Consider the following 93,526-nt stretch of genomic DNA (forward strand, 5'->3'; position numbering starts at 1 on the left):
GGCCATTCCCATGAAAATGTTCGGAGCGGAAATCTATGTGGCCAACCTCATCGGCATTGCCATGGTCAGGGAACTTGGCCCGCTGATGACCGCCATTGTCCTGGCCGGAAGATCCGCATCCGCCTTTGCAGCTGAAATCGGAACCATGAAAATCAACGAGGAAATTGACGCCTTAACCGTCATGGGCATGGAGCCTGTCAAGTTTCTCATCCTTCCCCGGGTGATTGCGGCCACCCTGATCACCCCGTTACTCACTGTGTTCTCAAACCTGGTCGGTATCCTGGGCGGCGCCCTTGTCATCATCTCCTTTGGCTATCCCTGGATTGCCTATTACAACCAGGTGGTCAATTTCGTCACCTGGCAGGACCTCACAGGCGGCCTGGTCAAATGCTTTGTATTCGGCCTGCTCATTGCAGCCACCGGGTGTATCCGGGGATACCAGACCCTGAGAGGCCCTTCGGCCGTGGGAGATTCAACCACCCGGGCCGTGGTTTCCTCGATTATTCTGGTTGCCGTGTTTGATGGTATTTTTTCAATTGTTTACTATTATTTAGGCGTATGAATCCAACTCTTATCCAGGTCAGGCATCTTTATGCCGGATACAACCAAACCGCCATCATGGAAGATATCAGTTTTGATATCCGTCAAGGGGAAATTTTTGTCATCCTCGGCGGATCCGGGTGCGGTAAAAGCACGGTACTCAAGCATATGATCGGCCTCATCCCCCCCATATCCGGCCAGGTCCTGATCAATGGGCAAGATATGGTTACGGCAGCAGGGGATAAAAAAAACCAGCTGCTCAGATCCATAGGGGTGGCCTTTCAAAACGGGGCCCTTTTCGGATCCATGACCGTGCTCGAAAATATCATGCTCCCCTTAAAGGAATTCACATCCCTGCCCATGGACGCCATCGAGGCCATCGCCCGGGTTAAACTCAGCCTGGTCCACCTGGAGCAGGGGGCCAACCTTCTGCCCGACGAACTCAGCGGGGGAATGAAAAAAAGGGCGGCCATTGCCAGGGCCATGGCCCTGGACCCTGCCATCTTGTTTTTAGATGAGCCATCGGCCGGACTCGATCCTCTAACCTCGGCAGGGCTGGACAAACTGATCCTGGAACTTGCCGCCTCTTTGAACATCACCTTTGTCATTGTCACCCATGAACTGGAGAGCATTCTGAGCATTGCCGACCGTACCATCATGCTGGGCAAAGAAACAAAAGGGATCATTGCCCAGGGAGATCCCCTGAAGTTAAAACAGGATCCAGCCAACCCTTATGTGTATAATTTTTTCAATCGAAAGTTATAAAACAGGACGCCAGCCATGACCCAAAAGCCTCATTTTTTCAAACTCGGTCTTTTTATGATTCTGGCCTTTGCCCTGACCGCAGCCATGCTCATAGCATTTGGCGCAGGCCAGTTTTTTAAGATAGAAACCTTAGCTGAAACCTGTTTTGACGAATCAGTCCAGGGCCTGGATATTGGATCGGAAGTCAAATACAAGGGGGTGAGAATCGGCACGGTCAAATCCATTACCACCCCGGCCAAAGTATATGATGTCCCGTCCAACTATGTGCTGGTCACCTTTAGCCTTTCCGAAGACTGCTATGTGGGACAGACTGGAAAGGATGCGGCAGAAAGGATGAAAAAGGCCATTGACCAGGGCCTGTCCATTAAACTATCATTTAAAGGGCTGACAGGGGCTGCCTATCTGGAAACCGATTACCAGGGACAGGCCTCGCTGCTGGATATTACCTGGGAATCTGAAAACCTGTACCTGCCCTCTAAAAAAAGCAACATGAAACGGATCGGGGATGCCATGAACCAGCTCATGGACACTCTGACAGATCTGAACATCAAGGGAATCGGCACGGATCTGGCCGGGCTGATAAAAGGACTGAACGAAAAAGTCAATGCATTGAACATGGCCCAGATATCAGACCAGGCAGAAGGGTTGCTCACAGAATTACGCCAGACCAATCAAAAAGTCACCCAGATCATGGAATCAAACCGGATAAAGCAGATCGTGGCCGATGCAGGAGACTCTTTTACCCATTTAAAAACCATGCTCCATGATGCAAAACAACCCGTGGGCAACTCTTTGAAAAACATTGAAAAAGCAGCATCCAGTGTCACCCGGATGACAACGGCCCTTGAAGACGGATACGGGCCAAAGCTGGAAAGCCTCAGCCTACGGATGGATACAATGCTCCAAAGCATGGAAAAAACATCAAAAATGCTGGAAACCATGGTATGGATCAACTCGGATATTTTAAACAAGGCGGTTGAAAACTTTAAATATACATCGGAAAACCTTAACCAGCTTAGCCTGGAGCTCAAGCAGTATCCAGGGAGGCTTCTCATGGAGCATCCCCCAAATGCCAATTTTGCCAGGGAGCAGTTAAAATGAACAGACCGATAAACCAAATCATCTTGGCTCTTTTTGCAGCCCTGTTGGCATTTCTCTTTTCAGGCTGCAGCATTAAAAACGATTTCCCCCAAAAAGAGAGGTTTCGCCTGACAGCAGCTTCAAAACAGGCAGAAGCCCAGGCCCCTGAAACAGGTGAGAGTCTATGGGTCAAATCCCTGGACATTTCTCCTGAGTTTGAAACCTCCTCTTTTTCCTACAGGATCGGTAAAAACCGGTTTTCATCTGATTTTTACCATGTCTATATGATTCCTCCGGCGCGGATGGTCACCGAACAAATCAAAGAAGACCTCTATGCCTCCCGGTTCTTTTCGCCACCCTCCCAGAACGCCATGGATGCGATTCAATATCATCTCCGGGGAAAAATCATTGACCTGTATGCAGATTTTCAGGATGATCAGGACCCCAAAGCCATGGTCACCATCCGCCTTTTTCTTGAACACAATGAAAAAGAGGGGTTTAAACCCGTGATCACTCAAACCTACAGGGCTGTCATTCCCATGACAGAATCAGCTCCCGAGGCATTTGTTAAGGGACTTAGCCAGGGGCTGACTCAAATTCTGAACCAATTTTTCCAGGACATGACAGATGCCGGTATCCAGGCTGAAAAGGACAGCATAAAATGAAATTTCGCCCCTGTATAGACCTTCGCCATGGCAAGGTGGTCCAGATCGTGGGTTCAACACTCCAGGACACGGATCAGGACAATATTGTCACCAATTTTGAAAGCACAGGATCCCCGGACCAATTTGCCCGGATGTATCAAAACGACCAGCTCGCAGGCGGTCATGTGATCGCTTTAGGCCCGGGCAACACCCATGCCGCTATTTCAGCCCTCAAGGCCTATCCCCAAGGCCTCCAGGTCGGCGGCGGCATCACCCCGGATAATGCAAAAAAATTTCTGGATGCCGGGGCCTCCCATGTCATTGTCACCTCCCATGTCTTTTCCCGGGGGCAAATTGACATGGACAAACTTCAGACTCTGGTGAATACCGTTGGAAAAAACAGGCTGGTACTGGATTTAAGCTGCCGGTATAAGAACAAAAATTTCTGGATTGTAACAGACCGGTGGCAAAATTTCACCACCCTGGCCATCACCCCTAAAACCCTTGACCATCTCTCTTCATTTTGTGATGAATTCCTGGTCCACGGGGTGGATGTGGAAGGGAAAATGCAGGGCATCCAGTCGGATCTGGTCTCTCTTCTGGGCCGTCACAGCCCCATACCTGTTACCTATGCCGGCGGGGCCAGCAATTTTTCAGACCTGGACCAGGTCAAAATTATCGGACAAAACCGGGTGGACCTGACCATCGGCTCTGCCCTGGACATATTCGGCGGCAGCATCCCTTACAAAGCCGTGGTGGACTGGCATAGAAAAAATGCCTGATCCCGAAACGCCCAATCCATGGAAACCCAATCCATGGAAACCCAATCCATGGAAACAGGGTCCATAAAACCGCCCCTGGGGAACAATAGCGGCCACACCCTCTTTGGAATAATCCCTTGAATTATCAATGTATTTTGATATGATAAAGAACAAGTTTGCTTTTCTTTCAAACATTAAGGAGGTGCCATGTCATTTACCATAAATACCAATACATCGGCACTGGGGGCTGTCCGCCAGACCCATAAAGCCCATCAGTCCCTGTCAGATTCCCTTGAGCGAATTGCCACGGGCAAACGAATCAATTCAGCCTCGGATGATGCTTCGGGCATGACCATTGCTGACCGGTTAAAAAGCCAGCACCAGGCCGCAGGCCAGGAAATTCAAAATGCCAGCGCCAGCATTTCAATTGCACAGACCGCCGAAGGGGCTTTGGGAGAAATGTCTGATATTCTCCAGAATATCAGAACCAAAACAATTGAAGCGGCAAGCGGGCTCCAGTCAGGCCAAAGCCTTGAGGCCATCCAGTCCGACATTCAGGGATCTTTAAACGCCTTAAAGGATATTGCGCAGACCACCTCTTACAACGGCCAGACCCTTTTGGACGGGACCTTCAGCCAGGGCAACCTGAACATGGACTCAATGGACCCCTCAAACCTGGGCTCCGGCGGGGCAGAAACTTTGGCAGATATTGACATCACCACTGCCCAAGGTGCCCAGGAGGCATTGACGGTGGTGGATCAGGCCCTTGACCAGGTGAGCCAGGCACGCTCAGGAATCGGATCTGTCCAAAACCAATACCTCTCTGAAATAGACAATCTGTCCACCAGCCGGATCAATCTCATGGCTGCTGAATCCCAGATACGTGATACCGACCTGGCCGAAGAATCCATACTTTTAAATCAGGCAAAAGCCATGCGACAGGCCGAGATCTATGCCCTGAACCACTCCAACGACTCAAAAAAGAAACTGATTGATCTTTTGGGATAATCCCCCATAACCTAAAGTTCTTGTAACCTCTATAACACAGAGACAATATTGACAAAGGGAGGCCTTGGTCTCCCTTTGTTTTTTCCCGGTATAAAACATGCCTCCTTGCTTGACTTAATCCCCAATTTTTCATACTCAAAGCTAAGGTCGTTATTCAAAACAACGGAATCATCTTAGTTTCTATTATTCAAGGAGAAAATTCATGTTCTGGGTTCACATGCTTTTACTGTTGATCATCATTTTCATCGGCATCCGTTACGGTGGGATTGCCTTTGGCCTCTTGGGCGGACTGGGTGTATCCGTCCTGGTATTTGGTTTCGGCATCGTGCCGGGCGCACCCCCGGTTTCAGTCATGCTGATCATCCTGGCTGTTGTGGCCGCCTCGGCCACTCTGGAAGCCACGGGCGGGCTGAATCTTTTGGTGGCATATGCGGAGAAGCTATTGCGTAACCACCCTCAGTACGTAGTCTTTTTAGGTCCTTTATGCACATACAGCCTCACCGTCCTGGTGGGCACGGGCCATTCTGTATACCCCCTGCTTCCTGTTATTTATGACGTGGCCTATAAACAGGGGATAAGACCGGAACGCCCCCTTGCCGTATCCACGGTTGCCTCCCAGATGGGTATTACGGCAAGTCCCATTGCCGCTGCAGCCGCCGTGGTCATGGCCACTGCCGTGGAGAACAGCCTGGACATAGGGCTTGTGGATGTATTAAAAATAACCATCCCGGCCACCTTGATCGGGGTATTGGTCTCTGCTGCCTGGAGCCTGAAACGGGGCAAAGATCTGGACAAAGACGAGACTTTTCAGGAAAAAATGAAAGACCCTGATTTTGCAAGAGAGGTCAGGGGCGATATAGAAGAAGGAAGCCCAATAGAAATCGGGCCCATGGCCCATAAGGGACTTTTCATCTTTCTGGCCGGAATTTTATGCGTTATTATCGTGGCCCTGTTTTCCAAGACACTTTTACCCCAGGGTGTGGGCATGTCCGTAGCCATCCAGTTCATGATGCTTTCCGTGGGAGCGATCATTCTTTTTGCCACCAATTTCAATCCCAAAGCCATTGCATCTTCCAATGTGTTTAATGCGGGCATGGTGGCGGTTCTCATCATATTCGGAATTGCCTGGCTCTCGGACACCATTATCGGTGCTCACAAGGACTATCTGATCAACCTGGTCTCAGGAATGGTGGAAGCCTGGCCCTGGACCTTTGCCTTTGCCATGTTCATTGTCTCCATCTTTCTCAAAAGCCAGGCAGCCGTGCTCACCATTATGCTGCCCCTGGGGTTTGTGCTCAACATCCCCCCGGAAGTCCTTTTGGGAGTGCTGCCTGCATGCTATGCTTATTTTTTCTTTCCCTTTTACCCCAGCGACCTGGCGGCCATCAGCTTTGACCGCACCGGCACCACTGCAATCGGCAAATATGTCCTGAACCACAGTTTTATGATCCCCGGAGTCATCGGGGTGGGGACCGCCACCATAACAGGATATTTTCTGTCCATGGCCCTCTCCTCTTTTTAATCCTAAAAAAACACCGCCGGCAATATGCCGGCGGTGTTATCCTTGATGATTTTTTTTAAAAAATCAGGGCTGGTTCCTGCGTATATCCAGTTTGCGCATTCTTGAGGCAAAGGTAGACCGGTTAATGCCAGAGGCCCTGGCCGCCCAGGTAATATTCCAATTATACTTTTTCATCAGGGCTTTGACATAGACTTTTTCCAGGCCGGGCCAGGTCATTTGGGAAAGATCCATGAAAAATTCATTGTCTGCCGCAGGGGGCAGTTCCAGCGGTCCGACACCGGGTTGTGCATCGCCCGGCAGGGGGTCTCGAATATGATCAGGCAAATTCATGGGCTGGATATACTCTCCGGGAGTGGTCACCATGAGATAGCGGATCAAATTTTCCAACTCCCTGATATTCCCAGGCCAGGAATACGCCACCAGATGCTGCATGGCTTCGGGCACCATTTTTTTCTCAGAAATATTGGCCTTGCATGATTCCTTGTATAGAAAATGCTTGACCAGCAAAGGGATATCCTCCCGCCGCTCTTTTAAAGGGGGCAGGTGAACCGGGAGCACCGACAGCCGGTAGTAGAGATCCTGACGGAACTTATTTTCCAAGATCATCTGTTTGATATCCTTGTTGGTGGCCGCAACAATCCGGACATCGACATGCCGGACGCTGGTGGATCCCAAGGGCTTGATTTCATTTTTCTGCAACACCCGAAGCAGGCCTGCCTGGGTGGTCATGGGCATATCACCGATTTCATCCAAAAAAACCGTACCCTTATCTGCAGCCTCAAAAAGTCCGGCCTTATCCCGGGTGGCCCCTGTAAAGGCCCCTTTTCTATAGCCGAATAACTCACTTTCCAAAAGGGTTTCAGGAATGGCAGAACAATTTTGAACCAGAAAAGGCTGATCTGCCCGGCTGCTTTTTTTGTGAACCTGTTCGGCCACAAGCTCTTTTCCCGTGCCGCTCTCCCCTGTGATCAACACATGGAAATCCGTATCTGCATAGCTTTTGACCAGCTCCATACTCTTATGGAACATGGGACTCTGACCGATGATGGTATTTTGTTTTTTGACCCGGGACAAGGCAGATTTCAGGTGACGGGCTTTTTTCCTTTCCATGGAATATAAAATGGCGTTGCTCATGGCAATGGAACAGATATCCACAAGATTCTGAAGGGGATCCAGATATTCCTTGTCCAAATTCAAGCGGGTTCTGCCAGGGGTGGTATCAATAATCTGAACCGCACCAAAGACCTCTTTTTCCATAAGGAATAACGGAAAACAAAGAATCTGACTGGACTTTACCGAGAATTTTTCTTCCACCTCTTTGTTATGGCGCAGATCGCTTCCGGTTTGGGCAATGGTCATCTTTGAATTTTCAATCACCCAGCCCACAATGGAGGGCTGGTCTGCCTCCAGCACCACCCCTTTGATGGTTTCACTCTCGGCTCCTGCGGCCTCTACACAGACATAGGTCTGCTCTTTTTTTATCCAGATGGATCCCCGCTGGACATTTTGAATTTTTAACAGGGCATCAAGGAATTTTTTCTGAAGGGCATCAGGGAATTTTTTCTGAAGGGCATCAGGGTCTAGTTCCTTGAACAATTCATAATCCAGTTGACTGGGACGGCGCTCTTTATCATTCATGAAATAAAACCTTATTAGTTAAATATAACCGCAACATATTAAATAAAAGCAAAACACTGACGACAAATTGTCTATATTTAAGCATTACACTAATATATATAATGATTTCAATAATATCAATATATAATTACGCTTTGGCACAAAAAATGAATTCCATAGGGTTGTGACGAAGTTTAACATACTGCCAAGGAGAAATTATGATGAAACAACGGGTAACAATCAGCAGTCTTGATACGGCCCAGCTTACCTGCCCGGAATGCAGACGAACCAAAACCCTTCAATTGTCCGAATATAAACTGATCAAACGGCACACCCGGGTAAAATATACCTGTCAGTGCGGCCATGTCTTTATGGTCATTCTTGAAAAAAAATCCAGCCGCAAGAATGCCACTTGCCTGGCCGGTACCTTTTCAGCAAGAGGCCATATCCAATGTGCCGGAAAAATGGTAATCAAGCGGCTCAATTCCAACGGCCTGACCCTCAAAACCAATATCGGTCAAAAGCTTCTGCCGGGTTTAGGCCTGAGCCTGGAATTTGTTCTGGATGATGCCAAACAGTCTGTGGCGCAAAAAGATGTCCGGATCCTTGCCAAGAACGGACAATACCTCACCGCAGAATTCACCTCAAAGGAACATTTTGACAATCTAGGTCCTTATTTGTTTTTCAACAAACTCTATGTATGATGCCAGGGTGCCCCCCATTACATGAGGAAATAAGGATCCACGTCAATGCCAATGGATACTGTCTTGACCCTGGAAATCTCAGGATCGCCTGCCATGGCAGAGACCATGGCATGAATCTGTCTTGCAGACACACTTTTGATGAGGATCTGCCACCTGAATCTTGCCGAAATTTTCTGAATGGCCGCCTCAATGGGGCCGAGTATCTGAACCGGGGAACTTCCGGTATTCAAACGATCAAGCACCTTGGCCACCAAAAAGGCGTGGGCTGCGGTCTTTTTTTCGTTTTTACCTGAAATCTTTAATTGAATCATCCGTGTAAAAGGCGGATACATCAAGGCCTTTCTAAAAGGCACCTCTTCATTGAAAAAGGCTTCAAAGTCCTGCTTTTGGGAGGCTTCAATGATAAAGTGATCCGGGTTATAGGTTTGCATGATCACCTGCCCCGGCGCCTTGCCCCGGCCGGCACGGCCGGCCACCTGGGCCAAAACCTGAAAGGTCCGTTCTCCGGATCTGAAATCCGGCAGACTCAGGCTGAGATCGGCACAAACCACCCCCACCAGGGTGATGGACGGGAAATCATGGCCCTTGGCCAGCATCTGGGTGCCCACAATAATGTCCACTGTCCGATTCCGGATCTGCCTCAGCAGACGAAGGGCACTGCCTTTTTTAACGGTTGAATCCTGGTCCATCCGGGCCAGCCTGGCATCGGGAAACATGGTCTTGAGCATGGATTCAACCTTTTCCGTACCAAACCCGAAATTTTTCAGCTTGCCTGTCCGGCATTCAGGACAGCGGATATTGGCCGCCAAGGTATGGCCGCAAAGATGGCATTTATAATGATCCGCCCCCTTGTGAAAGGTCATGGTCACATCACAATGGGGGCACTGCAACGTTTTGCCGCAGGAGCCGCAGGCAGGAAAGGTTGCAAACCCTCGCCGGTTGAGAAAAATCAGGGCCTGATTTCCCTTTTCCAGGCAGGCCCTGATCGCCCTGCCAAGTTCCGGAGTAATGATCCGGTCCGTTCCCCAGCAGTCCTTGTATTTTTTCATATCCACCAGGGTAATTTCAGGCAGAGGATTGTTGTTGACCCGTTTTTTGAGTTCAAGCAGAACAAACCTGCCTGCAATCACATTCTGGTAAGACTGGACCGAAGGGGTGGCAGATCCTAAAACCACGGGACAATGATGCATTTTGGCCCGGACAACGGCAAGATCCCGGGCATTATACCTTAATCCTGATTCCTGTTTATAGGAGGTATCATGCTCTTCGTCCACAATGATGATCCCGATTCTTTTTAGGGGGGCAAAAACCGCAGACCGGGCCCCGATCACGATATTCACCTTTTCAAGGGCAATCCTGCGCCATTGATCCAGGCGCTCCCCATGGGTGAGCATGGAATGAATCACGGCGATTTTTTCTCCGAACCTTGCCCGGAACCGCCGCTCGGTCTGGGAGATCAAAGCGATTTCAGGCACCAGAACGATTGCCCCAAGGCCCTGGGCCACGGCATCGGCCACCAGCCGCATATAGACTTCGGTTTTACCCGATCCTGTCACCCCGGACAAAAGATAGGGTAAAAAGCCCTGATCGCCTGATCGTTGGACCTGGTCGACCACACGGGCCTGTTCCGGGTTAAGGTCCGGCGGAGTATCCGGTTCCACAGGATCTCCTAAAGGATCCCTGAGTACCCGCCTTTCAACAATGGAAAGGTAGCCTGCCTCGGCCAGGGGCAGAATCAGCCGAGGGGCTGTGGGAATCTTCACCTTAAGCCCTGTAAGGGAAATTTCACCTGCCTGCCGGACAATGGAGAGGATGGCAAGCCGTTTTTGAGACATGCGGATATCTTTTCCCGGCAGATCCCTTGCCAGAGAAATAAATTTTTCCAGCTTAATGCCTGCAGCTTCCTTTTTTAACACCACAGAAACCGCCACCAGATCCTTTTTTTCCATTTTCCGAACCAGGGAGGCAAGGCCCGGATCAGACTTGACAAGGGTTTTCAAGGCCGATCCCTGTTTGGGGTTTAACCTGTTGATCAGGTCCGCCTCTTTGGCAGAAAGCCGTCCTTTGGCCAGGGCATCCTGGCCTGCCGGGGTCGCAAAAACGCAAGCGACATCCTTTCTGTCAAGGCCTGAGGGCAGCGCTGTTTTTATGGTTTCCCCCAACGGATGAATATAATAATCAGAGACCCACTTAAAAAAAGGAATATCCGTTTCAAAAAACAGGGAATGGTCATCCATGAGGGCTATAATTTTTTTGGCCTTATACGGGCCGCAGTCTTTTTGTTCTCCGATGATATAGCCGGTCACTCGTCTGCGGCCAAAGGGCACCAGGACCCGCATTCCAACGGCTGCATCCGCCTTTAAAGATTGGGGAATTTTGTATACAAAACTCTGGTGAAGAGGCAGGGTAACACTGACATCAATGTAATCACAGACAACCATGGGCTTTATTGTGCACAAAAAAGGAATAATTTCAACATCAGACTAATTTTCTTGACTAAAAACCCCCTGTCTAATAATCCTGGCAGGATATACTTTGCTAAAATTTGTAACAATATTAAGGAGGCGTTATGGCTGTATATGTAGAGGACCATCCTCTCATCAAACATAAACTGGGACTTATGAGACAAAAGGATATCAGCACCAAGGATTTCAGAGAGCTTGCCTCTGAAGTGGCCAGGCTGCTGACCTATGAAGCGACCAAAAACCTTACCGTTGAAAAAAAAGTCATTGAGGGCTGGGCCGGAAAAGTGGAAATTGAAAAAATAAAAGGGAAAAAAATCACCATTGTTCCCATCCTGCGGGCAGGTTTGGGCATGATGGACGGGGTGATTGATCTGATTCCCTCGGCCAAGGTTTCTGTGGTGGGATTCTACAGAAATGAAGAAACCCTCAAACCGGTCCAGTATTATTTCAAGACAGCCAACGCATTAGAGGAAAGGACCGCCCTGATTCTTGACCCCATGCTGGCCACCGGCGGCACCCTCATTGCCACCATTGACCTGCTCAAAGAGGCGGGCTGCAAAAAGATCAAGGGATTGTTTCTCGTGGCAGCTCCCGAAGGAATCGCCAAGGTCGAGGCAAAACACCCGGACGTGGATATTTATACGGCCAGTGTGGATGAATGTCTCAACGAAGTCGGTTACATCCTTCCCGGACTGGGGGATGCCGGCGATAAAATTTTCGGAACAAAATAATATCAACCCTAACATATAAAAAGGAAAATCATTACAATGCCCCAGACCTCTCCATCCTCAACGGAATACAACTTCCAGATTAAAGATTGTTTCCTGGGTGCCCAGATGCTTTTTGTGGCTTTTGGTGCCCTGGTTCTGGTTCCTTTGCTCACCGGACTCAACCCCAATGTGGCCTTGTTCACCGCAGGACTGGGGACCATTGTCTTCCAGGTGGTCACCCGGGGAAAGGTACCTGTATTTTTAGCCTCTTCCTTTGCCTTTATCGCTCCGATCATCTACGGAGTTAAAACCTGGGGCATCCCCGGAACCATGTGCGGCCTGGCCGCAGCAGGTGTGGTCTATATTCTTTTAAGCCTGCTGGTCCGCTGGCAGGGAAGCGGGATCATCAAACGGGTATTGCCGCCGGTGGTCACAGGACCTGTCATCATGGTCATAGGGCTCATCCTGGCCTCGGTTGCCGTGCACATGACCATGGGAAAAACCGGGGACGGCGCCATTGTTCTGTTTCCCCAGGCCCAGGCCATGACCGTGGGACTCTGCGCCCTGGGCACTACCATTCTGGTCTCCATTCTGGGCAAAGGACTGCTCCGCCTCATTCCCATTCTCTGCGGCATTGCCGTGGGATATGGATTGGCCCTGTTTTTCGGATTTGTTGATTTTTCTCCCATTGGCAAGGCAGCCTGGCTGGCCATGCCGGACTTTGTTCTGCCCGAGTGGAACCTGGAAGCCATCTTTTATGTGGTACCCATTGCCATTGCCCCGGCCATTGAGCATTTCGGGGATGTGGTCGCCATATCCGACGTCACCGGCAAGGACTATCTTGAAGATCCCGGTATCCAGAACACCATGCTCGGAGACGGCCTTGCCACCTCCCTGGCCTCTTTTATGGGCGGCCCCCCCAACACCACCTATTCAGAGGTCACAGGCGCGGTTGCCCTGACCAAAATGTTCAACCCGGCCATCATGACCTGGGCGGCCATTGCAGCCATGCTCCTGGCATTTGTGGGCAAACTCGGTGCCCTGCTCCAGACCATTCCCACACCGGTCATGGGCGGGATCATGCTCCTGCTCTTCGGTGCCATCATGGTAGTAGGCCTCAACACCCTGGTTCGTTCCGGGGACGATCTAATGGAAGCCCGGAATTTATCCATTGTGGCCCTGATCCTCATCTTCGGCATCGGCGGCATGAGCTTTTCCGCAGGCCAGTTCCAGCTCCAGGGCATCGGTCTTGCCGGTATTCTGGGTGTGACACTCAACCTGGTTCTGCCAAAATCCCGGGAGTAAACAGGTTCTGATCAGATAGATTCATCCCCGGGCACCACACAGGTGTCCGGGGATTTTTTTTATCAAATAGGATCAGCCAGGCCTCAACCCATCATCAAAGGCAGCCTTAAAATGGATTTTGCAAAAGAGATAGAAGAGATAAAAAACCAGATGGCCAAAATCGAGGTTCTCATCAAAGAGACCCGGGACCGGCTGCCGGCCCATTCAACCAAACCCATGATCATGATGGAACTTTTAGATCATGAAGATGCGTATGAAAGGCTTGCCGCCCGCCTTGCTCTCATTAGAAAAAAGGCAAAACAACGCCAAAGCCAAGACCCCAAACCCTGCTGACCAGATCCTCTTTTTTCATTTGCCAGGGCTGGCCCCTGGAATTTTCCCCTTGTCAAACCAATACCGGGCCAGATACAAAAAGGGAGTATCTGCTGCACCCACCACCCATTTTAAAAGATAGGTGGTCCAGAAGATTTCCACCAGCACGCCTGCCGGATAGACCCCCCAGAAGGCCAAAAGGGTAAACACCGTAGAATCCACAAGCTGGCTAACCATGGTGGAGGCATTGTTTCTCAGCCAGAGAAATTTCAAAGCCGGAAACCGGTTCCGCCAAAAATCATAGGCCCAGACATCATGGGTCTGGGAAAAAAGATATGCCAGGAGACTGGCCCCAGCGATCCTGGGCATGAACCCGAAAATTGTTTCCAGGCTTTTTTGGGCAAAATCATCTGCTGCCGGGGTAAAATAAAGGGCCAGGTTCATGAGAACCGTCATGGCCACCAGGGAAAAAAGCCCGAGGTAAACGGCCTTCTGGGCCTCTTTTTTGCCATAAATCTCAGACAAAATATCGGTGACCAGAAAAGAGGATGCATATACAATATTGCCCAGGGTGGCGGTGATGCCGAAAAGTTCCACCAGCTTGATCACCTGGATATTGGCCACCACGGCAGCCAGGGGCACCCAGGCATAAAGGCCCATGCGGCCGAAAAAACGATATGCAATCAGAATAAAGCCAAAATTGACGGCCAGCATGGCCAGCCAGAAAAGTTCGTTCAAGGAAAACCTCCAGTTTTGTTAAGGCGGGTGCTGTGACCGCCGGTTAAAATAATACTCAAGACAGCAGTAAGTATCAGTTTTTCCGTGTAAAATCAATGTCAAATATCATCTGGCAGGATTCAGGTAGATACAAATCAGACATGGGATTGGAGCCCGCCTTTAAAAAGAGAGCACTGCCCCGGCCAATACCAGGTACCGAAAAAATTTTCCCAGGGTTACCAGACAAATAAAGACCCCAAGATTTACCCGAAGTCCGCCGGCAGCCAGGGTCAGGGGATCTCCGATCACCGGGACCCAGGCCAGGAGCAAACTTGCGGTTCCCCAGGATTGAAACCGTGCCCTGGCCTGCTCAACCTGGCCGGGCGAAATTTGGGAGATCTTCCTTGCCGCCCATTCACTGCCCGCAAGCCCCATCCAATAGTTGACCAAAGATCCTAAGACATTTCCAACCGTGGCCGCCCCGATCACCTGAACCGGATCAAAATCCTGGGCCAGCAATAATACCAGAATGGCCTCGGACCCCAAAGGGAGAATCGTGGCTGCCAGAAAGGCGGATAAAAACATCCCGCCAAGGCCGAGACCTGCAAAAGCCGTCATGAAAAATCCTGACTATTGAAACAGCTTGAAAAGGGCCTGGGTGCCGTTTTCCCCATATCCCTTTTCTGCCATTTCCCGGTACAGGGAATAGGCCAGATCAAGGCCGGGGGTATCAAGGTTCATGGTTTTGGCTGAATCCCGTGCAATGCCCATATCCTTGATAAAATGTTTGATAAAAAATCCGGGCTGGTCATCTTCATCTATGATCCTGGGGCCCAGGTTGTTCAAAGACCATGATCCTGCTGCGCCCTGGCCAATGCTCTTGAGCACGGTTTCAGGGTCAAGGCCGGATTTTTTGGCATAGGCCAAAGATTCGCACACCGCCACCATGCCTGCTGCAATGGCGATCTGGTTGGCCATTTTCGTGTGCTGGCCGGATCCGGCCTTGCCCTGGTATACAATATTTTTTCCCATGACATCAAAAACAGGCCGGGCAGCATCAAAGGCAGGCTCATCCCCGCCGACCATGATGGAGAGCGTGGCATTTTTCGCCCCAAGATCCCCGCCGGAGACCGGGGCGTCCAATACCTGGATGCCTTTTTCCATCCCGGCCTTGTACAATTGTTCAGCAAGCCCCGGATCCGAGGTGGTCATATCAACGGCAATGGTGGCGGCCCGGGCATTTTCCAATATGCCCTGAGTCCCCAGATAAATCTGCTCTACATCAGAAGGATATCCCACAATGGAGATGACCATATCCGATGCTGCCGCAAGATCCCCCGGAGTCTCTGACCAGAGAGCGCCTTTTTCGACAAGGTCCCGGGCCTTGGACTGGGTCCGGGTATATAGATTCAAGGCATACCCCGCGTCAAGAAGATGGCCTGCCATGGAATGACCCATGACCCCGAGGCCGATAAACCCGATAGTTTGAATATTCATTTTCATTCCTTAATTTAAATTGAATTTTCTCAACTTCATTATTGACAGGTTTTACCAGGTTAATCAATATGGGATATCCATACCATAAACGACCAGGGAGAATGACCATGACCCGACTGCTGCTGAAAAACGGAACCATTGTAGACGGTAAAGGCACAAAAAAGTACACAGGGGACCTGCTCATCAAAGGCGATAAGATTGAAGCTCTGGCACCGGGACAGATCACCGCAGAGGCTCCGGTCATGGACTGCACCGGAAAAGTGATTGCCCCGGGATTCATTGATGCCCACTCCCACAATGACTGGTTTGTAACCAATGCTCAAACGCCCGAATTAACCTGCCCGTTCGCAGAACAGGGTATTACCACCTTTATCGGCGGCAATTGCGGATTTGCAGCATTTGGCCTTGAGAAAAACTCTCCTTTTAAATCCTTTATTGAAGATCACAACCTCTTTAAAGAAGGGACCCCCGAACTGGAATGGGCCTCTTTGGCCGAGTATATTAAAATTTTGGAAGACCCGGGCAGCACACACAACCAGGCCGTTTTGGCAGGGCACGGAACGGCCAGGGCATCCATTCAGGGCTGGGATCCTGCCGGACTGTCAAAGGCGAAGCTTGACCGCCTGGTCTATCTTTTGGAAGAGTCCATGGACGAGGGGGCCAAGGGAGTCTCCTTTGGATTCCAGTATGCCCCGGGCATATTTGCATCCCAAGAGGAAATTCAAACCATTGCCCGGAGGGTCCGGTCAAAGGACAAGATTATTACCATCCACTTAAAAGCCTATTCAGCCATATCCCCCACCTACCCGATAATCCCATTCGGCAAAGCCCATAATCTCATTGCCCTGGAAGAGGCCCTGAACCTGGCAAGGCAGACAGGGGTAAGGCTCCAGCTCTCCCACATGATCTTTGTGGGCCAAAAAACCTGGAAGACCTTTGACAAGGCCATGGCCCTCATTGACCAGGCCGTTAAAGACGGGGTGGATCTCATGATGGACACCTATTCTTACCATTGCGGGGCATCCATTATCACCGTACTCATGCCCGACTGGTTCATGGCCCGGACCCCCCAAAGCTATACAGATAAAACCATGATTTTCAAAGCACGGATGCTGGCCGCCATTTCCTTTAAACTGCTCGGGTTCGGGTTTGAGGATATCCAAATCGCCTCGGCCGTCCACCCGCCCTTTGAACAATTTAACGGCATGTTTTTATCAGACATTGCAAAACAGCGAAAAAAGGCCTCCTTTGAAAATTATATGGATTTTGTCCGCGAGAGCCAGGGCATTGCAAGGGTGCTCATGCATGGATATACCAATCCTGAAATCGTCAAGGAACTGATGACCCACCCCCTGTCCTTGTACATGACAGATGCCTGGGCTGAACCCGAAGGTCTGCAGAATCCAGGGGCCTATGGCTGCTTTCCCAAATTTTTGCAGACGGCCAGGGAAGATCATTTGCTCTCCTTGGAAAAAACGGTCCAAAAGATGACCGGAGATACCGCCAAACGGTTTAATATCAAGGACCGGGGCATCCTTGAAAAAGGATGTGCAGCAGATATCACGGTATTTGACTGGAAAGGGATAAAGGATAATACCACCCTAAAAAATACCGATGCCAAGCCCTCGGGTATTGACTCGGTATTCATAAACGGAGTAGAGGTGGTTAAAAAAGGAAAGGCAGATAAAACCCTGCGGCCCGGCCGTTTTCTGGGCTGATGCCAACCTTTTGGAAAGGGGGCGGCCCCCTGTTTTTCACTGACGCGCAAACAAATGATGGCGGCAACGCCATTTACCAGAGGAAAAGATCATGGATACCCTGTTAATCGTTACCGCATTTCTGTTCGGGTTTGCCGCCAGGCAAATCGGGCTTCCGCCTCTGGTGGGATTTCTGGCCGCAGGATTTGCCTTGAATATGATGGGGGTAGCCCCCACCCCAACCCTTTATGAACTCTCTGACATCGGTATTATCCTCCTGCTTTTCAGCATCGGTCTGAAGGTCAAGATAAAGGAATTGCTGATCCCCCAGGTCTGGGGGGTGGCAGCGCTTCATATGGCCGGAACCATCATTCTCATGGGGCTGGTCCTTTTTGGCTTCAGCCTGGCAGGCGTTCTTTACTTTGCCCGCCTGGATATGACCCAGGCCCTGATGATTGCCTTTGCCTTGAGCTTTTCCAGCACCGTGTTTGCCGTCAAAATTCTCGAAGAAAAAGGGGATATGGGCTCAAATCAGGGGCGTTTGGCCATTGGGATCCTCATCATGCAGGATTTGTTTGCCGTTATTTTCATTACCCTCTCTTCAGGGAAATGGCCTTCGCCCATGGCCATCGGTCTTTTGGGACTGTATTTTTTAAGAAAACCCCTGTCCATGCTGCTGAACCGCAGCGGGCATGGAGAACTTCTGGTGCTCCTGGCCTGTATTCTGCCCATTGCCGGGGCATCCGTGTTTGAATATGTGGGACTCAAGCCGGACCTGGGCGCCCTGATCCTGGGAATGCTTCTGGCAGGTCATCCCAAAACCGATGAGCTGGCCAAGGCCATGTTCGGATTTAAGGATCTCTTTTTGGTGGGATTTTTTCTGACCATCGGCATGGCTGAGCTGCCTGTGATTGAAATGGCATGGACCGCCATGATTCTTGTGGCCTTTATCCCCCTCAAGGCGGTGTTGTTCTTTATTTTACTCACCCGGTTCTCCCTGCGATCCCGCACGGCCCTGCTCACCACCATGAACCTGGCCAATTACAGCGAATTCGGCCTCATTGTCGGTGCCCTGGGGGTCAACCAGGGGTGGCTGGGCAGTGAATGGCTGGTGATTCTGGCCGTGGCCCTGTCCGTCTCCATGGTGGCGGCCTCTCCGACAGTAAGTTTTTCAAGTCAGGTTTACAGCCGGTGGAATCATTTTTTTCAAAAATTTGAAAAAAAGAAACGGCTGCCCGCGGATATACAGATAGATACCCAGGATGCCTGTGTTGCGGTTTTCGGCATGGGCCGGGTGGGTACAGGCGCCTATGATAACCTGCGCAAAAAATACGGCCAACAGATTATCGGGGTGGATTCAAATCTGTCCCAGGTGGCCTATCACCTGGACAAAGGACGGAATGTCATCCACGGGGATGCTGAAGACTGTGATTTCTGGCAGCGGGGATTTGAAGGGGGCTTCAACATCTCTCTGGTTCTGCTAACCATGCCCCATGCGGCCAATCTGGCCGGGGCCAGGCAGATCTCCGAATTTTCCCACGCCACCACCCTGGCAGCCACCGCAACCTTTGATGATGAAATTGATCCTTTAAAAATAGCCGGGGTGGACCAGGTATTTAACATTTATTCCGAGGCCGGGGCCGGTTTTTCAAACCATATCAGCCAAATTGCAGATGACCTGAAAAAACAACCCAGGTCTAAAGCAGACCATGGAAGGGCTGCCGACGCTTTGATTTGACTGCAACCGCCCGGAATTTTTATTCTTGTTGATAAAAAAACTTGCTTTTTATCCGAAAAAACGGCAGGATACGCACTGCTTTTGAACCACGGGACCCATTCCTGTGGTTTTTTTATTTTATTTACAAGGAACAATACCACCAATGATCACTGCAAACAACGTCACCCTGGCCTATGGCAAACGGGTGCTTTTCAAAGACGTTAATATCATGTTTAAACCCGGCAACTGCTATGGCCTTATCGGTGCCAACGGCGCGGGAAAATCCACCTTTTTAAAAATTCTTGCCGGAAATATCGAGTCAGACTCAGGCAATGTGTCTGTGGGTCCCAAAGAAAGAATTGCCGTACTTCGCCAGGACCATTTTGCCTTTGACGAAAACAGGGTGCTGGACACAGTGATCATGGGGCATAAAGCGCTATACACCATCATGGCTGAACGGGAAACCCTCTATGCCAAGCCTGATTTTTCAGATGAGGACGGTATCCGGTCCGGAGAGCTTGAACTTGAGTTTGAGGAGATGAACGGGTATGAAGCAGAATCCGATGCCGCCGTTCTCCTGAAGAATCTGGGAATTGCCGAAGAGCTTCACACCAAAAACATGAAGGAACTGGAAGGAGGGGAAAAAGTGCGGGTTCTCCTTGCCCAGGCTCTGTTCGGCAACCCGGATGTGCTCCTGCTGGATGAGCCCACCAACAACCTGGACATCACCTCCATTGCCTGGCTCCAGGAATTTTTATTCCGGTTTAAGAACACAGTAATCGTGGTCTCCCATGACCGGCATTTCATGAACCAGGTCTGCACCCATATTGCCGACATCGATTTTGGCCAGATCGCCGTGTATGTGGGCAACTATGATTTCTGGTACCAGGCAAGCCAGCTGAACCTCAAGCAGAAACAGGCTGACAACAAGCGGGTTACGGACCGGGCAAATGAGCTCAAATCCTTTATCCAGCGGTTCTCTTCCAATGCCTCCAAGTCCAAGCAGGCCACTTCCAGGAAAAAATTGCTGAAAAAACTCACCATTGAAGACATGCCGGTCTCTTCCAGAAAATATCCCTTTATCAGCTTTACCCCGGAACGGTCCTGCGGCAACATCATTCTGGAAGTGGAAAACCTGACCAAGACCATTGACGGAGAAAAGGTGCTGAACAATGTCAGTTTCACCGTGAACAACGGGGACAAGATCGCCTTCATGGGAGCCAACAGCCTGGCCAAGACCACCCTTTTTCAGATTATTGCAGGAGAGATGGAACCGGACTCGGGCAGCTACCGATGGGGAACCACCATCACCCAGTCCTATTTTCCCAATGAACACAGCCAGTTTTTCACAAAAGACCTCACCCTCATTAACTGGCTGCTGCAATATGCCCCGCCCAAGGAAGGGGAAAGCTTTGCCAGAACCTTTTTAGGACGGATGCTTTTTTCAGGAGACGAGGCCACCAAAAAGACCGGCATATTGTCCGGGGGGGAAAAAGTCCGGTGCATGCTGTCTCGCATGATGCTGGCCCAGTCCAATGTCCTGATCCTGGACGAACCCACCAACCACCTGGACCTGGAATCCATCACCGCCCTGAACAACAGCCTGGTCAAATTCAAGGAGGTGGTGCTGTTCACCTCCCATGACCACGAATTTATCAATACCGTGGTGAACCGCATCATCGAACTGACGCCCCATGGCGTCATTGACCGCCTCATGACCTTTGACGAGTATCTGGACAGCAAGGAAGTGGCAAAAACCAGAGAGACCATGGGTAAAAAAGCCGCCTGACTCACCAGCCGCATGAATACATGAAAAACCAAGCCCCCCTCAATTAAGGGGGGCAAGTACCTATCACCCATGGCGAATTAAATTCCTTAATTCCCTAGAAAAACGCCATCCCGACTTTCTCTATTGATTTCCATTAATGAATCAAATATAGAACTAAACATCTTTAATCCTTCGATATTTAAAAGTAAGGGACAGGGCGGAGCTATGCCCTACAGATCCAGGGGGCTTTTCATTTCCTTAATAGTTCTGGATACAATGGTGTGGGTATAAATCATGGTGGTTCTTACATCGCTGTGGCCCAGCAATTCCTGAATCGTCCGGATATCGTAATTGGCCTGGAGAAGATGGCTGGCAAAACTATGGCGAAAGGTATGGGCGGTTGCCCGTTTCAAAAGATTTGCCTTTCCCACAGCCCTTTTAATGGCCTTTTGCACATGAGTATCGTGGTAGTGATACCGCCGGTATTCATTAACCTCTGGCAAATAAGTCAATTTCCGGGCAGGAAAAAACCATTGCCAGATCAGTTCCTTACCTGAATTGGGATATTTTTTTTCAAGTGCTCCGGGTAGGAATACGCCGGCATAACCGGTTTCCAGATCTTCCCGGTGTATGGCAATCACCTTTTTCACCTGGGCATTCAGCTCCGGCCTGATAGATTCCGGCAGGGGAACAGCCCGGTCCTTTTTGCCTTTACCGTCATGGATCGTCAATATCATCTGGTCAAAATTAAAATTATTAATCCTCAGCTTCATACATTCACCCAACCGAAGGCCGCATCCATATAGTAATCTCACCACAAGATTTTCAGGATAAGACAGATGCCGGATCACGGCATTAATTTCTTTTCTGGACAACACCACAGGAATATAAGGTTTTCTTTTAGCCCTGACCACTCCGTCCATTTTCCCGAATTCCTTTTTCAATACATGCCGGAAAAAGAAAAGCAGTGCATTAAACGCCTGGTTCTGGGAAGAGGCCGCCACCTTCTTTTAAACGGCAAGAGAGGTCAAAAACGCTTTTACATCTTCAGGAACCAGGGTTTCAGGCAGCTTCTCTTTTGCATGATACCTCAGTTTTTCCGCCCACAGAGAATACGCCTTCAACGTCTTGGGAGAATAATGCCTCAGTTTGATCTCATTACCCAGCAACGCCATAGCCTTGTCCCATGGCGAAGACTGCTTTCCAGCCCTATAGGGCAAATATCGTTCTTTTACATGATCCCCGGGCGTAACCAGCGGTGGCCTGGATGTCAATCCGGAATAATACAATTTCACGGCTCCCGCAGCCTGGTCTTGCTGCGCCAAGGTTTGATTTTTTTCTTTCAGCTTGTTCAAAAACAAATAAAGACTGGCATTATCAGCATAGGCCTGTCTGTATTTTTTACAAAAATCCAGGTAATACCTGAGCCATTTTATATACCCCGTGTGGACAGTGGCAGGTATATTGTTTTGCCGAAGCAATACTTGATATTTCTCAAGAAGTTTTGTCGGTACCCCCCTGTGTCAGCATAGATGTCGCCTCAACTGAAATTTTTTTGGGGCATTAAGGCGACGAACATGGGATATTCTATCCAGGTAAAAGAAGCTGTGTTACAAAAGGTTCTACAAGGAAACAAACCTCACCATGAAATAGCAATGGAATATGGGATTGGCCGCTCAACAATCGGCAAATGGCTGAGGCAATATAAAGATAATGGTGGTATCAATTTGACATCAAAAGAAAAACGACCAAGAGACTGGACTTCTGAAGAACGTATAACCGCTTTAATAACAACCGGTTCTATGTCTGCGGAAGAATGCGCCTCCTGGTGCCGTAAAAAAGGCATTTTCCCTCATCACCTGGAACAGTGGAAAAAAGATGCCATCTCAGGGATGACAGCAAACGCAGGTAAAAAACAGTCTGAAACTGAAAAGCAATTACGAAAAAAGGTTTCGGTCTTAAAAAAGGATCTAAACCGTAAAGAAAAGGCCTTGGCAGAAACCGCAGCCTTGTTGGTTCTCAAAAAAAAAGCCCAGGCAATCTGGGGGGAGCCCGAGGAAGATCGATATCCTCTAAAGACAAACAATCGGTTTTGCAATTGATCTCGGAAGATTGTAAGTCAGGCGCCAGGAAAAACATGGCCGCCAGATTATTGGGGCTTACGATCCGAACACTTCAACGCTGGGCCAAAAGCGGGATGACTGATAAACGTAAAGGATCTCGTGCTACGCCTGCAAACAAAATGTCCGATGCAGAACGGCAGCAGATCATTAAAATCCTTGAATTTCCTGAATTTGCAGGATTGAACCCAAATCAAATAGTACCAAGACTTGCTGATCAAGGCATTTTTCTTGGGTCTGAGTCGACAATGTATCGAATTTTAAGAATGCTGAAAATGAACGCCCATCGGGAAACCAGCAGGCCGAGTCAGAAAACCAGCCCTATTCCATTATCAACAAATGGCCCTAATCAACTATGGTCTTGGGATATTAGCTACTTACCGTCCAAAGTAAGAGGTCAATTTTATTACCTTTATATGGTGATGGATTTATACAGCCGGAAAGCAGTTGCTTGCCAGGTTTATGACTCTGAATCCGGCAAACTTGCAGCCGATCTGATAACGGATGCCTGTATCCGAGAAAAGATCTCAAAAGACCAGATCACCTTACACTCTGATAACGGTTCTCCGATGAAATCAGCAACCATGCTGGCAAAATTACAAGATTTGGGAGTGATGCCATCCTTTAGCAGACCCTCTGTCAGCAATGATAACCCGTTCTCAGAGTCGTTATTCAGAACCTTGAAATACAGGCCCGAATATCCTGAAAAGCCCTTTGAAAAGATTGTGGAAGCACGAGACTGGGCTCACCGTTTTGTACACTGGTATAATACCGAGCATCTCCACAGCAGTATTCGTTTTGTTACCCCGGAAGACAGACACACAGGTAAAGATTTTACGATCCTGAAAAATAGGCATCGAATATATCAAGAAGCCCAATTAAGGCATCCTGAAAGGTGGAGCGGAGAAACGAGGAACTGGAACCCGGTCACCGAGATTGTTTTGAAAAAGTTCAAGCGATTAAAAGCAGAAGATAAAGTTGAGAATAAAGCGGCATGACCGTTTGAATTTGGTACGGCATAGCAAAAGTCCCTCATGGGCGAGAATGGGCCTTAATTTACCCGTCGGAGGTCGTGAGGGGATTTTGCGGCAAAGGCGACAACTTGCTTGACACACACCGGTACTTGCAACATGATATAAAAGTCTGATCGGAATGTGTCAATGACAATGAGACACTTTATGCCTAAAATTAGGCTCCAATCTTATCCTTCTCTTCCTGTTCCGGTTTGTTGATCCAGGCTGCTTCTGGTAAAGCTGGTGGCCGAGGGATTTTCCCCTTAAAGCGTATTGGATTTTTAATAAACGCCTCTTTCAAAGTTCTACAGCGAGACCCATAAATCTCTTTAGCAATGCCATAATGAAACTGTTCCGGGGTTACCAGGCCAATACCAGAATGGTAATGCTCTTTGTTGTAATATCTAAAAAAATCCTGGCAAAAGGTTCTTGCATCCTCAATCGAACCAAAATGATTTGGAAATTTTGGACAATATGTCAATGTTTTAAATTGAGCTTCAGAGTAAGGGTTATCATTGCTGACGTGCGGTCTGCTGTGGGTTTTGGTTACCCCTAAATCGACAAGAAGCTGGGCAACCCCTTTGGATTTCATACTGGCTCCCCGATCTGCATGAAGTCCAAGCTGACCGGGTAATATATTTTGGTTTTCACAGGACTTCTCAATAAGCCTTTTGGCCAATGCTGTTTGTTCCCTATGGGCGACCATCCAGCCGACAACATACCTGCTGAAAATATCCATGATTACATACAGATAGAAATAAGTCCATTTTGTGACGCTTTTCAACTTGGTAATATCCCAGGACCAGACCTGATTCGGTCCGGTTGCCAGCAATTCAGGTTTTTTATATTTCGGGCGATTTACCTGCCGTCTTCGTTCCGGCACAGAACCATGTTCTTTGTGAAGAAGCCGATACATCGTTCTGATGGAGCAATAGTATTTTCCTTGGCATAGACCTGGTATGGGGCCTGGTCTCGATACGTGTCCGAGTGAAAAATATCCAAAACCGTTTGTTGTTCATCAGGATTCAAAGAAAGAGGAGAGCTGCCCCGCTTTGATTTCACCTGTTTTTTCGGAGAATAAAACCTATAAAAAGATGAGCGAGGGACACCGAAAGCCTCACATGAAGGCTTTTTCCCAAGATCGTGACTTAACGTTAGGGCGGCATTCATCAGTCGTCTCCTTTGAGGTCGTCCAGATTTTGTTGGATTCCCAGGATCTGAGAAATTTTTTTTTGGGCTTCAATGATGAGTTCCGCCTGTTTTAACTTATGCTCTAATTTAGATTTTTCTTTTTGAAGTCTGGCGACCTCTGTTGCCAATGGGTTCTTCTCTTTGGATTTCCTCCCTCGCTTTCGAGGTGCCATGGCGTTGAGAAGTCCTTTATTCCGGGCTTTGCGCCAATCGGCTAAATTTGAAGAATAGAGGCCCTCTCTTCGAAGTATCCTACCTATTCCTCCGGATTCATTGCAGTTTTCAACCTCTTGGAGAATACGCAGTTTATAAGAAGCAGTGAAATTACGCCGGGGCTTTTTCTCAGGAACTTCAGGATCAGGGATTGAATCCTGTCCCCCCAAGGAGGCACCAATTCCAGTCGCCCTATGGGCTCCTTCCATTGGTGCCTCCTTGGGGGCTGCCTGTTTTTCGGACTCTGGTAGTGGGTTCATTTTTATCGGTTTCATATAAGTATTGCCTTACCCGCCCTACACTAATTTATCAAGGGGTAAGTGTCTCACTTATATTGTCACAGAGGGAATTGGCTTATTCAAAGTGATGCTAAATGGCAAAAATTAGGCTCTTAAAGGGCGTTCAAAATTCTGTGTCAGTTGAATGAAAGCTGATATACTCAGCTAAATAAGGAGAACTGACATGACCGAAGAAAACACCGAATTTGATTTTCAAAAAGCCCTTAAAGGCATCCAGGAAGGTAAACCCTTCACAGGTAAGGGCGGCGTCCTTACATCATTAATCAAAAATCTTGCTGAAGCTGCTCTTGAAGGAGAGTTGGAGTCCCATCTCGGGCAGGAAGTTTCTGCCAACCGCCGTAATGGAAAAAGCAAAAAGACCATTAAATCCCTGGATGGTAAATTTGAGCTGGAAACCCCGCGTGACAGGGCCGGAACCTTCTCTCCACAGATCGTCAAAAAACATCAGACAACGCTCAGCGATGAAATTGAAAGAAAGATAATAGCCCTTTACGGCCTGGGCATGAGTTATAATGATATGGCTTCCCATTTACAGGAAATCTATGGACTTGAGATTTCAAATGCCACTCTGAGCACCATTACCGATAAAATCATCCATACCGTCAAAGAATGGCAGGCCAGGCCGTTGGAAAATGTGTACCCAATCATATGGCTTGATGCCATACATTATAAAGTACGAGAAAACGGAAAGGTCGGCAGCAAAGCCGTTTACACAATTCTTGGGGTGAATATCGAGGGCCGCAAAGAGGTTCTTGGGCTGTACATATCCGAGAATGAGGGTGCGAACTTCTGGCTGCAGGTGTTAACAGACCTTTCAAACCGAGGGGTAAAAGATATCCTGATTGCCTGTGTTGATGGTCTAAAAGGTTTTCCCGAGGCCATTGAGACCATATTCCCGGACACAGAAGTTCAACTCTGCGTAGTCCACCAGATCCGAAATTCATTGAAATACGTTGGTTCCAAAAATAAAAAGGAATTTATGGCAGATCTAAAACGTGTTTATAAAGCGGTCAATAAGGATCTGGCCGAAGAAGAACTGGATATCTTGGAAAATAAATGGAATGACAAATACCCGATTGTGATAAAATCCTGGCGGAACAACTGGGAACGCCTCAGTCATTTCTTTAAATATCCAGAAGAGATTCGACGGATAATATACACCACAAATACCATTGAGGCTGTGCATCGACAGTTTCGAAAACTGACCAAAACAAAGGGATCATTCCCGAACCAGGACAGCCTGTTAAAGCTGCTTTACATGGGGATCCAGAACGCCAGTAAAAAATGGACAATGCCGATTCAAAATTGGTCACTGACAATTTCCCAGTTGGCAATTTTCTTTGAAGGCCGGCTGGATAAAGAGCTGGGAATTTGATAGGGATTTATTTACAGATGGAAAAGATGGTTCCAGGAACTCCACTCCAGCAAAAGTCAACTCCTCCGACGTGGCTGATTGAAGGCCCATTCTCGGACCTGACTTTTACTTCCGCTGGCGCTGAGGCAGATCCGGGAACCGAAACCGTGACACAGAATTCTGAACATTCCCTAAAAACCTGATTTTTAACCCCACATTCTGAATGGACAAACATATTGATCTGACAATGAAACCTGGCTTGACTCTATGCATCATCCTTATGGGGGCCCTTATCTTTCCCCAATTTAGCCTGGCAGCTCCCCCTCATCTCCTGGTCGGTTCTGTGTCCGAGGACACCAAAAATGGCGTTAATGCAAAAATTCTTACGACCATTGCCGCATCCATAGATGCCGACATTATCTTTAAATACGCCCCATTCAAACGCCGTTTGATCATGATGAAAAACGGGGATATTGATATGAGCTGCGGTCTGCTCAAAAACAATGAACGGGCAGAATATATCCACTATATTCTGCCCCCTTACAAAAACAGATCTGACACAATTTTCTTTGTCAAAAAGGGACAGGCCGGTAGAATTAAAACCTATGAAGATCTGGCCGGCCTTAAAATAGGGGTGATCAGAGGGGCACGCTTTTTTGAACAATTTGATACAGATCAAACATCAAACAAGGATTATTGTGAACAGACCACAACCAATTTTCGAAAACTGATCTTCAACCGGGTGGATACGGTGATCAGCAATGAAGCGGCAGGGATTGATATCATTCACCGGCTCGGCATCTCAAACCAGGTGGAGATGTCAAATTTCAGGTTCAGCAAAGAAAAACATGTCTATATCGGCATTTCAAAAAAATCCCATCTCATGGACAAGATACATCTTTTAGAACCCAGGATAAAAGAGATGATCAACACCCAAAAAATATCACAAATTATCACCCGCCATTACAGAGAACTGGGCGTTCCCGTGCCCGCCTTTTAGCTGGTATCCTCTCCCTCTATAGGCCAGTCTCCAAAGGCCTTTAAATACTTTTTCGCATCTCCAGGGCCTGTTCATTTTCAGGATCAATACGCAGAACTTCGGTGATGACCTCGTCTGCCTGAATGATCTTTTTTTGAATAAAATAAAGCCGGGCAATTTTGAGTTTTGAATTCACCGGCTGGACCATATTCCGGTCTGCAGCCAGAAAATATTCCAGGGCAGTATCCTCTTCTTCCAGGGCTTCGAAGACCAGGCCGGCCTTGTAGAGCAAGCCATGATTCGAGGGGAATTCCTTGAGCAGGCGAAGAAGCAGAGACCTTGCAAATCGGTGCTCTTTTTTTTCCATGCACAGATCCAACACCTCTTCTTTTATGGGCAGATTTTTTTCAAGTTTACCAATGAGCTTGGACAAAAGTGTCACTGCCAAATCATTTTGATTTAAGGATAAGAGCTGACGGCCTTTTTTAATGGCATCCGCATTAAACCGATTTGTCAGGGCCAGAACCTCACAGTCGTACCGGACAGACTGGCTCCAATTTTCTTTCTTCCAATAATAATTGGCAAGCAGATGGCGGCTCACCGCATCCTGAAGATTGGCAGACACCGCTTGGACAAGGCATTTTTCCATGGCAGCGATTTTGCCTGTTTTCCCGTAGAGAATCGCCAGGTTCCGTTTGAGCCTTGACGCATTGGGCCTCATGGCCACGGCTCTTTCCTGGCAGACAACCGCCTGTTCAAGTTGTCCTGCCTCTTCAAGGGAACGGACTTTACGCACAAGAACAGTGGCATCATCCGGGTGATTCACCCGCTGGACAACCTGGAAAATTTTTTCTTCCAGCATTGCAGGGGTCAACGGCTTTAACAAATACCCGTCCACTTCAATTTCAGCAACTTGGTAGACAATATCGCGCTCACACTCTGCCGTGACCATAAGTACGGGCAGGTCCCGAAAATTCTTATCACTGCGGATGGCATCCAGCATCTGGGCACCGGTCATCACCGGCATTTTCCAGTCCACAATGGCTAAATCCACGGCATTTTCGTGAAGGCATTTCATCCCTTCAGCCCCGTTCTCAGCAAAAAAGATGGTTCTCCCGATATTCAAATGCCTCAGGATTTTTTTAATTATGGACCGCATGCTTTTCATGTCGTCCACAATGAGGATGGACATATTTTCAGGATCAATCATATGATATCGCAGCAATTCCCCACAACCATCCCATGGATGGTTTTCAATTTTTTATTACGATACTGTTAAATTCATGGGGACTAATACCATAATCTGAACAAAATAATCAATCTTTAACACAGGCTGGTTCCGAATTTGAAAAACGGATCAGGCAACCGGGTAGATCATCTCCTGCCTTACACCTGTAATCACACGGATATAGCCTGCCAGCATCTGGTCGGTTGAAAGATCGCCTGTGTCCACAAAAAAAGGCTGACCCCTGAGCAAAGCGATTTTTTGAAGGGTGGCCCCCACACAGATATTTTCTTTGCCTGCCTGCCTGATAATCCTGGGACTGATCTGATGATTTCCCCGGCCGAACAAATACCCCTGGCCGCCGATGGGGGTGATGAAAATTTTTATTTTTGCATCTTTGATGATATTAAAAATCTCTTTTTCCGATGCATCCTTGACGAGCAAAGACCTGTTTTGAACAAGATCCACCCCAAGCAGGGTATGGTCAAGGTGAAGATTGGTCATTACCGGACGGGTGGTGGTGCCAGGACCAATGATATAAATCGTATCTTTTTCCATGGCATCGATAAAATCCAGGCCGATGAGATTCTGGGCACCTGCCTCCCCCATTGGGGTGCCGGATTTCCTGGCCTGAACACGGCCTGCCAAAGGCACTTTAAGATACCCGTATAGTTTTGTTTTGACCCTTCCTTGGCGATAGCTTGCTTCAGCAATGTCCAGGACTTCTCCAAGGCGAAAATCTTTAAGACCTCCCTGGATAAAATCCCGGACCAGAAATCCTGCAGCCTCAGGGGTTCTTGAAAACACCGGGGAATGAATTTTCACCCCGGCAGGAATACCGAGCACGGGCAAAGCTTCCCCCACAGCCGAACAGATATCCCTGGCCGTGCCGTCCCCCCCGGCAAAGAGCAGCAGGTCAATTTTTTTATCCAAAAGCAGGGCCGCTGCCGCCCTTGTATCCTCTCCCGTGGTGGTCTCTTGGAGGGGCATATCCAGAACCCTTGTGTCCAGTCCCGCACCGTTGGCTGCATCTTCTCCCATTTTCCCGGGCGGGGTCAAGATGCAGACCCCTTTGATACCGGCAAGGCCAGCCAGGGCACGGGCGGTTTTTTCAGGGGCCAGGGCCGACCCGCCCAAAGCTTTGGCTTTTTCAGCCAGGCCGTCGGTTCCCTTTAGCCCCACCCTTCCGCCCATGCCGGCAATGGGATTAATGATCAGCCCGATGCGGATCATTCACCAGCCCCTGCCCGGGTTGATTTTTTCAGATAAGACCGCCAGGTAATGGCCCATTGGTCAGGATCATCCGAAGGTGAAGAATCCACCTGGTGACAGACACTGCTGTGGGGAGCGGTTTTTATGATTTCCGGGTTGTCATAGGCCTCTTGGAATATATGTTTAAGGGTCTCGATATATTCGTCCAGATCCGCCTTGGAAGGCGTTTCTGTCGGTTCCAGCGTCATGGGTTCTTCAATGTGATAGGGATGGTGACTCGTCCAATAATGCATGCCGAAATCCATCATCCTGCGCTGGATATCCCCTGAGGTAATACGGGTATCCCGGGTCAGCTTTTCAATGGTGTATCTCACCTGTTCCACCCGCTGTTTGCCCGGAATATAAGGGGCATCCACACACGGAATCTCCATGAGTTTTTTAAACATATAATTATTGTTGAGCACAGCCACCTTGGCGGTTTCATACAACCCTTGAGCGCCCAGGCTCATGATCCAGGCATAGGCTTTGAGCACCACCGGTGCCACACCGTACCAGGACCTGACCTTGCCTATGGACCGGCTGTCCAAAAGAGGGGAGAAGTCAAAGTCATAGCCCACCTGCCCTGATTTTTTTCAACCTCATTGATAAAAGGCCCGGGCAAATAGGGTTCAAGGGCTTTTACGGCCCCTGTGGCACCGCAGGCAGGACCGCCGCACCCATGGGGGGTTGAAAATGTCTTGTGAAGGTTGAAAAAACAAAGATCAAACCCCGCCTCTCTGGCCCGGGTCACCCCTAAAAGACCGTTGGCATTGGCCTGGTCATATCCGCAGATCCCGCCATGGTCATGGACCAGGCGTGTAAATTCTTTCACCCGCGGATTATACACCCCGGTATCTTCGGGGTTGGCCACAAAAAAGCCTGCGGTCTTGGGTCCCACAGCCGCTTTAAAGGCTTCAAAGTCAGGATACCCATCCTTGTCCGGGCCGATATGGATAATCTTGTACCCTTTGACGGCAGGGGCGGCGGCATCAGAGGGGTGGGAGTACAGGGTGGTAATGATCTCATCGCGCTGATCTGCCTCGTTTTTTTCTACAAAATAATTATACACCACCGAAGCCATGGTCAATATACCCTGGCTGCCGCCTCCCGGCTGAAAGGTAAACCGGTCCAGCCCGGAGATCTGTCTTAAAAAGCAGTCGGTTTTATAAAAGATCTCCATCATGCCCTGGACTGTTTCTTCGGGCTGAAGGGGGTGGAGTTCAGTGATCTGGGGCTGCCGGGCCAGGACTTCGTTAATCTTGGGGCTGTATTTTACCGTACAGGTGCCCTGACCAATTTCAATGTTCAGGTCTGCCCCCAGAGTCTGCTGGGAAAGACGCATATAATGGCGGAGCACCCGGGGCTGTGCAATTTCCGGCAATGCCGGCAGGTCCTTGCGCTGCAAAGATGCCGGAATATCGGTTTTTCCCACCCGGGCCTGGATTTCAGGTTCTGCCCCGGGGACCTGAATGCCCCGCTCTCCCGGGTTGGTCAATTCAAAAATAATGGGCTCATCCCATTTGGCCTGGTGAAAATTTTCCCTGACTTTTTTACTTCTATCTATAAATTCCATTTTAATCTCCTTTACTCACCTCTTTAAAATTTGGGCAAGAGCATCTGCCAGGGTATCAATTTCTGACTGGGTATGAATTTCAGTGACACAATAAAGCGCTGACTGGCCAAGATCGGGAAAATCGCAAGAGAGATCTCTGCCCCCGAAAATCCCCTTAGCCAACAGGACCTGATTGATCTGCTCGACGGTTTTTCCGGTATGGTTAAAATCCACCACAAACTCTTTGAATCCAGGGGCATCAAACCCAGGGGATTTTACCCCCTCAATTTGATTCAGGCACAAAGAGGCATATCTGGCCTTTTGAACAATGGTCTGGCCCACCTCTTTCATGCCCCAAGGTCCCATGGAGGCAAGATAGACCCCGGCCGTAATGCCCCAAAGGGCAGACTGGGTGCCCACATATTCCTTACCGTGTTCCCTGTGATGGCCAAAGGAGGTCCTGTCATAGGCCACATCGTCAAACCCGTATTCTCCTGGGGTTAAGGTGGGAACAATCCCGAACAGCCTTGAGGGAAATTCCATGACATAGCGTTCCTCGTCCCGGGTGGCCATAAACCCGGCCTGCCCGCCCCCGTAATTCATGTGAATCCCCAGAGGCTGGAGATCCCCGCAGATGATATCCGCCCCGTATTGGGCGGGAGGGGTAAGAATGCCAAGGGAAATGGGGTCCACATAGACCACGGACTCCGCCCCGACCCCGTGGGCCAGATCAGAAATTTTCTGGCCGCTGGCCTCAAGAAATCCTAAAAAGGAGGGGTTTTCAAAATAAACAGCCGCGGTTTGATCGGATAATTTTTTTGCCAGATCATCCAGGTCCAGCTGACCTGTGGCCGGATCATGTCCCACCCGGACGATGGTAATCCCTGGGCTGCAATAATTTTTAATGGCTGCAAATTTATCAGGATCCATGATATCAGGCACCAGCACCTGATTTCTTCCGGTCATTCGGCAGGCCATTCTAAGTGAGGTGGCCGCCGCCTGAAACCCGTCCATGGTCGGCACATTTACCACCTCCATATCCACCAGCTCGGCCACCAGGCTCTGATATTCAAACAAGGCCTGAAACCTGCCGAAATCATTGTACATTTCCCCGCCGTAGGCCGTGAGAAACTCTCCTCTGGAATTGATCTCATCGCAAAGGACCGGCACATAGTGCTGGGCGCAGCCTGCCCCCAGAAAGCTGATCATCTCGTCACAATGCTTATTTTTGGCCAGAATCTTTGAGACATGGCGTTTAAGCTCAAATTCAGATCCCAAGCCCTTTGGCAAATCCAGATTCTGGGTCAGTTTCAATTCTTCAGGAATCTGCTCGTGCAGATCTTCCAGAGATGAAAGCCCCAGCTCCCTCAGCATCTGATCCTGGGTCTCCAGTGCGGAATTGGGGATATAGGGATGGTGTTTCAGTCCGTTGACGGCCATGGCTGTCTCCTTGCAAAAAAATAATCATTAAAAATGGATTCACTCCAAAGCATCTTCACTCAAAAATTCACCGGGTAAAGACCTCGGCTGAACCACGTTATGGTCTATCATAGCAGATTCCATACCAGGATCCTGATCCAGGCCGCCAGGCCGAGATAACCACCTGATTTAAAAAACAAAATTCTTTTACATCAGATGTCATCCCCAGGCCCGACCACCACTTTTTTCATCTGCCATCCCCGATATTTTGCCAGTTTTGACACACAATTATATTTTTTGTCAAACCCATTGTCAAAAACCGTCAAACCAGGTAGGATGTCTCCGCTTGAATACCCGGATGCCAAGGAGATGCCATGATCAATATCCATGCCCATAAAAAAGATTTAAAAAGAGCCGTTGAAATGATCAAGGCCATGCTTGACGTGGATGCTGCCATTTTTGACATAGACAGCACCCTTTTGGCGGCAACCGATGAATATTCCAGACAAAAAGGACACAGGGTCCATGCCCCGTCCATTCAGGAGGTCCTGGCAAACGGCAATGTCGTGGTGAATAAACCAGGCCATATGTCCTCGTGCAACGGGTGCCGCTTTATCGGGAACTGTCCGGCAAAAATTGAAATCCTCAAACGATTTTCCACGGGTTCAACCCCCATTGGGGTCATGACCCTGACCTCTTTTACCCGCCAGGGACATGAAAAAATCGTCTCTGACACCACCGTCTATGTCCAGGCATTAAACCTGTTTTCAGACTGGATCGCCGATTTGATCGAAGGCCGGGACAAGGCCCAGGCCTTTGCTGAATCCCAGGAAACACTCAACACCCTCATGGATCTTTCACAGGATGCCGTGCTGACCATTGACACCCGGGGTCTTGTCACCCGGGGAAATGCCCGGGCCTTGAAGCTCTTTGCCTTTTGTGATCTTTATACAAGATCAGCCTTTAACATCCTGCCCCAACCCTTGGTGGAGAAAACTCTTGAAGCCAGCCCGATCAAGGGAGCAAAAATCAGGGTCAACACCCTTGAGTTCTTTTTATCTGCCCGGCCGGTTAATACCCAGGGCAGTTTTTCAGGTGCCGTGATCACCCTGGCAAGCACCCGGAAAATAAACGCCGCCCCCCCCCCCCTGCCCCAGTCTCCCCGGAATAACACACCGGGCCTGGACAATATTCTGGGAAGCAGTTCTGCCATCATTCAAATCAAAAAAATGGGCGTACAACTTTCAAAGTCCAACTCAACCCTGCTGATCACAGGAGAGACCGGAACCGGAAAAGGATTGCTGGCCAAGGCCATTCATTATTCGGGAAACCGGAAAGACCACCCGTTCATACCGGTGAACTGCGCCAGCATCCCTGACACCTTATTTGAGAGCGAATTGTTCGGATATGAAGAAGGTGCGTTTACCAGGGCTAAAAAAGGAGGAAAACCAGGCAAATTTGAACTGGCCCACCAGGGCACATTGTTTTTGGATGAAATCGGGGAAATGCCCCTCCACCTCCAGGCCAAGCTTTTGAACGTTCTTCAGGACAATTGCCTTCAGCGAATCGGCGGGGTGGATTTTCTCCCCGTGGATCTAAGGGTGATTGCCGCCAGCAACCAGGACCTTGAAGCCATGGTCCATGACAAAACGTTCAGGTCAGACCTATTTTATCGCCTCAATGTCATTCCCCTGGTGCTGCCCCCCCTTTGTCTGCGTAAAAAAGACATCCCCGTGCTGGCCCGCGCCTTTGTCAAAACAGCCAATATCCGTGCCAACAAATCAATCAAATCAATCTCCCCCAAGGTCTTAAATTTATTTTCAGACCATGACTGGCCAGGAAATATCAGGGAACTGCAAAACCTCATCGAGTACTCTGTCAATATGGCAAAAACACAGACAATCTGTCCCCATGACCTGCCTGAAAGATTTTTAAACCATACCCGGAAGGTGGGCCCAAAGGCCCTGGAACGAAAAGAAACCCACCCGAATTTCAGGCAGAGGGCATCCATGGCCCAGGCCCAGGCCATCATGGAAAACCTGGACCATTTTGGCCATGATGTTAAAGGAAAAACCCAAACCGCAAAAAACCTGGGCATCAGCCTCAGAACCCTTTACAGAAAGCTTGCAACCATGGAGACAGATTCCTGACCCAGGGCTCAGTCTTTCAGCTTCCCCTTTAACAAGTCCCCAAGCCCGGCAAAGGGATTGGTGCCGCCGCCCCCTTCCTGATTGTCCGAGGCGGTCTCGTCTGAATAGGCGTCTGCCACCTGGTCCCTTGAATGTTCATTGTCATGGCAGTAAATGCATAAAAGCTCCCAATTGCTGCCGTCGGGCGGATTATTGTCGTGGTTATGATCCTTATGGTGGACGGTGAGTTCCTTGAGCCGTTTTCCTTCAAACTCCCTGCCGCAATGGGCACAGATCCAGGGATACAATTTAAGGGCACGTTCCCGATAGGTATTCTGCCGGGACTGCTGCTCGCTGAGCGCTTTTTCGGTATGGGTGGCCATATGATCTTCTCCTGATATGGGTATTTTAAATTTGCTAAAGGACCGAAAATAATTTCTTCTAGTAATGGGGCGGTTTCTCATTGGCCGGACCGGGCTGGGACTGTTCCTGGGACCTGGCCAGTTCCCGGCAGACGGCCGTGAGACGGTCAATCTCCCTTTGCTGGGCATAAATCACATCGTTGAGTTCCCTGACAGCCTTTTCCTGGAAGGCCAGTTTTGTTTCGATCTTTTCAAGCCGTTTTGCATCCATGGTATTCATTTGTTTTCACCCGAATCTGTAGTTAATGTAAATCCAAGATATTTAATGGTTTTCCCCTGATTAACGGCCTTGGCCTCAAAGGTGGAGACAATATGACCGGCGCCCTGGTCCAAGATCTTTGACTGATGAAAATCAATTGAAACCGCCTTGATATCCCCCCCCCAGTATTCAACCATTTCCCGGGTATAGGTAAAAAGCAGGTCAGAATCTGTTTTCAAATGCACCATGCCCCCGGGGACAAGCAGCCGGGCATAGGCGGCCATAAAATCAGAAGAGGTGAGCCTGTGCTTGATCTCCCGCTGCTTTGGATGGGGATCCGGAAAGGTCAGCCAGATCTCGGCAATGGAATGGTCCTTAAAAAAAAGATGGAGATTCCTGATGTTTGCCCTGAGAAACAAAAGATTGTCAAACCCGCGGGCAAGTCCTGCTTCCCCCCCGTCACAGAGGCGGTAACTTTTCTGGTCCACCCCCACGCAGAGTTTTTGGGGAAAGGCTGCGGCAAATCCAAGGCTGTGCTCTCCCTTGCCGCAGCCCAGCTCAAGTATTGTGTCCATCTCTGAATAGGGTGGCTGCTGCCAGGGCCAGGGACCCCGGGTCTCACCTGAAGCGGGGAGGATGACATTGGCCAGGTGCCGGACCCGTTCGTATTTACGGTTTTTGGTCTTTGGCATGTCTGCCTTTCAAATTAAATTCCAAACAAATATTCATTGTTCAAATCCTTTCGGGACAAAGCCTTAGGCTCAGGTTCGAATTAAAATCTTGCCTAATATGGCTTAGGATTTTTAATCGTATTCAAGGCGGGTGGCTGGGAGCCTTACCCCGCCATCTCAACTTTCAGGCAGATATCGTCCATTTCAATGATATCCCCGGGATATATTTTTTTGCGTTTCCGAGTTTCAATTTCCCCATTCACCCGGACCAGGCCGTCGGCAATAAAATATTTTGCTTCTCCCCCGCTGGCGGCCAGATTTTCAAACTTAAGCACCTTGTACAATTCAATCGGGGATTGGGTCAAGTAAACAGATCTTGTCTCTTCCATGTGTTTTATCTCCTGGGTTCCGGACCTTGATTACAGCGGATGGCATCGGCCCTCAACCGTCCCTGAAGGTAGAGGGACAGGGCGGCAACAGCCTTGTCACAAACAGAAAATACCGGCACTCCCCCTGCCATGAGCGCATCCCTGAGAGGATCGTAAAGCCGCCCGCCGTCCACCACGGCAACAATGGGGGTGACGGACTGATCCTCGAGCGCGATCATCCGGTTGAGAATGGATCCCTCCTGGTCCATGAGAAATTTTTTATCTGAAGAGGCTTCAAGGGTCTGCATGGCCGGGGACATGAGATCCAGACTCAGAATCACGGCGTCCACGCCCGGATCCAGGCTTAAAATCCTGGCAATTTCCCCATGGGCCTCATCATCGGCAGAGGGATTGATATCCAAAGGGTTGGACAGGATCACCAAGGAGTCCAGCCCCTTGGCCCTGAGCAGTTTTTCAATGGCGCTGCGGGTATTTGGACTATACTGGGCAAATTCCATGGAAAAATCATCGCTTTGGATGGAGTCGGCCATGCCCACGGCCTCAAATCCTGCCCCGCTCACGGCAGCCAGACGGTTGCCCCGGATAATTTTATGACTCAGGGTTTCAGATAAAAGCATGAGTTCGGAAAATTCTGAAAAACTTCGGGCCACAATGGCACCGGCCTGGGCCACACAGCTTTCACAGACCATATAATCCCCTGCCAGAGAAGCGGTATGACTGGAGGTGGCCGCCTTGCCCTCGGGGGTCCGGCCGGCCTTGTAAAAGACCACTTCCTTGCCGGAAAGCACAGCACGGCGAACGGCCCGGCAGAATGCCAGGCCGTCAAGATCGTTAAACCCTTCGGCATAGACCGCGATCACATCCACCTGGTCTGAATCCATAAAATAGGCCACCATATCCCCCAGGGTAAGATCGGTCTGGTTGCCCATGGAAATCATATAGGCGGGGGACAATTGGGGGCATTGATGGGACCTGTGAAGCATGAAAGCCCCGCTCTGGCTGATCAGGGCAGCACGGCATACGGTATGGTTCCGGGTCTTGGGCAGCTTTCCCTCGGGGATAAACCAGGTATCGTAAGCCCCGGGCCTTGAAATCACCCCCATACAATTGGCGCCGAGAAATACCGGCCCCCTGCCTTTTTCTCCGGTTGGACCCTTCCCGGACCGGGCCTGATTGATCATGGCCCGAACCTGTTCTGCCAAATCCTGGCTGTCATGGGTTTCCCCCATGCCGCCGGCAATGAGCATCACGCTGTGGGCAGCATCCTTTTGAATGATCTCTTCCACCAGCCCAGGCACCTGAGACGCCCCAAGGGCCACAATAAATAGATCAAGCGTTTTGTCCTGATCCTGTTTCAAAGCAGACAGATCCGGCAGACAGTCAATCCCCTGAATACGGGCCTGTCCCCGTTTAAAAATCACAATGTCATTGGGATCAAACCCTTCTGCCAGAATATTGTCCAGAATAATCCGCCCGAAATTCTTCCGGGACCCGGACACCCCGATGATCCCGATTTTCTTGGGATGAAGCAGGTGATGAATTTTAGAAACAGGCCGCTTTAAGGCAACCTTTCGCTGTTTGAAAAATCGGCACATCCCGTCCAGGGGCACCATGAGATAATCGGTAAAGGCAAAGGGATTTATCTCAAGTTCTTCAATCACAAACGGGGCATCCGGATTATTCTGGGCATAAAAATTACCCAGTTGGACAAAGGATTCAAAACATTCCACCAATTGCTCGTCCGTGACAATCCGCCGCTGGCCCCGGGTGAGCCCGGCCAGTTTCCGATAGGAAATGGTCTGCCTGTATAATTGGAAAAACGCCTGCCCGTCTCCCATGGCGGTTGAGGCCGCCACAATGGCCTGGCCCTTCCTGAACCGTTTGGCATAAAGCTCGGTATCAGTTCCCCCAAGCCCTGCAGAAAGGATAGACCCAAACTCCCTTGTGTGGCGAAGGCCTGCAATAAGTTCATTGCCGAATGCCGTAGAGTCCGGCGGCATGAACTGGACCTGAAGCACCCCTTTGATATCCCTGAACACGGCAGCCACAAGGGCCTCTCCGGACAGCCCCCAATAATGTTCAGGCAGTCCCAAAGGATCCTGCCCCATGCGGCCGGCATAATTTTCAGGCACCTCATATATCATCCGTCGCAAGGCGGACCGAATCAGGTTGGGGTCCTTGTCCACCACCCTCACCCCGCCCACCTCTGTTTTATGGATAATATAGGGGGATACGATTTTAAGTACGGTCCTGTCCCCGGGAAAGGCCATGAGTTCCTCGTCAGAACATCTGGCTCCCCTGGCAATAAAATTGCTCTTTGGCGGGGTTTCCGCCCCGGATCGGGACAACAGTTCGTACACCTCATATTCAAACAAATAATCCCGGCCCTGATCCCAGGCCCGGGACAATATACGGGTAATCCCCTTAAAATCTATGGGCACATCCACACCCACCTCCGTTTTTTCAAAAATTTAAGTTTCAGACGGATCTGTATTCTGACGGGTCTCTATCCCGGAAAGCCTGAGCCGATAGGCGGTATACCGGGCCAACAGCCCCATGGCCTGGCTGCACGAATCAAACACAGGAATACCTTGGTCCCGCAGCCGCTGGTTAATCGGCTCATGGACCCGGCCGGCATCGTTGAACAGGACAACCGGAATTTTAGACTCGGCCACAAGCCTTGGCAGGTGTTCGCCCAAAGCGTCGGGCCCTGTGCTGTATACCAGAGGCGTATTCATTGCCGGGGTATCAAGGGTGGCCGGTGCCAGAGAGCCTAAAGACGAAACCACGGCATTGATATTCTCATCCTGGGTCATGGCCTCAATGGCCCCGATATACACCTCATCCGGAGCTGCCGGGGTCAAATCCAGGGGATTTTTAATATCCATGATATCCAAAAGGTGGGCCCGGTCAAAAAGATCTGCAATCCGTTTCCGGGTCTTTTGGGTCAGTTCCGGCAAATCCAAAAAAGAATCCTTGGATTCCAGAGAATCGGCAATGCCGACGGTTTCAAAGCCTGCAGGACTTAAAGCAGCAATCCCAAACCCTGAAATCTCTTTGTCATGGAGAAAGGCGGCCAGATTCATCAGGCCGTCAAATTCTTCCAGAGAATCGGTCACCAGAGCCCCTGCCTGGCCAAGGCAGGAGGTGCAGACCATATAATCCCCTGCCACCGATGCGGTATGGCCGGAGGTGGCTTTTTTCCCCTGGGGCGTCCGGCCGGCCTTGTAGACAATCACCTCTTTTCCCTGGTCCACGGCCCTGCGGATCCCCTGACAAGCATGGAGCCCGTCCAAATCCTGAAACCCTTCGGCATAAACACAGATAATACTGATATTTTCAGCATTGGAAAGCCAGGTGATAAAATCTCCTATGGTCAAATCCATCTGGTTGCCAACGGTGATATTATAGGCGGGATCCCCGCCAGCAAGGCCTGACATTCGTACCAGGGCAAAGGCGCCGCTCTGGCTGACCAGGGCCACGGGACCGGGAGGAGAATCCATTCGTTTGGGCGTGCAGGACTCGGGTGTAAAAAAGGTATCCAGACACCCGGGCCGGCTGATCATGCCCAGGCAGTTGCCCCCGAGAAAGACCGGACCTCCGCCCTTACGGGCATGGGCTGAATGTATTTTCTCTATCACGGCCCTGGCCCGGTCCTGACTCCCCTGGGTCTCCCCAAGTCCGCCCGGAATCAGAATAACGCTCCTGGCACGGTCATGGTCGATAATCTCGTCAATCAGGGCCGGCACCTGAGATGCGCCCACAGCCACCACCAAAAGATCAACCCCCTTCACTTGGGTGATATCCCGGACACAGGTCACATGGTCAATCTGGTCAGCCTTGGAAGAGACAATGGATATATTTTGTTTTGGAAACCCGGCCCGGATCACGTTGGCAAGAATATGCCGGCCAAAGTTCATCTGTGTTGAAGAGACCCCGACAATGGCCAGGGTCTCAGGGGCCAAAAGATTCCCGATCCGGTCTATCCCCCGGGGAACCGCCGAGGTAAAGGGTTGTGAAAACCGGCACAGCCCGTCCAGGGAGACCATTTCATAGTCCACCAACGCAAAGGGATTCACCTCCAGTTCTTCAATCACATAGGGCGCTTCAGGATTCAGCGGGGAAAAATAATTGCCCACGCTGATAAAGGCGCCAAAACATTCCATGAGCTGCTCGTCAGAGACCAGCCGCTCGACCCCCCGGGTCTGGCCGGATATTTTTTCATAGGCAATGGTTTTTTCAAAGAGATCAAAAAATTGTTCTCCTGTAACATGGGCGGTGGATGAAGAGACCACAGCCTGTCTCAGACGAAACCGCTCGGCATAAAGCTCGGTATCGGTTCCACCCAGCCCTGCGGTGATGACCATGCCAAACTCCCGGGTCCAGCGCAGGCTGACCAGAAGCTCATTTCCCAGGGCATCCGAGACCGGGGGCAGGTACTGGGTGATGAGCACCCCCTGTATCCTTTTGTTCACGGCCTCCACAAGCGCTTTTCCTCTAAGCCCCTGATAATGGGAAAGGTCCTGGCCCGTTTTTTTTTCAACCGCCTTGGCAAATTACTGGGAAACCATGTCCACCATACGCCGGCTCTCACTTCTGACCTTTCCGGCCAGCCGGTCCACCACCTTGACGCCGCCCACATCAGACTTGTGCACCACATCGGGGCTGACCACCTTGATGACCACTTTGTCTCCAATAAAGGGGACCAGCACATCCGAGGTCAACCGGTGGTTCCGGGCAAACAGCAGTTCATAGGTTTCATGCTCAAATAGCAAGAACCGTCCCTGGCCTGCGGCCTGGGAAAAGACTTGGGTCATTTTGTCAAAATCAATAAAAAGCTGCATCTCAATTATTCCTGTGATCCCTGGCCCTGCCGGTCAGCATTGCCCTTGGATGAATACAAGGTTACGATCTATGCCATCATATCAAGTTCAGGTAAAATATCAATTCCGCAGCCCTATTTTTCATTTCAACCCAGCGCTTTTACCCCTGGTATCCCTTTAAGACAGGCATAATTTGGCATCAGGGCAGACCACGACAGGATCGGCCTGAAAAAAACCATTTTTCCTTTAATTGCCCATGACATCCAAAGAATCGTGATTAGGATTAGAACACCCAAAAAAAAACAGACCTTGAATTTAAAATAATTCCAAGGGTGCACAAGAATTTAAAACTATAGCAGCGAAATTCAAATCCAATCGCCTGGAAATAAAGGAAAGGCTTTCCATGAACATCCCGGTTACACCTGATAAAAAAGCATTTATCGACCTTGCCACCTGCAAAATGCCCTTTGGCAAATATGCAGGCTACCGTCTTGTGGATCTTCCGGAACGGTATCTTGTATGGTTCTCTCAAAAGGGGTTTCCCAAGGGAAAACTTGGAGAACAATTGCAGGAGGTGTATGAAATAAAACGAAACGGGCTTGAGTATCTTTTTAAATAGGACTTAAAATCCAAGCCCCACCCGTTAATCCTCTGCCAATTTTTTTTGTGAACAATCATTTTCTTGCTTGAAATCATTTTTCCTTTGAAGACGCTTTGGTACCTCAATCAATCTTGGCCCGAGCCCCGGGGCAATCTCTTGTGGCCATTTTGGGTTTGTGTTAGGCTCACGGTCGAATTAAAATCTTCCAAAATATGGCTTAGGATTTTTAATTGTACTCAAGGCGGGGGGCTATGTCCATATTATACATGCCCTGCCACCCGACAACGAAGATGATTAAAAAGACAAGGCATATGCAAGGTTTTATTCTGACCGAAAGCCTTAAAGGAAGAACAATGAAAACGAAGGTCCACAAAGGAGACAACAAATGCTGAGACTAAACAATTTCATCCTCATCCTGGTCATCTGGTTTTTGTCCCTGTCGACGGCAGCAGCCGGCGAGTATCTTCTGTCCGGACAAACCATGGGCACCTTTTACCGGATTAAATTTCTCAGTTCAAAACCTGTGGCAAAGGCGCTGTGGCAGGAAAAAACAGATCTCCGGCTCAAACAGGTCAATGCCAGGCTGTCCATGTATCAAAAGAAGAGTGAAATTTCCAGATTCAACCAATCTGAGCCAAACCAAAAATTCCGGCTGTCAAAGGACTTTTATCAGGTATTGCTTGAATGCAAAAATCTTCACACCCTCACCCAGGGGGCCTGGGACGGGACAGTCAAACCCCTGGTGGATCTCTGGGGATTCGGCACCCAGGACAACTCCAGGCGCATCCCTTTGGCCCAAGAGATAACCGCAGCCCTGGCCAAAACCGGATTTGACAAACTCATCCTGGCAGACCACAGCCTGACCAAAACCCAACCCGGGGTCACCCTGGACTTAGGCTCCATTGCCAAAGGCTATGGGGTGGATGAAATCGCCCGGCTGTTCAGGGATTCAGGCGTTAAAGACTATCTGGTGGAAATCGGCGGAGAGCTTGCAGGGTCGGGAAGAAACAAAAAAGGAAATCCCTGGGCCGTGGGCATATCAAGGCCTGAAAAAATCCAAGCCAGCCAGGGCCTGTACAAGGTCATTTCCCTGGACAACATGGCCATTGCCACTTCGGGAAATTACAGGAACTTTTTTGAACACAAGGGCAAAACCTATTCCCACATCATCTCTCCTAAAACCGGGTTTCCGGTGGATACCCTTGTGGTCAGCGCCTCGGTGATCGCCAAAAACTGTACCCTGGCAGACGGTCTTGCCACCGCATTGATGGTCATGCCCCCTGAAAAGGGTATTGCCCTGACCGACAGAATGGAAGACACAGAATGCCTGATTATCAAAAAACAAGGAGAACGTCTGGTGCCGTTCAAGTCCAAGGGATTTAAAAACTTTGAACAAGACTTTTAATCCGGGACAGGATGGGGTGTCGTACAATTGCAATTGTTCGGGTTTTAAGGTAACGTTGAAAGACAAGGGGTAAGCGGAATGCCCCCAAGAGGGTATAATCCTTTAGGTATTTTTCCCAAAAGGGACCCAGGATACTGAATCGATTGAGCCAAAAGAGGTACACGGAGTTAGATGACCTTTTTTAAAAACTTATCCATAAAGTACAAACTCTTTTTTGCCTATGCTGCGGTGTCGCTTGTTGTTTTTTCCATCAGTTTTGCCCTGCTTTTCTTCCAGGTACGCAACAGCATAGAATCCCGCATCCAAGAAGCGCTGAGCAAATCCAACCAGGCCATCACCGACCTTGTGGAAACGGCGGCCACCATTTCCATTAAAAATCATCTCCAGGACATTGCCGAAAACAACTTAAAAATAATCACCCACCTTTTCCAGTCCTCTCTCAAGGGCCAAATTCCCGTAAGCCAGGCCAAAAACAAGGCTGAAAAAATCCTGCTCAGCCAGACCATCGGCAAGACCGGTTATATCTATTGCGTTGACAGTCTGGGAACTCTCCAGGTTCACCCCCAAAAAAGAATTCAGGGGAAAAACATTGCCGTCAACACATTTATTCAAGACCAGACCAAAAAAAAATCAGGATACCTGGAATACCATTGGAAAAATCCGGGAGAAACAACAGAACGGGCCAAAGCCCTTTATATGGTTTATTTTGAACCCTGGGACTGGATCGTATCTGTCTCATCCTATCGGGCGGAATTTGCCCAGCTGGTCTCAATAGAGGATTTCAAGGATAAAGTCTTAGACCGGACCTTTGGAAAGACCGGATATTCTTTTATCTTTGACATCCAGGGCAATATGGTGATCCACCCTGAACTTTCAGGCAATTTCTTTGATCTCCGGCAAACCCGGGGCAAGCGAATCCTCCAGGAGATGATTGATAAAAAACACGGGTACCTGACCTATTTTTGGAAAAACCCCTCCGAAGCCCTTGCCAGGGAGAAATTCGTTGCCTTTGACCATATCCCTGATTTTGACTGGATCATTGCCTCATCCTCATACACGGCCGAGGTCTTTTCACCCCTCTCTGAAATGCGGGCAACCTTTTTAATCATATTTGCCCTGACCCTTTCTTTTATCGGCTGTGTGTCCATGATTCTCAGCGACTCTATTACCCAACCGCTGACCGCCTTTATCAAACGGTTTGAAAAGGGGGCTGAAGGGGACCTGACATCTAAGATGAAGACGGTCAGGCAGGATGAAATCGGTCAATTGTCCAGCAGTTTCAATCTGTTCATGGACCGGATAAAGGCCTATCAAAACGGAATTTCCCTGGAAATAAAAACCAGAAAAAAAACAGAAAAGCAATTGCAGACCCTGAGAAACGACCTTGCCGATATTATTGATTCCATGCCCTCCATGCTCATCGGGGTGGATAAAAAAATGCAGGTGACCCTATGGAACAAAAAAACGGCCAACTAAACAGGAATCAGCATGGAAAAGGCCAGGGGAAATTTCATCCAGGATATGATGCCTGAAATCACCAAGCAGATACCGACCATAAAAACCAGCCTGGAATCCAAAAAAATCAAACACGTATTAAAACACCCCTTTGTTTCAGGAACAAAAGAAACCGTTTATGTGGATATGACCATTTATCCCCTGGCCGGGCCACAGGATAGGGGGGCTGTCATACGCATTGATGATATCACCCAAAAACTGCAGATGGAAGAAATGCTCATCCAAACTGAAAAAATGCTCTCCGTGGGCGGACTTGCAGCGGGTATGGCCCACGAGATCAACAACCCTCTGGCCGGGGTGATCCAGAATTCAAATCTCTTGCTCAACCGCCTCACCTGTTCAGATATTCCGGCCAATATCAGTGCAGCAAAAGAGGCCGGAACAACCATGACAGGCATCAGCCATTATATGGAAACACGCAGCATCCCGAAAATTATCAGTTCAGTGATTGAATCAAGCAGGCGAATGGCCGAGATTGTAGATAATATGCTCTCTTTTGCAAGACAGGGAAGTGATTCTTTTTCAACCCATGACCCTGCCATGCTGGTGGATAAAATTCTGGAGATTGCGGCCACGGATTATGATTTAAAAAAATCATATGATTTTAAATCCATTGTCATTGAAAAAGAGTATGAACCCGATCTGCCCCTGGTTGCATGCGAAAGTTCAAAAATTCAGCAGGTATTGCTCAACATACTCAACAACGGTGCCCAGGCCATGTTTCACTCTTCTGGCCGTTTGAAATCAAAATTCATTCTAAGGCTGTCCAGGGAGAAAAATCAGCCGATGCTGCGCATGGAAATTGAAGACAACGGCCCGGGCATGGACGAGGCCGTGCGCAAACGAATATTTGAACCCTTTTTTACAACCAAACCTGTGGGCGTGGGAACCGGATTAAGGCTTTCTGTGTCCTATTTCATTATCACGGAAAACCACAAAGGCACGATGGACGTTGTTTCCCAGCCCGGCAAGGGCACCCGGTTCATCATTTGCCTGCCCTTGAGCCGATAGCCGAACAAAAATCCTGATATCCCGGAGAGGGTATTTTGCACCTCATCCCGCGGATCTGCCCCAAAAATCCAAAAACTTTGAATATAGAGAATACCTATACCTTTGAAATTCTTTATTCTGATAATCAATTGGATTCTGCTGATCATGCATGGCATGAGATGATTCGGAACGAAATAGTTATAAATACTGAAATATCAGGAGGTATAGAGTTCATGGGTAAAAATTTTTTTTCCACCCGTAGGGGGATTATTGCTGTGGGTGCCATCATCGGTATCCTTGCCGCACTTTTACAAAAATTGGGAAATCCCGGGAACATGGGCATCTGCGTGGCCTGTTTTGAACGGGACATTGCCGGTGCACTAGGGTTTCACAGGGCCTCCGTCGTTCAGTACATGCGCCCGGAAATCATTGGATTTGTTATAGGGTCTTTTGCAGCGGCCTATGGGTTTAAAGAGTTTAAACCCCGTTGCGGATCAGCCCCCATGGTCCGTTTTGTTCTGGGCATCTTTGCCATGATCGGCGCCCTTGTTTTTCTGGGATGCCCATGGCGGGCCGTGCTGCGCCTGGCCGGAGGAGACTGGAACGCCATTGTGGGTCTTCTAGGGCTTGCATCGGGCATATATATCGGGGTGCTGTTTTTGAAAAACGGGTATAATCTGGGACGGTCCCAGTCCACCCACGCAGGTGCCGGATGGATTTTCCCCCTGATCATGGTAGGCTTTCTGGTTCTCATGCTCATTTATCCCCAGGTAGACGGAGAAAATAAAAGCGGTGTTCTCTTTTACAGCCTCAAGGGACCGGGGTTCATGCACGCCCCGATTCTCATCTCTCTTCTGGTCAGCTTGGGGATTGGATTTATTGCCCAGCGCAGCCGGTTCTGCACCATGGGGGCCTTAAGAGATCTGATCCTCTTTGGCCAGACCCATCTTTTGAGCGGGTTTCTGGCCCTGGTGGTGTTTGCCCTGACAACCAATGTGATCTTGGGTCAGTTTCACCCGGGATTTGCCAATCAGCCGGTGGCTCACACCGTACACATGTGGAATTTTCTGGGCATGGCCCTGGCCGGCCTGGCCTTTGCCCTGGCCGGAGGCTGCCCCGGACGCCAGCTGTTTTTGGCAGGGGAAGGAGATTCAGATGCGGCTGTTTTTGTCATGGGCATGATCGTGGGCGCCGGATTTGCCCATAATTTTGGTCTGGCAAGCTCCCCCAAAGGGGTGGGCCCCCACGGCATTGCCGCCGTCGTGGTCGGATTTGCCGTTTGCCTATTTATCGGGTTTACCATGAGAAAAAAACTGTCAGTCTAATAGAGTAAACTAAGGTGATAAGGAATATATAATGAGTAAAATAATTGATGCAAGGGGACTTTCCTGCCCCCAGCCGGTGTTGATGACTCTGGATGAAATAAAATCCGGGACGGATAATGAAATCCAGGTTATAGTAGACAATGAAGCGTCCAAAGAAAATGTAACCCGAGCAGCTAAAAGTAAGGGCTGTACAATCAAAGAAATCACAAACGATGGTGATGAATCCAAAATTAATATCCTGAAAGGCTAAAACTGAATGTTCGGTCTTAATTTGAGTTTTTTTAAAAAAAAAGAAAACTCCCCTGCCCAGGTCCCGAAAAAGGACCTGGGTATCCTTGTTTTTGAGAACACAAGCGAGGTGATCCAGGCAGAAAACTTTTTAAAATCCAAGGGATGGCAGGTCCGGGTGATGGGACCTCCCCCGGGAATTCAAAGCGGGTGTGACCTTGTTATTGAGTTTCCCCTCATTGAAAAACTTTTGCTGTTAAGGCAGTTAAGCCAGGCAGGCATCCCCCCCCTGGAAATGGTACCGGTGACCCATCCCCTGCTCCGGCCTGTGGATTTGTTTCACACCAAGGATTTCGGAGAGTATCTCATGGTCAGGGCCGCCAATATGAAACTGACCATCCACAAGAAAACAAGACGCATTGTCAATGTCTCCGGCGGCGGATGCCCTGATGTGCCTTTTCTGGCCCAAAAAATGGTGGGGCAGCATCTGGACGAGGCCCCGAGGCCCGGAAAAATCGGACACACCCTTTGCGGATATGCCCTGGAAATTGCCCACAAGGAGATGATTCGCCAATGCTCGGAATAGTCGGAACCGTTCCTGATGAGTCCTTTCCTTTGACCTGCGGCCGGATTCGCCTGGACGAAGAATTTATTGTGATCAAGGGCATAAAGGTGGCGATCAACCGGGGCACCCCGGCCTTGATCGGTGCTGCCGTCAAAACCGGGCAGGTCCTGGGCCTCACCGAAATCAAAGGATTTCTGGTCGGGGATATCGGACTGGGCAAAGGCAGCCGTGCCCTTTACCATGACCTGACCCTCACCCTTCCCCAAATGAGATTAGACACCCTGGTATTTCATTATCTCCAGCCCGACGTGGACTGGCACAACCGGGTGATCTTTGCCGTGGAGGAGATGGAAAAAAGGCCCAAGCTCATTGCAGATGCAGGCTTTATGTATGCAGCCAAAATGAGCGGCCAGGCCCCATCCTATGACCTGTTCACCCCGGATGTGGGAGAGCTGGCCTTTCTGGCCGATGAAACAGCCCCCCATCCCTTTTACACCCGGGGGTTTATCCTCCACCAGGACAACCAGGTCCCGGATCTGATTTCCCGGGCCCTGGAACACGGGAACGCCGCCCAGCATCTCATGGTCAAGGGCTCAACCGATTATGTGGTCTGCAAAGGAAAAATCATAGACTGCATCGACCAGCCCAGTGCCGATGCCATGGAGGCCATGGGCGGCACCGGCGACACCCTGACAGGTATTCTCTCTGCCCTGGTCCAGGCAGGCTTTACCATTCCTGAGGCCGCAAAGATTGCCGCCCTGACCAATCGCCTTGCAGGGGTTTCTGCCCAGCCCACCCCCGCCTCCCAGGTCATGGATATTATCCGCCAGATTCCCCGGGCATTGACCCATGCCCTTGAAACCTTGAAAATATCCTTATAAAAGAATCAAAGACAGCCTGTGGACCCAAAGATGTACAGCCAAAGAGTCATAATGTTGATTCAACCGACAAAATATGGGGAGCTTAGCCCGCATATTTCACAAAACGTTTTTGCCTTAACGGCAAGCACAGACCGAAAAGCCCTAGTCCTTTACTGCGAGCGGACTGTAACCCAGCAGATGAGGTAAAACCCTTTGCCCGGAGGGTGAAATTTTGTATAATGGAAAACGACTTAAAAAACGGCACAACCAAATTGTAATAATACAACTTTTTGGCAAGACACTTAAAATGTCATGAAATATTCGGGTATGACCTGAACACCCCCAGGGCCAGCATGGCCTGGGCCAGATAATAGGTCAGCATCACCCAAAGACTTGAATGGGGTATGGGGGTGACAAACCGGGTCCAGGCAATCAAAGAGTCGGAAATAATAAACACAATGGCCCCGGCAATGACCATCCAATGATTATCCCGGCCAAGACAGGCAGAAATCCCCATACACAGGATCACCCCGAGATAAACATAAATGGGAACCATCATCCCTTTGAGCCCTGGAAAAAGAAAGGCCCCAAACCAGAGGGTAAATACAACCATGCCCCCCATGACAAGCCCCCTGACAGGGGTCAGTTTTGGGCGGGCAAGAAAAAGGGCAATATAAAAACAATGGGCCAGGATAAAGGCCGCCATGCCCGCCTCAAAAAGACCGTCAAAAGGGAGCTCAAGCAGGATATCCCCAATGCCTGAAAAAAAAACCCCAAGCCCAAAAGCATCTTTGTTTTCCCCTTTAAATTTAAAAAGGCCCAAAGGGCCAGACAACCAATGGGAATGGTTTTTACAAGCCAGCTCAAGCTGTAGGGTCTTGAATCCAGGCTCAGCAAAAATGCCAGAGAAAAGATGAAAAATCCGAAAATCAGCATCCGGTTCAACTGCTTTTGATCTCCTGCCATGGGCCCTCCGGTCTGTTATAAGAATTGTTAAATTCTGCGCTTGCCCTGCCTGACCTGTACAGACTATTATGTTAAGCTGTTTTTGCAAGATCTTTTTTACCCTAAAATCTGCAGACAGATTATGGGTAATCTTCCAAAGTTGATATTCCCCCAATGATGGTTAATTTAACCCCATGAGAATCAAAGACAAAACTATGATCTCCCGGGCCCTGCCCATGCCCCACCAAAAAAACAATAAATTTTATACCGATGTCAGCCCCATGATCATGAATTGGCACCAGACCCTGTCCGCCGCCATTGACTTTCTCTTTGAAAACAACAACCGGGTTCCCCAAGAAACCCTGCCGGTCATACAGACCGATCTGTCCCGATTTGCCTCAGGGGAGAAACAAGGATTTAACACCACCTGGCTTGGCCATTCTTCTCTGATGATCAATATGGATGGGTTTAAAATACTTCTGGACCCTGTGTTTGAACCCAAGCTCTCCATGGTCGGACCCAAACGGTTTAACGGACCCCTGCCCCTGGTTATTGAAGCCCTTCCCCCCATTGATCTTGTGATCATTTCCCATGACCACTATGATCATCTCAACAAATTTTCCATCCAAGCCATCCAGGAGAAGACAGGCCTGTTCATGGTGCCCCTGGGCGTGGAAAAGCATCTGTCAGCCTGGGGGATGCCCCCCCCAAAAGATCGTCTCCCTCAACTGGTGGGAGTCCCATGAGCCTCGAACAAGATTCAAGGTCACGGCAACGCCTGCCCGGCATTTTTCTGGGCGGGGTCTGTTTGACCGGAACCGGACCCTCTGGGCCTCCTGGGTGATTGAATCCCCTAACTACAAGATCTTTTTTTCAGGGGACTCAGGATATTTTCAAGGATTTGCCTTAATCGGCGAACAATTCGGCCCCTTTGACATGACCTTTCTGGAATGCGGAGCCTATAATCCGGCCTGGCACGGGGTCCACATGTACCCGGAAGAAACGGTAAAGGCCCACGAAGATCTGAAAGGAAAGATTCTCCACCCCATCCACTGGGGCACGTTCAACCTTTCCCTTCATTCCTGGTACGAGCCCATGATCCGGCTCAAATCATCAGCAGAATCCGCCAACATTCCCATTGCCACCCCTGTGGCCGGCCAGACCATTGACTTAAAACACCTGGGCAGCCCATGGTGGGGAACACGATTACCATAAGGGTGTTTCAAAACTTTAAATCCCCTTAAACTCTGCCGGGCGCCGCTCCATAAATGAATCCAGCCCCTCTTTGACATCCTGGGAGGCCATGATGGGCAAAAGATCAGGCAGCAGGCGCTCCACAGCGGCCTGTTCCCCTTTTATCCTGACAATCCGGGCAGACCTCAGGGTGGCGGCCACGCCTAAAGGGGCCTGTTTTGAAATGGTATGGGCAATGTTCAAGGCCCTGTCAAAGCCTTTGTTCTCGGGAACCAGCTCCTGGACCAGCCCCATTCGAAAGGCCTCTTGGGCGCTGATTTCATCTGCAGTCAAAAGATAGCGCATGGCATTGCCCCAGCCCACCTCCTGAAAGAGCCTGACCGTGGCCCTGCCCAACGGATAAATCCCCCGCTTGATCTCTATCTGGCCGAATCGGGCATCTTCCTGGGCCACCCTGATATCCGCAGCCAGAAGCAATTCAATACCAAGGGTCAGGCAGAGGCCCTGGACCGCCATGACCACAGGTTTGGCCACCTGGCTTTCAGGATCCAGACCCAGAGGGTCCATGCCCTGATCGGGCAGTTCAGGGAAACTGCCCCGGGCAAAACAGGCCGACCACTGGGCCAGATCCAGGCCGGCTGTAAAATGATCCCCATGGGCGTACAAAAGTCCGCACCGGATTTCCGGGTCCCTGTGCAGTTTTCCATAGGCAGCACTCAGTTCCCTGTACATATCCAGGTCAAAGGCATTGATCTTTTCAGGCCGGTTCAGTCCCATGAGCAGGACATGGCCCTGGGTATTAACATCCACTTTGCTCATATCTTTATCCTTTTAAATGGTAAGGTTTCCCGGTTCTAAGATGGGGTAAAAAATTTGCCCTGGAAGGAATCTCTGGCCTCAAAGGTGTGCTGGATCATGTTAAAGGTTTCTCTGTACCGTCCGGCCCAGAGCGGTGCCACAAGTTCACTGCCATGGGGATCCCCTGTGATCCGCTGGATAATAATCTCTTTGGGCAGACGCTCCAGATAATCACAGACCAGATCCACATAGGCCTGCTGCTCCAAGGGAATATACCCGCCCTTTTGATAAATCTCATCCAAAGGGGTATTTTTAATCACGTAGAGCAGGTGAATCTTGACCCCGTTCACCCCAAGATCGGACAATACCTTTGCGCTGTCCATCATCATGGACCTGTCTTCTCCGGGCAGGCCCAGAATAATATGGGCGCAGGAATTAATCCCGCGGTTGACGGTCATGGCCATGGCCCGCTCAAAAGCTGTAAAATCATGGCCCCGGTTGATAAAATCCAGGGTGGTGTCATGAACGGATTGAAGCCCGTACTCCAGCCAGACCAGATAATTTTGGGTATAGGACTCAATGAGTTCTATTTTTTCTAAATCCACGCAGTCAGGCCGGGTCCCGATGGCCATGCCCACCACCCCCTCACAGGAAAGAGCCTGGTCATACATAAACCGCATATGATCCACCGAGGTATAGGTGTTGGTATAGGACTGGAAATAGGCCAGAAATTTTTTGGCCTTGTACTTTTTCATCATGGGGATCTTGCCGGTCTCAACCTGGTCCCGAATGGAAATCCCCCTGGCAAAGGCCCCTGTACCCGAGCCCTTGGCATTGCAGTAAATACATCCTCTGGTGGAAAGTTTTCCGTCCCGATTGGGGCAGGTCAGGCCCGCATCCACTGAGATTTTCTGGACCCGCTCCCCGAACAAATGCCTCAGATAGGTATTATAATCCGAATACCGCTTTTCTTTTTCCATCCTGATCCGGATCTCCTTGTTTATGAATTCACCTGTAACAAACTGAAAATTAAATCTTGCATTGTAACCCTTTTTTTTTTATTTAGGTCCACCCTCTTCCTGCCGGGAACAAGTCGCCGGGTACAGCCTTTATCCGGCCCTGCGCCCTTTGATTACCTTACCCAATTTCACACAAATTTGCCAACATGATTTATTGGATATCTCCCAGGGCCCAGGTTGAATCTTGACCCCAAGCCCATAAGTATAGTATTTTAGATGGTTATGAATTTTTATAAAAATAGATATGACATCATTGTCATCGGGGCCGGCCATGCCGGATGCGAAGCTGCCCTGGCTGCGGCCAGGATGGGGTGCGACACCCTAATTTTAACCATTGACATGGACAAGATCGCAGCCATGCCCTGCAGCCCCTCCATCGGGGGAATGGCCAAGGGACAGCTGGTCAAGGAAATTGACGCCTTGGGCGGGCAGATGGCAAAGGTTACGGATGCCTCAGCCATCCAGTACCGGACGCTCAATACCCGGAAAGGCCCGGCCGTTCATTCCACCCGGACCCAGAACGATAAAAACCTATATTCCAGAAAGATGAAACAGGTGCTGGAAGAGGCCCCAAACCTTGACCTGAAACAGGCCATGGCCGAGAGCCTGATTCTGGAAAAAGACCAGGTCAAGGGCATCATTGACCAGACCGGATTTGAGTATTTTGCCCCCTGCGTCATCATTACCACGGGCACCTTTTTAAGGGGCACCGTCCATATCGGATCTTCAAAGATAGAGGCCGGACGGGCCGGGGAATTTTCATCCATAGGACTGGCAAAGGATCTTGAAAAAATAGGACTGACCCTGGGGCGGATGAAAACCGGCACCCCCCCGAGGCTCCATGCCGACTCCATCGATTTTTCCATGTTCAATATCCATGGTTCAGATGAAATCCCAAAACCCTTTTCCTTTGGCACCCAAAAAATTAGTAACCCCATGCTGCCAAGTTTCATGGGAGAGACCAATCCCAATACCCATGAGATCATCCGAAAAAACCTGGAATATTCCGCCCTTTACGGGGGGCATATTAAGGGACAGTCTGCCAGGTACTGCCCCTCTTTTGAAGATAAGATCGTAAAATTTCCGGACCGGGACTCCCACCATGTAATCCTGGAATACGAGGGCATCGACTCCAAGGAAATCTATGCCTCAGGCCTTGGAAACAGCCTTCCCCTTGAGATCCAGTACCAGGTGGTCCGATCGGTAAAGGGCCTGGAACAGGCGCAGATCATGAGACCGGCCTATGCCATTGAATACGACTATATCAATCCTTTAGAACTGAACTCAGGTCTTGAGACCAAAAAAGTGCAGGGCCTGTTTTTAGCCGGCCAGATCAACGGGACCTCAGGATATGAAGAAGCCGGTGCCCAGGGGCTATGGGCCGGAGTCAACGCAGGATGCCGGATCCAGAAAAAACAACCCTTTATCCTGGACAGGTCCCAGGCCTATATGGGGGTGATGGTGGATGATCTTGTGACCCGGGGCACAACGGAACCCTATCGGATGTTCACCTCCAGAGCGGAATACAGACTATTGCTCAGGGAAGACAATGCCGATTTAAGACTTGCCCGACAAGGCTTTGAATACGGGCTGATTTCAAAAGAGGCATTTGAATTTGCCCGAGAGATCAAGTCCCAGACCCGGGCGGAGACCTTGCGGGTCAAACAGGCCGTGGTCAAACCCAGCCAGGCAACCAACGATTTTTTAACCGCAAATCTTACCAATCCCATCTCAAACGGGGTCAAAGCCGACCAGCTGATCAAGCGGGCAGAACTCAGTTATGATCTTGTCACCCAGCTTTGCCCCGGGCCAGACACGCTTCACCCAAGGGCTGCCCAACAGGTGGAAATTGAAATCAAATACGAGGGGTACATTAAACGGCAGTTCAATGAGATCAAAAAATTCAAGGATTTGGAAAAAATCAGGATCCCAAAAAAATTTGCCTATGGAACAGCCCATGGCCTGTCCAATGAGATCAGAGAAAAACTCAGACAGATCCGGCCGACCTCCCTTGGCCAGGCCTCCCGCATGGACGGAATGACCCCGGCGGCCATATCCGTTCTCATGGTTGCCATTACGGCCTTCAGACAGAATAAAACCCCCTGACATTCCCCTTGACTTAGGGAGGTTGAGGCTTATCATTTATTTCACAAAACAATGAAATTTAACTTTAACTTTCGAGGATATATCCAATAATGGCTGAAGATTATTATAAGATTCTTGGGCTGGGCAAAACCGCTTCTGCCTCAGAAATCAAAAAAGCCTACAGAAAACTGGCCTTAAAATACCATCCGGATAAAACCAAGGGGGATAAAGCCCTTGAGGATAAATTCAAAAAGATATCAGAGGCCTATGCCGTGCTCTCTGACCCGGAAAAAAAGAAACAATACGATACCTATGGGTCTGCCGATTTCCAGCAGCGGTTTTCCCAGGAAGATATTTTCAGAAATTTTGATTTCGGAGATATTTTAAAAGAATTCGGATTTGGCGGCAGCCGTGGCGGCGGCTTTTCCAGGGCCTTTAACCAGTCAGGCGGGGGGACCCGGGGAGGGTTTTCAGGCATGGACGGCAATCCTTTTTCCCAAAACATGGGCGGTGGTGGCTGAGGCAGCAGACAGGCCCCGGTCCGGGGCAAAAACCTGGAATATGAACTTCCCCTCACCTTAGAGGAGTTGATCAACGGCTGCAAGAAAACCATCACCATCACCCAGAACGGCCAGGCCAAAGCGGTTGAGGTCAAAATCCCCAAAGGCCTGACCCCGGGAAAAAAAATACGGCTGGCCTCCAAAGGAGAACCCAGTCCCAATGGCGGGCCCGCAGGCCATCTGTATATCACGTCCAGACCTGCCCTTGCCCAGGGAATTACCATTGAGGAGAACAATATCCTCATGAACCAGGATGTCCGCCTCTCCCAGGCCCTTCTCGGGGATAAGATTGAGGTCACCACTCCAAGGGGCAGAACCATCAATCTCAACCTGCCCCAAGGGACCGGACACAAGGCAAAAATGCGCCTTCCGGGCATGGGCATCCCTTATATGAAAGGAAATGGTTGCGGAGATCTCTTTGTTGTGGTTAATATAAATATGCCTAAAAAATTAAACCAAAAACAGACCGACCTGATCACCCAACTCAAAAAAACAGGATTATAATCTAAACATGCCTGAATTCATCCCCCTGATTTCCCAAGAACAGATTCAAATAAAGGTTAAAGAAATCGGGAAGCAGATTGCCAGCGACTATAAAGGCCGGGACCTCGTGCTTGTAGGAGTGCTCAAGGGCTCTTTTGTCTTTCTCTCGGACCTGACCCGGGCCATTAATATTGATCATGAAATTGATCTTATCGGGGCCTCTTCCTATGAAGGCACGACCTCCAGCGGGCAGACCGTATTTACCAAACAGCCGGACCTTGAGCTTGAAGGCAGGGATATCCTTTTAGTGGAAGACATTGTCGATACCGGCCAGACCCTGTTTAAGATCGTGGAGTTTGTCCAGCTTTTAAACCCGCAATCCGTTAAAATTTGCACCCTGATCGATAAACATGAACGCCGGGAGGTGGAACTCAATGCGGATTATTCATGTTTTACCCTTGAAAAAGGTTTTATCGTGGGCTATGGACTTGATTATAATGAAAAATACAGAAACCTGCCTGCAATCTTTGATTTGAAATTATAAGACAAGGGGGATGATTGATGATTATTACCTGTGAAGAGTGTTCAACCCGATTTACCCTTGATGATGCCTTGATTAGCCCCCAGGGGTCCAAGGTCCGCTGCAGCCAGTGCAAACATGTTTTCACAGCATTTCTCCCGGCCCAAGACGCAGAAGATCCGGTATTTGAAGCACCAGAAGACCTTGATTTTGAAACCGCTGATTTTTCCGAATCCCCAGACGACCCGAGTGATGAGGTCGAGTTTAATGATCCTGATACATCCCAGCCATTTGAATTTTCCCAGGCCGATGACTTTGAGACAGAACCATCGGAATTTGATGATATCGAGTTTGATGATATTGAATTTGACGAGCCAAAAGATCCGGAACCAGGCATTGAACACCAAGACGATGAAACAAAGATAGAAGATCAGGCCATTGACTTTGAAGAGACTGAGTTGGCTTTGGACGAGCCGGAATCTGAATTTGACGAGCCGGAATTTGACATCCCCGGGTTGGCACTGGAAAAAGATGAAACACCAGAAGCTGACTTGACGCCCGAAGAGGCACAGCAAGCAGAGCAATCCCAAGACCCGGACACGGACGATGAAACCGCGGATATTGAAATCAGTTTTGACCAGGATGGAGATGACCTGACGGTTCACGGACTGACCCTGGAAACAGAGGACGATCTGGAAGACCTGGAATTTGACGCCCCTGAGCTGGAGCTTTCTTTGGATGATGATCCTGATGCCGAGCTTGTGTTTGAGGATGACCAGATCCATGAGGATCTCGAGGCTGGCCTGGAAATGGAGGAGGCCCAAGCCATCCCGGAGACCCAAGAGGATGGCCCCCAGGTTTTGGAAACAGAGCCCACCGAAGAGACAGATCCCAAAGCCGATGATGAAGATGCGCAAGAGACAATCGTTGAACCACCTGCTGACGATGATAAATTTGCAGATTATGACATGGTGCTGGACCAGGACACAGACCTGCCGGAACCGGAAGCATTGGCAGCAGAGGCCCCTTTGGAGCCGGAAGATGACAATAGCCTTGAAACAACGGCCGAGACTGAACCATCAGAAGAACCCGACAAAACTGAAGTATCCCAGCCCATGGGGGCAAAGGCCCTGATTGATCCGCCCTCTGCAAAAGAGACCCGGAAAAAACGGGGCAAAGCCCAAAAAAGGAGCATAAGTTCACCTGTTAAAATTTTATTCCTCCTTTTTTTACTGGTAATTGTTGCCTATGTGCTCAGCTTCAGACTGGGGGCAGACATCCCCTTTTTATCAGAGATTAAAATCCCCTATCTTACCCAGATTCTTAAACCTGAGCCCGCACCCAAACCCATTGTAAAACCCGTGCCCAAAAAATCCACCATCAATGGCAGGTTTGTCTCCAATACCAGCGCTGGGGAGTTGTTTGTTGTCACCGGCCGTATTGAAAACCCCTCTGACAGGGTATACAGCCATATCCGGGTAAAAGGGACCCTGCTCTCCAAGGACAAGGCCAATGCCGGCACCCAGACGGTTTTCTGCGGAAATGTCATTGCCGAAGAAATCTTAAAATCCGGCAATATATCAGACATCCAAAAAGAACTGACACTCAAAACGGGACACCAGAATACCAATGTCAATATCAAGCCCGGCGGCTCGGTCATGTTCATGCTGGTTTTTTCCAACCTCCCGGAAAACCTGACCAATTTTACGGTGGAGGTGCTGGATTTTCAGCCCCAGGCTGAAAAATAATAATTTATCAATTGACACGGGAATAAAAGTTATGCTATTGTTTCCGGGTTTTTTGGCGACGTAGCTCAGTTGGTTAGAGCATGCGGCTCATATCCGCAGGGTCCGGAGTTCAAATCTCTGCGTCGCTACCAAAATAATACAAGGCCCGGTGCCCATGGTTAATCCAAGTGTACCGGGTTTTTTGTTTGGCCAAATATTGTGTCTTTACACAAAAAGTTTACACAAAGTGTAGAGGACAGACATGGCATATCTTGTACAAAACAGCTCGGGGTATTGCTTCAGGTTGTGCGTACCCTCTGACCTCCATCCTCTGGTTGGACTCAAGGAGCTTAGACAGTCACAGGACTGCATCACAGCTATCCATTTTTCTTGCCGGGAAAACCCAACAGCTATTCAGAAAAATGAGAAGCAACCTAATGGCGTATCACCACACCGGATGGAACAGAATTTGCCGGTGTCCCCGTGAAGAGTACGCCAGGAGTATTGATAGCGGTTCTCATAAATAGGTTACGTTTGAACTATGCAAATGGCATAATTTTATTGGTATTTTTGAACCCAACCCAAAATTTAATCTGAGAACCTCCATATTAATTTTTTCTTGGAAAAAAGCCATTTTACCCCTATTGCCATCAAAAAAAGCAGTCAAAATATAAAGAATCTGAAACCACCATTTCACAGTGATAATACCAGCCGAGGACCAATATTTTTTTCCATGATGCCTGTTGCCCCACCAGGTTTGGCCCAGCGGCTGTCTACCAAACCGCCTCAGGCGCCCCGGCATTACGGTAGCAGGGCCTCCGCCCAAATAAATGCTTGACAATAAAAGGGAAACGTTTCATTTTTATTGCAAACGATTGCACCGCGCTTAAAATTAAGCTATCCAGATGAAGGGAAAAGAATGAAACGCCTGACCTTGAAGGACCTGGCAGAAATGACAGGATTTTCTGCGGCCACTGTTTCCAGGGCCTTGAACGATCATCCCAGAATTAGCAGAGCGGCTAAAAACAAAATCATTGAAACCGCCAAAAAAGTTGGATATCAGCCTAGCCTTATTGCCAGGGGATTCAGAGAGAAAAAGAGCTACCTGATTGGCCTTATAATTTATGATTTAAAAAATTCATTTCATGCCGCTGTTACAAAAAACATTCTCAACGAGGCCCAGCATGAAGGCTATCAGGTAATTATTCGAAGCACCCTGGACCTGCCTTCAGGCATTCACGAAGCCATAGAGGATTTGAAACGGGTGGGTGTCGACGGCATAATCGTCACTGCGACCCGGCTTGAGGAGAAATCACTTGAAAATCTGATCAAGGAAAAGTTTCCTGTTGTTCAGGTGATGCGGCGGCTGGCAAAGAATACCGGAGTTCAGATTGTCCCTGACGGCGCCTATGGCATAAATATGCTTGTAAACCACCTGCTGCGGATAGGACACCGAAAAATAGCGATGATCGGAGGACCTGACGACCTGTTCACGGCAAAAACCAGATATCATGGGTATTACCAGGCGTTGCAGGAAAATAATGTTCCCTTAGATGAAAATTTGGTATTAAAAGGCAATACCTTTAGTTACGATACCGGATACAAGCATTGTAAAATCTTTCTGCGACGCAGTTCACAGCCGGATGCAATCGTTTGTGCAGATGATCATATTGCATTTGGCGCCATGCAGGCCATTGATGAAGCCGGCATTTCCATCCCTGACGATATTGCCATTGTCGGATTCGACGATTGTGAGATGTCCGCCCATCACAGAATCCAGTTAACATCGGTCAGATATGATATGAAGCAGCTCTCCCGCCTCGCCGTTAAAAATATTTTAGCACAGATAGACGGACATATCCCTGACCACAAACTAATTAAGATTGTCCCCCAACTCGTTGTCAGAATGACCTGCGGCTACCTGAAAGAATAATCAGCCTAAACAAACAGATGAGCCCCATATGTTTGTGCAATTTTTTTGCACAAACATGATATTTTCCATAGACTAAGATGTTCATCCGCCCCGCCTTCACATACAGCCACCTTGGTAGCAGAACAACATATTTTCACCAATAATTCCTTGATTTAAGATAGTTACAATCTTTTAAGAAATTTCAAACTAGCTCTTGACAATTAAATTTCCTTGAATCATACTTGTGCAAACGTTTACACGATTATGTTTTTTTGAGCCAAAGGAAAACATCAAGAAGGCCCATGAGGGTTGGGAGGCAAGGCTGTTTTTTTTACTGTTATCACATTCCCGACCATATTTACTGGAAGAATTCAAACAATGGTTTACAACAATAAAAGATCAAACGATAAGGAGATTTAACCCATGTCATTGGAGTTATTGAAAGCAGACAAGTTAAAAACCGCAGCTGCCATAGAAGGCATTCAAAACACTGTTCGAGATATTATCAATAAAGTAAGGAACGAAGGAGATGCCGCCTTAAAATTTTACCAGGAAAAATTCGACAACCATACACCGGAGACCTTCCGTATTACACCGGAAGCCGCGGCAATGGCCAAAGGCCGCCTTCCTGCAGAAGTGGTTGAAGAACTGGATTTTGCCATTGAACAGGTAACTGCCTTTGCCCAGGCTCAAAAGAATTGTTTCAGCCCCCTAGAAACTCTGATCAAGCCCGCAACTATCCATGGGTCACCGGGTTATCCCCGTGGATAGTTGCGGTTGCTACATCCCTGCCGGTCGTTACCCCTGCCTGACTGCCGCGGTCATGTCTATTGTCCCGGCCAAAGTCGCCGGTGTTAAACGGATCGTCGCAGTCAGCCCTCCGGGTACAATCGGCGAGATCAATCCTGGTATCCTTTATACAATAAATGCCTTGGGCTGTGACGAAATCTACTGCATGGGCGGAGCCCAGGCGGTTGCCGCACTGGCATACGGGACAGAGAGTATCAAGCCTGTGGACTTAATAGTGGGACCGGGAAACCAATTTGTTGCTGAGGCAAAACGCCAGGTATTCGGTAAAGTGAGTATAGACTTTCTTGCCGGCCCCAGTGAAATTTTAATTATTGCCGATGAGACTGCCAGGGCTGATTGGGTGGCTGCCGATCTTCTTGCCCAGGCAGAGCATGACCCGAATGCCAGGGCTTGCCTGGTAACAAATAGCAGGGAATTGGCTGAAAATACCATCAAAGAGGTGGAGGGCCAACTCAAGGAGAGAAAGACCGAAAAAGTGGCCCGTGCCTCATGGAACGACTACGGCGTGGTGGCCCTGGTGGATACCTTGGATGAGGCTATTGAATATACGAACCAGTACGCCCCTGAGCATCTGGAAATCCACACAGCATCTCCTCGTGAGGTGCTTGAGCATTGTCGCCACTATGGGTCAGCTTTTCTGGGCGAGGATACCGCAGAAGTATATGCGGATAAAATTGCAGGTCCCAACCATACCCTGCCCACCTCAGGGGCTGCCCGGTACACCGGCGGACTCTGGGTAGGCATGTACATGAAAGTACAGAGCCATATGGAAACAGATCAGGCGGTTAGCATGAAACTGGCCCGATACGCTGAAGTTCAAGAAGAATACGAAGGGATGGATGCGCATCGGTATGCCGCAACTATCCGTTTAAAAGAATACCGAAGCTAAGGATAAATCATTTTTATCCATTGTCTAAAACAAGAAAACTGGGAGCAGCCACATTTGGCCCTGACTGAAAAAGGCTGCTTTCTGACATCTTTTTTAATACCACAATTTTAACAGGAGGCAACATGCGTACATTTGAAAGAATCAGCAGTAAAACACTTTTCACAGTTTCGATCCTTTTGGTGCTATCCGCAATTTTTATAGTACCGGTATCAGCAGATGCAAAAAGCTATAAATTGAAAATAGGTTGCCTTGAATCACCGGATGGGCCTAATACACTCGGATGGAAGACCTTTGAACAATATGTTGAATCCAGCAGCGAAGGAAAAATTGAGGTGGATATTTATCCATCCGGCCAGCTCGGGGATTCAGAAAAATTATTCGAGGACCTTAAATTAGGCATCCACAAAATGGCCCAGGGTGACGAATCAATCACCGGCGCTTATGACCCCATGATGATTTGGTTCACTCCTTATTTATTTTCAGACGAACTTGTCATGAAAAAATTTTTTGAAAGCGAAACATTTGAAGAACTGAGTGATATGATGGCCAAAAACATGGGTGTAAGGGTTCTAGGCGCAGCCCCTTATGGGTTTTATAATTTTATAAATAAAAAACAGGCCGTCAAGCGTATTGAAGATCTCAACGGCCTAAAATTAAGAACGCTTCCCAACAGTCAGCTGACCATTAAGACTTGGGAAGCGCTAGGCGCATCTGCCACACCGGTTTCCTGGGCTGAAATTTACACTGCCATCAAGACCGGAGTTATCCATGGTCTTGGGCATACACTGACAATTATGGTAGACCAGAAATATTATGAAGTGGCTAAAAATGTAACACTGGATATGAGCATGGGGTGCGCCAATCTTTACCTGGTGAACGAGCGGTTTTACCAGTCACTGCCCCAAGACCTACAAAAAATAGTCAAGGAAGGTTCCCAGATGGCCGCAGCAGCGGAATTCGGTATCGCAACCGGGTCGTTTCCATTGATATCCTAAAACAGAACGGCGTGAATGTTGTTTCCTTGAATGCTGATGAAAAGGCCCGGTTGAAAAAAGCCGCCCATGCCGCAGTAATACCTTGGATAAAAGAAAAAGTTGGAGAAAAAATGACTGCCAAAGCATTTAAAACCATTTCGGATATTGAGGCGGGTATGTAAATTTATCAGATTCGTGAAACTCTTTAATAAATCAAGCAAAAAAATGATTCAGGGGCGGTGTTCGCCTATACCGGGCACTGCCTCAACTTACAGGGCGGCCCTGAAATAAAAAGCTGGAGCCGAAAAGCGCCATGGCTCTGGAGGAAAGACCTATTATGAACAAAATAATGACACTGTTCGACCGTTTTATTGAGGGCGTTCAAAATTCTGTGTCAGTTGAATCAAAGCTGATATACTCAGCTAAATAAGGAGAACTGACATGACCGAAGAAAACACCGAATTTGATTTTCAAAAAGCCCTTAAAGGCATCCAGGAAGGTAAACCCTTCACAGGTAAGGGCGGCGTCCTTACATCATTAATCAAAAATCTTGCTGAAGCTGCTCTTGAAGGAGAGTTGGAGTCCCATCTCGGGCAGGAAGTTTCTGCCAACCGCCGTAATGGAAAAAGCAAAAAGACCATTAAATCCCTGGATGGTAAATTTGAGCTGGAAACCCCGCGTGACAGTGCCGGAACCTTCTCTCCACAGATCGTCAAAAAACATCAGACAACGCTCAGCGATGAAATTGAAAGAAAGATAATAGCCCTTTACGGCCTGGGCATGAGTTATAATGATATGGCTTCCCATTTACAGGAAATCTATGGACTTGAGATTTCAAATGCCACTCTGAGCACCATTACCGATAAAATCATCCATACCGTCAAAGAATGGCAGGCCAGGCCGTTGGAAAATGTGTACCCAATCGTATGGCTTGATGCCATACATTATAAAGTACGAGAAAACGGAAAGGTCGGCAGCAAAGCCGTTTACACAATTCTTGGGGTGAATATCGAGGGCCGCAAAGAGGTTCTTGGGCTGTACATATCCGAGAATGAGGGTGCGAACTTCTGGCTGCAGGTGTTAACAGACCTTTCAAACCGAGGGGTAAAAGATATCCTGATTGCCTGTGTTGATGGTCTAAAAGGTTTTCCCGAGGCCATTGAGACCATATTCCCGGACACAGAAGTTCAACTCTGCGTAGTCCACCAGATCCGAAATTCATTGAAATACGTTGGTTCCAAAAATAAAAAGGAATTTATGGCAGATCTAAAACGTGTTTATAAAGCGGTCAATAAGGATCTGGCCGAAGAAGAACTGGATATCTTGGAAAATAAATGGAATGACAAATACCCGATTGTGATAAAATCCTGGCGGAACAACTGGGAACGCCTCAGTCATTTCTTTAAATATCCAGAAGAGATTCGACGGATAATATACACCACAAATACCATTGAGGCTGTGCATCGACAGTTTCGAAAACTGACCAAAACAAAGGGATCATTCCCGAACCAGGACAGCCTGTTAAAGCTGCTTTACACGGGGATCCAGAACGCCAGTAAAAAATGGACAATGCCGATTCAAAATTGGTCACTGACAATTTCCCAGTTGGCAATTTTCTTTGAAGGCCGGCTGGATAAAGAGCTGGGAATTTGATAGGGATTTATTTACAGATGGAAAAGATGGTTCCAGGAACTCCACTCCAGCAAAAGTCAACTCCTCCGACGTGGCTGATTGAAGGCCCATTCTCGGACCTGACTTTTACTTCCGCTGGCGCTGAGGCAGATCCGGGAACCGAAACCGTGACACAGAATTCTGAACATTCCCGTTTTATCCGCTGGGTTATCATTATGGCAACGGCTGGAATGATGAGTATTATTTGCCTGCAGATTTTTTGTAGATTTATCCTGAACAACGCTCTTTCCTGGCCAGAAGAGGCTGCAAGGTTTCTTATGGTATGGTCACTTTTTCTGGCTGCTGGATATGCCCTGCGGTATCGGGAGCATGTCGGGCTTAATTTTTTTGTTGACCGGCTCCCTGCTGGCTTGGCAGCCGGTTTGAGCATCCTGCTTCACCTTTTTATTATTGGATTCCTGGGCGTCATGATTGTCGGCGGCTGGCAGGAGGCAATGAGCCTTATGCCGCTTAAAACAGGAGCCTTACGCATATCTCGGGCCATACCATATTTTATTATCCCGACCAGCGGAGTGCTGTTTGTACTCGTATCAATCCGCATTATCATCGAAGATTTCGAAAAGTGGAGATCCAAATGACGCTTACAATCTTGATCGTTACGTTTATACTGTTCATTGTTCTGGAGATGCCCATAGCGTTTGCCATTGGCATTTCATCCATGTTTGCCCTCATGAGTCAGGATGTCCCCCTAATTTTGATCTCTCATTATATGTTTTCCGGTGTCGACTCCTTTGTACTCTGCGCCATTCCCATGTTTGTACTGGCCGGAGAAATAATGCTCTATGGTGGAATGACAAAATCCTTGACCGATCTGTCTGATGTTCTGGTTGGTAAAATAAGAGGCGGGCTCGGTCATACCAATATTATGGCCAGCATTTTTTTTGCCGGCATCACAGGATCGGCCACAGCTGACACGACTGCCATTGGCTCCATCCTTATTCCTGCTATGTCCGGGAAAGGTTACAGCCGAGCATACAGTACCGCAATCACCATTGCTTCATCAGTAATAGGTCCCATCATTCCGCCCAGTCTGACATTCGTAATATATGCTCTGGCCGTGGGCAATGTGTCCATCGGGGGATTATTCTTAGCCGGTATCATACCGGGCATTCTCACCGGTGTCGGATTAATGGTTATAAACTATATCATCAGCCGCAATCGCAATTATGAAAAACGGACAGAGTCCTATTCCTGGGAAGAGATTTTAAAAATTGTAAGGCAAAGCGCTATTGTTTTAGTGATGCCTCTTTTGATCGTAATCGGTGTCATTAGCGGGGTTTATACTGCAACTGAATCAGCTGCAGCAGCTTCAGCATATGCGCTTGTTGTGTGTTTGCTGCTTTTTCGGACTTTAAAAATCACTGACCTGAAAAAAATCTTTTTTAACAGTGCCAAGGTCAGCTCCATCATGTTCCTGCTTTTAGCCACCAGTAATCTGTTCAACTATGTTCTGGCCACAGAAAATGTTCCCACACTAATGGCTGAAACCCTGCACAGCATGACTGATAATCCGATTATATTTTTGTTACTTCTCAATATCATGCTTTTACTGATCGGTTGTGTGGTTGATCTTTTTCCTGCCATTTTCATCTTTGCACCTATTTTTGCACCGGTGGCAGCTTCCTATGGTATTTCACCTCTCCACTTCGGGCTGATCTTCTGCGTGAATCTTCTGGTTGGGCTTAACACACCTCCGGTGGGTTCTGGCCTATTTGTTGGTGCTGCCATTGATAATGTAAAACTTGAAGATTTGATCAGAGAGGTTAATCCGCTCATCATTATGGAATTCGTTATCCTGCTGTGCATCACTTACATACCTGCCATAACGATGATTATTCCAAAGTTGGCTGGTTTCTAAATTGGAAAATTAGGATAAATAATAGCAATATTTGCATCCCTTCATTGGGTTAACAGAATAATACAAAAGGAATTCCAGCTGCCCGAAAACAAGGCTCAATGCCATACAGATCTCTTTACCAGAACGCCATATATACCCAGCTTCAGATACCTGTGCGCCCCCCAAGCGGGATAAAGCGGAGGGATTCGAATCCCTCCGGGCGTGCCATTTTAATAGTTTTCGCTGATTTTTTCAAAAAATTTACAACAGTATAGCAGGATTACCGCAGGTAACTTTTATTAAAATTTCCCCTTGCCCGGCTGGAATAGGAGAGTACCAGAATAGTTCACCCGGCCTGGTAATACTCTGACAACAGCCTGTCTCGGTCTGGTTTGTCAAGCAAGCCGATAACGGATCGGACAAAATCCTCAACGCCCTGGGGGCAGACCGTGTTACAGTCATATTCGGTTTCCCGAAATTGGATATCTGTCTTGTTTTCATGGGATTTGTAGGATCGTATGGTTTTTCCTGCTGGATTTTTCAATTGGATGGTCAAAAAAACAATGGCCTTGTTGCAGGCAGCTTTCCCTGATTTTATTTTATACGGCTGGGTATAACATTTGTGGTCTATTTTTAACCTCATTCTTCCATACCCATGCTGGACACTCTGTTCTAGTAAAATCATTTTCAAACGACCGATCTGGGAAAGGAAGTCACAATCGTGCCACCCTTCAAAGCAGCATCTGAATTCGGCCAATTTTTCAAAGGCCTTTTCCCTTGCCATGGATGTCTTGGCGGTTTTTGCGATCTTCAACAGAATATCTTTATGGTCTATGGATCCAATGACATGCCCCATTAAATTATCTTCAAGTCTCAAGTTGGCCAGCCGGATCAATGATTGGGGATCATTAATCTTATCCACGGCAGGATATTTTTCATTTATCCCGTAACTGCCTTGATCTACCAGCAAAAAGAGCAATTCCTTGTCATTGATTTTATCCAGCGATTTTAACAGCCTGTCAGCAATTGATGTTCTGGTTTGGCTGTTTTCCAGGGACAAAAATTTTCCCACAAGCAGGTCATGGGATTGGATGCCATTGACCGCCGCATCAATGACATAGCGGTCAAGACCCGGGGTCAAGGCAATTTTAAGCAGTTGGTCATCTTCTTTAACCATAGAGACCCGTTTTTCCAGTTTGTTTCTTGCACTGTATCTAATCTGATCGCTATAGTTGTCTTTTTGGGCCAGAGAGGTATAAATAAGGATCAGGGAAGGGATGTCATTTATCTGCCTGAGAGCCTCTAAACCGACCTCTTCTTTCCAGGTATGAATTGCGATCCGAGTAAGCATCTTAAGATCTTTAATTGCCAGTACCTGGCCGGTCGTCTTTACAAGAAGCAGAATCCGGTGTTCAATCGCATCCACCAGATTATTTGATTGTGTCGCCTTTTTCACCTCCAGTAAAAAAGCGATATCTTTGGTTTGATCAAAGATCATTCTCAAGATTTGATTAAAACTCAAGTCTGGGGCAAGATCCACAAGATTAAAGGGGAAAACCGGGTGATCCTGGTGAAAGCGATTTTCAGCTGCCAGCAGCCTGTCCCCAGCCTTAAATATCTGTTTTACCGCGATATCGTCTGCGTTTTCTGCCTGCTTGATGCCAGCCGCAGCCGAGAGAAGCCTGGTTCCATAATCGGTTTTTTCATCATTTATTTTACTCAATAAAAAGGAAATGTCAGATAAAAGGGCAAAGGCCTGGGCACGCCGATAGTCATTCACCTGGTCATCCAGGCAGAATTGAATCAAACGATCCTGGCGGGTCACTTTTTTCGGGCGCATTCCCATTTTCCCGGTTATACCGCTGGCACTGGATTGTGCATGTTTGCCATCTGCTTCAGGCAGTTCCAACGCCCTGCTTTATAAAATGATCGTAGCATAATCATTTTTTCTGCATTCTCCCGATACCAAAAGATGCATGGACCTTTAAGACGTAAATTCACGACTCTCCGAATCGAACTTTCAATAGCACCGCTGCCAATAGGTAAGTTCAACGCTTTTACAGTTGAGAAATTAAGCCTCAGTTCATTGCGCACAAAATAATCCCGTTCCGTCTTGATAGCCTTACTGTTTCTGCCTCTACAAAGCTTCTGGACGGCCTGTACCACCTCAATCGCCTTTCCCTTCAGCAGAAGACCTCGCTGCTTCGATACCCAGCGTTTGCGTTCCTTGGATGACCAGGTCTTCCTTAAGCCTGCTACTGTACCCAGATGCTCAACTGCATGGTAGAAATCGAGAAGTTCATACACACGCTCAGGAGCCAAACCCAATGCTTTTAGCAGTCCGGGGATTCGATTCCAAATCCAATGTGCCCCATCTGCAACAAACAGTATTTTGTCTGAGTTCTGAATATGAAGGGAGTTCAAATAACCCTTTAACAAGTGGAATACACCATCCGGTCCATTGAAACAGCCATCAATAAATGGTGAAAAGCTTTTTTCTTGTTTTCTATGGGCGTCCACTACATAAATGATCAAAAGCTTGGGTTCTCGCCATGCCCCACGAAATCGGGTTCTATCCTTTTGGGTTTTTGGTCCCCTTTTCTTCTCTCTGAGCCGAGTGCGGCCACCATCAGTGCTGATAACGACTCGCCGCCCTTCAAGTAAATCTCCATCATTTAATGGGATTCGGCCCGCTTGTTGTTCGGCTCGAGCCCGCTCTGCGTACCGATAGGTCAGTTTACGGATGACCTTTATACCCAACGTCATCCCACGGTCACAAAGCACTTGACGGACTTCTTCAAAAGAACTTAATAAGGCTGACCAAGAACTCACCATAGAAGCCAAAGCAGGCGAGCAGCGATCATGGATTCCAAGAAGGATTAAGCCAGCGTATGCACCTTTATATCTTTTTCCTTTTCGGCGGTCACAGGACCTTCGATAGTATCGAACATGAATATCAACCGAACTATCTGTACAAAGCTGAATCCAAACGGTCTCAAGCCCTTCGCTTTTCATCCGTCCCGGCCAATTGGACATCAATTCTTTTTCTTGGTCGACCTGTTCAGAGGAATCTACTGAGGCCTGGATCTTTTTTTTAAAAAAAAGGCGCTTATCCGATTTGTATACTCAAGGATTTCCTGCTCCATCTGTTCTAATTCGTTAGCGTTACGAACCAAGCGATTTGGATCTTCTTCCAGTTCTTTGAGGCATGCAAGGACTTCATCAACAGTATTACAATCTTCAGCTTTCTTCATTAGCACAATCCATTTATGTTCATTTCAGCGTAACAGAGGATATCATTCTTTTTGCTCTAAAAGACAGGCCTTTTTAAAACCGGAAAAATGGGAATGCGCCCCTTTTTTCAGGGCAGCAAGACTGATCTCCCATTCTTGATTTTCCCTGGCAATCTGAATCAGTCTGTCCTCATCATCGATTTCGGCAATACCCTCCAGGCTGAGGCTGCAGGCTGTTATGAAAATAAGGAGGAGAGCGGCCAGGCCAAACCGGAAAAATTTGTTGAAAATGATTGAATTTATCCAAAGCAGCATAACAGAGCACCTTTATCTTTAAAAACGAGAAAAGCTGAAAATCTGTTTTTTTGCCAATATGCATATTCCCCGGATTCCATTATGATGATAATCCAGAATTGTTGCATAAAAATGTCTTATACCAGAATAAAAATCAACTCTCAAATAGAGATTTGCTGCTTTGAAAAATGCCGCTCCTGATAATTCAGGACCACAATGGGACACATATTTTTTGGGAAAAAATAGATAAGACGGTTTTTACCCCAATTTGGGGTTTAGAATAAAGACCTTGGCTTTAAAACGATTCCCTGGAAAAACAAAACCCTCAGTGAAAGGCCACCCGGTTCCGGCCCTCTTGTTTTGCGCTGTACAAGGCCTTATCCGCAGCAGTGAACATTTTATGGACGGTGTTGATTTTTTGGGACCAGACGGCAACGCCCAGGCTGATGGTAAAATGCAAAGTCTGATCGTCCACGGTGACCACGCAGGATTCAACGGCCTGCCTCAGGCGTTCCGCTGTAACGCCGGCCCCGTTTGCGTCTGTTTCCGGCAGCAGGGCGATAAATTCCTCGCCCCCGAACCGGGCCAAAAAATCCACATCCCGCAGTATCTTGGCCCCTGTTTGGGCAAAGATTTTAAGCACCCGGTCTCCGACGTCGTGGCCATGGGTATCGTTTATCTTTTTGAACCGGTCCAGGTCAATCATGATCAGGGAAAGTCCCCGGTCAGGGTAACGGGTCTGGCGTTTAATTTCCGCTTGGGCCGGGAATGTTCAGAATTCTGTGTCACGGTTTCGGTTCCCGGATCTGCCTCAGCGCCAGCGGAAGTAAAAGTCAGGTCCGAGAATGGGCCTTCAATCAGCCACGTCGGAGGAGTTGACTTTTGCTGGAGTGGAGTTCCTGGAACCATCTTTTCCATCTGTAAATAAATCCCTATCAAATTCCCAGCTCTTTATCCAGCCGGCCTTCAAAGAAAATTGCCAACTGGGAAATTGTCAGTGACCAATTTTGAATCGGCATTGTCCATTTTTTACTGGCGTTCTGGATCCCCATGTAAAGCAGCTTTAACAGGCTGTCCTGGTTCGGGAATGATCCCTTTGTTTTGGTCAGTTTTCGAAACTGTCGATGCACAGCCTCAATGGTATTTGTGGTGTATATTATCCGTCGAATCTCTTCTGGATATTTAAAGAAATGACTGAGGCGTTCCCAGTTGTTCCGCCAGGATTTTATCACAATCGGGTATTTGTCATTCCATTTATTTTCCAAGATATCCAGTTCTTCTTCGGCCAGATCCTTATTGACCGCTTTATAAACACGTTTTAGATCTGCCCAGTGATGTCCGGTTAGGTTTTTGCTTGCTCAATAATTTTTTGATCTTTGACAATATTGTCCCTGTTTGAACTATGAGAGCCCTGCTCCTCGCAGCCAAACAGGTCATTTAGAATGGCGGTTCGCAGCTGCCGAACTCTTTTGATCGTGACCTTTTCATTAAACTGTTTTTGGCAATGGATTGCCAGTAACAGGTAAGTGATAAGGCCGCCAAGAATCTGAACCATAAGGCCGTATTCACTGCGGGCAATGAGATGATATACCTTCAGATGTTCTTTCCACCATTTGAAAAAATCCTCAATGGTCCACCGGAGTTTATAAATTGTTGCTATTTGTTCCGCTGTTAAATCATGCCTGTCAGTTGCCACATAGTATTTGACGCCAGCAATTTTATAGCCAACAACCCGAACAGGCCTTTTCGTCTGGTTTTGATTCGGAGTACCAAGTTTAACCAGTGCATCATAAAAAATGTAGCTGTCGGAAGGGGTCTCGTGGTTATCAATAATTGTTCTTGTTGTCCTGGTTTTTATACGGCAGACAAAATGTTTGCCTTGCTCCTGAAGCAGGTCAAATTCTTTATGGGATTGATATCCACGATCCATAACACCTGTTTGCCCCTTGGAAAGTATTTTGGGAACAAAAGTGCGTTCAGCGCCGTTGCCTTCAGTCAAAAAGATTTTGTTTGGGATTCCGTGATTAATGTCAAATCCGCAATGTACTTTGGCTTTTTTACTTCCTTTTCTGTAGTTCGCCCAGTGCATTGAAAGGACTGCATTTATGAGACTACCGTCAATGGAAACCAACTCTCCTAACTCGGCGTGTTCACCCGGATGACACTCAAGAGCCTGTTTATAAAGATCCTCAAAGATAAATTGCAGTTGTTCGAGTCCCCTGTGATTGATGGCTTCACAGAAACTACTACGGCTGATACCACCGTCTGGCGCAATATTTTCTTTAGCAAAAACATTCTCCTTGAGATCCTGAATTAAATGTCGGGCAGACTTGTGCTCCTGAAGATGGAAATAAACCAAAGCATTTATCTGGTCTTCGAATGTCATTTTTAAAGGGCGGTCTCCTCGAGATTGTAATTCCGGTGCTTTTGAAAGTGACTTTATCAGAGGGCACCTGAAATTGTCAAAGTTCAGGGACCGTAGTTGTTTTTTAGGGACTGAGATGTGCGTCATTTGAGCTCCTTGAGTTAAATTTTCAAGGCGCACAAAAATTTTTACGCACATTTGTCAACACAAAACAGACTGTTTTTTCAATGATTTTAGATGCTTTTTATATGCAACAACCTAACCGGACACTACTGAGATCTGCCATAAATTCCTTTTTATTTTTGGAACCAACGTATTTCAATGAATTTCGGATCTGGTGGACTACGCAGAGTTGAACTTCTGTGTCCGGGAATATGGTCTCAATGGCCTCGGGAAAACCTTTTAGACCATCAACACAGGCAATCAGGATATCTTTTACCCCTCGGTTTGAAAGGTCTGTTAACACCTGCAGCCAGAAGTTCGCACCCTCATTCTCGGATATGTACAGCCCAAGAACCTCTTTGCGGCCCTCGATATTCACCCCAAGAATTGTGTAAACGGCTTTGCTGCCGACCTTTCCGTTTTCTCGTACTTTATAATGTATGGCATCAAGCCATACGATTGGGTACACATTTTCCAACGGCCTGGCCTGCCATTCTTTGACGGTATGGATGATTTTATCGGTAATGGTGCTCAGAGTGGCATTTGAAATCTCAAGTCCATAGATTTCCTGTAAATGGGAAGCCATATCATTATAACTCATGCCCAGGCCGTAAAGGGCTATTATCTTTCTTTCAATTTCATCGCTGAGCGTTGTCTGATGTTTTTTGACGATCTGTGGAGAGAAGGTTCCGGCCCTGTCACGCGGGGTTTCCAGCTCAAATTTACCATCCAGGGATTTAATGGTCTTTTTGCTTTTTCCATTACGGCGGTTGGCAGAAACTTCCTGCCCGAGATGGGACTCCAACTCTCCTTCAAGAGCAGCTTCAGCAAGATTTTTGATTAATGATGTAAGGACGCCGCCCTTACCTGTGAAGGGTTTACCTTCCTGGATGCCTTTAAGGGCTTTTTGAAAATCAAATTCGGTGTTTTCTTCGGTCATGTCAGTTCTCCTTATTTAGCTGAGTATATCAGCTTTCATTCAACTGACACAGAATTTTGAACGCCCTCCTTGGGCCAGGGTCATGAAATGCCGGCGATTATACAGGCCGGTCAAAGAATCGGTTTTGGCCAGAAGCTCGAGTTTTTCCTGTGTCCTGCGCTTTTGGGAAATGTCATCCACCATCCAGACCACCCCCTTTGATAAATCCGGGGGCCTGCAGGAATCAATGGCCTTGCCTGACAAGGTGCACCAGACCGGTTGGCCGTTAAGGGCCTTTAACTGATATTCGATCTGGATCTGCTCGCCATGGATCAGGCGATTAAAATACTTTTCCCCGAATTCTTCAAACCGCTCCCGGTTCACGTGCAGCTGGGCCATACTCAGCCCTGCCATCTGTTCAGGGGCGGCATAGCCGAGAATATCTGCCAACCGCTGATTTCCCCTATATAAAACCCGGCCACCCTTGAGAACCATGATCCCCACCTGGCAGCTGTCTATGATGGTGTTTAACTCATCAAGGGCCTGGGTCAGGCGACGCTCCATGTTCTTTCTGTCCGTGATATCCCGAAATTCAGTCACTCGGACCTTTTTTCCCTGATAGGGAATGGTCTTGCCCCTGATTTCAAGGGGGAAAACAGCGCCGTCCTTTTTACACCCCATGACATCATAGGCATGGGCATAATCCGATTGGATATTCTCCATGACCGTGGTCTGCCATTCCGGCGCGATGAGATTCAACCCGTCCATGCCCTTAAGCTCCTCGTTCGAGTATCCGCTAATATCGGAGAGGGCAGTATTTGAGTCCAGAATAACACCCTGGTCATGGAGGGCGACCCCTCCGAAAGATGCCTCGCGCAGCCCTTTGAACCGGTCCTCACTATTTTTGAAAGCCGTATCCATCCTTTGACGCATTTCATCAATCCGGCGTATTTTTGTCAAAAGCAGATACATAACCGGCAGAACGGCCAGGACCGTGGCAAAAACAAGTCCCATGGAATACACCATGAACCGGGACCGGCCCTGCCCCACGGCAGCCTCATCTGAGGATACCGAAAAAACGACCGGGTCCAGGGCAAAAAAGTTCACCAGGCAGACCAAACCCGCGGCAACGGCCAGTATAAGCGATATTTTTATTTTAATGGGCATTTTCGCCAAAAACATACCACAGGTTCAAATAAATTTGTATCATAATTGCCGCCCTGTACAATAAAAGCGAGAGGGATATTCATGTATAGTAAGGCCATATCATATCGTAAATCAAACAATTCGTTTAATTTTTTTAATTGTCCCGCCTGGGAAAAATCAAAAAAACCAACTCGGCTGATCTATCCAAAAGACAAGGACCGATGCATGGAATCAAAAAAAGTCCTGCAACTGCCTTTAAAAATGTGTCTGGTTGACATTGATCAACAGCAGTCTTGCGCCAATCAGGCTTGATTGTTGTTAAAGCTTGTGGAGTCTAGGGTGAGAAGGCTGTCAATGGTGATATTGTCCAGCCGGTCAAACATGGCCCGGGAGGCTTCTACCCAGACCCATCTTGACAGGCATTCCCCGGCTTTATTGCAGACCCCGCAGGTTTTTTTGGCCTGCTCGGCGCAATCGGTAATGGCCGTGGATTCTTCAAGGATCCGGACAATGTCCCCAATGGTGATTTCATGGGTGGGTTTGGCCAGCATATGGCCGCCAAAGGGACCTCGCTGGCTTTTAATAATACCAGCGTCCCGAAGCTTCCGGCTGAGCTGTTCCAGATATTTCAATGATATATTCTGACGTTTAGACACATCACTTAAAGGGACCGGTTTTTGGGTACCGTACATGGCGATATCCAAAATAAGGCGGGTTCCGTATCTGCTTTTGGTGGTCAGTCGCATGGATATTTTTTGCTCCGTTTAATCATTGAAAAAATTTTCTGACACATTTCAGGATCCCTGGTTGTATGCCAGGCTGAAGGGATTGTCAACGATGATCCAATCATCTCATCCCTTGTCTTTTCCGGGATAGGCCATCATCTTGGCATTTTCAGGTTTTTGAAACGGAAAACAGATAATAAACCGGCTGCCCTTGCCCGGGTGGGAATCCACCTCAACGGTTCCGCCGTGGTATTTGATCACCCTATGGGCAATAAACAGCCCCAGTCCTGTTCCCTGGGACCCCTTGGAGGTAAAAAACAAAGTAAACATCTTGTTTTTGGTCTCTGCATCCATGCCAATGCCGTTGTCCTGGATGGTAAAGCAGATATCGGTCCTGGATTTTTTCTCCACGATAAAAGAGACCTCATGGGTTTTACGGTTCCGGTCAAAGAGGCAGGCATCCACAGCATTTTCCAAAAAATTCACCAGGGCCGCCTCCATCCATTGGGGATCCACCTCAATGGTCCCGAGATCATGGGCAATGGAGACCATAAAATGAATCTTGTGTTTCCGGGTCAAAGGCGTGAGGGTAGCCACCACATTGGCGGTCATCTTTGCAATATCTTTTGTCTCATACTGCAGCTCCCTGGACTTTGCATAGTATAATATTTCCAGAACCATTTTCTTAATTTTATCGGCCATGTGCTTGATCTGGCCAAAGGCCAGGGTCATCCGTTTTTCATCTTGTTGATCCAGACCTGCTTCCAGCTGGTAAATCCCCCCGTCCAAGGCCGTGAGCATCCCCTTTACCCCGTGGGACATGGAACCGAGCATCAGGCCCAAAGAGACCAGGTGATCCTGAAGCTGGCGAATCTGGGTAATATTGGTGGACATTTCCATGACCTGGGCAATTTTTCCCTCTCCGTTTCTGATGGCTGCGGTCTGGGTCAGCACGTTGTACTGCTTGCCCTCTTTGGAGGTGACGATTTCCTCGGTGGTATGGGATTTGCCGTCCTTAAAGGTGGCCACCACCGGGCATTGCCTGCACGGGGAAGACCTATGTTTGTATACCTCGTAACAAAACCCGCCCACAAGACTGCCGAAATCCCGCTTAAACCGCCGGTTGGCTGCGGTAATTCTCAAATTCCGGTCCTGAACCGAAATATAACAGGGAACCTCTTCAAACAATTGATTGAAAAGGTTCCGGGCATGGTGAAGATCCTCAAGCCGGCCCGTGTAAAGATCCATCCGGGTGAGCAACGCGGTCTGGGCATCCGCCCTTGCCAGGGCCAGGTCAAGGGCACGGGAATTGATGGGCAGATCCAAATAGTCCAGGGCATGGAGGCCGTACAGATCCATGGCCTCATCCAGGTCTTCCCCCTGGGCGGTGACGATGATCTGAACCAGGGGATTTGCCGCTTTATAGGCCAGAAGATACTGGCCGGTTTCAGGCGTGACAAAGGCATGGGCAATGACGATGTCCAGGTCATGATTATCCAGAAACAGCATGGTCTGTTCATTTGAGGTGGAAATGACAGCATCATAATGTTTACGTCGGATATACATTGTCACGGCCTGGGCATGATCCTGATCCCTGTCAATGAGTAAAACCTGTTTTGCCATACGTCCCCTTTAGGTCATGAATTCAAGGTTTCCTTGACGATTTTAAGCAGTTCATCCCGGTCAAAGGGCTTTGACACCGACGCCACGGCCTTGACCACGGCATATTGATGGCCGGAAAGACCGGAGATGACAATCACGGGGATATTTTTTAAATCCGCTTCCTGGGTCAGTTGACGATAAAACCTTGGGCCCCACTCCCCGGGCATTTCAATATCCAGGGTAATCAGATCCGGATGCCGGGCTTTGGCCTGTTCTATCCCCTCTTTGACATCCCCTGCCTCAAAGACTTCATATCCCTGGTCCTGGAACAATGACGCAAGATAATCCCTGACATTTAAATCATCATCAATCACCAGAATTTTCTTTTTCATAACATCCTCTCAGCATTGATTGTTATTTATTGACACTGAGCACAGGGCACCCTGCTCTGACAATGACCTGCTCCACATTCCCCCCCAACCGGCCCTGCTCATCGGGTATCCGTCTTGAATGGTGGGCCATGACAATGAGGTCTGCATGTTTATCCCTGGCATATTTGACGATTTCAATAAAGGGTATTCCTTCCCATACGTCCATGGAGTAACTTTTCAGCTCTTTTAGCCGGGGCTGGTACCGGGCCCGGATCTTTCGCAGGCTCTCCCGGATCTGTTGTTCGATTTCATCCTGGTCCAGCAGCCGGCCCGATTGAAGTCCCGTGATATCCAGGGCATGGAAGACATGCAGCTCGCAATCCATGGCCTTGGCCAGTCTGGCGGCAAAATCAAAGGCCTTGTCAGAGGTCTTTGAAAAGTCGGTGCCGAACAAAATATTGGACATGCCTCCCCAGAAAGAGGCGGCCGGGCGGTTCACGGCCATCACCGGGCAGGGGGCGGACTTGGCCACTCGCTGGAGGGTGGAACTGGCAGAGACCTTTTTGTAAACACTCTCTTCCTCATCCCCGGTGCTGCCGCCCAAAAGGATGAGGTCGGGCTGGGTCATTTTGGCCTGCCGCAAAATTTCCCGGGCCGGAAATCCCACGGCCACATCAATGGTGTAATCCAGTCCGTTTTCAAGATATTTGGCGTAATAGGCTTTAATCTCCTCGGTGACCCCGAACAGATACTCTTCATCCACCCCCACCTTTTCCTTTGTTTTCACATCCACCACCACCTGGCTGAAGCCCCTGGACGGCACCCCGAGAACATGAAAGATATTCAGCTGGGCGTTATATTCCCCGGACATGTTAAAGGCAACCCGTGCGGCATGGTCGCTGGCCGGGGTGGCCGAGGTTGCAAACAAGATTTTTTTAAACATAGGCCCCTCTCATAAAGTATTTTTTAAATTTCGGGCTATTCTTCGGGTTTTAAATGGTCGGGAATCACCAGCATTTTAATGAGCAGCGGCTTTAAAAACGACCAGCGGATACCGATCTCATACTCTTCTTCAAGGTCCCTTATGGCATCCCAGCAGTTGTGGCAGGGGGCAATGACCAGTTTGGCCCCGGTTTCAAGGATCTGGTCCCGTTTTTTGATCAGGGCAATATTCCGCTCTTTTCGAAATTTTCCGATTCCGTTGAATCCCCCGCCCCCGCCGCAGCAATAGTTGTGCTCCTTGTTGGGGGCCATTTCAATGAAAAAGCCGGGTTCCACAATATGGGACATGATATCCCTTGTGGCTCTTTTCAGGCCGTGGTTCCGGATATAGTTGCAGGAATCCTGGAGGGTGACCAACTCCTTGATCCGTTTGGACGGATCAACCCTCAGCCTGCCGGTATTCAAAGCCTCTGCCAGCCACTCCACATAATGGATGGAGGGTGCCGGGGGCTGACCGTCTTTTCGACCCGCCCAATAGGGGCCTTCGATCACCGTTGCCCTGTGGGCATGACCGCATTCCGTGCCCACCATCCGTTTGGGTGTCAGCCGCTCCATGGCCTCATACACACTTTCCACCTGCATCTTGCAGGCGGCCCAATCGCCTGCAAACATGGCAAGACTGGTCTGTTCCCATCCCTTGGAGGGCACGGTCCAGCTCTCACCTGCCAGATGAAAAAGAATGGCGGCCTCGGCCAGGTCTTCGGGGTAATGCTTGACCTCCCGGGCGTTGACCGTGTACATGATATCCGCCCCCTGTTTGTCCACCGGGACCGTGAGGCCGGGATAGTCATCCTCGTACTCTTCCACCATCCACTCAAAGGTGTCCACAAAGTCCTCGTCCGTCACATCCATCTGTGCCCGGTAGGCCCTGTGCATGCCCGCCCCGATCTTAAGCTCCCAGGGCACAAACCCCTGGTTGTAGAGCAGGCCTCTTAGGTAGCCGAACATGATCCCCGTATCAATGCCGTGGGGACAATACATGCCGCAGCGGTTGCAGCAGGAGCACTCGGCCCAGGCCACTCTCATGGCATGGCGCATAAGGGCGTTGTCCACCTTTCCTTTGCGCTTGATAATTTCCCCTAAAGTGGACTGAATCTTATAGGCGGGCACCTGTTTGGGATTTTTACCGTTGACCTCGTAAAGAAAGCAGGAATCGGCGCACATCCCGCAATGGGCACAGATTTCCAGCCATGTTCTGATCCTGGACTTGCAGGTATTCTGGATGGTTTTCCACAAAAGGTCAGTGTCCACATCCAAGACTTCCATTTCCTGGTAATAGGTGTTGCCGCTGGTGTCGGACAATAATTTGTTCACCCCTTCCGGGGTATCCACGGTTTGTTTATTACAATAAATTCCTTCCGGCATGATCGATATTCTCCTCCATGGTCACTGGATTTGGTTACCAGGCCATTTTTGTTCCTTTCATTCCGCCGCGCTTAATGCCAAAATCCATTCCCAGCTGGGCCCTTGAAGCAAAAAACAAAAACACATGGGAAAGCTTGGTAAAGGGAATGGCCACCAGCAGAACCTCTCCGCACAAGATATGCATATTCAGCCAAAATCCGTAATCGCCCACCTGATACCTGGCCAAAAGGCCAGTGGCAAAAGGGGCCATGGAAAGACCCAGAATCATGATATCCTTCCAGGTGGTTAAAATTCTGACTTCCGGCAGCACCAGCCGTCTGATCAAAAGAAGCGATCCTGCAGCCAGGGCGGTCCAGGAGAGGACGTCTCCGGCAGCGGCACTGAGGGTAAACAATGAAATCCCCAGTTTTTCTTCCACAAAAAAGACATGGCCCATGAGAAAGAGGGGAACAAAAACAGCGCCCAGATGAAATCCGAAAAAGGCCAGGGTGATAAAGGGCTGAGTCTGCCAGCCCCTTGTGCCAAAGGGAATCAGCCATTTATAAATGGATCGGACCGCCCCTTTAAGGCCTGCCTTGGGATGGGCCCGGTAGGCCACCCGGTCCAGCTGCCAGCTCAATCCCTTAAAATAAAGAACAAACCGGACCAGCATGCCGGTCAGGCAGATGCCAAGGGCAATCCAGAAAAAGGTGCCGGTTAATAAATCATGCATGAAAATTTCCTTTCATCTTAAGATGTCTAATCATCTTCCCTGTCTGTTAAAAAATGCCAGTATAAAGGCATGAAGATCAAGATACCGCCCATGATCAAATAGGTTATGCCCTTGGTGAAGGTATAAAAATCTTGCAGGGTAAAAATGTCCAAAATATCCTCCTGAGGCTTGTCTGGTTTATATCCCCCCCTATCCAACCGGCGAGGGGGTCTCATGTTTTGCTGCGGGCGGCCGGAAGTGGCGGCCCGGTTTCTGCCCTTTAGGGTATGGCCCTTAGTGGGCCTTATAGTCCGGGTGCTCATGGAGAATGGGCATCCGGGTGCAGATGAACCGGTAGATAACAACACCCAGGGTCACAATGAAAATTGAGGTGGCAATTTCCATGAGACTGGGAAAATAGCGCTGATCTGCCGGCAAATGGTAATTAAAGGCAATAATTGAAATGTTAAACCGGTTCAGGACAATGCCCAGCACCGTCCACAGGGCTGCGGCCCTGGCAAATGTCAAATTTTTCTCCCGGTGGGCTGCCCCAAAGAGCAGTGCCGGAAATACCACAAACCCAACCAGTTCCACCAGGTACCAAATGCCCCAACCCGTGGCCAGATAATGCCAATGATTGTCCATGGCCAGGCCAATGATTTTGATGCTCACATATCCCATCATGACAAAGGAGGCGGCCTTTGAGAATCCAAGGGTCACACCCCGGCTTTCATCCAGATGGGTTGAATCCATTTTATGGTGGAGAAATCGGTGGGCCAGACTGCCTTCAAAGATCACCATGGACATGCCGGCAAACATGGAGGAGATAAAAAAGTAGACCGGCAGATAAGACGAATACCACAGGGGGTGGAGTTTTGAGGGAGCAATCATAAAAAGAGCGCCCAAAGAACTCTGGTGAAGGATGGACAAAATCACCCCAAAGATGGTCAGTACAAGGGTCAGCCGGACAATGAGGTTTCTTGCCCGTTTAAACCCCAGCCATTCCAGAGCCGCAGGGCTGTACTCAATAAAAAGAACGCTCAGATATAAAAAGACGCACAAGCCCACTTCAAAGAGCAGAGAAGAGGTGCCCTGGGAATAAAAAACCGGGTAGGGCAGACGCCAGGGACGGCCCACATCATAGTGAAGGGCCAGGACCACCAGGGCATATCCTAAAAACGCCGTGAGAATGGCAGGCCGTACGGCGGAGTGGAATCGCTTGAGCCCGAAAATATAACAGGTGGCCGAAGTCACATAGCCGCCGGCAGCCAGGGCCACCCCGCAGAGCAGGTCAAACCCGATCCAGATGCCCCAGGGATTGTTATTGTCCAGGTTGGTCACGGTTTCAAGGCCCATGGTAAACCTTAAAATGGTCAGGACAAGTCCTATTGCTAAAATAATTCCGGTGATCACATTAAAGGGGGAAAGCCAAGGGGTTTGGGGCACCTGCTTTTCCAAGAGTTTATCTTTGATTTGATCCACGATCTGTTTCATTATTCCTCCTGTTGGCCTGTGCCCGGTGAAGGGGGTGTCTGAGTTCCTGAAATATTTTTTTCAACACGGTCGGCCGGGGGGTCTTCTGGGGCAGCCTCTTTTTTTGCAGCCTCTTCCAGGGCTTTTTTCACCTCGAAATTGATGGCAGCCGTCTTTTCCTGGGTCATTTTCTCCCTTTGGGTTTCAAGGGCGGCGGTAAGCTCTTCCCGGGCTTTTTGCCGGGCATCTTTTAGGACCGCTTGTTTTTCCTCCCGGGCAATCTTTTCCTTGCGTTTTGAAATGGCATAGACCCCGGTGAGCAGAACCGGCCAGAGCCCGACCACCACAGGAACCGCAGACAACGGGCCTGAGGTCAGTTCCGGGGCCGATTTAGTGCCCAAATCCTCTCTCATGCCCAAAGATTCAAAGGGGACCCCTGCCAGGTAGAGCCAGGAGGTACCTCCCATTTCATGTTCACCGTAGATATGGTCCAGATACAGGTGGGGCCGGTCCATGATCCGCTGCCTTGCAATTTTGATCAAACGGTCTCGTTTGCCAAAAATCAAAGCCTCTCTGGGACAGGCGTCCACACATCCGGGAAGTTTTCCCTGGGCCAGCCTGGGGGCGCAGAGGGTGCATTTGGTCACCTTGGGGGTCAAAGGATTGTCATACTCATAGGCCGGCACTTCAAAGGGACAGGCCACCATGCAGTACCGGCAGCCCACGCAGAGGGACTCATCATAGACCACGGCCCCCTGGGGTGTCTTGGTAAAGGCCTTGACAAAACAGGCCGAGGCACAGGCAGGTTCCAGGCAGTGGTTGCACTGTTTTTTGGCAAACACCGGGGCAGTGGCCCCTGTGTTTTCAGGTTCAAACCGGTTGACCACGGTATAGATATCCGCATGGGTCCGCCTTTTTTGATCGAGCAGGGAAAGATCATCAAAGGGTTGCTCGGGCTTTGGAAGATCATTGACCCGGTTGCATGCCTGTTCACATTTACGGCATCCAATGCACAAGGTGGTATCGTGGAGCACCCCGGAACTGTCCGGATGCCCCTCAAATGTTTTGCCTGCGGCATGGGAGCCTGTCAAAGGGGCTGCTGCACCCACGGCAGCGCCAAGCGTGCCCAAAAACTGTCTGCGAGAAATAGCCATAATAAACCCTTTTTTTGAATCCAATGGATATTTTATTTTTTTAATTCATGACATTTGACACAATCGGTGGCCGGAACCTGGGTCACCTTCATCTCCTGGTGGCAGGTGATGCACTGGCCGTGAAAAGCCCCTTTTAAACCGGGCTTGCCTGATATTTTATCAGATCCCGGGCCGTTCTTATCATGGCAGGATCCGCATTTGGGCGGTTCAAGGGAGGCAGGACTGTTGTGGTGGCAGCCCATGCATAGGCCTGAGGGGTCCCGGTGAAAGGCCCTGGCCAGAGCACTTTTTTCTGTTTTTTCCATCAGGGCACGGACCACCTTGCCATGGGGGAACTGGCTGGGTTCATACTCCTGGGATAAATCTTCTATCACCACGGTTTCAGGAATTTTTTCAGCCAAATCCCGGGGTGTTTTTTGAGAACGAAGCGCCACGGCTTCAGCAGCGGCCAAGGCAAGGTCCTGACCCTTTTGATAATCCTCAGGAGCCAGGGTGTGGCAAACCTTGCACGAGGCAGGATCCTTTTGAACGGTATCCGGCATCCGGGCATGGCAGCCGGCGCATTCCACGGCCGTTGTCTCCTGCTGATGGCAGCCGATGCAGGATTGCTCGGCCCGGGGAGAATGCATGGCATCTGCAAGGCTTATAAATCCGCCGTTTTCCTCCCCCCCGCCCGGGGTGTGGCAGTCACTGCATTTTTTCAAGCTTTCATGGTGACAGGATTTACAGGTCAGGGTCTGATCTTCATGGAACTTGTGGTCAAATGCCACGGCCGGCATAAGGGGGGCGGGATCCTTGATCTCTTTTTCCCAGGGCGTGAGCAGCACCTGGTCGGGCTGGCCTCTTTTAAGCCGGGGAATGTCCATATTTTTTTTGGACCGGGCCAATGCCATTGCCTCCTGTTCCCGGCTGTCATGGCATCCGCCACAGGAAATCGGCCCGGCAGCTCCGTTTTGGGTTTTTATCTCCTGGTGGCAGGCCACGCAGGACTGGTGAGAGGCCTGGCGGATATTTTTGACCCGGCCTTTGTTCTCCAAAATTTTTTCTTCGGCACCATGGCAATAGGCACAGGATTCTTCTTCATCTTTTGTATAGACCAGCTCTTTTTGGTCAGAATTGTACCGGTGATGGCAGGCAGAGCAATTCTCCTTGTCTTCTGCGCCCTTCCCCTTGATCTTGGCTGAATCCACATGGACATAATGAAGGGATTTATCAAATCTTAAATTTGTTCTGGATGAAACCATGGAAGGATTGCGTTGATGACAAGCGCCGCATTGCTCAGCCATGGGGCCGGACGGAATGTTCGCAGCTTTTTTTTCAACATGGCAGGCAATGCACTTGTCATGGTAGCTCTCCATGGATGGCTGCTGATCAGCGGGGATGAATGAAAAATCAAACGCCTCTTTTTTCTGATCGTGGCAGGACAGGCATTGCTGGTCAAGGGCCAGACTGTGCAAATCGTGGAGAAAGGTAACCTCGGCCATTTCATTCTTGCCAAAATCCGGTCCAAGATCAATCGTGATCATATCCGGTTTTTTTTCTTCCCTGTCTTTGATACTGGCCTGTCCGGAAAAGGAAAACAAAAGGAAAAAAGCCGTTATCACTAAAATGATCAGATGAAATGGTCTGAGTTTAAGCATGGTTAAATCCCCTGATTATGTTTAAATATCGGGTGGTTTGTGTATCCAACCAAATCGGTAGGATTAATTCCTACCATTTTCATATGATTAAGTCAACAAAAAAATAGCCCCTATGATTTCTGGTTTTTCGTAATGATTTTTTTAACAGTTTCACCGGTGAATTGTCATTTTCCCATGAAAATATGACAAGGCCGGCATATCTCCCAGCTCCAATGGGATAGTACTGTCCGGTGTTGTTTTTTTGCTGAACAGGATAATCTCGGCAGCATCTGTGCTGTTTTGTCCTAACAGCCCCCTTCTAACAACCCAAATCAACCGCCTAATTTTATATTTGCCTGAATATGGGGATGTTCCGTGCTTTCCTGGCCACCAAACAAGGTACCATATTGCGGCGCCAAGCAAACGGCAAAAAAGGTGTAATACTCCGCAGTGATGAGAAAACCAAGACAACGAAGAAGATGGTGCTGTATGATGGATCAGGGACAATTGCCAATCCCTTGATTCTATGATAAACACAATGTTGAACTATTGAGTTCCCAAAGGGTTTGCGCGCCCGTAGCTCAGCTGGATAGAGCACTGGACTTCGAATCCATAGGCCGGGGGTTCGAATCCCTCCGGGCGTGCCATTAATATCACGGTTTTTCAACTCTTTCTGAAGACCTTTTTTATTTTAGGGATACAATAGAGGTAATTACTATTTTCAATGACAAATCAAAATACATTGCCTTCAAGGTTTATGATAAAATCATAATTTGTAACTCTGGCAATCAACCCAGCTTTATTTTTTTCAGTCCTGCCTTTTTCTAAATCGACAACGGTCTGCTCTAATACCATGATATGCGCAATGGCATTACAGATCTGCCTTGCGCATATCATGGTGTGGATGTATTGGCTTGTTTATGGGCAATAACAAATTAAATGAATTGTTGTAATTTAATGAATTTTATTCATTACTTTTCCTGTGGAAAAATGCTCTAAATCTAAAAGGATTTTAACTTAGGCAATCTAATGAGGGGGCGGTAAGCATGAGTGGAATGATCAAAAAGACAACTTTTGTTTCTGTGGTGGTAATGGCGCTTGTAGGGAATGCATGGGGTGGCTGGTTTTCGTTTGAGCCGAATATCCATATCTTGGACGGGACATCTGTGGATAGGGAATTAGAGGACATTCAAAAGGAAACTGTGTACAAAAAAAATGGAAATACGGCTCAGGTAGATCAGTTGATGCGAGATGCCAAGGTTCTTATCATTGATAGTCAAAAGTATGAAACCCGGGTTGAATATGTCAAACATAAGGAAGAGGACCAAAGCGTCTTCGTTCTGGTAAAAGATGAAAGTGGGACCCAAATGTGGGCAAATATGCTTGGTCTTGCTTGCCAGGGAACTAATGGGAATGTTCAGAATTCTGTGTCACGGTTTCGGTTCTCGGATCTGCCTCAGCGCCAGCGGAAGTAAAAGTCAGGTCCGAGAATGGGCCTTCAATCAGCCACGTCGGAGGAGTTGACTTTTGCTGGAGTGGAGTTCCTGGAACCATCTTTTCCATCTGTAAATAAATCCCTATCAAATTCCCAGCTCTTTATCCAGCCGGCCTTCAAAGAAAATTGCCAACTGGGAAATTGTCAGTGACCAATTTTGAATCGGCATTGTCCATTTTTTACTGGCGTTCTGGATCCCCATGTAAAGCAGCTTTAACAGGCTGTCCTGGTTCGGGAATGATCCCTTTGTTTTGGTCAGTTTTCGAAACTGTCGATGCACAGCCTCAATGGTATTTGTGGTGTATATTATCCGTCGAATCTCTTCTGGATATTTAAAGAAATGACTGAGGCGTTCCCAGTTGTTCCGCCAGGATTTTATCACAATCGGGTATTTGTCATTCCATTTATTTTCCAAGATATCCAGTTCTTCTTCGGCCAGATCCTTATTGACCGCTTTATAAACACGTTTTAGATCTGCCATAAATTTCTTTTTATTTTTGGAACCAACGTATTTCAATGAATTTCGGATCTGGTGGACTACGCAGAGTTGAACTTCTGTGTCCGGGAATATGGTCTCAATGGCCTCGGGAAAACCTTTTAGACCATCAACACAGGCAATCAGGATATCTTTTACCCCTCGGTTTGAAAGGTCTGTTAACACCTGCAGCCAGAAGTTCGCACCCTCATTCTCGGATATGTACAGCCCAAGAACCTCTTTGCGGCCCTCGATATTCACCCCAAGAATTGTGTAAACGGCCTTGCTGCCGACCTTTCCGTTTTCTCGTACTTTATAATGTATGGCATCAAGCCATACGATTGGGTACACATTTTCCAACGGCCTGGCCTGCCATTCTTTGACGGTATGGATGATTTTATCGGTAATGGTGCTCAGAGTGGCATTTGAAATCTCAAGTCCATAGATTTCCTGTAAATGGGAAGCCATATCATTATAACTCATGCCCAGGCCGTAAAGGGCTATTATCTTTCTTTCAATTTCATCGCTGAGCGTTGTCTGATGTTTTTTGACGATCTGTGGAGAGAAGGTTCCGGCCCTGTCACGCGGGGTTTTTAGCTCAAATTTATCATCCAGGGATTTAATGGTCTTTTTGCTTTTTCCATTACGGCGGTTGGCAGAAACTTCCTGCCCGAGATGGGACTCCAACTCTCCTTCAAGAGCAGCTTCAGCAAGATTTTTGATTAATGATGTAAGGACGCCGCCCTTACCTGTGAAGGGTTTACCTTCCTGGATGCCTTTAAGGGCTTTTTGAAAATCAAATTCGGTGTTTTCTTCGGTCATGTCAGTTCTCCTTATTTAGCTGAGTATATCAGCTTTCATTCAACTGACACAGAATTTTGAACGCCCTCGAAAAAACAGAAAAAATCGCTTTGTCCATTGAAGCCATCCGGTCGGCTTCCGGAAAAATTGAATCGGTGATCAAGCGGGTGATGAATTTTGCCAAGCCCGGAGAACCTAAGTTTGACGTGGGCCATATCAATGATCCGGTCAAAGAAGCCGTGAAGCTGACCCGGTTCACCCTGAACAAAAAAGGGATACAGATAGAGGATGACCTGGCCAAAAATTTGCCCCAATGCATTGCCGAACCCCATCTCATTGAGGAGGTGATTCTGAATTTAATCAACAACGCTGCAGACGCCATCCTTGAGCATGGAAACAAGGGGCGTATCCTGATTTCCTCCCATCCGGAGAATGATAAAATCATTATCCGGGTGGAAGATGACGGGCCGGGGGTGTCATGGAATGTCCGGTTAAAGGTGTTTGATCCTTTTTTTACAACCAAAAGTCATAGTACCGGCATCGGTCTCAGTCTTTGTCACCGAATCATAACGGACCATCAGGGGAAACTGGATATCGGGGTTTCAAAATTGGGCGGGGCCTGTTTCATGGTGGAACTGCCTTTTTCCCGGGAAACTATGGTATAGTCCCAAAACCAAGGGGGCTGTGCCAACCCATAACATCAGGCCGTGAAAGGCTCATAAAAAATCGGAGGGACCCTAATGAATTATACCCTTTTTATCAGTAGTGTCCGGTTAGGTTGTTGCATATAAAAAGCATCTAAAATCATTGAAAAAACAGTCTGTTTTGTGTTGACAAATGTGCGTAAAAATTTTTGTGCGCCTTGAAAATTTAACTCAAGGAGCTCAAATGACGCACATCTCAGTCCCTAAAAAACAACTACGGTCCCTGAACTTTGACAATTTCAGGTGCTCTCTGATAAAGTCACTTTCAAAAGCACCGGAATTACAATCTCGAGGAGACCGCCCTTTAAAAATGACATTCGAAGACCAGATAAATGCTTTGGTTTATTTCCATCTTCAGGAGCACAAGTCTGCCCGACATTTAATTCAGGATCTCAAGGAGAATGTTTTTGCTAAAGAAAATATTGCGCCAGACGGTGGTATCAGCCGTAGTAGTTTCTGTGAAGCCATCAATCACAGGGGACTCGAACAACTGCAATTTATCTTTGAGGATCTTTATAAACAGGCTCTTGAGTGTCATCCGGGTGAACACGCCGAGTTAGGAGAGTTGGTTTCCATTGACGGTAGTCTCATAAATGCAGTCCTTTCAATGCACTGGGCGAACTACAGAAAAGGAAGTAAAAAAGCCAAAGTACATTGCGGATTTGACATTAATCACGGAATCCCAAACAAAATCTTTTTGACTGAAGGCAACGGCGCTGAACGCACTTTTGTTCCCAAAATACTTTCCAAGGGGCAAACAGGTGTTATGGATCGTGGATATCAATCCCATAAAGAATTTGACCTGCTTCAGGAGCAAGGCAAACATTTTGTCTGCCGTATAAAAACCAGGACAACAAGAACAATTATTGATAACCACGAGACCCCTTCCGACAGCTACATTTTTTATGATGCACTGGTTAAACTTGGTACTCCGAATCAAAACCAGACGAAAAGGCCTGTTCGGGTTGTTGGCTATAAAATTGCTGGCGTCAAATACTATGTGGCAACTGACAGGCATGATTTAACAGCGGAACAAATAGCAACAATTTATAAACTCCGGTGGACCATTGAGGATTTTTTCAAATGGTGGAAAGAACATCTGAAGGTATATCATCTCATTGCCCGCAGTGAATACGGCCTTATGGTTCAGATTCTTGGCGGCCTTATCACTTACCTGTTACTGACAATCCATTGCCAAAAACAGTTTAATGAAAAGGTCACGATCAAAAGAGTTCGGCAGCTGCGAACCGCCATTCTAAATGACCTGTTTGGCTGCGAGGAGCAGGGCTCTCATAGTTCAAACAGGGACAATATTGTCAAAGATCAAAAAATTATTGAGCAAGCAAAAACCTAACCGGACATCACTGAAATTTAATACAAGTTATTTCATTTAAACAAAATATTTCATCCCCCGTCTTTAAGTAGAGGGCCTGCTTTAAAAAAAATTGATAATTTTATTAAATTTTATTTTTTTATTTTAACATTTTTCATAGGTTCGTTCCTGTCTCTTTTTTTACCCGCCTTGCCTGAAAAGGCATAACTGTCTGAAATTAAAAGATAAAAAATTGACAATCACCCTCCGGAGACTTTCAAGGTATCTGAAAAGGAAAAATTGACATGGGAAACAGATTACAGCCCCTTACAAAAGAACAGATCAATATTATCCACAATGCGGCCATGCGTATCCTCAAAGAGACCGGCGTGGCATTCAAACTGGCCGAAGCCATTGACACCTTTAAAGCCCACGGGTTCAAGGTTGACGGTGACACGGTTTATTTTGAAGAATCCCAGGTGCTCAAGGCATTGGAGACCGTGCCGTCGGAATTTACCATCATGGCACGGAATCCTGAAAAAAATGTCCGCCTGGGTGGAGATCACTTTGCCTTTGGACCTGCCTGGACCGCCCCCTTTGTCATTGATCCAGACGGTACCCGGCGCAACGCCTGTTTTGCAGACCAGGAAAATATGTGCCGTCTGGTCCAGACCTCGGCGCATGTGGATTTTGCCGCAGGCGCCATGGCGGTTCCGGCGGAATTTGCCCCCAAAGAAGCTGCCACCCGCATGCTTCATGCCGCCATAACCATGACTGACAAGCCTTTAATTTCCAACCCCTGCGCCAGGGAAAACGGTCGGGAAATCGCTGACATGACCCAAATTGTCTGGGGAAAAAAGGCCTCGGAACTTGACCACCCTGTTTCCATTGTATCGGTGAATCCCCTCTCCCCCCTCTCCTATGCAGACGATACCCTGGAAGGGCTCATTGAATTTGCCCGTAACGGCCAGGCCCTGCTCATCTCCTCCATGGTATTGGCAGGCATCACCGGGCCCATTGAGATTGCCGGCAGTACGGCCCAGGAAATGGCTGAAAGCCTGGCCGGCATAACCCTGGCCCAGCTCATTAAACCGGGCGTTCCCTGTGTCTGCGGCGGCACCTCCTGTGCCTCGGACATGCGAACCGGAGGGGTCAGCTTGGGCGGCCCAGAATCCCTGCAGCTCACCGCCATAGCCACCCAGATGGCCGAGCACTACGGCCTGCCCTGCCGTTACGGGGGCAACCTCACCGACGCCTATTCCATCAATGCCCAGGCCGGAATCGAATCGGCCCTGCTCATGGCGGCCCCTGTCATCTCCGGCGCCCATTTTATTCACCAGGCCTGCGGTATCCTCGGGGCCTATGCTGCGGTCAGCCTGGAAAAATTTGTTATTGACGAAGAGGTTTGCGGCATGATCAAGCGGGCCGTAGCCCCCCTTGAGATCACCGATGCCAGCATCAACACCGATTTGATCAAACGAGTGGGCGCCTCAGGCTCCTACATGATGCAGCCTGAAACCGCCGCAAAATGCAGGACCGCCTTTTTTCCGGCCAACCTGACACGCAAAAGCACCTATGACGACTGGATCGCCAAAAACAACGGCGACATGGTTGCCCGGGCAACTGAATATGTAAACAAGAGGATTGAGTCCTACAAGACACCTGAAATTGATCCGGGTGTTGAACAAGGACTTAATGCCTATGTTGAAAAAAAGTATAACAATTAACCAAAAAGGGAAACTTAACAAATGGCAACACAAACAAGTAGTCAAACAGGTATGATGGAAAAATTTCTAGGAAAAACAGACCACCAGCTGTTCTGGACCACCCTGATCGTCTTTGGTATCGTTGTGGGCTTAGGCATTGCAACACCGGATAAACTTGCAACAACGCTCAAGTCCATGCAGTCGTTCATTACCACCAATTTCACCTGGTACTATATGCTGTTCACTGCTGCCTGTTTAGTCTTTTCCTTTTGGATGGCTGTGGGCCCCTATGCACAGATGAAACTGGGCAAGGATGATGACGAGCCTGAATTTTCAACCGTGTCCTGGCTGGCCATGCTTTTTTCAGCCGGCATCGGCCTGGGATTTATCTTCTGGGGCATTGCAGAACCCCTTTACCATTATATGCAGACCCCTTACGGGGCTGAGCCGGGGACAGCAGATGCCGTGCCTGTGGCCCTGCAGATAGCCTATCTCCACTGGGGGTTTCATCCCTGGTCCCTCTATGCTGTCGGCGGTCTGGGCATTGCCTATTTCTCCTTTAGACACGATCAGCCCATGACCATTGCCACCTCCCTTTACGGTCTGCTGGAAGATAAAACCGAAACCAGCATCTGGAGTAAAATCACCAACCTGGTCACTGCCTTTGCCACCATCGCAGGCATCAGTACGGCACTGGGCCTGGGCATCCTGTCCATCAAATTCGGCGTCACCCACATAACCGGGCTGGAAATGACCCCGGGCATTACCGTTTTTGTGCTGGTCCTTTTCATGATCGCCTATATCGCCTCTTCGGTTTCCGGACTGAAACAGGGATTGAAATACATGAGTTTGATTAACCTGTGGCTGGCGTTGGCTGTTATCGTGTTCATCTTTCTTGCCGGTCCCACCCTGCAGCTGTTGAACCTGTTTCCCGATTCCGTGGGGCACTACCTGTCCAACTTTGTCACCATGACCTTTTGGACCGATTCCATGAACCAGGCCTTTGAAGGCAAATGGCTGGGGTGGTGGACTGTTTTCTATTGGGCATTCTGGATTGCCTGGGTCCCCTTTGTGGGCGGTTTTATTGCTCGTATCTCCAAGGGTAGAACAGTCAGAGAATTCATCCTCTGGGTAGTATTGATCCCTTCTGTGGTCATGTTTGTCTGCTTTGATATTTTCGGCGGTGCTGCCATCCTTGCGGAAAGAGCGGGGACTGTAGAACTGTGGAAAGCCATTCAGGCCGACATGGGATCCGGTATCTTTACCCTGCTGTCCGCCTATCCATTTGGCTTTATCGCCTCCATCGTAATTTTTATCAGTCTGATCATCTTTTTGATCACCTCTGCTGACTCGGCCTCTTTTCTGGTGGCCATGCTCATGTCCAAAGGAGACCTGGAACCCAAGGCCGGCATGAAAATCGTCTGGGGATTTGTCCTGGGTACCCTGGCCATTATTCTCCTGCAGACAGACGGACTCAAAGCACTTCAGACGGCATCCATTGTCTGTGCCCTGCCGTTTATAGCAGAGCAAACAATTACTTGAACAAGGATTTATACAACTTATATTTTCCCCATGAGATATTCATCAGATTTACGCAAACGCGTTATAGATTTTGTAGAAAATGGAGGAAGCAAGACGGAAGCTGCCAGTCAGTTTAATGTATCCCGTGGAAGTGTTCACAACTGGACGTCTGCCGAAGATGGTTTATCATACAAGAAACCCGGTCCAAAAGGACCACGAAGTTTGGATCTGGAAGCTTTGCGCCTCCATGTGGAGACAAATGATGACATGACACAATCGGAAAGGGCGCAGCATTTCGGAGTATCCCGTGCCTGTATCTGGTATAATATGAAACAACTCGGAATCACTCGAAAAAAAAGATGACGGGATACAGGGAGGG

The 93,526-nt window shown here is 48.7% G+C and carries 80 protein-coding genes, 2 tRNA genes and 6 pseudogenes (1 of these 88 running past the window's edge); 48 read left to right on the top strand and 40 right to left on the bottom strand.

The genetic code is table 11. The features are described from left to right. The 7 genes from HUN05_23690 to HUN05_23720 all read left to right on the top strand — a co-directional run. On the top strand, positions 1 to 562 hold the 3' portion of the coding sequence (locus HUN05_23690) for an ABC transporter permease (GenBank protein WDP87767.1). Its footprint begins 548 nt before the window's first position; the window shows 562 of its 1,110 coding nt (coding positions 549-1,110); its start codon lies off the left edge, out of view; the stop codon is at positions 560 to 562. Then, entirely contained in the window at positions 559 to 1,305 is a 747-nt protein-coding gene (locus HUN05_23695; GenBank protein WDP87768.1) for an ATP-binding cassette domain-containing protein, read from the top strand. Before HUN05_23690 ends, HUN05_23695 begins: the two co-directional genes overlap by 4 nt. A 15-nt stretch (positions 1,306 to 1,320) precedes the next feature. Next, positions 1,321 to 2,406 (top strand): MCE family protein, encoded by a 1,086-nt coding sequence (locus HUN05_23700; protein ID WDP87769.1) that lies wholly within the window; start codon positions 1,321 to 1,323, stop codon positions 2,404 to 2,406. After that, complete coding sequence (locus tag HUN05_23705; protein ID WDP87770.1) at positions 2,403 to 3,050, top strand: membrane integrity-associated transporter subunit PqiC; 648 nt, start codon at positions 2,403 to 2,405, stop codon at positions 3,048 to 3,050. Before HUN05_23700 ends, HUN05_23705 begins: the two co-directional genes overlap by 4 nt. Then, the gene (gene hisA / locus HUN05_23710) at positions 3,047 to 3,811 is read left to right on the top strand and encodes a phosphoribosylformimino-5-aminoimidazole carboxamide ribotide isomerase (GenBank protein WDP87771.1); all 765 of its coding nucleotides are present in this window, start codon (positions 3,047 to 3,049) and stop codon (positions 3,809 to 3,811) included. The genes HUN05_23705 and hisA overlap by 4 nt, the downstream gene beginning before the upstream one ends. A 186-nt stretch (positions 3,812 to 3,997) precedes the next feature. Further along, on the top strand, positions 3,998 to 4,798 hold the full coding sequence (locus HUN05_23715) for a hypothetical protein (GenBank protein WDP87772.1): 801 nt from the start codon (positions 3,998 to 4,000) through the stop codon (positions 4,796 to 4,798). Between the two features lie 202 nt (positions 4,799 to 5,000). Next, complete coding sequence (locus HUN05_23720) at positions 5,001 to 6,320, top strand: anaerobic C4-dicarboxylate transporter (protein WDP87773.1); 1,320 nt, start codon at positions 5,001 to 5,003, stop codon at positions 6,318 to 6,320. A gap of 63 nt (positions 6,321 to 6,383) precedes the next feature. Here HUN05_23720 and HUN05_23725 read toward each other — a convergent pair whose 3' ends face one another. After that, positions 6,384 to 7,958: a sigma 54-interacting transcriptional regulator gene (locus HUN05_23725; protein WDP87774.1), complete on the bottom strand. Its 1,575-nt coding sequence runs from the start codon at positions 7,956 to 7,958 to the stop codon at positions 6,384 to 6,386. 197 nt (positions 7,959 to 8,155) lie between these two features. Between HUN05_23725 and HUN05_23730 the strand changes: the two genes are divergently transcribed. Next, positions 8,156 to 8,641 carry a hypothetical protein gene (locus tag HUN05_23730; GenBank protein WDP87775.1) on the top strand — a complete coding sequence of 162 codons (486 nt, stop codon included), beginning with the start codon at positions 8,156 to 8,158 and terminating at the stop codon, positions 8,639 to 8,641. A 17-nt stretch (positions 8,642 to 8,658) separates the two neighbouring features. Here the strand turns inward: HUN05_23730 and priA are convergent, their stop codons facing one another. Continuing rightward, complete coding sequence (gene priA / locus HUN05_23735; GenBank protein WDP88208.1) at positions 8,659 to 11,082, bottom strand: primosomal protein N'; 2,424 nt, start codon at positions 11,080 to 11,082, stop codon at positions 8,659 to 8,661. Positions 11,083 to 11,210: 128 nt separating this feature from the next. On the opposite strand from priA, the gene upp reads away from it, so the two are divergent. The 3 genes from upp to HUN05_23750 all read left to right on the top strand — a co-directional run bounded on the left by upp (position 11,211) and on the right by HUN05_23750 (position 13,454). Further along, positions 11,211 to 11,837, top strand: a complete 627-nt coding sequence (gene upp, locus HUN05_23740) for a uracil phosphoribosyltransferase (protein WDP87776.1) — start codon at positions 11,211 to 11,213, stop codon at positions 11,835 to 11,837. A 36-nt stretch (positions 11,838 to 11,873) separates the two neighbouring features. Next, positions 11,874 to 13,121 (top strand): uracil-xanthine permease, encoded by a 1,248-nt coding sequence (locus HUN05_23745; GenBank protein WDP87777.1) that lies wholly within the window; start codon positions 11,874 to 11,876, stop codon positions 13,119 to 13,121. Between the two features lie 111 nt (positions 13,122 to 13,232). Further along, the gene (locus HUN05_23750; GenBank protein ID WDP87778.1) at positions 13,233 to 13,454 is read left to right on the top strand and encodes a hypothetical protein; all 222 of its coding nucleotides are present in this window, start codon (positions 13,233 to 13,235) and stop codon (positions 13,452 to 13,454) included. 15 nt (positions 13,455 to 13,469) lie between these two features. On the opposite strand, the gene HUN05_23755 is transcribed toward HUN05_23750, so the two are convergent. The 3 genes from HUN05_23755 to HUN05_23765 form a co-directional block, all read right to left on the bottom strand. Beyond that, positions 13,470 to 14,171 (bottom strand): queuosine precursor transporter, encoded by a 702-nt coding sequence (locus HUN05_23755; protein WDP87779.1) that lies wholly within the window; start codon positions 14,169 to 14,171, stop codon positions 13,470 to 13,472. Between the two features lie 159 nt (positions 14,172 to 14,330). After that, positions 14,331 to 14,768, bottom strand: coding sequence for a DedA family protein (locus HUN05_23760; protein ID WDP87780.1), 438 nt, complete (start codon positions 14,766 to 14,768; stop codon positions 14,331 to 14,333). Positions 14,769 to 14,780: 12 nt separating this feature from the next. After that, entirely contained in the window at positions 14,781 to 15,647 is an 867-nt protein-coding gene (locus HUN05_23765) for an NAD(P)-dependent oxidoreductase (protein WDP87781.1), read from the bottom strand. 107 nt (positions 15,648 to 15,754) lie between these two features. Here HUN05_23765 and HUN05_23770 point away from each other — a divergent pair, with 107 nt between their 5' ends. From HUN05_23770 to HUN05_23780, 3 genes are all read left to right on the top strand, one after another. Further along, entirely contained in the window at positions 15,755 to 17,365 is a 1,611-nt protein-coding gene (locus HUN05_23770) for an amidohydrolase family protein (GenBank protein ID WDP87782.1), read from the top strand. Between the two features lie 91 nt (positions 17,366 to 17,456). Continuing rightward, entirely contained in the window at positions 17,457 to 19,082 is a 1,626-nt protein-coding gene (locus HUN05_23775; GenBank protein WDP87783.1) for a cation:proton antiporter, read from the top strand. A 142-nt stretch (positions 19,083 to 19,224) separates the two neighbouring features. Continuing rightward, entirely contained in the window at positions 19,225 to 20,850 is a 1,626-nt protein-coding gene (locus tag HUN05_23780; protein ID WDP87784.1) for an ATP-binding cassette domain-containing protein, read from the top strand. Positions 20,851 to 21,059: 209 nt separating this feature from the next. Here HUN05_23780 and HUN05_23785 read toward each other — a convergent pair. After that, positions 21,060 to 22,310: pseudogene (locus HUN05_23785) on the bottom strand (integron integrase). A 96-nt stretch (positions 22,311 to 22,406) separates the two neighbouring features. Here HUN05_23785 and HUN05_23790 point away from each other — a divergent pair. Further along, positions 22,407 to 22,931: a transposase gene (locus HUN05_23790; GenBank protein ID WDP87785.1), complete on the top strand. Its 525-nt coding sequence runs from the start codon at positions 22,407 to 22,409 to the stop codon at positions 22,929 to 22,931. Further along, a complete protein-coding gene (locus HUN05_23795; GenBank protein ID WDP87786.1) occupies positions 22,928 to 23,947 on the top strand; it encodes an IS3 family transposase in 1,020 nt (339 codons plus the stop codon). Before HUN05_23790 ends, HUN05_23795 begins: the two co-directional genes overlap by 4 nt. Before the next feature lie 190 nt (positions 23,948 to 24,137). Here the strand turns inward: HUN05_23795 and HUN05_23800 are convergent. Continuing rightward, positions 24,138 to 25,575 (bottom strand): annotated as a pseudogene (locus HUN05_23800) (IS3 family transposase). A 253-nt stretch (positions 25,576 to 25,828) separates the two neighbouring features. Here HUN05_23800 and HUN05_23805 point away from each other — a divergent pair. Both HUN05_23805 and HUN05_23810 read left to right on the top strand, forming a co-directional pair. After that, the gene (locus tag HUN05_23805; GenBank protein WDP87787.1) at positions 25,829 to 27,040 is read left to right on the top strand and encodes an IS256 family transposase; all 1,212 of its coding nucleotides are present in this window, start codon (positions 25,829 to 25,831) and stop codon (positions 27,038 to 27,040) included. A 322-nt stretch (positions 27,041 to 27,362) separates the two neighbouring features. After that, on the top strand, positions 27,363 to 28,019 hold the full coding sequence (locus HUN05_23810; GenBank protein ID WDP87788.1) for a transporter substrate-binding domain-containing protein: 657 nt from the start codon (positions 27,363 to 27,365) through the stop codon (positions 28,017 to 28,019). A gap of 40 nt (positions 28,020 to 28,059) precedes the next feature. Here HUN05_23810 and HUN05_23815 read toward each other — a convergent pair whose 3' ends face one another. The 4 genes and pseudogenes from HUN05_23815 to gcvPA all read right to left on the bottom strand — a co-directional run bounded on the left by HUN05_23815 (position 28,060) and on the right by gcvPA (position 33,466). After that, positions 28,060 to 29,208 (bottom strand): response regulator, encoded by a 1,149-nt coding sequence (locus tag HUN05_23815; GenBank protein ID WDP87789.1) that lies wholly within the window; start codon positions 29,206 to 29,208, stop codon positions 28,060 to 28,062. A gap of 147 nt (positions 29,209 to 29,355) precedes the next feature. After that, positions 29,356 to 30,456 (bottom strand): ATP-NAD kinase family protein, encoded by a 1,101-nt coding sequence (locus HUN05_23820; GenBank protein WDP87790.1) that lies wholly within the window; start codon positions 30,454 to 30,456, stop codon positions 29,356 to 29,358. Then, positions 30,453 to 32,047 (bottom strand): annotated as a pseudogene (gene gcvPB, locus HUN05_23825) (aminomethyl-transferring glycine dehydrogenase subunit GcvPB). Before gcvPB ends, HUN05_23820 begins: the two are co-directional and overlap by 4 nt. 15 nt (positions 32,048 to 32,062) lie before the next feature. After that, entirely contained in the window at positions 32,063 to 33,466 is a 1,404-nt protein-coding gene (gene gcvPA / locus HUN05_23830) for an aminomethyl-transferring glycine dehydrogenase subunit GcvPA (protein WDP87791.1), read from the bottom strand. A gap of 353 nt (positions 33,467 to 33,819) precedes the next feature. Here gcvPA and HUN05_23835 point away from each other — a divergent pair, with 353 nt between their 5' ends. Beyond that, positions 33,820 to 35,595, top strand: coding sequence for a sigma 54-interacting transcriptional regulator (locus tag HUN05_23835; GenBank protein ID WDP87792.1), 1,776 nt, complete (start codon positions 33,820 to 33,822; stop codon positions 35,593 to 35,595). Positions 35,596 to 35,603: 8 nt separating this feature from the next. Here HUN05_23835 and HUN05_23840 read toward each other — a convergent pair whose 3' ends face one another. The 7 genes from HUN05_23840 to HUN05_23870 form a co-directional block, all read right to left on the bottom strand. Further along, on the bottom strand, positions 35,604 to 35,957 hold the full coding sequence (locus HUN05_23840) for an HNH nuclease family protein (GenBank protein WDP87793.1): 354 nt from the start codon (positions 35,955 to 35,957) through the stop codon (positions 35,604 to 35,606). Positions 35,958 to 36,015: 58 nt separating this feature from the next. Then, on the bottom strand, positions 36,016 to 36,207 hold the full coding sequence (locus HUN05_23845) for a SlyX family protein (protein ID WDP88209.1): 192 nt from the start codon (positions 36,205 to 36,207) through the stop codon (positions 36,016 to 36,018). Between the two features lie 5 nt (positions 36,208 to 36,212). Beyond that, a complete protein-coding gene (gene trmB / locus HUN05_23850) occupies positions 36,213 to 36,887 on the bottom strand; it encodes a tRNA (guanosine(46)-N7)-methyltransferase TrmB (GenBank protein WDP87794.1) in 675 nt (224 codons plus the stop codon). A gap of 143 nt (positions 36,888 to 37,030) precedes the next feature. Beyond that, positions 37,031 to 37,255 (bottom strand): RNA-binding S4 domain-containing protein, encoded by a 225-nt coding sequence (locus HUN05_23855; GenBank protein ID WDP87795.1) that lies wholly within the window; start codon positions 37,253 to 37,255, stop codon positions 37,031 to 37,033. A gap of 5 nt (positions 37,256 to 37,260) precedes the next feature. Further along, positions 37,261 to 39,702, bottom strand: coding sequence for an acetate--CoA ligase family protein (locus tag HUN05_23860; GenBank protein WDP87796.1), 2,442 nt, complete (start codon positions 39,700 to 39,702; stop codon positions 37,261 to 37,263). A 24-nt stretch (positions 39,703 to 39,726) separates the two neighbouring features. After that, positions 39,727 to 41,730: a CoA-binding protein gene (locus HUN05_23865; protein ID WDP87797.1), complete on the bottom strand. Its 2,004-nt coding sequence runs from the start codon at positions 41,728 to 41,730 to the stop codon at positions 39,727 to 39,729. A gap of 81 nt (positions 41,731 to 41,811) precedes the next feature. After that, positions 41,812 to 42,099 carry an acetate--CoA ligase family protein gene (locus HUN05_23870; GenBank protein WDP87798.1) on the bottom strand — a complete coding sequence of 96 codons (288 nt, stop codon included), beginning with the start codon at positions 42,097 to 42,099 and terminating at the stop codon, positions 41,812 to 41,814. A 382-nt stretch (positions 42,100 to 42,481) separates the two neighbouring features. Between HUN05_23870 and HUN05_23875 the strand changes: the two genes are divergently transcribed. The 8 genes from HUN05_23875 (at position 42,482) to HUN05_23910 (ending at position 49,588) form a co-directional block, all read left to right on the top strand. Further along, a complete protein-coding gene (locus HUN05_23875) occupies positions 42,482 to 42,697 on the top strand; it encodes a DUF3820 family protein (protein ID WDP87799.1) in 216 nt (71 codons plus the stop codon). A 367-nt stretch (positions 42,698 to 43,064) separates the two neighbouring features. Next, on the top strand, positions 43,065 to 44,084 hold the full coding sequence (locus HUN05_23880) for an FAD:protein FMN transferase (protein WDP87800.1): 1,020 nt from the start codon (positions 43,065 to 43,067) through the stop codon (positions 44,082 to 44,084). 171 nt (positions 44,085 to 44,255) lie between these two features. Continuing rightward, positions 44,256 to 45,560, top strand: coding sequence for a methyl-accepting chemotaxis protein (locus HUN05_23885; GenBank protein WDP87801.1), 1,305 nt, complete (start codon positions 44,256 to 44,258; stop codon positions 45,558 to 45,560). Between the two features lie 12 nt (positions 45,561 to 45,572). Continuing rightward, a complete protein-coding gene (locus tag HUN05_23890) occupies positions 45,573 to 46,610 on the top strand; it encodes a hypothetical protein (protein WDP87802.1) in 1,038 nt (345 codons plus the stop codon). Positions 46,611 to 46,822: 212 nt separating this feature from the next. After that, positions 46,823 to 47,914 carry a YedE-related selenium metabolism membrane protein gene (locus HUN05_23895; protein ID WDP87803.1) on the top strand — a complete coding sequence of 364 codons (1,092 nt, stop codon included), beginning with the start codon at positions 46,823 to 46,825 and terminating at the stop codon, positions 47,912 to 47,914. 31 nt (positions 47,915 to 47,945) lie between these two features. After that, positions 47,946 to 48,164, top strand: coding sequence for a sulfurtransferase TusA family protein (locus HUN05_23900; protein ID WDP87804.1), 219 nt, complete (start codon positions 47,946 to 47,948; stop codon positions 48,162 to 48,164). Positions 48,165 to 48,170: 6 nt separating this feature from the next. Continuing rightward, positions 48,171 to 48,728 carry a DUF3343 domain-containing protein gene (locus tag HUN05_23905; GenBank protein WDP87805.1) on the top strand — a complete coding sequence of 186 codons (558 nt, stop codon included), beginning with the start codon at positions 48,171 to 48,173 and terminating at the stop codon, positions 48,726 to 48,728. Then, complete coding sequence (locus HUN05_23910) at positions 48,716 to 49,588, top strand: sugar kinase (protein ID WDP87806.1); 873 nt, start codon at positions 48,716 to 48,718, stop codon at positions 49,586 to 49,588. The genes HUN05_23905 and HUN05_23910 overlap by 13 nt, the downstream gene beginning before the upstream one ends. A gap of 289 nt (positions 49,589 to 49,877) precedes the next feature. Here HUN05_23910 and HUN05_23915 read toward each other — a convergent pair whose 3' ends face one another. Continuing rightward, entirely contained in the window at positions 49,878 to 50,390 is a 513-nt protein-coding gene (locus HUN05_23915; protein ID WDP87807.1) for a lysoplasmalogenase, read from the bottom strand. 316 nt (positions 50,391 to 50,706) lie between these two features. On the opposite strand from HUN05_23915, the gene HUN05_23920 reads away from it, so the two are divergent. Together HUN05_23920 and HUN05_23925 are read left to right on the top strand one after the other, a co-directional pair. After that, positions 50,707 to 51,258 (top strand): MBL fold metallo-hydrolase, encoded by a 552-nt coding sequence (locus HUN05_23920; protein WDP87808.1) that lies wholly within the window; start codon positions 50,707 to 50,709, stop codon positions 51,256 to 51,258. 94 nt (positions 51,259 to 51,352) lie between these two features. Beyond that, the gene (locus tag HUN05_23925; protein ID WDP83753.1) at positions 51,353 to 51,727 is read left to right on the top strand and encodes an MBL fold metallo-hydrolase; all 375 of its coding nucleotides are present in this window, start codon (positions 51,353 to 51,355) and stop codon (positions 51,725 to 51,727) included. Between the two features lie 15 nt (positions 51,728 to 51,742). Here HUN05_23925 and HUN05_23930 read toward each other — a convergent pair whose 3' ends face one another. Next, positions 51,743 to 52,525: a crotonase/enoyl-CoA hydratase family protein gene (locus HUN05_23930; protein ID WDP87809.1), complete on the bottom strand. Its 783-nt coding sequence runs from the start codon at positions 52,523 to 52,525 to the stop codon at positions 51,743 to 51,745. Between the two features lie 35 nt (positions 52,526 to 52,560). Then, positions 52,561 to 53,484, bottom strand: coding sequence for a TIGR01212 family radical SAM protein (locus HUN05_23935; protein ID WDP87810.1), 924 nt, complete (start codon positions 53,482 to 53,484; stop codon positions 52,561 to 52,563). A gap of 261 nt (positions 53,485 to 53,745) precedes the next feature. On the opposite strand from HUN05_23935, the gene mnmG reads away from it, so the two are divergent. The 12 genes and pseudogenes from mnmG to HUN05_23995 all read left to right on the top strand — a co-directional run bounded on the left by mnmG (position 53,746) and on the right by HUN05_23995 (position 67,033). Then, on the top strand, positions 53,746 to 55,629 hold the full coding sequence (gene mnmG, locus HUN05_23940) for a tRNA uridine-5-carboxymethylaminomethyl(34) synthesis enzyme MnmG (GenBank protein ID WDP87811.1): 1,884 nt from the start codon (positions 53,746 to 53,748) through the stop codon (positions 55,627 to 55,629). 89 nt (positions 55,630 to 55,718) lie between these two features. Further along, positions 55,719 to 56,672: pseudogene (locus HUN05_23945) on the top strand (J domain-containing protein). Between the two features lie 7 nt (positions 56,673 to 56,679). Beyond that, positions 56,680 to 57,195, top strand: a complete 516-nt coding sequence (gene hpt, locus HUN05_23950) for a hypoxanthine phosphoribosyltransferase (GenBank protein WDP87812.1) — start codon at positions 56,680 to 56,682, stop codon at positions 57,193 to 57,195. A gap of 17 nt (positions 57,196 to 57,212) precedes the next feature. Further along, positions 57,213 to 58,919, top strand: a complete 1,707-nt coding sequence (locus HUN05_23955) for a zinc-ribbon domain-containing protein (protein WDP87813.1) — start codon at positions 57,213 to 57,215, stop codon at positions 58,917 to 58,919. A gap of 54 nt (positions 58,920 to 58,973) precedes the next feature. Then, a tRNA-Met gene (locus HUN05_23960) sits at positions 58,974 to 59,050 on the top strand. Between the two features lie 767 nt (positions 59,051 to 59,817). Continuing rightward, the gene (locus HUN05_23965) at positions 59,818 to 60,831 is read left to right on the top strand and encodes a LacI family DNA-binding transcriptional regulator (GenBank protein WDP87814.1); all 1,014 of its coding nucleotides are present in this window, start codon (positions 59,818 to 59,820) and stop codon (positions 60,829 to 60,831) included. 402 nt (positions 60,832 to 61,233) lie between these two features. Beyond that, positions 61,234 to 61,581: a histidinol dehydrogenase gene (locus HUN05_23970; protein ID WDP87815.1), complete on the top strand. Its 348-nt coding sequence runs from the start codon at positions 61,234 to 61,236 to the stop codon at positions 61,579 to 61,581. Next, positions 61,574 to 62,509 (top strand): histidinol dehydrogenase, encoded by a 936-nt coding sequence (gene hisD, locus HUN05_23975; protein ID WDP87816.1) that lies wholly within the window; start codon positions 61,574 to 61,576, stop codon positions 62,507 to 62,509. The genes HUN05_23970 and hisD overlap by 8 nt, the downstream gene beginning before the upstream one ends. Positions 62,510 to 62,631: 122 nt before the next feature. Beyond that, entirely contained in the window at positions 62,632 to 63,504 is an 873-nt protein-coding gene (locus tag HUN05_23980) for a TRAP transporter substrate-binding protein (GenBank protein ID WDP87817.1), read from the top strand. A gap of 420 nt (positions 63,505 to 63,924) precedes the next feature. Next, on the top strand, positions 63,925 to 65,136 hold the full coding sequence (locus HUN05_23985; GenBank protein ID WDP87818.1) for an IS256 family transposase: 1,212 nt from the start codon (positions 63,925 to 63,927) through the stop codon (positions 65,134 to 65,136). A 17-nt stretch (positions 65,137 to 65,153) separates the two neighbouring features. Further along, on the top strand, positions 65,154 to 65,753 hold the full coding sequence (locus tag HUN05_23990) for a TRAP transporter small permease (protein WDP87819.1): 600 nt from the start codon (positions 65,154 to 65,156) through the stop codon (positions 65,751 to 65,753). Next, positions 65,750 to 67,033 carry a TRAP transporter large permease gene (locus HUN05_23995; GenBank protein ID WDP87820.1) on the top strand — a complete coding sequence of 428 codons (1,284 nt, stop codon included), beginning with the start codon at positions 65,750 to 65,752 and terminating at the stop codon, positions 67,031 to 67,033. The genes HUN05_23990 and HUN05_23995 overlap by 4 nt, the downstream gene beginning before the upstream one ends. Positions 67,034 to 67,358: 325 nt before the next feature. Here HUN05_23995 and HUN05_24000 read toward each other — a convergent pair whose 3' ends face one another. From HUN05_24000 to HUN05_24085, 18 genes and pseudogenes are all read right to left on the bottom strand, one after another. After that, a complete protein-coding gene (locus HUN05_24000; GenBank protein ID WDP87821.1) occupies positions 67,359 to 68,852 on the bottom strand; it encodes a hypothetical protein in 1,494 nt (497 codons plus the stop codon). A 14-nt stretch (positions 68,853 to 68,866) separates the two neighbouring features. Beyond that, complete coding sequence (locus HUN05_24005) at positions 68,867 to 70,027, bottom strand: hypothetical protein (protein WDP87822.1); 1,161 nt, start codon at positions 70,025 to 70,027, stop codon at positions 68,867 to 68,869. Positions 70,028 to 70,083: 56 nt separating this feature from the next. Further along, positions 70,084 to 70,266: a hypothetical protein gene (locus HUN05_24010; GenBank protein WDP87823.1), complete on the bottom strand. Its 183-nt coding sequence runs from the start codon at positions 70,264 to 70,266 to the stop codon at positions 70,084 to 70,086. Between the two features lie 42 nt (positions 70,267 to 70,308). Then, the gene (locus HUN05_24015) at positions 70,309 to 70,560 is read right to left on the bottom strand and encodes a hypothetical protein (GenBank protein WDP87824.1); all 252 of its coding nucleotides are present in this window, start codon (positions 70,558 to 70,560) and stop codon (positions 70,309 to 70,311) included. Between the two features lie 304 nt (positions 70,561 to 70,864). Beyond that, positions 70,865 to 71,290: a GGDEF domain-containing protein gene (locus HUN05_24020; GenBank protein ID WDP88210.1), complete on the bottom strand. Its 426-nt coding sequence runs from the start codon at positions 71,288 to 71,290 to the stop codon at positions 70,865 to 70,867. Between the two features lie 184 nt (positions 71,291 to 71,474). Continuing rightward, positions 71,475 to 71,867 (bottom strand): annotated as a pseudogene (locus tag HUN05_24025) (transposase). Positions 71,868 to 71,881: 14 nt separating this feature from the next. After that, a complete protein-coding gene (locus HUN05_24030; protein ID WDP88211.1) occupies positions 71,882 to 73,051 on the bottom strand; it encodes an IS4 family transposase in 1,170 nt (389 codons plus the stop codon). A gap of 97 nt (positions 73,052 to 73,148) precedes the next feature. Next, a complete protein-coding gene (locus HUN05_24035; protein ID WDP87825.1) occupies positions 73,149 to 74,006 on the bottom strand; it encodes an IS256 family transposase in 858 nt (285 codons plus the stop codon). Between the two features lie 39 nt (positions 74,007 to 74,045). After that, complete coding sequence (locus HUN05_24040; protein WDP87826.1) at positions 74,046 to 75,152, bottom strand: PAS domain S-box protein; 1,107 nt, start codon at positions 75,150 to 75,152, stop codon at positions 74,046 to 74,048. 281 nt (positions 75,153 to 75,433) lie between these two features. Further along, positions 75,434 to 75,877 (bottom strand): RrF2 family transcriptional regulator, encoded by a 444-nt coding sequence (locus HUN05_24045; GenBank protein WDP87827.1) that lies wholly within the window; start codon positions 75,875 to 75,877, stop codon positions 75,434 to 75,436. A gap of 105 nt (positions 75,878 to 75,982) precedes the next feature. After that, on the bottom strand, positions 75,983 to 77,479 hold the full coding sequence (locus HUN05_24050) for a PAS domain-containing sensor histidine kinase (protein ID WDP87828.1): 1,497 nt from the start codon (positions 77,477 to 77,479) through the stop codon (positions 75,983 to 75,985). 14 nt (positions 77,480 to 77,493) lie between these two features. Then, positions 77,494 to 77,850, bottom strand: a complete 357-nt coding sequence (locus HUN05_24055; GenBank protein WDP87829.1) for a response regulator — start codon at positions 77,848 to 77,850, stop codon at positions 77,494 to 77,496. 22 nt (positions 77,851 to 77,872) lie between these two features. After that, complete coding sequence (locus HUN05_24060; protein ID WDP87830.1) at positions 77,873 to 78,772, bottom strand: universal stress protein; 900 nt, start codon at positions 78,770 to 78,772, stop codon at positions 77,873 to 77,875. Positions 78,773 to 78,807: 35 nt separating this feature from the next. Then, positions 78,808 to 80,196: a (Fe-S)-binding protein gene (locus tag HUN05_24065; GenBank protein ID WDP87831.1), complete on the bottom strand. Its 1,389-nt coding sequence runs from the start codon at positions 80,194 to 80,196 to the stop codon at positions 78,808 to 78,810. A 34-nt stretch (positions 80,197 to 80,230) separates the two neighbouring features. Beyond that, entirely contained in the window at positions 80,231 to 80,908 is a 678-nt protein-coding gene (locus HUN05_24070) for a hypothetical protein (GenBank protein ID WDP87832.1), read from the bottom strand. 273 nt (positions 80,909 to 81,181) lie between these two features. Next, positions 81,182 to 82,381 (bottom strand): polysulfide reductase NrfD, encoded by a 1,200-nt coding sequence (gene nrfD, locus HUN05_24075; GenBank protein WDP87833.1) that lies wholly within the window; start codon positions 82,379 to 82,381, stop codon positions 81,182 to 81,184. Beyond that, complete coding sequence (locus HUN05_24080; GenBank protein ID WDP87834.1) at positions 82,381 to 83,514, bottom strand: 4Fe-4S dicluster domain-containing protein; 1,134 nt, start codon at positions 83,512 to 83,514, stop codon at positions 82,381 to 82,383. The genes nrfD and HUN05_24080 overlap by 1 nt, the downstream gene beginning before the upstream one ends. Before the next feature lie 32 nt (positions 83,515 to 83,546). Then, positions 83,547 to 85,154, bottom strand: coding sequence for a hypothetical protein (locus HUN05_24085; GenBank protein WDP87835.1), 1,608 nt, complete (start codon positions 85,152 to 85,154; stop codon positions 83,547 to 83,549). Between the two features lie 549 nt (positions 85,155 to 85,703). Here HUN05_24085 and HUN05_24090 point away from each other — a divergent pair. Further along, positions 85,704 to 85,780, top strand: a tRNA-Arg gene (locus HUN05_24090). A gap of 399 nt (positions 85,781 to 86,179) precedes the next feature. Beyond that, positions 86,180 to 86,608, top strand: a complete 429-nt coding sequence (locus HUN05_24095) for a hypothetical protein (protein ID WDP87836.1) — start codon at positions 86,180 to 86,182, stop codon at positions 86,606 to 86,608. Positions 86,609 to 86,713: 105 nt separating this feature from the next. Here the strand turns inward: HUN05_24095 and HUN05_24100 are convergent, their stop codons facing one another. Beyond that, the gene (locus tag HUN05_24100) at positions 86,714 to 87,925 is read right to left on the bottom strand and encodes an IS256 family transposase (GenBank protein ID WDP87837.1); all 1,212 of its coding nucleotides are present in this window, start codon (positions 87,923 to 87,925) and stop codon (positions 86,714 to 86,716) included. A 68-nt stretch (positions 87,926 to 87,993) separates the two neighbouring features. On the opposite strand from HUN05_24100, the pseudogene HUN05_24105 reads away from it, so the two are divergent. The 5 genes and pseudogenes from HUN05_24105 (at position 87,994) to HUN05_24125 (ending at position 93,510) form a co-directional block, all read left to right on the top strand. Then, positions 87,994 to 88,569, top strand: a pseudogene (locus tag HUN05_24105) (signal transduction histidine-protein kinase AtoS). A gap of 223 nt (positions 88,570 to 88,792) precedes the next feature. Next, positions 88,793 to 89,962, top strand: coding sequence for an IS4 family transposase (locus tag HUN05_24110; protein ID WDP88212.1), 1,170 nt, complete (start codon positions 88,793 to 88,795; stop codon positions 89,960 to 89,962). Positions 89,963 to 90,225: 263 nt separating this feature from the next. Then, entirely contained in the window at positions 90,226 to 91,647 is a 1,422-nt protein-coding gene (locus tag HUN05_24115; GenBank protein ID WDP87838.1) for a trimethylamine methyltransferase family protein, read from the top strand. Between the two features lie 21 nt (positions 91,648 to 91,668). Then, positions 91,669 to 93,168 (top strand): BCCT family transporter, encoded by a 1,500-nt coding sequence (locus HUN05_24120; protein WDP87839.1) that lies wholly within the window; start codon positions 91,669 to 91,671, stop codon positions 93,166 to 93,168. 30 nt (positions 93,169 to 93,198) lie between these two features. Then, positions 93,199 to 93,510, top strand: a complete 312-nt coding sequence (locus HUN05_24125; protein WDP87840.1) for a hypothetical protein — start codon at positions 93,199 to 93,201, stop codon at positions 93,508 to 93,510. The last annotated feature ends 16 nt before the right edge of the window (positions 93,511 to 93,526 follow it).

This window comes from Desulfobacter sp., from assembly GCA_028768545.1.
Lineage (GTDB): Bacteria > Desulfobacterota > Desulfobacteria > Desulfobacterales > Desulfobacteraceae > Desulfobacter.

Coding starts and splice junctions, on each gene's coding strand:
- HUN05_23695 (WDP87768.1), top strand. CDS start 559: ATGAATCCAACTCTTATCCAGGTCAGGCATCTTTATGCCGGATACAAC.
- HUN05_23700 (WDP87769.1), top strand. CDS start 1,321: ATGACCCAAAAGCCTCATTTTTTCAAACTCGGTCTTTTTATGATTCTG.
- HUN05_23705 (WDP87770.1), top strand. CDS start 2,403: ATGAACAGACCGATAAACCAAATCATCTTGGCTCTTTTTGCAGCCCTG.
- hisA (WDP87771.1), top strand. CDS start 3,047: ATGAAATTTCGCCCCTGTATAGACCTTCGCCATGGCAAGGTGGTCCAG.
- HUN05_23715 (WDP87772.1), top strand. CDS start 3,998: ATGTCATTTACCATAAATACCAATACATCGGCACTGGGGGCTGTCCGC.
- HUN05_23720 (WDP87773.1), top strand. CDS start 5,001: ATGTTCTGGGTTCACATGCTTTTACTGTTGATCATCATTTTCATCGGC.
- HUN05_23725 (WDP87774.1), bottom strand. CDS start 7,958: ATGAATGATAAAGAGCGCCGTCCCAGTCAACTGGATTATGAATTGTTC.
- HUN05_23730 (WDP87775.1), top strand. CDS start 8,156: ATGATGAAACAACGGGTAACAATCAGCAGTCTTGATACGGCCCAGCTT.
- priA (WDP88208.1), bottom strand. CDS start 11,082: ATGGTTGTCTGTGATTACATTGATGTCAGTGTTACCCTGCCTCTTCAC.
- upp (WDP87776.1), top strand. CDS start 11,211: ATGGCTGTATATGTAGAGGACCATCCTCTCATCAAACATAAACTGGGA.
- HUN05_23745 (WDP87777.1), top strand. CDS start 11,874: ATGCCCCAGACCTCTCCATCCTCAACGGAATACAACTTCCAGATTAAA.
- HUN05_23750 (WDP87778.1), top strand. CDS start 13,233: ATGGATTTTGCAAAAGAGATAGAAGAGATAAAAAACCAGATGGCCAAA.
- HUN05_23760 (WDP87780.1), bottom strand. CDS start 14,768: ATGACGGCTTTTGCAGGTCTCGGCCTTGGCGGGATGTTTTTATCCGCC.
- HUN05_23765 (WDP87781.1), bottom strand. CDS start 15,647: ATGAATATTCAAACTATCGGGTTTATCGGCCTCGGGGTCATGGGTCAT.
- HUN05_23770 (WDP87782.1), top strand. CDS start 15,755: ATGACCCGACTGCTGCTGAAAAACGGAACCATTGTAGACGGTAAAGGC.
- HUN05_23775 (WDP87783.1), top strand. CDS start 17,457: ATGGATACCCTGTTAATCGTTACCGCATTTCTGTTCGGGTTTGCCGCC.
- HUN05_23780 (WDP87784.1), top strand. CDS start 19,225: ATGATCACTGCAAACAACGTCACCCTGGCCTATGGCAAACGGGTGCTT.
- HUN05_23790 (WDP87785.1), top strand. CDS start 22,407: ATGGGATATTCTATCCAGGTAAAAGAAGCTGTGTTACAAAAGGTTCTA.
- HUN05_23805 (WDP87787.1), top strand. CDS start 25,829: ATGACCGAAGAAAACACCGAATTTGATTTTCAAAAAGCCCTTAAAGGC.
- HUN05_23815 (WDP87789.1), bottom strand. CDS start 29,208: ATGATTGATCCTGAAAATATGTCCATCCTCATTGTGGACGACATGAAA.
- HUN05_23820 (WDP87790.1), bottom strand. CDS start 30,456: ATGATCCGCATCGGGCTGATCATTAATCCCATTGCCGGCATGGGCGGA.
- gcvPA (WDP87791.1), bottom strand. CDS start 33,466: ATGGCCGTCAACGGACTGAAACACCATCCCTATATCCCCAATTCCGCA.
- HUN05_23835 (WDP87792.1), top strand. CDS start 33,820: ATGATCAATATCCATGCCCATAAAAAAGATTTAAAAAGAGCCGTTGAA.
- HUN05_23840 (WDP87793.1), bottom strand. CDS start 35,957: ATGGCCACCCATACCGAAAAAGCGCTCAGCGAGCAGCAGTCCCGGCAG.
- HUN05_23845 (WDP88209.1), bottom strand. CDS start 36,207: ATGGATGCAAAACGGCTTGAAAAGATCGAAACAAAACTGGCCTTCCAG.
- trmB (WDP87794.1), bottom strand. CDS start 36,887: ATGCCAAAGACCAAAAACCGTAAATACGAACGGGTCCGGCACCTGGCC.
- HUN05_23855 (WDP87795.1), bottom strand. CDS start 37,255: ATGGAAGAGACAAGATCTGTTTACTTGACCCAATCCCCGATTGAATTG.
- HUN05_23870 (WDP87798.1), bottom strand. CDS start 42,099: ATGCAGCTTTTTATTGATTTTGACAAAATGACCCAAGTCTTTTCCCAG.
- HUN05_23875 (WDP87799.1), top strand. CDS start 42,482: ATGAACATCCCGGTTACACCTGATAAAAAAGCATTTATCGACCTTGCC.
- HUN05_23880 (WDP87800.1), top strand. CDS start 43,065: ATGCTGAGACTAAACAATTTCATCCTCATCCTGGTCATCTGGTTTTTG.
- HUN05_23885 (WDP87801.1), top strand. CDS start 44,256: ATGACCTTTTTTAAAAACTTATCCATAAAGTACAAACTCTTTTTTGCC.
- HUN05_23890 (WDP87802.1), top strand. CDS start 45,573: ATGGAAAAGGCCAGGGGAAATTTCATCCAGGATATGATGCCTGAAATC.
- HUN05_23895 (WDP87803.1), top strand. CDS start 46,823: ATGGGTAAAAATTTTTTTTCCACCCGTAGGGGGATTATTGCTGTGGGT.
- HUN05_23900 (WDP87804.1), top strand. CDS start 47,946: ATGAGTAAAATAATTGATGCAAGGGGACTTTCCTGCCCCCAGCCGGTG.
- HUN05_23905 (WDP87805.1), top strand. CDS start 48,171: ATGTTCGGTCTTAATTTGAGTTTTTTTAAAAAAAAAGAAAACTCCCCT.
- HUN05_23910 (WDP87806.1), top strand. CDS start 48,716: ATGCTCGGAATAGTCGGAACCGTTCCTGATGAGTCCTTTCCTTTGACC.
- HUN05_23920 (WDP87808.1), top strand. CDS start 50,707: ATGAGAATCAAAGACAAAACTATGATCTCCCGGGCCCTGCCCATGCCC.
- HUN05_23930 (WDP87809.1), bottom strand. CDS start 52,525: ATGAGCAAAGTGGATGTTAATACCCAGGGCCATGTCCTGCTCATGGGA.
- HUN05_23935 (WDP87810.1), bottom strand. CDS start 53,484: ATGGAAAAAGAAAAGCGGTATTCGGATTATAATACCTATCTGAGGCAT.
- mnmG (WDP87811.1), top strand. CDS start 53,746: ATGAATTTTTATAAAAATAGATATGACATCATTGTCATCGGGGCCGGC.
- hpt (WDP87812.1), top strand. CDS start 56,680: ATGCCTGAATTCATCCCCCTGATTTCCCAAGAACAGATTCAAATAAAG.
- HUN05_23955 (WDP87813.1), top strand. CDS start 57,213: ATGATTATTACCTGTGAAGAGTGTTCAACCCGATTTACCCTTGATGAT.
- HUN05_23965 (WDP87814.1), top strand. CDS start 59,818: ATGAAACGCCTGACCTTGAAGGACCTGGCAGAAATGACAGGATTTTCT.
- HUN05_23970 (WDP87815.1), top strand. CDS start 61,234: ATGTCATTGGAGTTATTGAAAGCAGACAAGTTAAAAACCGCAGCTGCC.
- HUN05_23980 (WDP87817.1), top strand. CDS start 62,632: ATGCGTACATTTGAAAGAATCAGCAGTAAAACACTTTTCACAGTTTCG.
- HUN05_23985 (WDP87818.1), top strand. CDS start 63,925: ATGACCGAAGAAAACACCGAATTTGATTTTCAAAAAGCCCTTAAAGGC.
- HUN05_23990 (WDP87819.1), top strand. CDS start 65,154: ATGGAAAAGATGGTTCCAGGAACTCCACTCCAGCAAAAGTCAACTCCT.
- HUN05_23995 (WDP87820.1), top strand. CDS start 65,750: ATGACGCTTACAATCTTGATCGTTACGTTTATACTGTTCATTGTTCTG.
- HUN05_24000 (WDP87821.1), bottom strand. CDS start 68,852: ATGCGCCCGAAAAAAGTGACCCGCCAGGATCGTTTGATTCAATTCTGC.
- HUN05_24005 (WDP87822.1), bottom strand. CDS start 70,027: ATGAAAAGCGAAGGGCTTGAGACCGTTTGGATTCAGCTTTGTACAGAT.
- HUN05_24010 (WDP87823.1), bottom strand. CDS start 70,266: ATGAAGAAAGCTGAAGATTGTAATACTGTTGATGAAGTCCTTGCATGC.
- HUN05_24015 (WDP87824.1), bottom strand. CDS start 70,560: ATGCTGCTTTGGATAAATTCAATCATTTTCAACAAATTTTTCCGGTTT.
- HUN05_24030 (WDP88211.1), bottom strand. CDS start 73,051: ATGACGCACATCTCAGTCCCTAAAAAACAACTACGGTCCCTGAACTTT.
- HUN05_24035 (WDP87825.1), bottom strand. CDS start 74,006: ATGACCGAAGAAAACACCGAATTTGATTTTCAAAAAGCCCTTAAAGGC.
- HUN05_24040 (WDP87826.1), bottom strand. CDS start 75,152: ATGCCCATTAAAATAAAAATATCGCTTATACTGGCCGTTGCCGCGGGT.
- HUN05_24045 (WDP87827.1), bottom strand. CDS start 75,877: ATGCGACTGACCACCAAAAGCAGATACGGAACCCGCCTTATTTTGGAT.
- HUN05_24050 (WDP87828.1), bottom strand. CDS start 77,479: ATGGCAAAACAGGTTTTACTCATTGACAGGGATCAGGATCATGCCCAG.
- HUN05_24055 (WDP87829.1), bottom strand. CDS start 77,850: ATGAAAAAGAAAATTCTGGTGATTGATGATGATTTAAATGTCAGGGAT.
- HUN05_24060 (WDP87830.1), bottom strand. CDS start 78,772: ATGTTTAAAAAAATCTTGTTTGCAACCTCGGCCACCCCGGCCAGCGAC.
- HUN05_24065 (WDP87831.1), bottom strand. CDS start 80,196: ATGCCGGAAGGAATTTATTGTAATAAACAAACCGTGGATACCCCGGAA.
- HUN05_24070 (WDP87832.1), bottom strand. CDS start 80,908: ATGCATGATTTATTAACCGGCACCTTTTTCTGGATTGCCCTTGGCATC.
- nrfD (WDP87833.1), bottom strand. CDS start 82,381: ATGAAACAGATCGTGGATCAAATCAAAGATAAACTCTTGGAAAAGCAG.
- HUN05_24080 (WDP87834.1), bottom strand. CDS start 83,514: ATGGCTATTTCTCGCAGACAGTTTTTGGGCACGCTTGGCGCTGCCGTG.
- HUN05_24085 (WDP87835.1), bottom strand. CDS start 85,154: ATGCTTAAACTCAGACCATTTCATCTGATCATTTTAGTGATAACGGCT.
- HUN05_24095 (WDP87836.1), top strand. CDS start 86,180: ATGAGTGGAATGATCAAAAAGACAACTTTTGTTTCTGTGGTGGTAATG.
- HUN05_24100 (WDP87837.1), bottom strand. CDS start 87,925: ATGACCGAAGAAAACACCGAATTTGATTTTCAAAAAGCCCTTAAAGGC.
- HUN05_24110 (WDP88212.1), top strand. CDS start 88,793: ATGACGCACATCTCAGTCCCTAAAAAACAACTACGGTCCCTGAACTTT.
- HUN05_24115 (WDP87838.1), top strand. CDS start 90,226: ATGGGAAACAGATTACAGCCCCTTACAAAAGAACAGATCAATATTATC.
- HUN05_24120 (WDP87839.1), top strand. CDS start 91,669: ATGGCAACACAAACAAGTAGTCAAACAGGTATGATGGAAAAATTTCTA.
- HUN05_24125 (WDP87840.1), top strand. CDS start 93,199: ATGAGATATTCATCAGATTTACGCAAACGCGTTATAGATTTTGTAGAA.